We start from the raw sequence: 109,969 nt of genomic DNA, 5'->3' as shown, positions 1-109,969 counted from the left end.
TTCGCACCCATCACCTTCCCGGCCACAAGTACGCCATCGATGCCGCTCTCGCCGCCATCGCCCGCAACGCGCCCCAGCCGGTCACCGTCCTCACCTCCGACCCCGAGGATCTGACACTCCTGTGCGGCCCTTCCGTGGAGGTCGTCAAGGTCTGAGACCGCGTCGCTGCCACGCCGCCCGGCCAAACGCTGTCACCGCATCGCGGGATCGGGGACTCACTGCGGACACACAGCTGTGCCCGACCCGCCAACAGGAGGATCGGGCACAGGTATTGACATAGCGTCAGACGTTGAAGCGGAACTCCACCACGTCCCCGTCCTGCATCACGTAGTCCTTGCCCTCCATGCGCGCCTTGCCCTTGGCACGGGCCTCGGCGACCGAGCCGGTCGCGACCAGGTCGTCGAAGGAGATGACCTCGGCCTTGATGAAGCCCTTCTGGAAGTCGGTGTGGATGACACCGGCGGCCTCGGGGGCGGTGGCGCCCTTCTTGATGGTCCAGGCGCGGGATTCCTTGGGGCCGGCCGTCAGGTAGGTCTGCAGGCCGAGGGTGCGGAAGCCGACGTGGGCGAGGGTGGCGAGGCCGGGCTCCTCCTGGCCGACGGACTGGAGGAGCTCCAGGGCCTCGTCCTCGTCCAGCTCGGCGAGGTCCGCCTCCAGCTTGGCGTTGAGGAAGATCGCCTCGGCGGGGGCGACCAGGGCGCGCTGCTCGTTCTTGAAGTCCTCGTCGGTCAGCTCGTCCTCGTCGACGTTGAAGACGTAGAGGAAGGGCTTGGTGGTGAGGAGGTGGAGGTCGTGGAGGAGCTCGGCGCGCTCGCTGCCCTGGAGGATGCCGTGGGCGAAGAGCGTGTCGCCCTTCTCCAGGATCTCCTTGGCCTCCTCGACCACCTTGACCTTGGGTGCGATGTCCTTCTTGATCCGCGACTCCTTCTGGAGGCGGGGCAGGACCTTCTCGATGGTCTGGAGGTCGGCGAGGATCAGCTCGGTGTTGATCGTCTCGATGTCGTCCTTGGGCGAGACCTTGCCGTCGACGTGGACGACGTTCTCGTCCTTGAAGGCACGGATGACCTGGCAGATCGCGTCGGACTCGCGGATGTTGGCGAGGAACTTGTTGCCCAGGCCCTCGCCCTCGCTCGCGCCGCGCACGATGCCCGCGATGTCGACGAAGTCGACCGTCGCCGGGAGGACCTTCTCCGAGGAGAAGATCTCGGCCAGCTTCGTCAGACGGGGGTCCGGGACGCCCACGACGCCGACGTTGGGCTCGATCGTGGCGAACGGGTAGTTGGCCGCCAGCACGTCGTTCTTGGTCAGGGCGTTGAACAGGGTCGACTTGCCGACATTGGGCAGACCGACGATTCCGATCGTGAGCGACACGTTGCGACTTCCCGTACGTGAGGATGCGGAGGAGGTGGGGCGGGCCGGGCAGGGGGCCGATCCACCAGTCTACGGGGTGTCCGGTGCCTGCCCCGCGCGGTGTCGAACGCTTGGCCAAGCCGTGCCCGACGGCGTGTCTGTCGGGCTATTCGGCACATAAACCGACCTAAGTTGGTCCAGTGGAGCAATACAGGACGCGACCTGCGCAGTACGGACCGCATCGGGGCCGGGCGCCGCTGCCCCCGCAGGGGCGGGGAGCGGGCGGTGCCGCGGCCGGGCGGCCCGTCGGGAAGCCGGTCGGAAAGCCGGTCGGGAAGCCGGTGGGGCGATCCGCCGGGCCGGCTGCGGGCGGCGGGGCGCGGCGGCCGGCCACCGTACGGCCGGCCCGCCCCGGGCCTCTGGTGCTGCGCGCCCTGCACGCCGTGCGCGCCCTGCGGGAAATGCGGGGAATGCGTGCGGTCAGTGGGATGTGTGGGCTGCCCAACCCCCGGTTGACCGGGCTGGGCAGCGGCCTGCTCTGCGCGGCGGTGATGCTCGTGCTCGGCCTTCTCGACCAGCTGCTGTTCGGCGCGTCCCCGACGGTGTACGGCGTGCTGTTCCTGCCGGTGTGCCTGCTCACCGCGCTCTGGGTGCGCAAGGGCGACCTGCTGACCGCCCCCGTCGTCGTGCCGATCGCCTTCGCCGTGGGCCTGGTGGCCGTCGCCGAGGGCGGCAAGGGGCCGGGAGGGTGGCTGATGGGGCTGGTGACCGCCCTGGCCACCGAGGCGGGCTGGCTGTACGGGGGGACCCTGGTCGCGGGATCGACCGTGATCGTCCGGAGGATCCGGCTGGTGCGCGACCGGGCCGACGCCGTCCGGAACCGGCCGCCGGTGTGAGGGCCCGGTGCCGGCCGCCGGTGTGAGGGCCCTGAGCCGCCCACCGCGGCCCGGCCCCCCACCGGCTCCGACCGCCGGACCGGCCCACGGTGTGAACGCCGCCGGACCGGCTCACGGTGTGAACGCCGCCGGGCCGGCTCACGGTGTGGCGGCCGGTTCAGCCCGCGGCGGGCCGGCCGGCTGCCTCCGCCGCTCGCATCGCCGCCCCGACGATCCCCGCGTTGTTCTGGAGCTGCGCGGGGACGATCTCCGCCTGGATGCCCTCGATGTGGTGCAGGAACTTGTGCGCCTTGCGGCTGACCCCGCCGCCGATGACGAACAGGTCGGGTGAGAACAGCATCTCGACATGGGCGAGGTAGCGCTGCACGCGGTGGGCCCAGTCCTCCCAGGACAGGTCGTGGTCGTCCTTGACCTTGCTGGAGGCGCGCTTCTCCGCGTCGTGTCCGTCCAGCTCCAGGTGGCCCAGCTCGCTGTTGGGGACGAGGACGCCGTCGGTGAAGACGGCGCTGCCGATGCCGGTGCCGAAGGTGAGCAGGATGACCGTGCCCTTGCGGTCGCGGCCGGCGCCGAAGCGCATCTCGGCGACGCCCGCCGCGTCCGCGTCGTTGACCACCGTCACGTCGAGGCCGCCCAGCCGCTCACCGAACAGGGCGCGCGCGTCCGTGTCGACCCAGCTCTTGTCGACGTTGGCCGCGGTGCGGACCGTGGCGCCGCCCGTGACCACGCCGGGGAAGGTGAGCCCGACCGGTCCCCTCCAGCCGAAGTGCTCGACGACCTGCTTCACCCCGTCGGCCACGCCGTCGGGGGTCGCGGGGTGCGGGGTCAGTACCTTGCAGCGCTCCTGGGCCAGGTCGCCCCTGTCGAGGTCCACAGGGGCGCCCTTGATCCCGGATCCGCCGATGTCCACGCCGAAGATCTGCATGGCACCACGTTACGACGGACGACTGACGGTCACGCCCCGGCCGTACCGGAGCCGCCCCGCTCCGCCACCAGGGACGCCGCCTCGTCGCGCAGGTCGCGGCGGAGCTCCTTGGGCAGCGAGAAGATGATCGACTCCTCGGCGGCCTTGACGATCTCCACGTCCTCGAAGCCGCGCTGCGACAGCCACTCCAGGACCTGCTCGACCAGGATGTCCGGGACGGAGGCGCCGGAGGTGACACCGACCGTGGTGACGCCCTCCAGCCAGGCCTCGTCGATCTCGTCGGCGAAGTCCACGAGGTACGCGTCGCGGGCGCCGGCCTGCTTGGCGACCTCGACGAGGCGCTTGGAGTTGGAGGAGTTGCGGGAGCCGACGACGATCACCAGGTCGGCCTCGGCGCCCATCTGCTTCACGGCGAGCTGGCGGTTCTGCGTGGCGTAGCAGATGTCGTCGCTCGGCGGGGAGATGAGCTGCGGGAACTTGTCCTTCAGCGCGTCGACGGTCTCCATGGTCTCGTCGACGGAGAGGGTGGTCTGGGAGAGCCAGACGACCTTCGACGGGTCGCGGACCTCGACCTTGGCGACGTCCTCGGGGCCGTCGACGAGCTGGATGTGGTCGGGGGCCTCGCCGGAGGTCCCGATGACCTCCTCGTGGCCCTCGTGGCCGATCAGGAGGATGTCGTAGTCGTCGTTCGCGAAGCGGACGGCTTCCTTGTGCACCTTGGTGACGAGCGGGCAGGTGGCGTCGATGGTGGCGAGCTTCCCACGCTCGGCCTCCTCGTGGACGACGGGGGCCACGCCGTGCGCGGAGAACATGACGATGTTCCCCGGCGGGACCTCTTCCGTCTGCTCGACGAAGATGGCGCCCTTCTTCTCCAGGGTCTGGACGACGTACTTGTTGTGGACGATCTCGTGCCGGACGTAGACGGGAGCCCCGTACTGCTCCAGGGCTTTCTCGACGGCGATCACGGCGCGGTCCACACCCGCGCAGTAGCCACGGGGGGCGGCGAGCAGGACACGGCGGCCGGGCGAAGCAGTCATGGCACCCATCGTAAGGGTGCGTTCGGCGGGTCGGAGATCGCGTGGGTGCCGCGGTGCCGGGGAGACTGGCGGGGACGTCGACGGGGACGTCGACGGGGACGTTCCGAGGCACAGTCCGAGGCCCTGGCGGAGGCACGATGTCCGAAGGCGGTACGGCGGCCCAGGGGGCCGGTGGCGAACACCCGAAACACCTGAAACAGCAGGAACAGCAGGAACAGCAGGAACAGAAGGAACAGCAGGAACACCGGCTGAAGCGCAGCCTGGGCTTCAGGGACCTGGTCGTCTACGGGCTGCTGTTCATCGCGCCCATGGCGCCGGTCGGCGTGTTCGGCACGCTGGACGCCAAGTCGCACGGTGCGGTGGCGCTGGTGTACCTGATCGCCACGGTCGCGATGGCGTTCACCGCGTTCAGCTACGCCCAGATGGTGCGGGTGGTGCCCCAGGCGGGGTCGGTGTTCGCGTACGCGCGCGTGGGGCTCGGCAACGGGGCCGGTTTCGTCGCCGGCTGGATGGCGATGCTGGACTACGTCCTCATTCCGGCGGTCGCGTACCTGTTCTCCGGCATCGCGATGGAGGCGCTGGTCCCCGAGGTGTCGCGGTGGGTGTGGACGGCGATCGCGGTGGTCGCCACGACCCTGCTGAACCTGTGGGGGGTGCGTGCGGCGGCCCGGGTGGGCTTCCTGGTGCTCGCCATGGAGATCGTGGTCCTGCTGGTGTTCGTGGTGGCGGCGATCGTGGTCCTCGCGCGCGACGGGGCCGAGCGGGGCTGGCTGTCGCCGCTGTCCGGGGACGGCACGCAGGGGGCGTTCGCGCTGTCGGCGGTGGTCGGCGCGGTGTCGGTGGCGGTGCTGTCGTACCTGGGCTTCGACGCGATCGCGACGTTCGCGGAGGAGGTGACCGGGGGTTCGGCGAAGGTGGCGCGGGCGCTGCTGTTCTGCCTGGCGCTGGCGGGCGTGCTGTTCATCGCCCAGACGTACCTGGTGGCACTGCTGGAGCCGGTGTCGTCGGCGCGGCTGGCGGCGGAGCCGGAACGGCAGGGGGCGGCGTTCTACGACGCGGTGGACGCGTCCGTGGGGACGTGGCTGCACGATCTGGTGGCGGTGAGCAAGGCGATCGGCGCGGCGTTCGCGGCGCTGGCCGGGCAGGCGGCGGCCGGGCGGCTGCTGTTCGCGATGGGCCGCGACCGGCGGCTGCCGAAGGCGCTGTCGCGGACGGACTCCGGGGTGCCGCGCGTGGCGCTGCTGGTCGCGGCCGTGATCACAATGGTGGCGGCGGTGTGGGCGGCGCGGCGGGACGACGGTCTCGACCATCTGGTGTCGGTGGTCGACGTCGGCGCGCTGACCGCGTTCACGATGCTCCACGCGAGCGTGGTGGGCTGGTTCGTGGTGCGGCGGCGCGGCTCGGGCCCGGTCAGCTGGTGGCGGCATGCGCTGATCCCGGTGCTCGGTGCGGCGATCACCGTCGCGGTGATCGTGGAGGCGTCACGGACCGCGCAGCTGGTCGGGGCGGTCTGGCTGGCGGTGGGGCTGGTGGTCCTGGCGGTGCAGGCGCGCGGGAGGAGAGCGGCGGGAGTGTGAGCCGGCCGGACCTGCCGGACGTGGCCCGGGAGCGGGCGACGCGGACCGGGGCGGGTTGTCACACCCGGCCGTTACGCTCGACCGCATGGCTGCCAACTCGTCTCCCGAAAGTCCGCTGCCCGTGGGCGAGGTGTCACGGCTGATCGGGGGCTGGATCGACCGGCTCGGCGCGGTGTGGGTCGAGGGGCAGATCACGCAGCTGTCCCGGCGGCCGGGCGCGGGCGTCGTGTTCCTGACGTTGCGCGACCCGTCGTACGACATCTCCGTGAGCGTGACCTGCTACCGGCAGGTGTTCGACGCGGTGGCGGACGTGGTCGGCGAGGGCGCGCGGGTGGTCGTCCACGCCAAGCCGGAGTGGTACGCGCCGCGCGGGCAGCTGTCGCTGCGAGCGGCCGAGATCAAACCGGTGGGCGTCGGGGAGCTGCTCGCGCGTCTGGAGCAGCTGAAGAAGGCACTCGCGCGCGAGGGGCTGTTCGCGCCGGAGCGGAAGAAGCCGCTGCCGTTCCTGCCGCAGCTGATCGGCCTGGTGTGCGGGCGGGTGTCGGCCGCCGAGCGGGACGTCCTGGAGAACGCCCGGCACCGCTGGCCCGCCGTCCGCTTCGAGGTGCGCAACGTGCCCGTGCAGGGCGTGCACGCGGTGCCGCAGGTGGTGCAGGCGGTGAAGGAGCTGGACGCGAGGGACGACGTGGACGTGATCGTCGTCGCACGGGGCGGTGGCAGCGTGGAGGACCTGCTGCCGTTCTCCGACGAGCAGCTGGTGCGGGCGGTCGCCGCGTGCCGGACGCCGGTCGTCTCGGCGATCGGGCACGAGCCGGACAATCCACTCCTCGACCATGTCGCCGACCTGCGCGCCTCCACGCCGACCGACGCCGCGAAGAAGCTCGTGCCGGACGTCGGCGAGGAGTACGAGCGGGTGCGCCAGCTGCGGGACCGCGCGCGGCGGTGCGTGGCGGCGTACGTGGACCGCGAGGAGCGGGGGCTGGCCCATGCCCTGGCCCGGCCGTCGATACAGGATCCGCACCGGATGATCGACGAGCGGACCGAGCAGGTGGCGGCGCTGCTGGACCGGGGCCGCCGTTCGCTGCGGCACCACCTGGACCGGGCCGACTCGGAGCTGACGCACACGCACGCGCGCGTGGTGGCCCTCTCCCCCGCCGCGACCCTGAAGCGCGGGTACGCGGTGCTCCAGCGGGCCGACGGCCACGCCGTCCGTGACCCGGGCGAGGTGGAGCCGGGCGAGACGCTGCGGGCACGGGTCTCCGAGGGTGATTTCTCCGTACGAGTCGACGCATAGGGTGGGTGGATGACCAGCGAGGTGGAGCAGCCGACGGCCATGTCCGAGGCGCTCGGGTACGAGCAGGCGCGGGACGAGCTGATCGAGGTCGTACGGCGGCTGGAGGCCGGCGGTACGACGCTGGAGGAGTCGCTCGCCCTGTGGGAGCGGGGCGAGGAGCTGGCGAAGGTGTGCCGGCGCCGGCTGGACGGCGCCCGGGCCCGCCTCGACGCGGCGCTGGCCGAGGAGGCCGGGGCGGAGGACGGCGACGGGGACGCGTAGCCGCCCGCGCGAAGCCCATGACGGGCACGCCGCACAGGACGGCGAAGACCGCGAAACCCTCGGCGTTCGGGCCGGGCACGACCTCCTCGGCCCGGGCGGGGCCCCGGCCTACTTGGTGCTGTCCTGCTTGGCACTGTCCTCGGCGAGGGTGTGTGCGACGAGCGCGTTGGCGTGTCCGTGGCCCAGCCCGTGCTCGGTCTTGAGCCAGGAGACGAGCTCCATGTGCCTGGTGAGCGGCGAGGAGCGGATCAGCTCCTTCCACTCCGCGACCGGACGGCCGTACTTCTTCTCGATCGACGGGAAGTAGGAGGCGGGGCCCTTCACGGAGGCGGTCATGTCGATGCGGTCCCATCTGTCCGGGGCGGTGGGCGGTGCAGTACTGCCTTGTACGACCGCTGCGCGCGGCGGAAGTGATCGCCCGGCGCGTGTGATCCGCGCCACTGCCCAGCCCGCGGTTTCTCCACTCCCCCCCACACCACCCGCCCGACACGCGGGGCGTCACGGCACCACCCACCCCCGCCACCCCGCCCGCCGTGTGAAGCGGATCACCGCCCTCTCACTTTTGGTTGAAGGTTGAACTTCCTTGGCGTAGCGTCGTACCCGTCAACGGCTCCGCGCCGATCCAGGCGGAGCCGACGCACCCCCGAGGAAGATCACGTATGTCTCTCGTTCTTGACCCCGCCGCCCAGGACCTGCTGTTCCGCGAGGCCCGCACCGCGAACACCTTCACCGACGAGCCGGTGACCGACGAGCAGGTGCAGGCGATCTACGACCTGGTCAAGTACGGCCCGACCGCCTTCAACCAGTCGCCGCTGCGCATCACGCTGGTCCGCTCCCCCGAGGCCCGCGAGCGCCTCGTCGGACTCATGGCCGAGGGCAACCAGCCCAAGACGGCCGCCGCCCCGCTGGTCGCGATCCTCTCGGCGGACAACGAGTTCCACGAGGAGCTGCCGCAGCTCTTCCCGCACTTCCCGCAGGCCAAGGACGCCTTCTTCAGCGAGCGCCCGGTGCGTGAGGGCGCCGCCGCCCTGAACGCCGCCATGCAGGCCGCCTACTTCATCGTCGGCGTCCGCGCCGCCGGTCTGGCCGCCGGCCCGATGACCGGCCTCGACTTCGAGGGCGTCCGCAAGGAGTTCCTGGACGACGACCACACCCCGCTGATGGTCGTCAACATCGGCCGCCCGGGCCCGGACGCCTGGTTCCCGCGCTCGCCGCGCCTCGCGTACGACCAGGTCGTCACCACGGTCTGAGAGCGGCGGCCCCGGCGGAGTCCGGGGCCCGGCCGCCCCGCGCGCACGACGAAGCCCCCGGTGCGTGCCGGGGGCTTCGTCGTGCGCGGGGTACAGCGGGGGGTTTACGGCGATGGCTCACGCCAGCTTCAGCGCCGCCACCATCTTGTTCAGCTGCTCGAACGAACCCGTGCCCGCCACGACCGTCGTCGCGCCCTTCACGCCGTCGGTGTCGTGCAGTACGAGCGCGTCGTACCGGCCGCCCGTGTACCGGGTCCACGTCCGGCCGCCGATCTCCTCGGTCGTCCCGGTCCGCTGCGCGCCCTGGCTGGCCTCCTCGATGAAGGCGGACGGCTTCTCCGTGGACTGCTCGACCGCCACGTACTCCCCGTCGGGCGCGCGGAAGCCCAGGTGCCAGGCGTCGAACTGGTCACCCCGGTAGCGGACCAGGGTCGGCTTCCAGTCCTTGGACAGCCCCTCGGGCGCGGCCACCGGATACGGCGCGGCCCGGCGCGCGGTGATCAGTTCGACCGAGTAGTCGACCCGCTTGAGGTCGGGCTCGCCGTCGTCGTCGTGCGGGATGAAAAGCCACATGACCAGTCCAGCGAGGACGATGACGCCCAGGGAGAGGACCATGTCCCGGGCGGTCTTCTGCTTGCCGTTCGTACCTGCCACGCCCCCTATCGTCGCAGGTCCCCGATGTGCTCATACGTGGGGTCCCCTGCTCATTCTGTCGGACTGGCGATAGAGTCGGGGCACACCCTCATCCGGCCGTCGTCGTATCAGAAAGGTGCGTTCCGATGACCGAGCATCATCTGCCGTCCGAGCTGGACGTCCCCTCAGAGGCTCCCGACCGCAACCTCGCCATGGAACTCGTGCGGGTCACCGAGGCCGCGGCGATGGCCGCCGGCCGCTGGGTCGGGCGCGGTGACAAGAACGGCGCCGACGGTGCCGCGGTGCGCGCCATGCGGACCCTCGTCCACACCGTCTCGATGAACGGCGTCGTCGTCATCGGCGAGGGTGAGAAGGACGAAGCCCCGATGCTCTTCAACGGGGAGCGGGTCGGCGACGGGACCGGGGCCGAGGTCGACATCGCCGTCGACCCGATCGACGGCACCACGCTGACCGCCAACGGCATGACCAACGCGATCGCGGTACTGGCCGCCGCCGAGCGCGGCTCCATGTTCGACCCGTCCGCGGTCTTCTACATGGACAAGCTGGTCACCGGGCCGGAGGCCGCCGACTTCGTCGACATCAACGCCCCCGTGTCCGTGAACATCCGCCGGATCGCCAAGGCCAAGCGGCGCACCCCCGAGGACGTCACCGTCGTCATCCTCGACCGGCCACGGCACAAGGGCCTCATCAAGGAGGTCCGGGAGACCGGCGCCCGCATCAAGCTGATCTCCGACGGCGACGTGGCCGGCTCCATCCTGGCGCTGCGCGAGGGCACCGGCATCGACCTGCTGCTCGGCGTCGGCGGCACCCCGGAGGGCATCATCTCGGCCTGTGCCGTGAAGTGCCTGGGCGGGACCATCCAGGGCAAGCTGTGGCCCAAGGACGACGGGGAGCGGCAGCGCGCGATCGACGCCGGGCACGACCTGGACCGCGTGCTGACCACCGACGACCTGGTCTCCGGGGACAACGTCTTCTTCGTCGCGACCGGCATCACCGACGGTGAGCTGCTGCGGGGGGTGCGGTACCGGTCCGAGACGGCGACGACCGACTCGATCGTGATGCGGTCCAAGTCGGGCACGGTGCGGCGCATCGACTCCGAGCACCGGCTGAGCAAGCTGCGGGCCTACAGCGCGGTGGACTTCGACCGGGCGAAGTGACCCCGTCGGCGGGCGCGACCGGCCACGGACGACCCGCGCCCGCGAGGGGAGGCAAGCCCCCACCTCGCAGGCGCCCCGCACCACGCGGCACAGCCGCACGGTGCCGGCGCCCCGCACCCTTGCTGTGGCGCGCATGAGCCCCTGCGGCCCGCGTGAGCCTCTGTGGCGCGCATGAGCCTCTGTGGCGCGCATGAGCCCCTGCGGCCCGCGTGAGCCCCTGCGGAGCGAAAAGGGCACCCTCTGTGCGGAGAGGGTGCCCTTTCGCGTGCCTGGGTGCTAACCGGCCGCGGCTATGCGTCCCGCCGTCGTGCGGGCCGACTTCTTCTTCAGTTCGACGTCGCGGCGCCGGCGGCGGGCCAGGACCACGCGGCGTTCGGCGGCGGTGAGGCCGCCCCAGACGCCGTAGGGCTCGGGCTGCAGGAGGGCGTGCTCGCGGCACTCGACCATGACCGGGCAGCGCGCGCAGACGCGCTTGGCCGCCTCCTCGCGGGAGAGCCGGGCGGCGGTCGGTTCCTTGGAGGGTGCGAAGAACAGTCCGGCCTCGTCGCGCCGGCACACCGCCTCGGTGTGCCAGGGAGCGTCTTGGTCCCTGTCCCGCACGGGCACCCGCTGGGCCGGAACGGCGGCTACCTGCAGGGACGAATGCGGCGGTTGCAGCACGGTCTACTCCTGACGACGGCTTCGCGAGCGAGAGACGATGCGTCAAGGCTTACCCGTTGTACGCGCGCCTATGCACTGGGTTTCCAACCGCCGCCGGGCGCCGCGCTACACGTGCTTGCGCAAACCCTTCTCCACCTTCCGGTGCACCCGGTCCAGGAGGTCCGCGACGATCCTGCCGCGCTTGGGGCGCGCCTCGACGCTGCCCAGCACGGCCCAGCCGTCCACGTAGATGACGGGGGCCTCGGACTCGGCCGAGTCGAGGGCGTGGACCTCGAAGCTGCCGAGCACCCCGCCGCCCGCGCCGCGCAGCGACACGTTCTCCGGGACGCGCACCTCGACGCTGCCGAAGACGGCGAACGCCTTGACCACGACCTGCTGGTGCGCGAAGACCGCCTCGCTGAGGTCTATCTCGACGCTGCCGAAGACCGCGTACGCGTGGATGCGGCGGCTCGCCCGCCAGCGGCCCTTGCGGACGGCGCTGCTGAAGACCGCCACCACGTTCTCGTCGGGGTCCGCCGGGACGGCGCCGGCGGTGGGGCGGTCGGGGACCGGGGCGGCGGCCGTGTCGCGCCCGGCGTGCGCGGCGGGCAGGTCCCGCACGAAGACGTCCAGCTCACCGACCGTCCTGGCGGCCAGCACGCCCTCGACGCGCTCGGCGTGCTCGTCTGCGGTGAGCCTCCCTTCGGCGAGGGCGTCGCGCAGCATGTCGGTGATGCGGTCGCGGTCGGCGTCCGATGCGCGCATCTCGGAGACGCGCGGTGCGGTGCCGCGCGGGGCCGCGTCCTGCGGTCGGGCGTGCTTCTGAAGGTCCACGGCAGCAGCGTACCGAAACGCGATAGATCGCGACCAGCCCTGTGGACAACCTTGTCGCAACCCCGTCCGGGCCGCGCACCACTCCTGTCGCGGCTACTGAGCCTTACCTCACAAGCCCGCCGCCGACGGCAGGTTTTACGCTGGTGGACGCTGCCGATGGAGGCCAGCCGTCGTTGCTGAGGAATCCAGCCGCGCGTCATGCCGAGTGAGGAATGGGCGAGATGCCTGAGTTCGCGTACACCGATCTGCTCCCCCAGGGAGAGGACACCACTCCGTACCGGCTGGTGACCTCCGAGGGTGTCTCCACCTTCGAGGCCGACGGGCGGACCTTCCTCAAGGTGGAGCCCGAGGCGCTGCGCAAGCTGGCCGAGGAGGCCATCCACGACATCCAGCACTACCTCCGCCCGGCCCACCTCGCGCAGCTGCGCCGCATCATCGACGACCCCGAGGCGTCCGGCAACGACAAGTTCGTGGCGCTGGACCTGCTGAAGAACGCGAACATCGCGGCGGCGGGCGTCCTGCCCATGTGCCAGGACACCGGCACGGCGATCGTCATGGGCAAGCGCGGGCAGAACGTGCTGACGGCGGGCGGCGACGAGGAGGCCCTGAGCCGGGGCATCTACGACGCCTACAAGAACCTGAACCTGCGCTACTCGCAGATGGCTCCGCTCACCATGTGGGAGGAGAAGAACACCGGCTCCAACCTCCCGGCCCAGATCGAGCTGTACGCGACCGACGGCGGCGCCTACAAGTTCCTCTTCATGGCGAAGGGCGGCGGGTCGGCCAACAAGTCGTTCCTCTACCAGGAGACGAAGGCCGTCCTGAACGAGGCCTCCATGATGAAGTTCCTGGAGGAGAAGATCCGCTCGCTCGGTACGGCCGCCTGCCCGCCGTACCACCTGGCGATCGTGGTCGGCGGCACGTCCGCCGAGTACGCGCTGAAGACCGCCAAGTACGCCTCCGCGCACTACCTGGACGAGATCCCGGCCGAGGGTTCGCCGCTCGGGCACGGCTTCCGGGACCAGGACCTGGAGGAGAAGGTCTTCGAGCTGACGCAGAAGATCGGCATCGGCGCGCAGTTCGGCGGCAAGTACTTCTGCCACGACGTGCGCGTGGTGCGCCTGCCGCGGCACGGGGCGTCCTGCCCGGTCGCCATCGCCGTGTCCTGCTCGGCGGACCGGCAGGCGGTCGCGAAGATCACCGCGGAGGGCGTCTTCCTGGAGCAGCTGGAGACCGACCCGGCGCGGTTCCTGCCGGAGACGACGGACGAGCAGCTGGAGTCGGAGGGTGACGTCGTCAAGATCGACCTCAACCAGCCGATGGACGACATCCTGGCCGAGCTGACGAAGCACCCGGTCAAGACCCGGCTGTCCCTCACCGGCCCGCTGGTCGTGGCCCGCGACATCGCGCACGCCAAGATCAAGGAGCGGCTGGACGCGGGCGAGGAGATGCCGCAGTACCTGAAGGACCACCCGGTGTACTACGCGGGTCCGGCGAAGACGCCCGAGGGATACGCGTCCGGGTCCTTCGGCCCGACGACGGCCGGGCGCATGGACTCCTACGTGGAGCAGTTCCAGGCGGCGGGCGGCTCCAAGGTGATGCTGGCCAAGGGCAACCGCAGCAAGCAGGTCACCGACGCGTGCGACGCGCACGGCGGCTTCTACCTCGGCTCCATCGGCGGACCGGCGGCGCGGCTCGCGCAGGACTGCATCAAGAAGGTCGAGGTCGTCGAGTACGAGGAGCTCGGCATGGAGGCGGTCTGGAAGATCGAGGTCGAGGACTTCCCGGCGTTCGTCGTGGTCGACGACAAGGGCAACGACTTCTTCCAGGACCCGGCGCCGGCGCCGACGTTCACGTCCATCCCGGTACGGGGTCCCGGACTCGCCTGACAGCGGTGGTGACGGTTCGCCTCCACGGGGAACAGTGGTCGCGTCGCGGACGCTGTGAGACGTGGAGGTGATCGTCGATGACCGACGAGCAGGACAGGACCGAGTACCGCACCGAGCACGACTCCATGGGCGAGGTGCGGGTGCCCGCCCACGCCAAGTGGCGGGCCCAGACCCAGCGGGCGGTGGAGAACTTCCCCGTCTCCGGGCAGCGCATCGAGCGCGCGCACATCGAGGCGCTCGCCCGGATCAAGGGCGCGGCGGCCAAGGTCAACGCCGGGCTGGGGGTCCTGGACGAGGACGTCGCCGCCGCGATCCAGGAGGCGGCGGACGAGGTCGCCGAGGGTGAGTGGGACGCGCACTTCCCCGTGGACGTGTTCCAGACGGGGTCGGGGACCTCGTCCAACATGAACACCAACGAGGTCATCGCCACCCTCGCCACCGAGCGGCTCGGCAGGGACGTGCACCCCAACGACCACGTCAACGCCTCCCAGTCGTCCAACGACGTCTTCCCGTCGTCGATCCACATCGCCGCCACCGCCGCCGTCACCCGTGACCTGATCCCGGCCCTCGACCACCTCGCCGGCGCCCTGGAGCGCAAGGCGGAGGAGTTCGCCGACGTGGTGAAGTCCGGGCGTACGCACCTCATGGACGCCACGCCGGTCACCCTCGGGCAGGAGTTCGGCGGGTACGCGGCCCAGGTGCGGTACGGCGTCGAGCGGCTGGAGGCGTCCCTCCCGCGCCTGGCCGAGCTGCCGCTGGGCGGCACCGCCGTCGGCACCGGGATCAACACCCCGCCAGGCTTCTCCGCCGCCGTCATCGAGGAGGTGGCCCGCGCCACCGGGCTGCCGCTGACCGAGGCGCGCGACCACTTCGAGGCGCAGGGCGCCCGGGACGGCATCGTGGAGACCAGCGGGCAGCTGCGGACCATCGGCGTCGGCCTGACGAAGATCGCGAACGACCTGCGGTGGATGGCGTCCGGGCCGCGGACCGGGCTCGCGGAGATCTCCCTGCCCGACCTCCAGCCCGGGTCGTCCATCATGCCCGGCAAGGTCAACCCGGTGATCCCCGAAGCGGTGCTCATGGTCGCCGCCCAGGTCACCGGCAACGACGCGACGGTCGCCGCCGCCGGAGCGGCCGGCAACTTCGAGCTCAACGTCATGCTGCCGGTCATCGCCAAGAACGTACTGGAGTCGGTGCGGCTGCTCGCGAACGTCTCGCGGCTGCTCGCCGACCGCACCGTCGACGGCATCGTCGCCCACCGGGACCGGGCCCGCGAGTACGCCGAGTCGTCGCCGTCCGTGGTCACACCGCTCAACAAGTACCTCGGGTACGAGGAGGCCGCCAAGGTCGCCAAGAAGGCGCTGGCCGAGCGGAGGACGATCCGTCAGGTCGTGCTGGACGGCGGGTACGTCGAGCGCGGCGACCTCACGTACGAGCAGCTGGACGAGGCACTGGACGTGCTGCGGATGACCCGCCCGTGACCGGACGGCCGTCGTGGACGCGGGCGGCCGTCGTGGAGGCGGGCGCCCGTCACGGGCGTTCGTCGCGATCACCGGCGCGTCACGTGGCCCGGGCACCTAATATCTGTCCATGACAGACGGTGAAGCGGTGAGCGCCGCGACGGAAGCGGAGGCGACGACCGGCGGCCCGAAGGCCCCGGCGAGGTACTGGGCGCCCGGCAGCCACATCCTGTGGCGGTACCGGGAGAACGGCGGCCCCCGCCCCCACATCGCACGCCCCGTCACCGTCGTACGGGACGACGCCGGCCTGCTCGCCGTGTGGCTGGCGCCCGGCACCGAGTGCGTGAAGCCGGTGCTCGCCGACGGCACGCCCGTACACCTGGAACCGCTGGCGTCGCGCTACACCAAACCGCGCGCGGTGCAGCGCGACCGGTGGTTCGGCACGGGCGTGCTGAAGCTGGCACGGCCCGGCGAGCCCTGGTCGGTGTGGCTGTTCTGGGACCCGGGCTGGCGGTTCAAGAACTGGTACGTGAACCTGGAGGAGCCGCTGACCCGCTGGGAGGGCGGCGTCGACTCCGAGGACCACTTCCTCGACATCTCCGTCCACCCGGACCGCACCTGGCACTGGCGGGACGAGGACGAGTTCGCGCAGGCCCAGCGGGACCGGCTGATGGACGCCCGGCTCGCCGGGCGGGTGCGCGCGGCGGGGCGCGCGGCGGTGGCGGAGATCCGTGCCTGGGGCTCCCCGTTCGCGGACGGCTGGGAACACTGGCGCCCCGATCCGTCCTGGGCGGTACCTTCACTGCCGGGGGACTGGGACCGCACGCCCGCGCACGCGTCCTCATGAGACCCTTGATACGCCCCCGGGCAGGAAACGTAGGATCGTCCTCCGCAAGGAAGTGCGGCAGCAACCGGCGGAGCGTGCGCTGTGCTTGACCGATCGTCACCGAGGGGCGGCAGGACGTGAGCGAGGGGTACGACGGCAACCCGGACACGGGCCGCAGACGGTCCGCCGGTGACACAGGAACAGCCTCTGACCACGCGGGAATCCCGTTCCCGGGGCACGTATTCCGGGTATCGGGATTTCTGCGGGACGAACTGCACGCGCCGCGGGCAGTCCCGGACGGACGGATTCGACACGCGTGACGGAGCACCCGACCTCCTTCGACCGCCCCCCGACGGGCGGCGACCCCACGGATCCCCGCGGGGCGCTCCTGCCTACCCCCGTGCAGCCGCGCGCCCTCGGTGCCGCGTTACCCGCACAGGGGCGCGCCGGAGAGACACCGCCGGCCGCCGGCGCGGACTCCCCCGCCGCCTTCGAGCACGCCCAGCCGGGTGCCGAGCAGGCCACCGAGCCCGGTACGCACCGCCCGCGGCCCACGCCCGAAGGCGTACCGGTCCAGCCCGGCGGCGCGCAGACCGGAGCCGGAGCGGTTCCCGGCACCGGGGCACCCGCGGGGCCGGAGCGCCGCGCCGCGCCGCTCGAACCGGACCGCCGGACCGGGCAGCCCACCACGCCCGGCCGGCCCACGCCCATGCGGCGGGACGGGGACCGGCTGCGGTTCGTGGGAGCCGCGACCCGGCGGATCGCCCGGGGCATGGACCTCGACGAGATCGTGATGGGGCTGTGCCGGGCCACCGTGCCGACGTTCGCGGACGCCATCCTCGTCTATCTGCGGGAGCCGCTGCCCGTCGGTGACGAGCGGCCCACGGGCCCCCTGGTGCTGCGGTTGCGCCGGACCGACCGGATTCCGGTCGAGCGGGACACCGAGGGCGGGTTCACGCCCGCGGTCCAGCCGGAGCCCTCCGAGCTGGAGACGGTCGGCTCCGAGCTGTGCGAGGTGCGGCCGGGCAGCGCGCTCGCCGAGGTGCTGCGCGGGGTGCGCCCGGTCTTCGCGGACACCCCCGCCGCCCGGGCCGCCCTTCCGGAGCTGCTCGGTGACGACGGGGACTTCGCCGTGCCCGACGGCCGGCGGGCGATCCTCGCGCCGCTGCGCGGCCGGCGCCGGGTGATCGGGGCCGCCCTGTTCCTGCGCGGCCCCGAGCGCGTCGCCTTCGACGCCGACGACCTGCTGGTCGCCGCCCAGCTCGCCACGCACAGCGCGCTCGGCATCGACAAGGCGGTGCTGTACGGGCGGGAGGCGTACATCGCCGACGAGCTGCAGCGCACGATGCTCCCGGAGACCCTGCCGCGCTGCACCGGCGTGCGGCTGGCCTCCCGTTACCTCCCGGCCGCGGAGACGGCGCGGGTCGGCGGCGACTGGTACGACGCCATCCCGCTGCCCGGCAGCCGGGTCGCGCTGGTCGTCGGGGACGTCATGGGGCACTCGATGACGTCGGCGGCCATCATGGGCCAGCTGCGGACCACCGCGCAGACCCTGGCCGGGCTCGACCTGCCGCCGCAGGAGGTGCTGCACCACCTCGACGAACAGGCCCAGCGCCTGGGCACCGACCGCATGGCGACCTGCCTGTACGCCGTGTACGACCCGGTCGCGCACCGCATCACCGTCGCCAACGCCGGACACCCGCCGCCCGTGCTGCTGCACCTGGGCGGCCACGCCGAGGTGCTGCGTGTGCCCGCCGGCGCCCCGATCGGCGTGGGCGGCGTGGACTTCGAGGCCGTGGAGCTGGACGCCCCCGCCGGCGCGACCCTGCTCCTCTACACGGACGGGCTGGTCGAGTCCCGCCTGCGGGACGTGTGGACCGGCATAGAGCAGCTGCGGGAGCGCCTCGCCGCGACCGCGCAGCTCACCGGGCCCGACCATCCGCCGCCCCTGGAAGCCCTGTGCGACGAGGTGCTGGACATGCTCGGGCCGGGCGACCGGGACGACGACATCGCGCTGCTCGCCGCCCGCTTCGACGGCATCGCGCCCAGCGACGTGGCGTACTGGTTCCTGGAGCCCGAGGACGCGGCTCCCGGCCGGGCCAGGCGCCTGGCCCGGCGCGCGCTGGCCCGCTGGGGCATGGAGGACCTCACGGACTCCGTGGAGCTGCTGGTCAGCGAGGTCGTGACCAACGCCGTGCGGTACGCCTCGAAGCCGGTCACGCTGCGGCTGCTGCGCACGGACGTGCTGCGCTGCGAGGTCGGCGACGACGTGCCGCAGCTGCCCCGGCTGCGGCAGGCACGCGCCACGGACGAGGGCGGGCGCGGGCTGTACCTGGTGAACCGGCTGGCCCGGCGCTGGGGCGCGACGCGGCTGAGCACCGGCAAGGTGGTCTGGTTCGAGCTGAACCGGGGCTAAGGCCCGTGCACGCGAGAGGGGCGCCCGGACCTCCGGGCGCCCCTCCGTCGTGTTCCCGCGGCTGCTGCTTCTACCAGTCCGCGCCGGGGAAGAGCGGGTCCTCCGATTGCGTCGGCTCCCCGCTCGTCGGCGGTTCGGACGACGGGCTGCCCGACGGCGGCGGTTCGGACGACGGGCTGCCCGACGGCGGCGCCTCGGTCGTCGGCTCCCTGGACGGCGGCGCCTCGGTCGTCGGCTCCCTGGACGGCGGCGCCTCGGTCGTCTCCTCCTGCGTCGGCGACTGGGTCGGCGACTCGGAGCCCGTCGGCGACTTGCTGGGCTTCACCGCGTTGCCCTGCTTGGTCTCCAGGTCGAACTTGCTGGTCCCGTCCATGACGCCGAAGGTGTACGCCGCCCAGATCTCCGCGGGGAAGCCACCACCGTTGACGCGGTAGTCGACGCCGCCCGCCTTGTACATCGGGACCTGCGGGTGCGGCGCCTTGTCGTCCTCACCGAACAGGCCGACCGAGGTGACCAGTTCGGGGGTGAAGCCGGTGAACCAGGCCGACTTGTTGTTGTCGGACGTACCCGTCTTGCCGGCGACCTGCTGGCCGTCGCGCAGCGGGTTCTCCCGCACGGACTTCTTGGCCGTACCGTCGTCGACCACGCCGGTGAGCACCGAGGTCACCGTGTCGGCGGCCTCGCGGCTGATGACCTGCTCGCCGATCGGGTCGGGCATCTCGACCGTGCGGTCCTTGTGCTCCACCGACTTCACGATGGCCGGGGTGACCTTCTTGCCGTGGTTGTCGAGGGTGGCGTAGACGCCGGCCATCTCCAGCGGGCTGGCGCCCATACTGCCCAGGGTCTGGGCGGGCACGGCCTGCACGCCCTCGGTGTCCATGCCGAGGTCGCCGGCGACCTTCATGACCTCGGACATGCCGACGTCGATGCCCATCTGCGCGAAGACGGAGTTGACGGACTTGTTCATCGCGTCCTGGACGGTGATGTCGTCGTAGTCGACGTCGTCCTCGTTGGGGGGCGCGAAGCCGACCTCGCGGTCGCCGTCCATCACGGGGCGCTCGCTCGTACCGTCGTAGATCGTGTTGGCCGTGATCGGCACGCCGTCCTGCGTCTCGGCGTCCTGGTCCACGGCCGCGGCGAGGATCACCGGCTTGAAGGTGGAGGCGGGCTGGTAGTCGTCGCGGGTGGCGTTGTTCGTGTAGTGCTTCACGTAGTCCACGCCGCCGTACATCGCCAGGACCGCGCCCGTCTTCGGGTCCACGGAGACGGCACCGGCCTGGACGTCGGCGTCGACCGCGCGCTTGGCGGGGTCGAGCTTGCTGGTGAGCTTGGTCTTGACCGCCTTCTCCAGCTCGGCCTGCTTCTTCTTGTCGACGTTGAGCGTGACGGTGTAGCCGCCGAGGTCCACCAGGGCCTTGGCCTGCTCCATGTCCTCGGCGGCGCCCTGGGCGACGAGCTGCTTCTTGAGCGAGTAGTTGGCGGCCTCCACCAGGTACCCGGTCTGCCCCTCCATCCCGGCGGCGGCCTTGGGCTCCTTGGGCTCCGGGAACGTCATGTTCTGGCGGTCGGAGCTGCTCAGCCAGTCCTCCTCGACCATGTTGTCGAGGACGTAGTTCCAGCGCTCCTGGACGAGCTTCTTGCCGGTCTCGCTGGCGATCGCCCAGTCGTACTGGTTCGGCGCCTGGAGCAGCGCGGCGAGGTACGCGCCCTGCTCGACCGTCAGCTCCTCGGCGTCGACGCGGTAGTAGGCCTGCGCGGCGGCCTGGATGCCGTAGGCGCCACGGCCGTAGTAGCTGGTGTTGATGTAGCCGGCGAGGATGTAGTCCTTGGGCTTCTCCCGGTCCAGCTTCAGGGAGATGACCAGTTCCTTCAGCTTGCGCGTGACCGTCTGCTCCTGGGACAGGTAGTAGTTCTTGACGTACTGCTGGGTGATCGTCGAACCGCCCTGCGCGCCCTTGCCGGAGAGCGTGTTGAGGACACCGCGCGCGGTGCCCTTGAGGTCGACGCCGGAGTCCTTGTAGAAGGTCTTGTTCTCGGCGGCGACGAAGGTGCGCTGGACCTCCTTGGGCACCTTGGCCAGGTCGACGATCTCACGGTTGCGCTCGCCCGTGCGGGCCATGATGCTGCCGTCGCTGTACTTGTAGACGTTGCTCTGCAGCTCCGCCTCGGGATTCCCCTCGGGGATCTCGATCACCATGTACAGGACGATGAAGGCGCCCATGCCGAGCAGGCAGAGGCCGAAGAAGGTGCCGAGGACCTTCTTCCAGGTGAACAGCCTGCGTATGCCGCTCTTCCCGCCCGCGCCCGACGGACGGCGGCGTTTCGGCGCCGCGCGGCGGCCACCGCGCTGTCGCGCTTTTCTCTCTTCCGCTCGTCCCATGGGTCCGATCCGCTCCGCTTCGTTCACGTGTGCTCACGCGTCACACAGGTTCACCGCTCATATCAGCTCAGAAAGCTAACACCGGGAGATGTGGCAAACGGCTGCGGATCCGGCCTTCTACGGACGTGAGAATCAGCACCCGCTCCCAAGGAACCGACGTACGAGAGGGGTCAAGGGTTGCCATCACGAGGTAAAGTGATATCACTTAGCTAGACCGAAGATAGTCGCCGGGGCGTGCGCGAGCGCGCCCCGCGAGAACGGGGGACCCCTCATGTCCGCACACGACGCGCACGACGCACACGACACCTCGCAGGTCACGGCGGATGTGCCCGAGATGCCGGCACCACGGGTGCGCGAGATACAGGCGCACAGCATCGGCGGCGGCCTGGCGCTGCTGCTGGGACTGATCGGGCTGATCGCCGGCGTCGGCCTGCTCGCCGCCGCCACGGCGGTCGACTCGTCGGGAGGCAAGGCGGCGTTGATCATCCCGGGCGTCGTGATCGCCCTGGCCGCCTTCCTCGCGATGTCCGGGCTGAACATGGTGGCGCCGGGCGAGGCCCGGGTGGTGCAGCTCTTCGGGCGGTACCGGGGGACGATCCGGCAGGACGGGCTGCGCTGGGTGAACCCGCTCACCTCGCGCACCAAGATCTCCACGCGGGTGCGCAACCACGAGACGGCCGTCCTGAAGGTGAACGACGCCTACGGCAACCCGATCGAGCTGGCCGCCGTCGTGGTGTGGCGGGTGGAGGACACCGCACAGGCCACCTTCGAGGTGGACGACTACATCGAGTTCGTCTCCACCCAGACCGAGGCGGCCGTGCGGCACATCGCCATCGAGTACCCCTACGACGCCCACGACGAGGACGGCCTCTCGCTGCGCGGCAACGCCGAGGAGATCACCGAGAAGCTCGCCGTCGAGCTGCACGCGCGCGTGGAGGCGGCCGGCGTGCAGATCATCGAGTCCCGCTTCACGCACCTCGCGTACGCGCCGGAGATCGCCTCCGCGATGCTCCAGCGGCAGCAGGCCGGCGCGGTGGTCGCGGCGCGGCGGCAGATCGTGGACGGCGCCGTCGGCATGGTCGAGGCGGCGCTCGCCCGGATCAGCGAGCAGGGGATCGTGGAGATGGACGACGAGCGCAAGGCGGCGATGGTGTCCAACCTGATGGTCGTGCTCTGCGGGGACCGCGCCGCCCAGCCGGTCCTGAACACGGGGACGCTCTACCAGTGACGACCTCACCCGAGGGCTCCCCGTCCGAGGCCCGGCCGCCCGGCGGCCTCCCGGCCGGGGACCCTGCCCCGAAACGCCGGCCGCCGCAGCAGCGCAAGCAGGTGCTGCTGCGGCTGGACCCCCAGGTGTACGAGGCGCTGGCCCGCTGGGCGGGCGACGAGCTGCGCTCGGCGAACGCCCAGATCGAGTTCCTGCTCCGCAGGGCACTCTCGGAGGCGGGCCGGCTGCCCTCGGACACCGGCCCACTGCCCCGCCGGGGCCGCCCGTCCCGGGGCCGGAGCCCGGGACCGGGTCCCGGGACGGGCGCGGGTCCCGGGACGGGCGCGGGTCCCGGGACGGGCGCGGGGACGGGCGCGGGGACGGGCGCGGGGACGGGGACGGGCGCGGGGACGGGTCCGCCTCCCACGCCCCCCTCGTGACGAAAGCGACGGATGCCCGGCAGGCCGGGCCGCCGCGCCTCACCTCACCTCCCCCAGGCGCGGCGTCCGCCGTGGCACAACGGTGACAATCGGCCCCGACCTGCACTCCCGTACGCGCCGCCACCGTCTCTGCACACGACGTATACATAGCGCGTATACACCGTGTGTAGAGTGATCGGCATGTCCATCGGTCACACCCTCCTGGGGCTCCTGGAGTCCGGGCCACGCCACGGTTACGACCTGAAGCGTGCCTTCGACGAGAAGTTCGGTCACGACCGGCCGCTGCACTACGGCCAGGTCTACTCGACGATGTCCCGCCTGCTGAAGAACGGCCTCGTCGTCGTCGACGGCATCGAGGCGGGCGGCGGTCCCGAGCGCAAGCGGTACGCGATCACCGACGCGGGGATCACCGACGTACAGCAGTGGCTCGCCACGCCCGAGAAGCCCGAGCCGTACCTCCAGTCGACGCTGTACACCAAGGTCGTCCTCGCGCTGCTCACCCACCGCGACGCCGCCGACATCCTCGACACGCAGCGCTCGGAGCACCTGCGCAGCATGCGCATCCTCACCGACCGCAAGCGCAAGGGCGACCTCGCCGACCAGCTGATCTGCGACCACGCCCTGTTCCATCTCGAGGCCGACCTGCGCTGGCTGGAACTGACCGCCGCGCGCCTCGACAAGCTCCGTGAGGCGGTAACCCGATGACTCCGCCCGCAGGTTCGCTGCTCTCGGCCGAGCAGCTGCGCAAGGCCTACGGCCCCACCCTCGCCCTGGACGGCGCGGAGTTCTCCATCCACCCCGGCGAGGTCGTCGCCGTGATGGGCCCCTCCGGGTCCGGCAAGTCGACGCTGCTGCACTGCCTCGCCGGCATCGTGCCGCCCGACTCGGGGACGATCACGTACGACGGGCGGGAGCTGTCCGGCATGAGCGACGCCCAGCGCAGTGCGCTGCGCCGCTCGGACTTCGGGTTCGTGTTCCAGTTCGGGCAGCTCGTGCCGGAGCTGACGTGCGTGGAGAACGTCGCCCTTCCGCTGCGTCTGAACGGCACCCCCCGCAAGGAGGCCGAGCGGACCGCGCTGACCTGGATGCAGCGCCTCGAGGTCGACGACCTGAGGAAGAAGCGGCCCGGCGAGGTCTCCGGCGGCCAGGGGCAGCGGGTCGCGGTGGCGCGGTCGCTGGTCACCAGCCCCCGCGTGCTCTTCGCCGACGAGCCGACCGGCGCCCTGGACTCCCTCAACGGCGAACGCGTGATGGAACTCCTCACGGACGCCGCCCGCACCACCAACGCCGCCGTCGTCCTCGTCACGCACGAGGCGCGGGTGGCCGCCTACTCCGACCGGGAGATCGTCGTACGGGACGGCAAGTCCCGGGACATGGAGCGCGCCGTATGAGCGTGCGGCAGTGGAGCCGGGACCTGGCCATGGGCGTCCGCTTCGCCTTCACCGGCGGGCGCGAGGGGTGGACCCGGGCCGTGCTGACGGCCGTCGGCGTCGGGCTCGGCGTGGCGCTGCTCCTGCTGACGACGGCGGTCCCGAACGCGCTCGAAGTCCGGCACGACCGGGAGGCGGCGCGCTCCGACATCACCTTCAGCTCCGAGCAGATACCGAAGGCGAACGACACGCTCGTGGTCGCCAGGCTCGACGCGAACTTCCGCGACGACGACGTCCGGGGCCGGGCGCTGGATCCCGACGGGCCGCGGGCACCGCTGCCGCCGGGGGTGGACGAGTTCCCGGCGGTGGGCGAGATGGTGGTCTCCCCCGCGCTGAGGGAGCTGCTGGAGTCGGACTCCGGCGCGCTGCTGCGTGAACGGCTGTCGGACCGGATCGTCGGCACGATCGGGGAGAGCGGGCTGATCGGCTCGGCCGAACTCGCCTTCTACCGGGGTGCGGAAGGGCTCGAGCAGCACATCGATCCCGGCCGGATCGAGCGTATCGACCGGTTCGGCGACCCGGACCCGGGGGAGGAGCAGTCCGACCCGGTGCTGCTCCTGCTGGTCCTCGTCGTCTTCGTGGTGCTGCTGACACCGGTCGCGGTCTTCATCGCCGCCGCCGTACGGTTCGGCGGCGAGCGGCGGGACCGGAGGCTCGCGGCACTGCGCCTGGTGGGCGCCGACGGCCGCATGACCCGGCGCGTCGCCGCCGGCGAGGCGATGGCGGGCGCGATCCTCGGGCTGGTCTTCGGCACCGGGTTCTTCCTGGTCGGGCGTCAGCTCGCGGGCACGGCCGAGGTGTACCGCATCAGCGTGTTCCCGAGCTATCTCAACCCCTCGCCGCTGCTGGCCCTGCTGGTCGCGGTGGCGGTGCCGGCGGCGGCGGTGCTGGTGACGCTGTTCGCGCTGCGCGGGGTGGTCATCGAACCGCTCGGCGTGGTCCGCGCGGGCCGCCCGGCCAGGCGCCGGCTGTGGTGGCGGCTGCTGCTGCCGCTGGCCGGACTGGCCATGCTCTACCCGATGGTCGGCAACGGGCGCGAGAACGGCGACTTCAACCAGTACCTGGTGACCGGCGGTGTCGTGCTGCTCCTGGTCGGCGTGACCGCGCTGCTGCCGTGGATCGTGGAGACCGTCGTCGCCCGGCTCGGTTCCGGCGGCGTGGCCTGGCAGTTGGCCGTGCGCCGGCTGCAGATGAGCAGCGGCACGGCGGCCCGCATGGTCAACGGCATCGCCGTGGCCGTCGCCGGGGCGATCGCGCTGCAGATGCTCTTCGCCGGCGTGGACGACGACTACACCAAGACCACCGGGCAGGACGTGTCGTGGGCTCAGATGGAGGCGGTCCTGCCGAGCGAGGTGCCGGCGGCGCAGGCGGCCGACGAGTTCCGGGACACCGAGGGCGTGACGGCGGTCTACGGCTACTCCGAGGGCTACCTCGGCGACCGCCCCCGGACCCCGGACCACGGCACGATGATGACCGTGGGCGACTGCGCGTCGCTGCGGGAGATCGCCCGCCTGACCTCCTGTGAGGACGGGGACGTGTTCGCCGTCCACGGTGCCGAGTGGGACACCGGGGAGGACATGACGAAGCTGGCCGCGCCGGGCCGGAAGCTGTACCTGGACCCGACCTACGAGGGCGGCCCGAAGGGCCGGGAGATCCCCTGGACGGTGCCGCAGGGCGTCAAGGCGGCGAAGCCGCTTCAGCGCCTGCTGGCCGGGATCGACCGGGGCGGCTTCCTGATCACGCCGAAGGCGATGCCGGCCACGCTCGCGCCCGGCCTGACCGGACACGCCTACCTCAAGCTGGACGACTCGGTGGCGGACGTGCACGACCGGGTACGCAACACCGCGGCGGCCCTCCATCCGCTGACGGACACCATGACGTGGTCGGCGACGGAGCGGACCGGCCGGTTCGACGCCATCCGCACCGGTCTGTTCGTCGGGGCGGCGTGTGTGCTGGCGCTGATCGGCGCGAGTCTGCTGGTCTCGCAGCTGGAGCAGCTGCGCGAGCGGAAGAAGCTGCTGTCGGCCCTGGTCGCCTTCGGCACCCGGCGCCGCACACTGAGCATGTCGGTGCTGTGGCAGACCGCTGTCCCCATCGCGCTGGGCCTGCTGCTGGCCGTGGTGGTGGGCCTGACGCTGGGCACGGTGCTCCTGAAGATGACGTCCACCCCGGTCGGCGTCGACTGGGCCGGCGTCCTCGCCATGACGGGCATCGGCGCCGCGGTCGTCCTGGTGGTGACCCTCTTGAGTCTGCCGCCGCTGCTGCGGCTGATGCGGCCGGAGGGCCTGCGCACGGAGTGACTCCGCCGGTGCGTGGTGCCGGCCGCCCGGCCAGGGCGGGGGACCGCCGCCCTCCGGGGCGGCCGGTCGCCCGCCCCGGCCGGGGCGGGCCCGGCCGGGCGCGGTGATCGACCCGCGTCCGCTCGGGTGGTCGAACCGCCTCCGCTCAGGTAGTCAACCCGCCTCCGCTCAGGTGGCCGACGCCTCCGCTCGGGTGGTCGACCCGCCTCCGCCCGGTGGCCGACCCGCCTCCGCTCAGTCGTGGACCGTCCGGACCGGCAGGTCCCCCATCGCCTCCCGCAGGGCCGCCGCCAGTTCCTCGTACTCCGCGGCACGCGCCGCACCCGTGCGCATGGCGAGGGCGACCCGGCGGGTGGGGGCCGGGTCGGCGAAGGAGCCGGTGAGGAGCTGGCTGGAGCGGGACGTCTCCACGCGGACCGCGGTGCGCGGCAGCAGCGTCACCCCGAGGCCGCCCGCGACCAGCTGCACCAGCGTCGACAGGCCGGCGGCCGACGTCGTCGCGGGGACTCCCGCGCGCCCCGCCTCCCGGCAGATGTCGAGCGCCTGGTCGCGCAGGCAGTGCCCCTCGTCGAGCAGCAGCAGCTTCAGTTCGCGCAGCGCCGAGCGCTCGATGCCCTCCCGGCCGCCGAGCCGGTGGTCGAGCGGGGTGACGAGCACGAAGTCCTCGTCGAAGAGGGGGAGCTCCGTGACACCGGGGACGCCGAGCGGCACCGCCAGCAGGAGCAGGTCGAGGCGGCCGGTCGTGAGACCGTCCAGCAGGCTCGCCGTCTGCTCCTCGTGGACCTGGAGGTCCAGGTCCGGATAGCGGTCGTGGACCAGGCGCAGCACCGTCGGCAGCAGATACGGCGCCACCGTGGGGATGACCCCGAGCCGCAGCGCGCCGGTGAACGGCGCCCGTACCGCCGCCGCCTCCTCCAGCAGCGCGCCGACCTCCGCCAGTACCGCCTTCGCCCGGACCGCGAGCCGTTCACCGGCGGGCGAGAGCAGTACCTTGCGCGTCGTACGCTCCAGCAGGGTGACCCCCAGCGCCTCCTCCAGCGCGGAGACCGCGCCCGAGAGCGCGGGCTGGCTCATGCCGATCGCGGCGGCGGCGTCGCGGAAGTGCAGATGCTCGGCGACCGCGGCGAAAGCCCTCAGCTGGGCGAGGCTTGGCTGCCTCTTCTTAGCCGCCACTCATAACCACCTCCGATCAACTCGACCGAGTGTAGCTATTTCACTAATCAATGTGCCTTGTGCCAACATCAACAGCGTCCAACCCATGGGAAACACTCGCAAAACGGGTGTTTCTTCGCTGCATTTATTGGAGAGCGCGTGCTCACTGTCGGTGACAAGTTCCCCGAGTTCGAACTGACCGCCTGCGTCTCGCTGGAGAAGGGCAAGGAGTTCGGGACGATCGACCACAAGACCTACGAGGGCAAGTGGAAGGTCGTTTTCGCCTGGCCCAAGGACTTCACCTTCGTGTGCCCGACCGAGATCGCCGCCTTCGGCAAGCTGAACGACGAGTTCGCCGACCGTGACGCCCAGGTGCTCGGCTTCTCCGGCGACTCCGAGTTCGTGCACCACGCCTGGCGCAAGGACCACCCGGACCTGACCGACCTGCCGTTCCCGATGATGGCGGACTCCAAGCACGAGCTGATGCGCGACCTCGGCATCGAGGGCGAGGACGGCTTCGCCAAGCGCGCCGTGTTCATCGTGGACCAGAACAACGAGATCCAGTTCACCATGGTGACCGCCGGCTCGGTCGGCCGGAACCCGAAGGAGGTCCTGCGGGTCCTCGACGCCCTGCAGACCGACGAGCTCTGCCCGTGCAACTGGAGCAAGGGCGACGAGACCCTGGACCCGGTCGCGCTGCTGGCCGGGGAGTGATCTGAGATGTCGCTCGACTCCCTGAAGTCCGCCGTACCGGACTACGCCAAGGACCTGAAGCTCAACCTGGGCTCGGTCATCGGCAACTCCGACCTCCCGGCGCAGCAGCTGTGGGGCACCGTGCTGGCGACCGCCATCGCCTCGCGTTCCCCGATCGTGCTGCGCGAGCTGGAGCCGGAGGCGAAGGCGAACCTCACGCCCGAGGCGTACTCGGCCGCCAAGTCGGCCGCCGCCGTCATGGCGATGAACAACGTCTTCTACCGCACCCGGCACCTGCTGTCGGACCACGAGTACGGCACCCTGCGCGCCGGTCTGCGGATGAACGTCATCGGCAACCCGGGCGTCGACAAGGTCGACTTCGAGCTGTGGTCCTTCGCGGTGTCCGCCATCAACGGCTGCGGCATGTGCCTGGACTCGCACGAGCAGGTGCTCCGCAAGGCCGGTGTGGACCGCGAGACGATCCAGGAGGCGTTCAAGATCGCCGCCGTGGTCGAGGCCGTCGGCGTCACGCTGGACGCCGAGGCGGTCCTGGCCGCCCAGTAGTCCCGCGGCGCGGAACACGGCGACGGGCCCCGCTCACCCTCAGGGTGGGCGGGGCCCGTCGCCGTCGTGCGTGCCGCTACGCCGGGGAGCTGCCCGACGGCGGCTCGGTCCCGGGAGACGCCGACGGGGGGTCCGTCTTCGAGGTCGCCGAGGTCTCCGAGGTCGCCGAGGTCGCCGACGCCGCCGGGGAGGCGTCCGTGGACGTCGCCCCGCGCGGCTTCGGCGCCTGCCGCACGGCGGCCTCACGGGAGTACGCCCGCAGATAGCCCACGACGGTGTTGGTCACCGCCACCAGCGGTACGGCGACCACCGCGCCGCCGATGCCGGCCACCATGCCGCCGGCGGTCACCGACAGCACCACCGCCAGCGGGTGGACCCGTACCGCGCGCCCGAGGATGAAGGGCTGCAGGATGTGGCCCTCGATCTGCTGCACCACCAGCACCACGACGAGCGTCATGACCGCGGCGAACATGCCCTGCGTCACCAGCGCCACGACGACCGCGAGCGCGCCCGACATCACCGCGCCGACGAGCGGGATGAAGGCGAACAGGAAGATGAACACGGCCAGCGGGACGGCCATCGGCACGTCCAGGAAGTAGATGCCGAGGCCGATGAAGATGGCGTCGATCAGCGCCACTATCACCGTGCCGCGCACGTACGCCGTCAGCGTCCGCCACGCCCGCGGGCCGGCACCGGCCACGGCCGGCCGGGCCGCCGCCGGCACCAGCTTCAGCGTCCAGCGCCAGATGCGCTTGCCGTCGTAGAGCAGGAAGAGCGTCGAGAAGGCGGCCAGCAGGAGGCCCGTGAGCGCCTCGACGACGACCGTGACGCCCTCGAGGCCGGCGGACGTTATCTGGTCGGTGTTGGCGCCGACCGCCTCGCGCAGGTTCTTGGCGATCTCGTTGATCTGCTTGTCGGTGACGTGGAACGGGCTGTTCAGCAGCCCGTTGCGCAGCTCGTCGATGCCGTCCTGGACCTGGTCGGAGAGGTTGTCGATGTTCTCCATGACCTGCCAGGTGACGAACCAGCCGATCAGCCCCATCACCACGAACCCGAGGATCGCGGTCAGGGCGGTGGCCGGCCCCCGGGGCACCCCGTGCCGGCGCAGCCACGCCACGGTCGGCTGGAGCAGCGCCGTGATCAGCAGCGCGATCACGAACGCCAGCACCACCAGTTGCACGGCGCTGATGACCCGCATCAGCACCCACACGGTGCCGGCGAGGACCAGCAGCCGCCACCCGGCCTCCGCGGCGACCCGTACGCCCCAGGGCACGGCCTGCGCCGGGTCGGGCCGGGACTGGAGCACGAGCTGTTGCGACGCGGAGCCGGGCTCCGGATGCGTGTCCTCCGGTGACAGCGACGGCGACGGTGAGGGCGGCACGTGGTCGGCGGCCGGTACCGGTCCGTCGTCGGAGCCCTCCTGCCGGGCCTCTTCGCGGCGCTGGTCCAGCCGCTCACTCATCCGCGTCAGTCCGGCGCCGAGCCGACCGAGCCACCCTGGCACTCGAGACATGATCCGTCCTCTTCCCCCGTCTCTCCCCACCACTCCCCCCTGGAGTCGTTTTCGCTCCGACCGTACATGGCGGGAGCGCGAAAGCCCCTCACCGTAGGACGGTGAGGGGCTGCGCGAGGTTGAGCGGTGGGCCTGGGCGGTGGACCGCGCCGGGCGGGCTCAGTACCAGTGGTTGGCCTGCCAGAAGGTCCAGGCGTCACACGGGCTGCCGTAGCGGCTGTCCATGTAGTTGAGACCCCACTTGATCTGGGTGGCCGGGTTGGTCCGCCAGTCGGCGCCCGCGGAGGCGTACTTGCCGGCCGGCAGCGCCTGGAAGAGACCGTAGGCGCCGGAGGACGGGTTGACCGCCTTGTAGTTCCAGTCGGACTCGTGGTCGACGATGTTGCTGAAGCACTGCCACTGGCCGCTGGGCACCATCGAACGGGCCATCGACTGGATCTGGCTGATGCTGTAGGAGCTCTGGACGGCGAAGCTGGTGGACTCGCGCTTGGCGTCGCGGCTGGCCGCTTCCTTGTCCGCCTCGCGCTTCTGGGCTGCCTGGGCCGCCTTCTTGGCCTTCTCCTGCTTGGCCACGGCGGTCTGGGCGGCAGCCTTGCGGGCCGCCTCCTCGGCGTCCTTCCTGGCGCTCGCGTCCGCGGCGATGGCCTGTACGTCGGCCTGCTGCGTCAGGGACGCGGTCTGCACCTGCGCCTGCTCGCCCATGGGGATGTCCGCAAGCAGCGTCGTACCGGCTGCTGTCGCCTCCGCGTCGTTGCTCTGCGCGGTGCTGCCCGAGGCAACGCCGACGACGCTTCCGACTGCGGTGACCGCCGTGGCCGAGGCCACTGCGAATCCCCGGACCGAGATCCGGCTCACACGGTTTCCTTCCAGCATCGCCCGCTTCGGTGACCCTCGCGGACGCAATCGTGCCCCTGGCGCTGGCCTCCCCAACTACGGGTCACGGGAGGCACGGACCCGGTGGGCAACTCCCCTGCGGGGGAGCGCCGCGTGGTGCTCGGGCGGCATACGACGCTGCTATGGAGTTGAGTCTGGTGCTTCTGTGGCGCCGTACCGCTGGGGGTACAGCTGTGTCGTATGCGGGGCCTGACAGGAAGGAGACTCTGCCGTAACCCGCCGGGGTGAGGCAATTCTGTGCCGCGTGTGAAAGCTCACATCCCGTTTGCGCCAGGGGATTTCCGGAAATCCCCACACGCGAAGGCGCCGCCCGGCTAGGCTCTCGGCCTTTCCGAACGGCGCCGACTTCCCGGTAACCGGCCCTTGACGGGTCGGAGTTCGCGGAAGTGTCAGATGTGGCCGTCCTCCAGCATTTCGGTCACGAGTGCCGCGATCTGGGACCTCTCGGAGCGCGTCAGGGTGACGTGCGCGAAGAGCGGATGCCCCTTCAGCTTCTCGATGACGGCGACGACTCCGTCGTACCGCCCCACCCGCAGATTGTCCCGCTGTGCCACGTCATGGGTGAGTACGACCCGTGAGTTGGCCCCGATCCGGGACAGCACGGTCAGCAGGACGTTCCGCTCCAGCGACTGGGCCTCGTCCACGATCACGAACGCGTCGTGCAGCGAGCGGCCGCGGATGTGGGTGAGCGGGAGGACCTCCAGCATGCCGCGAGCGGTGACCTCCTCGATGACCTCCCGGCTGGTGACCGCCGACAGCGTGTCGAAGACGGCCTGTGCCCAGGGGCTCATCTTCTCGGCCTCGGAGCCGGGCAGATAGCCGAGTTCCTGCCCGCCCACGGCGTACAGCGGGCGGAAGACCATCACCTTCTGGTGCTGCCTGCGCTCCAGCACGGCCTCGAGCCCCGCGCACAGCGCCAGCGCCGACTTTCCGGTGCCGGCCCGGCCGCCCATCGACACGATCCCGACGTCCGGGTCGAGGAGCAGGTCGAGCGCGATCCGCTGCTCGGCGCTGCGGCCCTTGATGCCGAACGCCTCCCGGTCGCCGCGCACGAGGCGGACGCTGCCGTCGGGCGTGACCCGGCCGAGGGCCTTGCCGCGCTCCGACTGGATGGTCAGGCCGGTGTGCACCGGCAGTTCGGCGGCCTCGGGGACGTATACGCGTCCCTCCTCGAACAGGATGTCCACCTGCTCGCCGGGCAGGGCCAGTTCGGACATGCCGGTCCAGCCGGAGGCGTCCGTGATGGCGAGCTCGGCCCGGTACTCCTCGGCGAGCAGGCCGACGGAGGACGCCTTGATCCTGAGCGGGAGGTCCTTGGAGACGACGGTGACGTCGTACCCCTCCGCCTGCAGGTTGCGGGCGACGGCGAGGATGCGGGAGTCGTTGTCCCCCAGGCGGTAGCCGGTGGGCAGCACGCTGGGGTCCGAGTGGTTGAGCTCGACACGGACGGTGCCGCCGAGATCCCCGATCGGAATGGGGGCGTCGAGGCGACCGTGCCGCACCCGGAACTCGTCGAGCAGGCGCAGGGCCTGCCGTGCGAAGTAGCCGAGTTCGGGATGGTGCCGCTTGGCCTCCAGCTCCGTGACCACGACGATCGGGAGCACGACTTCGTGCTCGTCGAAGCGGTTCAGAGCGTTCGGGTCGGCCAGCAGGACGCTGGTGTCGAGAACGTAGGTGCGCCTATCGGGCTTGTGGCGCTTTGTGCTGGTCACCACGGAAGGACGTACCCCCTCGGAAGAGGTCGGGGAGCGACGGAGTGGACGCTGGTCCGGGAGGGCGGGAACGAGCCGACCGGTCGACGGCCGCCCTGCACTGGCGCGGGCCGTGAACCGGCCCTCCGCCGCGTCTTCCGTGCCGCGACCGCACGGTGGGGCTGGTGCAAAGGGCCTCCCGGGCGGACGGCTCCGGGCCGTCCGCTGAGATCCGACACCCGTGGTTCGGGCGTCGACCTGCTTGGTTTATGCCCTCGAACAAGCGCCGCCATGCCACGGCACAGGACGGCGCACCGGTGAACTCCTTGTTACGGGCGTCCCGCCAGGAGACTGCGGCGCGAGGTGACACCGGGGAGGGAGGAGTGGGCCGCGCAGGGGGAGCAGTGGGCCGCGCCCGGAGGGTGGGTCGCACGGGGGGGCGACGAGGAGCGGAGCCGGGAGGGTGGAGGCGTGGGGACCCGGAGGGAGCGCAGGAGCAGGGGCGGGCCGGGGATGGAGGGAGCGGGTGCCGGGGGAGGCAGAAAAAACGGGCCGGTCCGTGGGGGGGAGACGGACCGGCCCGAGGGGGGGTTTCCACCATAACCCTTTGTAAGTGATGCTGCGTGCATCGGCGTGCCACAACTACTCTCCGAAGTCGCCCGGCGACGCCCGGATGGCTGCGGAGGCACTCATTCCGCCCTGAATCATGGCCAGAACGCAGCGAACCCATGGTTGAGCAGGGCGTCCGGTGAGGCCGGAGGGACGCGCGGAGCGGATCGGGAACGGATGCGGAGCGGGCTCGGTGCGCGCCGGAACCCGCCCGGCGAACCGCCCCCGCTTCCCCCCACCGGGTGAACCCACCGGCGAGCGCCCGCTTGACCGGGCACCGCGCAGCCCCCTCCACTGCGCGGTGCCACACGCGCAGCTTTGCTCACGCGAATTACCTGGGCCAGAACCTATGTGATCGGGCAGGGCGCTATCGACCCCAGGAGGGCAATGATGAATAACGATGTGGAATCCCTGTGGGGATCGAAGGGTGATTCCGCACCCTCTCTCCGGACGCGCGGATATGTGCGAAGGTACGTCGCACACGCCCCGAAGATCCGCCGCGCCCGATCCCCATGGAGCCGCGGACCGCACCACTCCCCTCCTGACGTCACCTCACGCCGAAGGCGCCGGGGATCATGTGGGCCGCGGCCGGTGCTCGACTGCCCGAACGGCAGTTCTTGGCCAAGTCTGCCCGAACGGGCGCGTCTGTCGCCCATGTGGCGGACGTGCCCGCGTCGTCGGCCGGGCAGGCCCTAGCGGTGTGGTGTGCGGGCGTCGAAGAGGTGGCGCGTGCTGTGGGCGATGAAGGGGCCTTCGGCCTCGATGCGGTCGTGCAGGTCGCGCAGCCGGTCCCGGTACCCCTCGACGGTGAAGCCGGGGACCATCCACACCACCTTGCGCAGGAAGTGGACGACGGCGCCGATGTCGTGGAACTCCATTCGCAGCCGTTCCGCCCGCAGGTCGACGACCTCCAGACCGGCGGCCTCCGCGTCGGCGCGCTCACGGTCGGGGTGGCGGTGGTTCCGGCTCTCCTCCGGCTGGGGCCCGAGGAAGTACTCGATGAGCTCGAAGACGCTGCCGGGGCCGACGTGCTGGGCGAAGTACGTGCCGCCGGGCGCGAGCACGCGGCTGATCTCGGCCCAGTGCGGCTCGACGGGATGCCGGCTCACGACCAGGTCGAAGGCTCCGTCCGCGAAGGGGAGGGGCGCGTCGTCGGGCGAGGCGACCACGGGGACGCCGCGCGGGCGGAGCAGTGCGGTGGCCTTGGCGACGTTGGGCTGCCAGCCCTCGGTGGCGACGACGAGCGGGGGCCGGTGCGGGGCGGCGGCTTCGAGGGCCTGGTCCAGGACCTCCCCTCCCCCGGTCTGCACCTCCAGTACTGCGGTGGCTCCGGTCAGCCGCATGGCCATGGACCGCGCATACCCCCAGGAGGGCCGGGCCTCGGTGGCCCGCCCCTCGAACCAGGAGAAGTCCCACCCCTCGGTGGGGACGGAGGCTCCCTCGGCGACGAGGTCGTCGAAGGAGCGGGAGGGTGCGGGCGTCATGGACGTGCGATCCGATCGATGCGTACGAGGGTTACGGGGGTGGGGTGCGGTGTCGACGGCCGGCGGCGGGGCTCAGCCGACCAGGGGCCGGACCTGCTCGGCGGTGAACCGCACGAACCCCTCGGGGTCCGGCTCGTCACCCGTCGGCTGGAGGACGACGGTGTCGGCGCCGGCCTCGGCCAGCCGCCGGACGGCCTTGGCGACGGCATCCGCGTCCCCGGCGACCCCCAGGTCCGCCACCGAGCCGAGTCCTTCGGCCCGCTGTTCGGCCCGCAGCCGTTCGGCGGCGCCGGGTCCGGTGGCCGTGAGGAGATACGCGACCACTTTGTGCGGCTCCGTCCGCCCGGCCGCCGCCCGCCCCTCGTCGATGAGCCGACGGGCCTGCCGCACCGCGTCGGGCGGGTTGGCCGCGGTGAGGATGGTCCCGTCGGCGGCCTCCCCGGCGAGCCGCAGCGAACGGGGTCCGGTGACCCCGGCGAGCACCTCGGCCCCCGGCGGGGGCGGCCAGTCGAGGGCGACGTCGTCGAGCCGGACGTACCGCCCCTCGGTCGTCACCCGCTCCCCGCGCAACAGGGCCCGCAGGGCGAGCAGGTACTCCCGCAGCAGGGTGACGGGCGACTCGGCCCGCGCCCCGACCTGCCCCATCCAGTCCTGTACGCCGTGCCCGACGCCGAGGACGGCGCGGCCGGGGAACATCCGGTGCAGGGTGGCGGCCTCCATGGCGGTGACGGCGACGTTCCGCAACGGCACGGGCAGCAGCCCGATCCCGACCCGGAGCCGTTCGGTCCAGGCGAGGGCGGCGGCGGCCGTGGAGATCCCTCCCTCGAGGAAGCAGTCCTCCCACAGCCACAACTCCTCCAGCCCCGCCTCCTCCGCGACGCGTGCGACGGCACGGAGTCGTTCTGGGGCGAGCTGAGGACGGAACACGGCGCCGAGTGCGGTCATGGGGTCTTCCTACCTTTGACGGAGCGGCAGGGCAACGCCTTTCCCGTCGTGCCGCCATGGTGAAGTGGCTCGACGGCTCATGCCTGTTCGTCCCCGGGAGCCGGATCGAGTTCCTGCTCCGGTCGCGGCTGTCCCGACCGGGCTCGCTCCATGTCCGCTCGCGCGTGGATCAGCAGTGCCACGGCTTTGATGTACGCCGAGGCGTCGCCGGAGCGCGAAGCGACGCTCACCAGCGGGAGGGAGCGACACCGGGTCGCATCCTTCCCTCCCGCCGTATACGCCGGGCCTGCTCGGGGGCAGATACGTTCGGTAGGACGGACTGGGCTGCGGGAGGGGCATCGACATGGCACGGCGCCGGCGGGACGGGGCAGGGGTGTTGGTCGTGGAAGAAGAGACCGGCGGCGGGAGTGTCCGTATTCCGCTGGAGATCGCCGGTTCCTACCGCGCGCGCACCAAGGGACTGCTGGGGCGGTCCTTCGTCGACGGGGCCATTCTCCTGTCGCCTGCCAACAGCGTGCACACCTTCCGGATGCGGATGCCCATCGACGTGGCCTACCTCGACCGCCGGCTCACCGTCATCGCCGTCCGCACCATGCGGCCGGGCCGGCTGGGGCTGCCCCGCCCGCGTGCCCGGCATGTGCTGGAGGCCGAGGCCGGGGCGATGGCCGGGTGGGGGGTGCGGGTGGGGGCGCGGATGAAGGTAGTGGAAGGTTAGGGCGTCGCCTCAGTCGGTTCCGGACCGTACACGCGACGCGCGCTGCTGGTCTGCGCGGTGACGGGCGTGCGTCACAGCGTGCCGAACCATGTCTCCGCGAGCGCGGGCAGCGTTTTCTCGGCAGGCAAACGCAGCTCCCGCATGTACCAAGGGAGGTTGCTGTACACGTGCAGCAACGTGTACGCGAGCAGTTCGGACGGCTCGAAGGTGTGACCGTACGCCTTGGTGAGACGGGCGAGCAGGTCCGGTTCACCCCGGGTGACGAAGAGGCCGACGCCCACGAAGTCATACGCACGGTCACCGATCATCGCCGGTTCGAAGTCGAAGAGCCCGGTCAGCCGCCACCCATCGGGATCGACCAGGAAGTGCTGCTGCATGACCTCGGTGTGCAGCAGGCAACGGTGCGGGTCGCGCGGCAGCGAGACCGAGGCCAGGAAGTCCGGGATCTGCTCCAGCCAGGCGGCCGGCAGTCCGTGGCCACGCTGCTGTTCCACCGCACCGGCACACTGGCGGTCCAGGAAGGCGCCCCAGTCTCCGGGGCCGAGGACGTCCCCAAGGGGATCGGGATCAAGGGCGTGCAGTACCGCCAGGGCTTCACCGACCTCGGTGACGAGCCGCTCACGGTGACTCAGCGGCACGCGGTCCCAGTCATGGGCCAGGTTCTCGCCGCGGAGCCGGGACATCAGGACGTACTGCCAACCGTTTTCGTACGGGCCGAAATCACGTACCTGTGGTGTCGGTACCGGCAACAGCCCCTGGATGTAGCTGAGGACACGGCCTTCCGCGATGCCGTCCTGCGCGGCGGCTCCTGGGAACAGCTTGAGAACGTGCTCGTCACCCACCGCGTAGACCGGCTGGGACCCGTCCGGAAAACGAGTCAGCGGTACATCGGCGAGACCCAGGCGCGCACAGATGTCCTCCGCACCGGGGCGCATCACCGTCTCGTCGGAGACGACCGCGTCCCACTCTTCATCCGTTTCCACTGGAGGCAGCATGATCGGGACCGTAGGCCAGCGACGGCGGGGAGGCAACCGAAAATCACGGGCCCCTGAGGGCGGCCCGGTCGGACCTGTTCAGTGGTGCCTGTCGACGACGGCACGGACGACGGCGGCGACCTCCTCGCGGTCGGTGGGCCGCGGGTCGACGGAGTTGTGGATGGAGAATCCCTCGACCAGCGCGTCCAGGGCCCGTGCGGTGAGCGGGTCGAAGTGCCTGGCCAGGGAGGACCGGCTGGCCCGCATCCAGGAGCGCATGACGGCGCGCACCTCGGGATTGCGGGTGGCGAAGGCGTAGAGCTCGTAGCTGAGCAGGAGGTTGCGGTCGGTCCCCCAGACCTTGCCGCAGATGATCTCGACGACCGCCTCCTCGGCCTCCCGGCGGGTCCGCGCGGCCTCCAGAAGGGCGCCGTAGCGTGTGGAGACGGTCTCCGCGAGCCGGGTGAAGGCGTCGGTCAACAGGTGCTGCATGTCGTCGAAGTAGTAGGTGAGTGACCCGAGCGGCACGCCCGCCGCCTCCGCGATCTTGCGGTAGGTCACCTTGATCGCGCCGTGCTCCGCGATGACGTCGAGCGCGGCGTCGAGGATGCGTTCGCGGCGCCGGGGGTCGTTGGGGCCACGAGTGCTGCCTGTCATCGCCGTTGTCCGCCTTGTCTTCTCGGTCGCCGAACCGATGTGTACATTTGTTCATACTCGGTGGGTGACGCGGGTTCGTCGCCCGCCTGTCCCTCATTGTCTCCATCACCGGCGGAGCCCTTCCTTGACAGACCGTGCTGTACGCCGACGCCGCCGGGCGCTGTACCTCTTTTTCTTCCTCAACGGCATCGCCATGTCCTCATGGATCACGCGCACCCCGGACGTCCGTGACCGTCTGGGCGTGTCCACGGGGCAGATGGGGCTGGTGCTGTTCGGTCTGTCCGTCGGCTCGATGGCCGGCATCCTCTGTTCCGGCCGTTTCGTGTCGCGGTTCGGGACCCGACCCGTGACGGCGCTCGGCACACTGTTCGTCATCGCGAGCGTGGTCGTCGTGGGCGCGGGCAGCGCCCTCGGCTCCGCGCCCCTGGTCACCGCGGGGCTGTGCCTGTTCGGCCTGGGGGTCGGGTCGGGCGAGGTGGCGATCAACGTGGACGGTGCCGACGTGGAGCGGATCACCGGCACGGCGGTTCTGCCCACGCTGCACGGGTGCTTCAGCCTGGGCACCGTCATCGGCGGCCTGGCCGGCATGGCGGCCACCGCTGCGGCGTTCCCCGCCCACTGGCACCTCCTGGCGGTGGCCGCGGTGACGGCCGCGATCTTCGGGTACGCCATCGGTGCCGTGCCCGCCGGGACCGGGGTCCGTGCCGCGGCGCCCGCTGCGGACTCCACGCGGCCCGCGGGCTCGCAGGTGTGGAAGGACCGGCGGCTCCTGATGATCGGGGCCATCGTCCTGGCCATGGCTCTCGCCGAGGGCGCCGCCAACGACTGGCTGCCGCTGCTCATGGTCGACGGCCACGGTCTGGACGCCGCCGTCGGCTCGCTCGTCTTCGTGGGGTTCGCCGCCGCGATGACCCTGGGACGCTTCGGCGGCACCTTCTTCCTCAACCGCTACAGCCGGGCGACCGTCGTGCGGGCGAGCGCGGTCTCCGGGGCCATCGGTCTGTGCCTGGTCATCTTCTCCGACAACGCCGCCGTGGCCGCGGCCGCCGTCCTGTTCTGGGGACTGGGCGCGTCCCTGGGCTTTCCGGTGGCCCTGTCGGCGGCGGGCGACTCGGGGCCCGACGAGACCGCCCGGGTCAGCCTCGTGGCGACGATCGGCTACATCGCGTTCCTGGTGGGGCCGCCCATGCTCGGCTTCCTGGGCGATCACTACGGACTGCGTCCGGCGATGGTCGTGGTCCTGGTGTTCGTCGCCACGGCCGTCCTCGCGGCCCCTGCCGCCGGTACCCGCGCGTCCCGTCACCGCGAAGCCGATACGGGCCTCCCCGCCGAACTCGCCCTGGAGCGGCCGGGGCAGCACACCGAGGGATGATCGCGTGACCGGCGCACGTGAGGACGGTGACGCAGCCCTGGCCCGGTCCGCTTCGCGCCGCCCTTGGACCGGCCGTTGGCGTACTTCACCGCGCATGCGATCTCGTTCGGGCCGGCCTCGGTCGTGGAGACGGGCGGGACGTCGGCCGATCGACTGGCCCGGCGGTCGGCCCGCTCCAGGGGACCGACCACCGGCCATCACTGATCCGTCCCTCGATTACCTGATCTGAAAGCCGAAGACGCGGTAGGCGTCAGCGCCGGTGAAGGGAGCCGACGTGTGGGGCTCGAGCAGGTTGACCTCCCACCCCGAGCCCGTCGTCCAGAAGACGACCACCTCGTTGGCGCCCGAGTAGAAGGAGGTGACGTTCTCCAGGTTGAGGGGGACGCTACCGGGGTTGTCCCAGCACCGGGTGTGCTCCGCGCCGTTCTGCAGGTACGTCACCGCGACGTAGTCGTCGCCGGTGCCGCAGTTGACCTCGTCGGTGGCGAACGCGGGTGTTCCCGAAAGCGCGGTGGTCAGCGCGACGGCCGCCAGGGCACCCAGGGCTAATCTGGACCGACTCTTCATCTGCTGCGGTTCCTCTCCATCAGCGTTTCGAGGGACGAGCTTCGACTGCATTTTCGGTGACCGGTGAGCAGATATTCAAGAGTTCAACGAACTCTCGCGAGTGGGCCGGCCGTTACCGCCGGGTCTCCCACTCGGAGACAAGGTCCGGCCGCGGGGTCGGAGGCCGGCGCGGCGGCGTAGTTGCCTGCAGGGCGCGCGAAAGCCCGAGGCTGGTGGCGCGGCTTACCGGGCCTCGAAGAGGTGACGCGCGTCGTGGGCGACGAAGGGGCCTTCGGCCTCGAACGCAGCCGCTCGGGGGCGGGGGCGACGGCCGGGTGGGGAGTGCGGGTCGGGGCAAGAGTGGCGGTCGTGGCCGGACTACGTCGCCTACGTCCACGAAGCCGCGCTGCGCATGCCCTACGGCGGAGCCGAAGTAACCCGGCGGCAGCTCCTCCACCTGATCGAACAGTCGGAACGGCACAACATCGATGTGCGCATCGTCCCGACCGGTGTCGGGGGGCACGGGAAGAACGGGCGAGGCCGGGTCAGCGCGTTCGCGCTCGGCAGTGAGGTGCGCTGGACTCGAGGACGCTCAGGAACGGCTCCGCTTCTACAGCGAGCAGCTCGAGTACCAGTCGTCGACCGAACACGCCATGGACTACCTGATCAGGGAACACGCCGACGCAGTCGCGGACCTGGTGAGCGATGGCACGGTACCCGTGCCGAGGGCGGGGGAGAGCGGGACGATCGGGGCTACCGCCGGCCCGTGAAGGGCATTTCCCTGCGAATGAGCGCTTTCAGCGCTGACGCTCCAGGGTGAGGACGGCTGCGGCGATTACGACAGGCGGCTCGGCCGGCGGGTTTGAGACGGAGAACACCTCCATCAACGGCACGGGAGCTTCGTGCTCGCGGGAAGCCGGCCCGTGAGCCGAAGCTCAGGAGTTGTCACGGTGACGCCGGATGAGCCGGCGGAGAGGACCGGTCGGGGCACGTTGGTTGTCACCGATCAGGCATCCCATCCGTCACAACCGCCCGTTCGGCAGACTTTCTGGAACCAGTACCGAAGATCCTGAGTTCTCGGATACCTCAGCGATGCCGTGCTCAGGGCTGAGTCCTTCCACAGCGAGGCGGAAGAGGCGGTCGGCCTGGGTCTCTGGGTCCTTGTGGTGCTCGGTGGCCAGGGCGATGCCGACGGCGAGGGTCAGCAGGTCGTGAAAAGTGACGTGCGGTGCAACCGCCTTGTCGCGAACGGCCCGCTGGAGCAGGGGAGTTCCGGCCGTCGCGATTCTGCTGCCGCAGGAGTGCGGGGAGGGTTCCTCGGCGGGGGGCTCGTAGCTGAGGGTGTTGGCGAACCCGCGGGCTGAGACGGCGTAGAGGACGAGGGCGTGGAGCCACTCCAGGAGGGCAGTGCGGCCGTCCTCGCTCTCACTTAGCCGGTGGGCGCGCTCGCACAGGCCCTCGATGCGCTCCTGGAAGACGGCTTCGAGCAGGGCACGGCGGGTGGGGAAGTGACGGCGCACGGTCGCTGAACCGACGCCTGCTGTGCGGGCGATCTGCTCCAGGGATGCCTCGGCGCCGTGCGCGGCGACCTCGGCTTCGGCGACGTCGAGGATGCGCTGGTAGTTGCGTCGGGCGTCCGAGCGCTGACCGGTCATGATCTCCCCATTGCTAAACGGCGGGCCCCGCCATATCTTAGCGGCAGGCGAAACGGCGGGCCCCGCCGTTTTTGTTCTCCGTTCCGTGAGGAGCAGCAACCATGCCCATCAACAGCGATGCCGTCCTGGTCATCGGAGCCACCGGCCGGCAAGGCGGGGCCACGGCCCGCGCACTCCTGGCCGCCGAGGTGCCCGTACGTGCACTCGTACGCGATCCGCGGTCGAAGTCCGCCCAAGCGATCGAGGCGCTGGGCGCCGAGCTGGTGCGGGCGGATCTCTCCGACCGGGACTCCCTCGGCCCAGCGGTCGAGGGAGTCCGCGCGGTGTTCTCGGTGCAGGCGCCGCCCATGACCGAGACCAGCGTGGACTTCGCGGGCGAGCTCGTCCAGGCCACCAACCTGGTGGACGCGGCGAAGGCCGAGGGAGTACGGCAGTTCGTGCAGTCCTCGACCAGTGGAGTCGGTGAGCACACCCGGGCCGCCGGCTGGGCCGAGGGCCGCTGGGCGGCGATGGCGGACTACTTCCACACCAAGCAGGCGATCATGGAGGCGGTGCGGGGTGCGGGCTTTGCCCGCTGGACGGTGATCAAGCCCGCCTTCTTCATGGAGAACCTGCCCCTGCTGGCACCCAAGGGGCCGCGCGGCGGACTGCTGACGGTGCTGAAGCCGGAGACCGAACTGGCCCTGGTGGCCGTGCGGGACATCGGCACGGCTGCGGCGCACGCCCTTCGAGACCCTGACCGGTTCCACCAGGTGGAACTGGAACTGGCCGGTGACCTGCGCACGATGGAGCAGGTCGCGCAGACCTTGTCCGCCGCCTGGGGCGTGCCCGTGACCGCGCCCTCCATGAGCCTGGAAGAGGCCCTCGACGCGGGCATGCCGACGTGGGGAGCCGGACACGAGTGGAACAACACGGTCCTCCAGCCCGCCCGGCCCGAGTTCGCCCGGGAGCTGGGCATCCCGGTCACCACCTTCGCCGAGTGGGCGGAAGAGCGGCTGACACCCGTGTCCGGCTAGGGCGTATCCGGCGCTGTGACGCTCGGCAGCGCCCGCCGGGGCGGATCCGCCTGCACGTTTCGGCAAATGGAAGACCGTGCACGAACGTCACAGACGCTGGTCGGCGGACGGCACCCGGGACAGAATCTTCGCCGCCGTCCTGGCTGACGTCGACGCAGAAGGCCGCATCGACTGGTCGATGGTCAGCGTGGACTCGGCCTCCTGCCGGGCCCGCCGGCACGCCGCCGGAGCGCGCCGGAGATCTCCGCGGGTTCCGGGAAAAGACACGCACGCCTCGGCAGCACCGCCCCGACGAGGGACTCGGACGCTCCCGGGGAGGGCGGACGGCGCCCACTGGCCCTGCTGATCACCCCCGGTCAGCGGGGAGACGCCCCACAGTTCATCCCCGTCATGGACCGTATCCGGGTCAGTCGACTCGATAGTGGCCGCCCCCGCACCCGCTCCGGCCATGTCGGCGGCGACAAGGCGTACTCGTGCCGCCGCAACCGCCGCTACCTGCGGCGACGCCAGATCAAGCACACCATCCCCGAGCCGAAGATTCAGCGCGCTCACCGCCAGAGCCGGGGCAGCAGGGGCGGCCGCCCCACCGGCTTCGACAAGACGACCTGCAAGAGGAGGAACGAAGTGGAGCGGACGATCAATGGCCTCAAGAACTCGAGAGCCGTGGCCACCAGATACGACAAACGCGCCTACGCCTTCCACGGCACCGTCACCGTCGCCTCGATCCGACTCTGGCTTCGCCCATGATCAGCTGGACAGACGTTCATTTTCTTACGACGGCGTCTGAAAAACCCTGCGCCGAGTCAGTCGTCAACCGCCTTGCGAGCATCGTGAGCCCGCCCCGCGATGACCGCGCCGATCACCACGGTCAGTGCGTACACGGTGATGCTCGCGGCGAAGCCTCCCGGTAGCCAGCCCAGCAGACCGGCATTGCCGTGGTCGACGAGCTGGCGGATTGCACCCTGGGCTCCGATGACGAGCAACGCCATGCCGAGGGCCTGGTAGAGGCCGTATTTCATGGGACCTTCCTGGGTCTGATCAACGTTTACCATGCACTTGCACTGTAAACCGGTGGCACTCGGTTTTGCAATGCGATCGCATGGTGAAGATGACGAGGAAGGCGGCGTCGTGCCGAAGATCGTGGATCACGAAGCGCGCAGGACGCGCCTCGTCGAGGCCGTCTGGTCACTGGCCGTGCGCGGCGGCATCGAGCAGGTGTCGCTGCGCAAGGTGGCCGAGGAGGCGGGCGTCTCCATGGGCCAGGTCCAGCACTACTACTCCTCGATGCAGACCCTGATCCGCGACGCCCTCGACCGGGCCGTACGAGCCGTGAACGCCACCATCGAGAACGCGGTCACCGCCGCTGACACGAGCAGCCCGGAGGCCGTCCTCCGCGCCTGCCTGCACGCCCTGATCAGCCCGGCCGAGGAGAGCACGCGGCTGATGCGCTTCGCGCTGGCGGCCGCGGGCCGGGCGGTCTCCGATCCGACGATGGCCAAGGTGCTGGCGCCGGGCGACGACGAGCTGCTCACCCTCACCGCCGCCCTCATCACGGCGGCCCGGGAGGAACGGGGCCATGAGCGGCACGGCGAGGAACGTACCGACGCCGACATCTGCTGGTCCCTCGCCACCAGCCTCGGCGTGGACATCGCCCTCGGCTACCGGACCCCGGAAGCCGCCGAACGCGTCCTCGACCACCACATCGAGCAGGTCCTCCGCTAGGGCCTGGCTGGCGGACCTTGCCGGTTCCCACGCCGCCTGCGCATGAGGACAGACCACATCCCCGCTGCACTCACGGCACCGCCCCGTGCTCGCTGACAAGATCCGCCGGACAGACCCTGACGTGCTCCGGCTCAGGTCATCACCCGATCAGTGGCCACGTGGAAGAGCTCAATGTCTCGAAGGGTTTCCGGGACGGCCTCGGATATCAGGAGATCAGGCGGAGGAGCACCGAGCCGTGCTCAGTGGTCGTCGCCTGCATCACGACGGTGTCGGGTTGAGGGCTCGGGCGGGTGTGGCTCAGTGCGCCGCAGGAGGTGCCGCTGCCGTTCTCGCGGAGGGTCATGACGCAGCCCTGACCCGGACCGCTCGCCCCGCCCTTGGACTGGCCGTTGCCCGACTTCACCGAGTACTCGATCTTGTTCGGGCCGACCTCGGTCACGGACAGCGTCGCAGGGCCGCCCGGGCCCTGGAAGTGGATCGTCACGGGCTTGGTCACCGCGATCTCGCAGTTGCCGTCGGTGCAGGCGTCGGCGTCATGCCCGTCCGCCGCCGATACGGAAGGTCCGGGCTCTGCGGAGGCCGATTGTGGAGCCGACCGGGACGCCGTGGGCCGGTCCGGGGGCGAGGCCGGCGCCGCGTCCGGCTCGTCCGGGCCGCCGCAGGCTGCCACCGTCAGTACCGTCAGCACCGCGAGGGCCATGCCTCGCCCGCGGCCCGGCAGTGAGAGCCGCGGTTTCCTCTCCTCCACGTGATCCCCTTGCTCCGCCATCGGCCGGTCAGGCCTCCGAGCGCGGGAAGGAGACCTCGACCCTGCGGTTCTTCTTGCGGCCGGCCTCCGTCGAGTTGTCGGCGATGGGGTAGTCCTCGCCGTAGCCGCGGACCTCGTAGGTGATGTCGGCGTCGTTCAGTGCCTGGGCCAGGACGTCGTGCACGGCGTTGGCACGCTGCTTGGAGAGTGCGTCGCCGTGGGCGGAGGAACCGAGGTTGTCGGTGAAGCCGAAGACTCGGACCCTGGTGGCGTTCTGGGCCTTGATCTCCTCGGCGATGCCCGTGATGCGGGACTTCGACTCGGCGCCCAGCTTGGCGCTGTTCTTGCCGAACAGCACCTCGGCCTGGAGCGCGAGCGTCACGCTGGTGTTGGTGTCCTCGCGGCGTTCGTCACCGCTCTGCTCCTCCACGACCGACTTGATGTCCAGCACCTTGGCCTGGGCGAGCGTGGCACCGTCCGGGATCTTCAGGTCCGGGTCGTTGGGGTCCACCTCTACGGGGGCGGAGGCGGAGGGTTCGGTTCCTGGCGGGTCGTTGGGGTCGTCGTCGGCGTGGGCCGTGGCGGTGCCGTAGAGGGTCGTGGCGAGCATGAGGGTGGCGGTGGTGAGGGCCAGGGTGAGGCGTGGGGTTGGGGTCATGGTGGGCCTCACCCGGAGATGGAGATGGTCGCGCTGGTGAAGGTCGGCAGTTGGAACGTCACCTCGGTGGTGCTGGTGGGCGGGGAGGGGAACTGCATGAACACGGCCAGGCGGTCACCAGCCTTGATCGTTGAGAAACCTGCAGTCGTCAACGGACGACCTTCGGTGTCACGCAGCACGTAATAGCGCTTCTTGCTTTTGGAATCGACAAGTGTCGCACCGCCGAGCGACCTGCCGTTTCGGATGATTTCCGTCTCGTTCCCGCTCAGCGCGGAGGGGATCGCGACACTCTTGTCACCGTCGTTCTTCAGCTCACCGTTCACAGTCACGAAGCCACCCGAATCCCGCTCAGCAGAGATGATCTGCATAAGTAGGCCATTGGACCCTCGCAGCTCAGCCATCGGCTCCTTCGCCTCGCCTTCCTGAGCGCTCGGTCCGGACCCGTCCTCCTTCGCAGCTGAAGCGGACGCCGAAGCCTTCGGTTTCTCGTCGTCGCCGCCACCACCGCAGCCGACAGCACCGACGGTCAGGCTGGTTAGAACGGCCAGTGCCAACGTCCCCCTGCGGGCCGTCGTCGTGAACCGAATGCTCATGTCGTGTTTTCCTTCGTCACTCGTCGTTCGCTTATCCGTCGGCGAGGTGGACGTCGAACAAGTCCTCGGCCTTCGGTAGATCATTGAGATCGTCCGGGCTCAGGTCCCACTCCTCGCCCTTGCACGAAAGCCCGGGCAGCACATCTCCACCGGCGTCCTCAGCAGGAAGTTCGAACGTGCAGCGAGCTTCGATGACGGCAGTGGCCGATTCCGTTACCTTCTGGTCCTCCGTTCCCGGAATGATGGTGTCCCCGACGGCCTCATTGGTCTCCGCGACGACGGTGTAGCCCAAGAACCCGTCCTGTTCGCAATCCGCGCTCGCGTCGTTACGAGCCGCCAATTCCTGGGCGCGCCAGCACCCATTGGTAACCGGCGCTTCTCCGTCGAAGATGTCCTGCCAGGATTCCGGCTCCAGCACGTTCTCCAGCCACTGGTCCGCCAGTTGGTCCCTGGTCTCCAGGGCAGCCGCGAGTGCGGCTGCGTCCGCCGCCGTCTGTGCCTCACCGCGAGTCACTGCGGCCTGGCCAACTGCGAAGTAGGCGAACGCGAGAAGGAGCAGACCCCCCACCACCGTGATGTAGATGGGGAAAGCCTGCCCTGCGTCGCCGTTCACACGCAGAGGCATCAGATGCCGGTGACCTCGGCGATCTTCGCTGTGATCGCATCGAAAATCGTCTGGCCGATGTCCGTCCCGGTAATCGCCAGCACGATCGCCACCACCACCGCGATGATCCCCAGGTACTCCACCGCCGTCTGCCCCTTGTCGTGCCGGGTGGTGCGAGAGCGCAGGTACGCGATGGTGGTGTGCAGCCAGTTGCTCATGGTGTTCCCCTCCAGGATGGACGACGTGGTGTGCCGTGAGTCGGTCCATCGAGGTCTCGTCGACGCGGCGGTGGGTGGCGGGCTGCCGGCTGGTCACGCCGGACGCGATGCGGTTCGCCATCTCCACCCCTCCTGCGTTCAGTTGGGACCTCGACCTGTCGGGAGTACCAGACACCGACTGTCTCACAGCGGATTGCAAGTGCGAAAGGTAATGCGTGAAAGTAGCCCGACTGGGCTGTAGGTTTCTACTTGTTGACGTCAACGGTCCGTGTGCACTCGCACTCTTCTGATGTGCGCCCTCCCCTGCTCCCGGTCGCGCGTTCGGCATCATCCCGTTCTCCCCCTACTCCCCCGTGATGGTCCCGAAGTCCGTCCCCGAACCCAGGATCAGCCCGGCGCCGAGGAGGATCATCGTGGCCGGGACCATGAAGGTCGTGATCATCATCGTGGCCTTGGGGACGGCGCGGGCCGCCTTGCGGCGGGCGTTCTGGGCGTCGGTGCGGCGCATGTCCTTGGCCAGGGAGACCAGGGTGTCGACGATGGGTGCGCCCAGTTCCTCGCCCTGCTGGAGTGCCGTCACGAACATCGCCACCTGTTCGGAGTCGTTGCGGCGGCGCAGCTCCGCGAAGGCGTCCCGGCGGCTCATGCCGAGGTCCATCTGGCGGAGGGTGATGCGGAGTTCGTCGGCCCACGGGCCCTCGTAGCGCATCGCCACGCGGTCCAGGGCCTGGCGGAAGCCGAGGCCCGCGCTGACCACGACCGCCAGGACGTCCAGGAAGTCGGGGAGCGTGCGCTCGATGACGTCCTTGCGGATGCGGATCGCCGACCAGATGCCGACCTCCGTCCAGAACGCTCCGAAGGCCAGCAGGAGCAGGGCCACCATGTACTGGCCGCGCAGAAGGAAGACCAGGAAGCCGACCGCGCCCAGGAAGCCGTAGACGGCGCGGCGGGCGGCGTAGCGGTCTATGGTCAGGCCGCCGGGGTTGCCGGCCAGGTCGATTCGGCGGCGGTACTTGGCCACCAGGGCCGGGCCCATCACGCGCAGCACGGCGGGGGCGTACCGCATGCCCATGCGGTCGATGAGGGAGTCGACGGCTCCGGTGCGGGTGGAGCCGACCTCCAGGGCGAGGGCGAGGTCGTCGGGGAGTCGGGCGTCGGCCCGGTACATGCGGATGCCGGCGAAGATGCCCCAGACGCTCAGGGCCATGAGCAGTGCGAGGAGTAGTCCCAGTCCCATGCCGAAGGCCTCCTCTCAGACGTCGATGCGGGACATGCGGCGGATGAGGACGAAGCCGACGGCGTAGAGCGCGAAGGCGATGATCACCGCCGCCTGGCCGGCCGGGGAGCCCGTCATGCGTTCCAGGGCGCCGTCCTTCACCCCGTTCATCAGGAACAACGAGCCGACGCCGAGTACGGGTACCGCGTACGACGTCATGCTGACCTGGGCGAGCTGGGTGCGGACCTCGCGTCGGGTCTCCTTGCGCTCCTCCAGCGTTTCGGTGAGGTTGCGCAGGGCGCTGACCACCTGCCCGCCGGCGCGGTTGGACAGGACGAGGGTGGTGACCAGGACGACCAACTCGCGGGAGGGGAGGCGGTCGGCGAGTTCGCCGAGGGCCTCGTCCATCGAGGCGCCGATGGCCAGCTGGTCGGCCACCTTGCCGAGTTCCTCGCCGGCCGGGGCCTCCATCTCCTCCGCCGCCATGCCGATGGCGGTGCGCAGGGCGAGGCCGGCCTGGGTGGCGTTGGCGATGATCCGGGCGATCTCGGGGAGCTGGTTGATGAACTTCTCGATGCGTTTCTGGCGCTGCCAGTTGAGGAACCGCACCGCCGCCGCTACGCCCAGCAGCGCGGCGATCGGGCCGAAGAACGGGGCCAGGGCCGCCTGGCCGATCAGCCCCAGTGCCGCGACCACCGCGAGCATGTAGACGAGGAACTCGCCGGGGGTCACGTCCAGGCCGGTCGCCGCCAGGCGCGCTTCCAGTTTCCGGCCGAGATTCGTACGGCGCAGGCGGCGGTCCAAGGTGCGGAAGCGGCGCGGGCGGCCGGTGGGAGAGAGCCGGCCGGCCGCGGAGAGGCGGTCGACGAGGGCCGCCCGCTGGGCCTTGCCGGCGGCGTAGGAGTGCAGGCCCATGACCGCGAGGGCGCAGGTCAGCAGGGTGACGCCGGTGGTGAGCGTGACGAGCGTTTCCAGTTCCATCGGGCCGTTCCTACCTGGTTTCCATCGGGCGGTTCCTACCTGGCTTCCATCGGGCGGTTCCTACCTGGCTTCCATCGGGCGGGTCCTACCTGGCTTCCATCGGGCGGGTCCTACCTGGCTTCTCGGGTGGCGAGTTGGTCTGCGGTGTGGGCCACGCCGAAGGCCTGCGGGATGGGCTGGCTCGCCATGTAGAGGCGTTCGGCGGTGCGGCGCGGGAGGGGGTAGTACTCGAAGGCGCCCGGGACGCGGCCGTCGGACGTCATCGGCCGGGCGTTGAAGCGGGCGACCGTGGCCAGGCGGTACGGCTCGCCGCCGTGACTGGCCAGCAGGGCGATCTCGGTGATGCGGCGGGCGCCGTCGGCGAAGCGGGTGAGCTGGACGATGACGTCGACGGAGCTGTTGATCTGGTCGTGCAGGGCGACGAAGGGGATTTCGACGTCCGACATGGAGGCCAGGGTCTGGAGCCGCATCAGGGCGTCCTCGGCGCTGTTGGCGTGGACGGTGGCCAGGGAGCCGTCGTGGCCGGTGGACATGGCCTGGAGCATGTCCAGGGACTCACCGCCGCGGACCTCGCCGACGACGATGCGGTCGGGGCGCATGCGGAGGGAGTTGCGGACCAGGTCGCGGATGGTGACGCGGCCCTGGCCCTCGACGTTCGGCGGGCGGGACTCCAGGCGGATGACGTGCGCCTGCTGGAGCTGGAGCTCCGCCGAGTCCTCGATGGTGATGATGCGTTCGGACTCGGGGATCAGGCCGGAGAGGGAGTTGAGGAGGGTGGTCTTGCCGGTGCCCGTGGCGCCGGAGACGATGATGTTGAAGCGGGCCTGCACCAGGCCGGCCAGCAGGTACAGCATGTGCTCGTCGAGTGAGCCGAGACCGATCAGTTCCTGGAGGGTGAAGGAGCGCGGGAAGCGCCGGATGGTGAGGGTGGCGCCGGTCAGCGACAGCGGCGGGATGATGACGTTGACGCGCTCGCCGGAGGGGAGGCGGGCGTCGACCATCGGGTTCGACTCGTCCACGCGGCGGTTGACCGTCGAGACGATGCGTTCGATGGTCTGCATCAGCTGGTCGTGGGAGGCGAAGCGGAGGGGGAGCTGTTCGACCCGGCCGCCGCGTTCCACGAAGATCGCGTCCGGGCCGTTCACCATGATCTCCGTGATGGACGCGTCCTCGAGCAGCGGCTCCAGGATGCCGAGGCCGAGGGCCTCGTCCACGACCCGGCGGATCAGCTGCGAGCGCTCGACCGTCGACAGGACCGGGCCCTCGCGGCTGATGATGTGCCCGAGGACCCGCTCGAGGCGGGCCCGCCGCTCGGCCATCGCCAGCGAGCTCATCTCGGCGAGGTCGATCTCCTCCAGGAGCTTGGCCCGGTAGGAGGCGACCAGGTGTCCGTCCTCGCCCCGGCTGCCGTGCTCCTCGGGGGCGTGGATGCGTGCGCGCAGGCTCATGCGTCCGGTGCTCCTTGGTCCTCGTTCACGGGGGTCACTCGTCCGCCGGGTGGTCCAGCGGCATGGTGGCGGTCTTGGTGGCGTCCCCGAAGTCCCAGCCGGGGACGATCGACGGGATGCCGACGGTGGCGGTGACCGTCACCTCGTCGCCGCCGTACGCCGGGGGGCAGTCGGTGCCGTCGGCCAGCCAGCCGCTGACCGCCGCCGCGCACGCCTCCTGGGCGCTCTCCTGGAGCGAGGCACTGCGGGCGCCCGCGCGGGCCGCGGTACCGGCCTGTTGGGCGGTGTACGCGATCAGGCCGAGCTGTACGGCGGCCATGCCGACGATGATCAGGATCGGGAGGAAGCCGAGGTACTCGATGGCCACCTGGCCGCGGTCCCCGACCAGGGCCCGGGCTCGGACCCGAGCTCGGACCCGGGCTCGGACCCGGGCTCGAACCCCGCCCCCGCCTCCGCCTCCGCCCCTGCCCCTGCCCCTGTCCCTGTCCCTGTCCCTGTCCCTGCCACGCGAGGAGTACGGCATCTCAGTCGTCCTCCTCCTCGACGGCTCCCGCGTGCCCGCGCACGGTGAACGGGAAGCTGATGGTGCCCGGGAAGAGGATGGGGACGTCGATCTCCACGTCGGCCGTGACATAGCCGCCCGCCGTGCCGCAGTTCACCCCGGCGCCCCCTTCCCACGCGCCCGGCAGCTTGTCCCGGCCCGCCTCCTGGCAGGCTCCCTGCCGCGCCCCCCGGTCGGCCGCCGTCGCCGCCCGTACCGCCTCGTCCGCAGCATTACCCGCGAGCGTGTACGTGTATCCCACGAGCACGAGCTGCCACAGCACCACCAGCGTGACGATGATCGTCGGCAGCATGCCGAGGAACTCGACGGTGACCTGGCCGTCGTCCCGGCGGCACCGCTGCCACCGTCCCGCCTCCGGCCCGCGTAACCCGCTCATCCCGCACCGTCCTTCCGGCGCCGGAAGCTCACCGACCCCCGGTCGCCGCGGAACCGGCCGCCGCCCTTGCGGTGGTCCGCGTCGGCGGCCCTGACCAGCCCCAGTTCACCGGCGAGGGCCCACAGGGCCTGCTTCACGGTGCTCCTGCTGTCCAGTTCGTGGACGCGGCCGGCGTCCACGGCGGCCTGGAGTTCCTTGAAGTTGGCGGGGACGGCGGTCCGGGCGACCTCCGTACCGGTGATCTTCCGGATCAGCGAGGGCTGGATCTCCGTGCCCCGGGTGTGCCGGTTGACGACCACGGTCGTCTCCTCGGCCTTGCGGATCTGCAGCCGGTCCCACATCCGCACCGCCCGCTTGGCACCCCGCACGGCGACCACGTCCGGGGTGGTCACCAGCAGCGCCGTGTCCGCCATCTCCACGGCCGCTGCGCCGGCGCCGCCGAGCTGGGCGCCGCAGTCGAGGACGACGACCTCGTAGCGGGAGCGCAGGGCGCTGACGATCTGGCGGGCGGCGCGGTCGGTGACCTCCTCGCCGCGTTCGCCCTCGCCGGGGGCGAGCAGCAGGGCGAGGCCTGTGTCGTGGCGGAAGACGGCGTCGGCCAGGACGCGGGGGGAGATGTCCGTGATGGTGGCTAGGTCGGCCACGGAGCGCCGGAACTGGACGTCCAGGTAGGAGGCGACGTCGCCGGTCTGGAGGTCCATGTCGACCAGGGCCGTCGGCCGGCCCGACGCCTGGGCGGCGAGGGCCAGCTGGATGGCGGTCAGGGAGGTCCCCACCCCGCCCTTCGCACCGCTGACCGTGACGACGGTGCCGCCGGAGCCGGTGAACACGTCGACGCCGCTGCCGAGGTGCCGGCGTACGCCCACCGACCACTGGGCCACCGCCTGGACGCGGCTGGCGAGTTCCTCGTAGCCGAGCGGCAGGGCGACGAGGCCGCGGGCGCCGTAGTCCATGGCGGCCTGGAAGAGGCCGGGGCCGGGGTCGGAGGTGACGAGGATGACACCGACGGCGGGGAAGCGGAGGGCGACCTCGCGGATCAGCTCCAGGGCGGGAACGGGGCCGATGCGCTCGTGGACGACGACGACCTCGGGCAGTTCGTCGACCGACTCGGCGGCGAGGCGGGCGAGGGTGTCCACGAGCTGGGTGGAGTCGGTCACCGGGGCGACCGGTTCGGCGTCCGGGAGCTGGCTGAGCAGGGTCGTGATGGACCGTACGGCGTCCGCGTCGCCGACTGCCGGGAGGATCCTCGTGGGCATACGGGCTCTCACTTGTCCTTCGCGAGTTCGTACGTCCGGTCCTTGTCCGGGACCGTGGTGCCGCTGCCGGGCGCCACCAGCGCGAGCCGGACCCGCTGGGCGAACGACTCGGCGTAGGTGATGCGCTGGGCGTCGATGGTGGACAGTGCGAAGGTGATGGGGACGCCGTCGGCGGGTTCCCGGTCGCGGCTCTTCTCGTCGGGCTTCAACGGGGTGAGCTCGCCGACGTCGATGACCTTGGCGTTGGTCACGATGATCTTGGACTGGGCGGGGTCGCCCTCCCGCGCCCCCTCGAAGGTGGCGTACACGTTGACGGAGGAGCCCGGCGTAATCTTGCCGGCGACGCCGGTCGCCGCGTCGATCATGATGGCGACCTCCTGCTGCCCCGGCTGCAGGGCGGGCTGGTCGACGATCATGTCGCTCTGCAGCAGCGAGCCCGCCTTCAGCGTCGTCACCGCGATCTTGCCGCGGACCTGGCCGAGGTCGGTGACGGCGTTCTCCGACAGCCAGCGTTCGGGCATCCTGATCTTCTCGAACTTCCCCTCGCCCAGCGGCGTGTAGGGCTGTACGTCGGTTTTGAGCCGGTACGCGGTGACCTCGGGACCGACCTTGGACTTCACGTCGTTGACGACGGCCAGCACGCCGGCGAACGCGCCGAGGGCGCAGAGGACGGACAGGATCAGGAGGATGACGCCGCGGCGCTGACGGGAGTTCATGAACCGTGCAACCTCGTTGGGGGATCGGTCGAACCGGGTCGGATGGCGGGGCGGGCGGAGCGCGGTACGGACCTACCCGGTGAGGGCGCGTCTCTCACGGCGCCGGCCGAGGGCGGCGTCCCGGCGGTGGCCGAGAGCCGCGTCGCGGCGCCGGCCGAGCGCGGTGTCAGGGCGGTGGCCGAGGGCCGCGTCGTCGCGGGCGTCGTACACCGGCGGTGTCGCGGAGCAGAACACGCAGCGGTCGCCGATGACGTCGATGCCGCACCAGTGGCAGGCGCTGCGCCGCACCGAGGTGACCAGCTGGTAGAGGACCGACAGGTCGGGCAGGTAGGCGCAGAACTCGGTCAGGCGCCCGGTCCCCCACCAGCCGGAGGACTCGGCGGGCAGCGGCGTCTCGCGCAGTCCCTGTACGTGCCAGGACGGGGCGAGGGTGCCGGTGACCCAGTCGGACGGAAGCTGGCCCTTGGCGACCAGCAGGCTGGTGCCGAACTCGGGTCCGTCGAGGGCGGCTTCGGGGCCGATCCGCACCAGTTGCGGCACGGGGTGCGCCATGACGCCGAACTGGCTGCCCGGCATCCAGGACCTGGCGTGCGACTTCAGGCCGACGGAGACCCGGTCGAGCCGGGCGACGGAGCCGAGCAGCGCGCCGGAGTGGATGTAGTGGGTGAGGAGCCGGCCGGCCGAGGCGAGGACGCCGGGGCTGAGGTCGCAGGAGGCGAGCTGCCGCAACTGGCGGGCCAGCACGGCGATGCCGAGCGGGGGCAGGGGCGGCCGGAACACCGCGATCCGGTCGGTCTCCAGGAGGGCGCGGACGGTGTGCAGTCGCCGTTCCACGCTCGCCGGTACGGCCTGCGAGCACACCACGATCACGTGCCCGTGCTGGTCGACCAGGGTCTGCAGCTCGGCCAGCGCGTGCTCCAGTGGACGCCGGTCGACGTCCTCGAGCACGGCCGCGGGCAGCGTCCGTTCGTCGTGCGGCGGCAGTGCCATGTCGGCACTGGTCACGGCAATGGCAGTTGGCACGCGCGGCTCCCCGTCTCCCCATGCCCGTCGACGCGCCGGCGTTACCCCGGCACACCCGGATGACTTCACTGCGTGACTACCTGAGCACTGTATCCACGCGTCTGTGACCGGAGAACAGCGTTTCTGTAGCTCTGGAACAACTTGTGTTGCACAAGGTGCGTCAAACCGGGGCAGGTTGAGCATTTCCCCGCCGGGGGCCGGGCGACTCCGGGGCCGGTTCGCGACGCGTCAAGTCCCGGCCCCGGCGGCGAACTTGGTTCGGACCTACCCCTTGACACCCTCAATTGGTCTGGACCACCTTGTACGTCAAAGCCCCCACCCCCACTCCCCCACCGGAGGCCCCCATGGAGCAGCCCGTCCGCAGACCGCTCGCCAGACGGACGAAGTTCTGGGCGGGAGCCGTCACCGCCGCGCTCGCCCTCTCGGTCACGGCCGTGGGCCAGGCCTCCGCAGCCGACGTCAACAACGCGAAGAACGCCGGCTTCGAGGCCGGCCTGAGCAACTGGACCTGCTCCGCGAACAGCGGCACGGCCGTCTCCTCCCCGGCACGCACCGGCTCCGCCGCGCTCAAGGCGACACCGAGCGGGCAGGACAACGCCCGGTGCGCCCAGACGGTCGCGGTGAAGCCCGACTCGACGTACACGCTGAGCGCCTGGGTGCAGGGCGGGTACTCCTACCTCGGCGTGACGGGCACGGGGACGACGGACGTGTCGACCTGGACCCCCGACTCGGCCTCCTGGAAGCAGCTGTCGACGAGCTTCACCACCGGCTCGTCGACGACCTCGGTGACGGTCTACACGCACGGCTGGTACGGGCAGTCGGCCTACTACGCCGACGACCTGTCCGTCTTCGGCCCGGACGGAGGCGGCGGCGACGGCGGCGGACCCGAACCCACCGTCCCGGCCGCCCCGGCCGGCCTGGGCGTCTCCGGTACGACGTCCTCCTCGGCCTCGCTGGCCTGGAACGCGGTGCCGGGCGCGACCGGCTACAACGTCTACCGCGACGGTACGAAGGTGACGGCGGTGACCGGCACGTCGGCGACGGTGACCGGCCTCGCGGCCGCCACGTCGTACTCCTTCCAGGTCACGGCGACGAACGCGGCCGGCGAGTCGGCCAAGTCGGCGGCGGTGACGGCCCGTACGGCGGAACGGGGCGACGGCGGGGGCGGCGACCTGCCCAAGCACGCCGTGACCGGCTACTGGCAGAACTTCGACAACGGGGCGGCCGTCCAGAGGATCTCGGACGTCTCCGCCCAGTACGACATCATCGCCGTCTCCTTCGCGGACGCGACGAGCACGCCCGGCGCCGTCACCTTCAACCTCGACACGGCCGGGCTCGACGGCTACACGGTCGACCAGTTCAAGGCGGACGTCCGGGCCAAGCAGACGGCCGGGAAGAAGGTCATCATCTCGGTGGGCGGCGAGAAGGGCACCGTCTCGGTGAACGACTCGGCCTCCGCGACGAACTTCGCGAACTCCGTGTACGCGGTCATGCAGGAGTACGGCTTCGACGGCGTCGACATCGACCTGGAGAACGGTCTCAACCCGACCTACATGACGCAGGCCCTGCGCGCCCTGTCCGCGAAGGCGGGCCCGGACATGATCCTGACGATGGCGCCGCAGACCATCGACATGCAGTCGACGTCGGGCTCGTACTTCCGCACGGCGCTGAACGTGAAGGACATCCTCACGGTCGTCAACATGCAGTACTACAACAGCGGCACGATGCTGGGCTGCGACGGCAAGGTGTACGCGCAGGGCACGGTCGACTTCCTCACCGCCCTGGCCTGCATCCAGCTGGAGAACGGCCTCGACCCGTCCCAGGTCGGCCTGGGACTGCCCGCCTCCACCCGTGCGGCGGGCGGCGGCTACGTTGCGCCGTCCGTGGTCAACAACGCCCTGGACTGCCTGACCAAGGGCACGAACTGCGGCTCCTTCAAGCCGTCGAGGACGTACCCCGACCTGCGGGGCGCGATGACCTGGTCCACGAACTGGGACGCGACGGCGGGCAACGCCTGGTCGAACTCGGTGGGAGCGCACGTGCACGCGCTCCCGTAGCTCCGGCCCGGACCGGCCTGCCCAACCCGGACCGGCCTGCCCAGCCTGCCCAGCCTGCCCGGCCTGCCCGGCCGGACCCTGCGGCTGCTGTTCCCCCTACCGCGACGGCGGCGGGGGGAACAGCCGCACGAGGCTCAGTCGCCCCTTCCCAGGTTCTCGCTCGGCAGGAATCTCTGGCGCACCCAGAGGCCCAGCAGCACCGTCCCGCCGACCAGCAGCGGCACCGGATCATGGGCAGTGGGAGCCAGCACATGACCCAGCGCCATCACCGTGCAGACCGTCAGGGGAACGAAAGCCGCCGCACCCTCCATCCCCCACCGCAGATTCGGCCGGGCCATGCCCAGGACGCTCGCCCCGCCGGGCAGCCACGGGCCGGTGGCGATCACCAGGAGCCCCGCGGTCTTGCACCCGTCGACCACCTGCCAGGACGCCATCCCCGATTCGTGCGGGTCGACGGTCCACAGCTGCAGGGTGTCGCCGGTCAGCATGAGGGACAGTCCGGCGATCCCCGCCCACAGGGCCGCTCTCCGGTCACTGCGCACGAGACGGCACAGGGCCAGCAGGAAGCTGAGGAACACCAGCTCGGCGGCCCACAGGAACACCACCATCCCCTCCCCCGGCCGCCAGCCGCCACCGGTCCCGCTCAGCAGCACCCATCCCGTCATGAACAGGGCCCCGGCCGCGACGAACCCGTCGAGCACCCGCCGCAGCAGCACGGGCCGGCCGGTACCGGCATCGGCCGCGACCACCAGCCCGGCCGTCCCCAGGCCGACCGCCAGTACCGCTCCGGCGACCACCACCGTTCCCAGCAGCGACTGCTCGTCCCGCCCCGGATCCGGTGGGTGGGCGTCGAGCACTTCGGCCACCACCCGGTACAAACCGCCGGCCGCCGCCGAACCCCCCAACAGCATCAGCCGCGTCCGCACCCGTCCGCTCGTCCACCACGTGCGGAGCACCAGCGAGACCGCCATCGCGCAGCAACCGAGGGACGGCCCGAGAGACATCATCCGCACCACCGCGCTCCCCATCCCCGCCATCAGGCGCGCCTTCCACCGGTTCCCGCCCGCAGGGCCCTAATTCCGGTCCTGGGGTCCACGCACAGAACGTAGAAGACCCGTCACCTGCCACGAACTGAACAAAGGGCGCATTCACCCGTACCGCGTACGACGAGGGACGCCGGCTGCCGCCAGGGTGACGCACGCCGAAATCACCTGAAACATTTACGGGGGCCCACCGCATCGATGAGGTGAAGGCAGTACAGGGCGACGGTGAGCACGGGGGAACGCGTACATGAGGCAGGGACGAGCGGACGAGTACGCCGAGTTCGCGGCGGCGCGGGCCGGCCACCTGTACCGGTCGGCGTGTCTGCTCACCGCCGGGGACACGCACCTGGCCGAGGATCTCGTGCAGGAGACCTTCGGGCGGCTGTACGTGCGGTGGGGGCGGGTGTCCCGGGTGGAGAACCCCGCCGCGTACGCGCAGACCGTGCTCACCCGGGCCTTCCTCGCCCATCAGCGGCGGCGCAGCAGCCGGGAACGGGCGACGGACCTCTTCCCCGACCTGCCGGGCGCCGGCGACGGGGACGCGCCGCTGCGGCTGACCCTGCTGGCCGCGCTCGCCCGGCTGCCCGCCAAGGACCGGGCCGTCATCGTCCTGCGGTACTGGGAGGACCGCTCGGTCGAGCAGACCGCCGACGTGCTGAACGTCAGCTCGGCGGCCGTACGGACGCGGTGCTCACGGGCGCTCGGCAAGCTCCGCGAGCTGCTGGGCGAGGATCTCTCGGAGTACGCCAGACCCTGACGCCGGCCCAGCCCCTGACGCCGGACCCGGCGCCGGATCCCCGCGCCGGATCCCGGCGCCGGTTCCGACACCCGCCTCTCGTCGTACACACACTTCGGCTCTCTCACAGCGCTCACCACGCGGAAAGGGTGGTTCGCCATGCCCGAGAACCAGCACCAGGACCCCTTCGAGGAACGGCTCACCGCCGCCCTGCGCGACACCGGCGGTGACTTCCAGGCCGACGGTACGGCCCTCGTCGCCGGTGGGCGGACCCGAGGGCGCCGGGCGCTCACGCGGCGCCGGGCCGGCGTGCTCGGCGGGGTCGCCGGCGTCGCCCTGGCCGGAGTGGGCGGGGCGCTGCTCCTGCCGCAGGACGACTCCACCGGCCCCGACCGTCGCACCGTGGCCTCCCAGACCACCGCCGGTCCGTCCGCGTCGGCATCCCCGTCCGCCCCGGCCCCGTCCCCCGTCTCCGGCGACGCGCTCCTGACGTCGCTCAAGGAACTGCTCCCGGAGGGGAAGTTCAGCGCGGAGGACGCCCGGGGCTCGGGCGACGCGCCGGGACCGCACGCGTCCCTCGTGTACGACGACGGGGAGGGCGCGGCCGCCATCAGCATGGGCCTCGACCGGGTCGAGCCCGGAAGCGAGCGGGTCCGGGAGCTGACGGAGTGCCCGGACGAGACGTTCACCCCGTACGACGCGTGCAGCTCCACCCGGCTGCCCGACGGCTCGCTGCTCAGGCTGTTCCAGGGCTACGAGTATCCCGACCGGCGCGTCGACACCAAGCTCTGGTCCGCCGACCTGGTCACGAGCGAGGGGCAGCACGTCAGCCTGAGCGAGTGGAACTCCCCCGCCCAGAAGGGCGCACCGGTGTCGCGGCAGGACCCGCCGTTGTCCACCGAGGAGTTGAAGGAGGTCGTCACGGCCGACGTGTGGCGCCGGGTGGTGGACGCCGTTCCGGCCGACCCGGAGGCGTCCGGGTCCGCCGGCGCGCCGGTGCAGGCGCCGCCGGACGTCTCCGGCAAGGACATCGGCGAGACGCTCGCCGGGCTGCTCCCCGAGAACCTGAAGGTGGTCAAGCAGGGCGGCCAGGGCGGCGAGTTCAGCTACGTCGTCGTCGACGACGGCCGCGGCGGCAGCCTCGTCCAGATCAACGTGCAGCACGGCATGAACGACGTCGCCGACCAGCTCTACGGCTCCGCCGAGACCCTTGCCGACGGCACCCGCGTCACCGTACGGCAGGGCCCCGGCGACGACCGCGTCGCGGGGGTGGTCATGTGGACCGTCGACACCCTGCGGGCCGGTGAGGACGGCTTCCGCGTGGTGGTCAGCGCGTTCAACAACGACGCCGCGCATGCCGAGCCCACCCGCGAGGCTCCCGCGCTGACCGTCGGCCGGCTGCGGGAGATCGCGCTCAGCCCGGAGTGGGAGAAGCTGCGGTAGCGGACCGGTCCGGCCGGTCTAGAAGAACTCCGCCCAGTTCTGGTCCCAGATCTGCTTCACGCACAGCACCAGGAACAGCAGGCCCGCCACGGCCAGCATGCCGTTGCTCAGCCAGCCGTTGCGCCACTCGCGCGGTGTGCGGGAGGAGTTGAGGAGCCAGATCAGGGTGAGGGCGAGGAAGGGCATGAAGGCGGCGCCCAGGACGCCGTAGATGATGATCAGGCGGAAGGGCTCGTCCTGGAAGAGCAGGATCATGGGCGGGAAGGTGAGCCAGAGCAGGTAGGCGCGGAAGGACCAGGAGCGTTCGCGGCGGCCCGACGCCAGCTCGGTCGCCCGCGCCTCCTGTTCGCCCCGCCGCCGGGCCAGGAAGTCGGCGAACATCAGGCTCACGCCGTGCCAGACGCCGATCAGGGAGGTGAAGGAGGTGGCGAAGAAGCCGATCAGGAAGAGCTTGCCGGTCGCCGTGCCGTACTCGTCCTCCAGGATGTCGCCGAGCTGGATCATGCCCTTGTCGCCGCTCGCGATCGCGATGTTCGCCGAGTGCAGCAGTTCGGCGCCGACGAGGAGCATGGCGATGACGAAGACGCCGGTCGTGGCGTAGGCGACGCGGTTGTCGACGCGCATGACCCTCATCCAGCCGGTGTTGGTCCAGCCCTTCGCGTTGACCCAGTAGCCGTACGCGGCCAGCGTGATGGTGCCGCCCACGCCACCGATCAGGCCGAGGGTGTTGAGGACCGAGTCCTTCTCGTCCGGGATCACCGGGAGGAGGCCGGCGAACGCGTCGCCGAGGTTGGGGGTGACGCGGATCGCCAGGTAGACGGTCACGACGAACATGACGCCCACCAGGACCGTCATGACCTTCTCGAAGACGTCGTACTTGTTGAACCAGACGAAGACCAGGCCCACCAGCCCGGACGCGATGCCCCACCATTCGAGGCCCATCACGTCCGGGAAGAGGGCCTGCAGCGGCAGGGCGCTGGACGACATCGCCGCCGCGCCGTAGACGAAGCCCCAGATCACCGCGTAGACCGCGAAGAACCACGTCGTCCAGCGGCCGAGGCTCGCCCAGCCGTCGAACAGCGTGCGGCCGGTGGACAGATGCCACCGGCCGCACGCCTCGGCGAGGGAGATCTTCACCAGGCAGCCGATGATCGCCGCCCACAGCAGCGTGTAACCGAAGTTGCTGCCCGCGATGAGAGTGGCCACGAGGTCGCCGGCACCGACCCCGGTCGCCGCGACGACGATGCCGGGTCCGATGTACCGCCAACTGGACTTACGGGGAACCGAATCGACCGCGCCCGGCCCGCCTGTGTCTCTGGTGTTGCCCGTGGTGTCCGCCATGCGGGTCAACCAAGCCCATGGCCGCCGATGGGACAAGAGGGCGCGCGCGGATCTTCACCCGATCGTGCCTACTCCTTGCGACCGGCGTCTGCCTTCGCGTCGGAGCTCACGTCCGGCCTCCCGTCCGGCTCCGGCTCCGGCTCCGGCTCCGGCTTCCCGTCGGACTCCGGCTTTCCGTCCGTCTCCGGCTTCCCGTCGGGCTCGGCTTCGGCCTTCACATCGTCCGCCGCGTCGTCCGCCGCGTCGGCGTCCGCCTCCGGGTGCTCGTCGGCCTCCGCCTCGCCGTCGTCGAAGTAGGCGTCCAGGACCTCGTCCAGGGCGGCTTCCCACTCCTTGAACCGGCTCCTGGACGTCGCCTCGATCTCGATCGGGTACCAGCGGCGGTCGGGCGTGTGCACGGTGACGGTGAACCGCTTGCCGAAGCGGCCCGTCTCCGTCTCGACGGCCCCGACCTCGTCCCAGCGGAACTCGCAGCTCTGGTCGTCGAGGGCGAGACGTACGCCCCTGCGGTCGGCGACGATCTTCGCCCGGCGGTCGGAGGCCTCGAAGACGGGGCCGGCGGGGGCCTCCTCCTCGTCCGGTTCCCCGGACGACTCGGCGGCCGTCTCGGCGGACGGCTCGGCGGACGCCTCGGCAGCCTCGTCCGCGGGCTGCTCGGCGGACGGCTCCGCGCCGGCGGCTTCCTCCGCGTCGGGGACGTCGTCGGACTCGGTGTCCGCCGCCGTCCGCGCCTTCGCCGGTCTCACGTCCTCCGGTTCGGCGGACACGGGCGAGCTGAGCCCGGGGATGAATGCCGGGTCGAATCCGGCGCCTTCCAGGGGCTGGCTGGTCGATCCTCTGCGCTGCTCCACAGCGGGCAGTATGGTCGACGATCCTGTGCCGGACACAGCCAGCCCCGACTTCGTTATCAGACGCCTACACGAACAGGCTCAGCAACGCCGCCACCACGAACCCCGCGACCGACAGGACGCTCTCCAGCACGGTCCACGTCTTGAGCGTGTCCCGTTCGCTGATGCCGAAGTACTTGGCGACCATCCAGAAGCCGCCGTCGTTGACGTGCGAGGCGAAGATGGAGCCCGCCGAGATGGCCATGATGACCAGGGCGACGAACGCCTGGGAGTGGTCGCCCTCGGCGAGCAGCGGTGCCACGATGCCCGCCGTCGTCACGATGGCCACCGTCGCCGAGCCCTGCGCGACCCGCAGCACCAGGGAGATCAGGTAGGAGAGGACGATGACCGGCAGGCCGACGTCGTTGAAGGTGTCGGAGAGGGCCTGGGCGACTCCGCTGGCCTTGAGGACGGCGCCGAAGACACCGCCCGCGCCGACCACCAGCAGGATGTTGCCGACCGGCTTCAGCGAGGCCGTCGACACGGTCTCCAGGGACTTGCGGGACCAGCCGCGCCGGATGCCGAGCAGGTAGTAGGCGAGGAACAGGGCGATGGTCAGGGCCACGAACGGGTTGCCGAAGAACTCGATCACCGAGCGGAGGGTGGACTCGTCCAGGGCGATGGAGGAGAAGGTCGCGGCGAGGATGAGGACCAGCGGGGTGCCGATGATGCCGAGGACGGTGCCGAGCGCGACCGGGCTCTCGTGCGGGGCGACGCCGGCCTTGGACTGCTCGTCGATGACGGCCTGCTTGGCCTCCTCGGCCGCCTCGACCATGTCCTGCGGTACGGGCACGAAGATGCGGCGGCCGATCCAGGCGGAGAACGCCCAGGCGGCGAGCACGGCCGGGATGCCGCAGACGATGCCCATGAGGATCACCCAGCCGAGGTCCACCTTCAGCAGTCCGGCGGCGGCCACCGGGCCGGGGTGCGGCGGCAGGAAGGCGTGGGTCATCGACAGGCCGGCGAGCAGCGGCAGGCAGTAGAGCAGGACCGACTTGCCGGAGCGCTTGGCGGCGGCGTAGACGATGGGCGCGAGGACGAAGATGCCCACGTCGAAGAAGACCGGGACGCCGAAGATCAGGCCGGTCAGGCCCATGGCGAGGGGGGCGCGCTTCTCGCCGAACAGGCCGAGCAGCCGGGTGGCCAGCACCTGGGCGCCGCCGCTGACCTCGAGGATGGCGCCGAGCATGGTGCCCAGGCCGATGATGATGGCGACGTGGCCGAGGATGCCGCCCATGCCGGACTCGATGGTGGAGACGGCGTCGGACTTCTGGACGGTGCCGAAGAGTTCGGTGACCGACAGGCCGGCGAGCAGGCCGACGGCTATGGAGACGGCGAGCAGCGCGACGAACGGCTGCAGCCGCACCTTGATGATCAGGAAGAGCAGGAGCGCGATGCCGATCGCGGCGACGGTCAGCAGGCCCGCCGTGCCGTCGATCAGGTGGAGCAGGCCGCCGGTGTGGGGCGGGGTCTCCGAGGCCGCGAGCTGGAGCGATACAGGGGGCATACGGGGGTCCTCTGGGTAAACACATAAAGCTTTCGGGCAGGGCGGGGCGCGGCACGGCGCCCCGGGGGTGAGGGGCACCGTGCCGTGCGACAGGCAGAGGGAAGGCAGGCAGGAGGATCGGGGAGCGGGTCAGCCGAGGACGGCCAGCGCGTCGATCTCGATGAGGAGTCCGGCGGGCAGACCGACGTAGACGGTCGTGCGCGCGGCGGGCGGCTGGGTGAGGCCCTGCTCCTCGAAGTAGGCGTTGTAGATCTCGTTCATCTCGGCGAAGTGGTCCACGTCCGTGAGGTAGACGCGGATCATCATCACGTCGTCCCAGGAGGCGCCGCCCTCTTCGAGGATCGCCTTGACGTTGGCGAGGGTCTGGAGGGTCTGCTCGCGCAGGGTCGGGCCGGCCGGGGTGGGGGCCTTGCCCTCCTCGTGGGGGAGGAAGCCGACCTGGCCGGCGACCTGGAGGATGTTGCCCTTCCTGACGCCGTGGGAGAACTTCGCCGGCGGGGTGGTGTGGGTCGCGGGGGTGAGGGCGGTCTTGTCGGTCATACCGTGTCCTTCTCGGGGTGGCGCTCGGGGTGCTGCACGGGGGTCCTGCCGGAGTACTCGCCGCTGATGGCGTCCGCCGTACGGCGCACCAGCGGGAGCAGGGTGAGGAGTTCGTCGGCGGTGACGACGACGTTCGGCGCGGAGACCGACATCGCGGCCGTCACCCGGCCGTCGGCGCCCCGGATGGGCGCGGCGACGCAGTTGATGGACTCCTCGTGGCCGCCGAGGTCGGTGGCCCAGCCCTGTTCGCGCACCTTGGCCAGCTCCGCGAGGAAGCCTTCGGCGTTCGGTGTCGAACGGGCCGTGTACATGGGGTAGTCGAGTTTCTCGACGACGGCTCGGCGCTCGTTCTCGGGGAGGTCGGCGAGCAGCAGCTTCGCCACCGCCGCGACGGTGATGGCGACCGGCTTGCCGATCCGCGAGTACATGCGGACGGGGTAGCGGCTCTCCACCTTGTCGATGTAGAGCACCTCGTTCTCCTCGTGGACGGCGAGGTGGACGGTGTGTCCGCACTGCTCGTTGAGGCGTACGAGGTGGGGGTGGGCGATCTCGCGGACGTCGAGGTTCTCCATCGCCTCCTGGGCGAGGGCGATGAGGCGGGCGCCGAGGCGGTAGCGCTGGTCGGACTGGCGGTAGACGAAGCCGTGTTCGTGGAGGGTGCGCAGGAGGCGCAGCGCCGTGGACTTGTGGACGCCGAGGCGGTCGGCGACCCGGCCCAGGTCGGCGGGGCCCTCGGCGAGCAGCGGCAGGATGCTCAGCGCGCGGTCGACGGTCTGGCTCATGGTGTGCGTACCTCCTCCTCGGCCCTCGCTTCGGCCTGTGTCCAGCCGGGGCCGAGTCGCAGTCTCCCCCACGCCTCGTCGTCGAGGGCGGCCAGGCGGTCGGCGTGGTCGCGTGCCGGGGGTGTGGCGAGGTCGCCGGGGACGGTGAGGGCGGCGGCGGCCATCAGGTGGCCGTGGCGCAGGCGCTCGCGCACGGGCAGTCCGCGCAGGGTGGCGGAGAGGAACCCGGCGGCGAAGGCGTCGCCCGCGCCGACGGCGGCGACGACGTCGACGGTGAGGGCGGGGACGGAGGTGACGTGGGTGGCCTGGGTGCCGTCGGCGCCGGCGGTCCGGTGGAAGGCGGTGGCGCCGGTCGCGCCCTGTTTGACGACGAGCAGCCCGGGCTCGGGCAGGGCGGCGCGGACGGCTTCGGGGCCGCCGAGCCCCCAGGCCTCGTCCTCGCCGACGAAGACGACGTCGGCGCCGCGCGCGAGTTCCAGGAGGACGCGGGAGCCGTCGGTGTCCCCGCGCCAGAGGCCGGGGCGGTGGTTGACGTCGAAGGAGACGAGGGGCCGGCCGGGGCGTCGGGCGGTGAGTTCGCGCAGCAGGGCGTGGCAGTCGGCGGAGAGCGCGGGGGTGATGCCGGAGAGGTGGAGGACGCGTCCGGAGCGGATCGCGTCGAGGTCCATGTTCCGCACCGACATCGCGGAGGCGGCGGAGCCCGCCCGGTAGTACGCCACCTCGTGCGCGTCGGTGGCCCGGTCGCCGGCGGTGCGGAAGTACACGCCGGTGGGGCGGCCGGGGTCGCGGCGCACGGCGGAGACGTCCACGCCGTAGGCGCCGATCGCCTCGACGAGGTGGTCGCCGAAGCCGTCGGCGCCGACCCGGCTGATCCAGCGGGCGGTGTGCCCGGCGGCGGCGAGCACGCAGGCCACGTTGGACTCGGCGCCGCCGATGGCCCGGTCGAAGGAGGGGACGTCGGCGAGGCGGCCGGGCACGGAGGGGAGGAAGGTGACCATGGACTCGCCGAGCGCGACGACGTCCACGGCGTCGGGGGTGGTGCTGCGGGGTCCGTCGGCGGTCACGATGGTCCTGACTCCTGGTGGCGTCTCGCGGGCGGCGGCTCCGTTGACCCCGCGTTCGCCGAGATGTTAGACAGCAGTAAGCGATATACGCAACGGTCGTTGCAGGTGTTGCAACGCACCTGCGACGCATCAGATCAGGGAGGCTCCATGGCCCTCGACCCCGGCCCCTCACACGGCCGCGAAGCCCTCGCCAAGCTGGCCGAGGAGCACGTCGACCACCGCTTCAAGGGCCTCCCGCCGGACGCGTACGGCCTGACCGTCGCCGAGCTGGCCGGACAGCGCCGCAACCTCTTCACCGGCGGTTTCACCACTCCCGTGCTGGCCCTGTCCGCCGAGCGCCTGGAGCACAACCTGAAGCTGATGGAGACGTACTCCGCCCGGCACGGCCTCGCCTTCGCGCCGCACGGCAAGACCTCCATGGCCCCGCAGCTCTTCCACCGCCAGATCGAGCACGGCGCCTGGGGCATCACCCTCGCCGTGCCGCACCAGGTGCGGGTGGCGCGGGCCTTCGGCGTCCAGCGGGTCTTCCTGGCCAACGAGCTGGTCGACGCCGCCGCCCTGCGCTGGATCGCCTCGGAGCTGGACGCCGACCCGGACTTCCGCTTCGTCTGCTACGTCGACTCCGTGCGCGGGGTCGGGCTGATGGACGCGGCGCTGACGGAGGCCGGCGCCGCCCGCCCGGTGGACGTCGTGGTCGAGCTGGCCGCCGGTGACGGCGCGCGCACCGGCGTGCGCACCGAGGCGGAGTGCGCGGCGGTCGCCGACGCGGTGGCCGGCACGCGGACGCTGCGGCTGGCCGGGGTCGCCGGGTACGAGGGCGAGGTACCGGACGCCGACACCGGGAAGGTGCACGCCTGGCTGCGGCGGCTGGTGGCGCTCGCCGCCGGCTTCGACGAGGCCGGACGGTTCGACGGGCTGGAGGAGATCGTGGTGAGCGCGGGCGGCAGCGCCTGGTTCGACGCGGTCGCCGACGTGTTCGCCGAGGTCCCCGCCCTGTCCCTGCCGGTGCTGAAGCTGCTGCGCTCGGGCGCCTACGTCTCCCACGACGACGGCCACTACCGCGAGCTGACCCCCTTCAACCGGGTCCCCGAGGAGGGCGCCCTGGAGCCCGCCTTCCGCCTGTGGAGCCAGGTCATCTCCCGCCCCTCCCCCGAGCAGGCCTTCACCAACGCGGGCAAGCGGGACGCGGCCTACGACCTCCACCTGCCCTTCGCCCAGGTCGTCCGCCGCGACGGCGCCGAGCGCCCCGCCACCGGCATCGAGGTGACCGGCCTGTCCGACCAGCACGCCTGGCTGCGCACGACCGCAGAGGCCGACCTGGAGGTGGGCGACTGGCTCGGCACGGGCCTGTCCCACCCCTGCACGTCCTTCGACAAGTGGCAGCTCATCCCGGTCGCCGAGGCGGACGGGACGGTCGTCGACTACATCCGCACGTTCTTCTAGAGAAGCCGGGAGAAGCTGGGCATGGAAGAGCTGGTCATCAGGGACGCGGACGTCGTCGACGGCTCCGGCGCCGACTCGTACCGGGCCGACGTCGTGGTCGACGGCGGCCGGATCGTCTCGATCGTCAAGGAGGCGGCGGCCGCCGGCTGCCAGCGCCCCGAGGCGCGCCGCGAGCTGGACGCCGAGGGCCTGGTCCTGGCCCCCGGCTTCGTCGACATGCACGCCCACAGCGACCTGGCGCTGCTGCGGGACCCCGACCACAGCGCCAAGGCCGCGCAGGGCGTCACCCTGGAGGTCGTCGGCCAGGACGGGCTGTCGTACGCGCCGGTCGACGACCGCACCCTCGGCGAGGTGCGCCGCGCCATCGCCGGGTGGAACGGCCCCGGCGACGACATCGACTTCGACTGGCGGTCGGTCGGCGAGTACCTGGACCGGCTCGACGCGGGCATCGCGGTCAACGCCGCCTACCTGATACCGCAGGGCACGGTGCGCGCCCTCGCGGTCGGCTGGGACGACCGGGAGGCGACCGACGCCGAGCTGGAGCACATGCGGCGGCTGGTCGCCGAGGGCATGGAGCAGGGCGCGGTCGGCATGTCGTCCGGGCTGACGTACACGCCGGGCATGTACGCGAAGGACGCCGAGCTGACCGAGCTGTGCCGGGTGGTGGCGTCGTACGGCGGCTACTACTGCCCGCACCACCGCTCGTACGGGGCCGGGGCGCTGCGCGCGTACGAGGAGATGATCGAGCTGACCCGGGAGGCGGACTGCCCGCTGCACCTGGCGCACGCCACCATGAACTTCGGCGTCAACAAGGGCCGGGCGCCCGAGCTGCTGACGCTCCTCGACGGCGCGCTGGCGGCCGGCGCCGACATCACCCTCGACACCTACCCCTACACCCCCGGCTGCACCACCCTCGTGGCGCTGCTGCCGAGCTGGGCGAGCGAGGGCGGCCCCGAGCGGATCCTCAGGCGGCTCGCGGACGACGACACGGCCGAACGCATCCGGCACCACATGGAGGAGACCGGCTCCGACGGCTGCCACGGCGTGCCCGTGGAGTGGGAGACGATCGAGATCTCCGGCGTGACCGAGCCGGCCCTCGCCGAGTACGTCGGCCGTACGGTCCTGGAGTCGGCGCGGCTGCGCGGCGAGACCCCGTGGACGGTCGCCCGCCGCCTCCTGCTGACCGACCGGCTGGCGCCGACCATCCTCCAGCACGTCGGCCACGAGGAGAACGTCCGCGCGATCATGCGGCACCGCGTCCACACCGGCGGCTCGGACGGCATCCTCCAGGGCAGCAAGCCGCACCCGCGCGCCTACGGCACCTTCCCGCACTACCTGGGCCACTACGTGCGCGAGCTGGGCGTGCTGTCGCTGGAGGAGTGCGTCGCCCACCTCACCTCGCGCCCGGCGGCCCGGCTGCGGCTGCCGGACCGGGGGCTGGTCCGCGAGGGGTACCGGGCCGACCTGGTGCTCTTCGACCCGGCGACGGTCGCCGCGGGCAGCACGTACGAGGAACCGCGGCGGCTGCCGACGGGCATCCCGTACGTGCTGGTCGACGGGCGTTTCGTGATGGAGGACGGACGGCGGACGGACGTACTGGCGGGGCGGTCGGTCCGCAGGACGCCCCGCTGACCGACCGCCCCGGCCCGCCCAGGCCGTAACGGTCCGGGCGGGCCCGTCCCGTTACGGCTTGGGCACGGCGCAGCCGCTCGCCCCGAGGTCGAGCCTGTTGTCCACGCCGAAGCAGGCGGGGAACAGGTAGGTCTGCTGGGCGTAGTTGATGCCCTGGCGGACGGTGACCCGGCCGTTCTCGTCGACCTCGCACGGGTTGTTGACCGTGCAGCGCTCGCCGCTCTCGTTGCCGGTGTTGTTGACGGCGACCACCGCGCCGGTGGCGCTGTCGACGACCGGTGAGCCGGAGGTGCCGCCGATGGTGTTGCAGGCGGAGGTGTAACGGACCGAGTCCTTCCAGGTCCAGTCGCCCTCCTTCATGCGGTACGCGAACCCGTCGACGGAGCAGTTGTATATCCGCTTCCAGTAGCCGGAGACCACGCTGATGGCCGTGCCGGCCGTCGGCCGGGTCCCGCTCAGCGTCAGCGCGTCGATCCCGTAGGAGCTCCTGATCTGCGCGTACGTCGTGCGGAGCCGGTAGACCGCCGCGTCCGTGTCGGTCATGGTCGCGTACACGAGCCGGTCGGCGCGCAGGGTGGCGACCCTGGTCCCGGAGGCGTTCAGCAGCCCGAAGGTGCGGCTGGACGCCCGGTCGACGAGGACCTGGCCGGGCGCCGGGAAGCCGCTCTCCAGGCAGTGCCCGTTGGTGAGCACCAGCGCCGGGTCGTCGGCCGCCGAGTCGGGCATGCGGACGACGGAACCGGAGCAGTTGCTGAGCGAGACGGTGCCGGCGAAGTTGACCGCGCCGGCCCTGGGCGCGGTGAGGCCGGACAGGGTGTCCGCCGCGGTACCGACCACGTCGTTGACGGCGTCCGTCAACGTGGCCGGGCCCGCGTCCGTGGTCGTGTCCGCGCCCGTGGGGGCGGGCGCGGCGGCGACCGCGGGTGCCGCGCCCGCCCCGGCCAGGGCCAGGGCGCAGAGCGCGACGACGAGAGGTTTTCTCATGGGGGTCCCCTCTTGCGACGTCGGGCGGCCGGAAACCCTCCGGCCGCCCTGGGATTGTCATGCGCATTGTCATCATGCGGACGGCGAGGGGGCAAGGTCCGTTTGCGACGACCGGCGCCGCCGTGGGGGCGCGGGCCGCCGGCGCCGGACACAAGCGCCCGGACGGCCCGCCGCGGACACCGTGCGCGGCACCGCCCTCTCGGGCCCGGACGACCGCCGCACCCACGCCCACCTGGGACGTTTCCGGCCCGCCCCGCGGCCCGGCCGGTCGCCGACGCCTCCCGGACCAGGGTCGCCCGTCCCCGTGGAGGCGGCGGGGGGCGCCGTGGGGAGGGCCGGTGTGGAGGTGGTGGAGACACCGCCCGAGGGCGCGGACGACGGCCCGTCGGCCGGATCCGCACCGTCCGGCACGCCGTTCACTCCGTCGGCGCACGGAGACGACTACGGAGACGGCTACGGAGACGGCCCCGACAGGGCCGCGCACCGGGGAACACGAGGGGCGCCCGGGCCGACGCGCGCACCCACTCATCCGGAGCGACGCGTTCCACGTGGCGGACGACACGGCCCGCGGGGCGATACCGGGCCGTAAGCTCCCAGGCATGCAGGTGATCCAGTCGACCAAGCTCGCCAACGTCTGTTACGAGATCCGGGGCCCGGTGCTCGAGGAGGCGATGCGGCTGGAAGCGGCCGGTCACCGGATCCTCAAGCTGAACACCGGCAACCCGGCGGCGTTCGGCTTCGAGTGTCCGCCCGAGATCCTGGAGGACATCCTCCGCAACGCCTCGACGGCGCACGGCTACGGCGACGCGAAGGGCCTGCTGGCCGCCCGCCGCGCCGTGGTCATGCACAACCAGACCCTCGGCATCGAGACCGACGTCGAGCACGTGTATATCGGCAACGGCGTGTCCGAGCTGATCGTGATGGCGATGCAGGGCCTGCTGGACGACGGCGACGAGGTGCTCGTCCCCGCGCCCGACTACCCCCTGTGGACGGCGGCCGTCGCGCTCTCCGGCGGTACGGCGGTGCACTACCGCTGCGACGAGCAGTCCGACTGGATGCCGGACCTCGCCGACGTGGAGCGCAAGGTCACCGACCGCACCAAGGCGATCGTCGTCATCAACCCGAACAACCCGACCGGCGCGGTCTACGACGAGGCGGTCGTCAAGGGCCTCACCGACATCGCCCGACGGCACAACCTGCTGGTCTGCTCGGACGAGATCTACGACAAGATCCTCTACGACGACGCCCGGCACGTCCCCACCGCCTCCGTCGCGCCCGACCTGCTCACCCTCACCTTCAACGGCATGTCGAAGGCGTACCGGGTGGCCGGCTACCGGGTGGGCTGGATGTCGATCTCGGGGCCGCGCGCCCACGCCGACTCCTACATCGAGGGCCTGACGACCCTGGCGAACATGCGCCTGTGCGCCAACATGCCGGGCCAGCACGGAGTGGTCGCGGCGCTCAGCGGACGCCAGACGATCAACGACCTGGTCCTCCCCGGCGGCCGGCTGCGCGAGCAGCGGGACGCGGCGTACGAGCTGCTGACCCAGATCCCGGGCGTGAGCTGCGTGAAGCCGAAGGGGGCGCTGTACCTCTTCCCGCGCCTGGACCCCGACGTCTTCAAGATCAAGGACGACCGGCGGATGGTCCTGGACCTGCTGCGCCGCGAGAAGATCATGGTCGTCCAGGGCACCGGCTTCAACTGGCCCGAACCCGACCACTTCCGGGTCGTCACGCTCCCCTCGGTCACCGATCTGCGGGACGCGGTGGGCCGTATCGGCCGGTTCCTGGACGGTTACGGGCAGCCCTGAGACCTGCCCTTTCGTCAACGAATCAACTTTAGACAGAATCTAAGCTAGGATGGATTCCTGTTAGCACCCAGGAGGCCATCCATGTACGAACCGATCCGTGCCAAGTCGGTCCACAGCACGATGGCCGGCACCCCCCACGACTTCCCCCACCGCTCCCGTGAGGAAGAGCTGGACATCCAGCTCGCGGGCCACCTCGCCGCACTGCTCACCGTCACCGACGAGCTGCGCGCGACGGCACCCTCGGCCGATCTGGACGCCGCGGCCGAGCGGCTCGCCGAGCAGGTGACCCGCCTGCGGGGAGGACGTACGCCGGCCCGCGCGTCGGCGACCGCGAAGGGCCGCACGCCGAACGCGGCGGCCCTGCACCGGCGGGCGCACTCGCGCGCCGGCCGCGCCCTGGTCGTCGCCGCCTCCCGCGCCGACACGTCGGCCGCGATCCTCGCCGCCGAACGGATGGACGCGCACACCGCGGCCCTGCAGCCGCCCACCCTCGCGTCCCACTGAGCCCACCCGGGCTCCCCTCGAACGGCCCCGGTCCGCGTGCACCCGCAGCGACGCGCGGACCGGGCGCCACACACCGTTCCTATTCAGTGTGCAGGAGTGAGTGCTGGACCCATTCCTGCACACTGCGGACATCCCGAACGGTTTTGGGTGTCCTGGTCGCCCGCTTTCGCTCCGTGTCCGGTTTCACGGATCGTGTCCGTGGTCCGGGAACACGGGGGCGGGGTCCCTCACGCCCAGAAGCCTCTGGTGGGGCCTGGACGGTCCGATGCCCGCATCCATCGCTCTGGTGGGTGCGGGGCGGTGCCGTCCGACGCCTGACCGGATAGCCCTGGGCGCGTCGCCCGATCGCGATGCTCGCGGCATCGTGCCGGGTCGTCTTACGGGTATGGCTGGTGAGGGGTTTCTGCCAGTGCTGGGCGCCCCACTTCGAGGTATAGGCGGGGTCGACGGCGATGACCGTGATCCCGATCTGGTCGGCCATGGAGGTCAGGCGGGCGCGGAGGCGGCCGGTGGGCATGCCGGAGATCAGCTGCCTGAACCGTTTCCTGCCGCCGTGTTTCTCGCGGGTCGTCTCGGCGGTGAAGTCGAGGTCCTCGACGGCGATCGCTGTCACGCCGCAGGCCCGGGCCCAGTGCAGGAGCCGGGTCAGGGCGTGGCGGACCTGCGCGTCACGGTGTTCGGCTGGTCCGGTGAGGTCGTAGGAGAAGCGCCGGGGGCTGCCTACCGGGTTGCCGTGGGTGTCCAGGCGCCAGGCGGCGAGGTGGTCGGCGTTCATGTCGACGCCGATCACACCGTCGGCCAGTGCAGCGGCCAGGGGGAGTGTGCGGGTGACGGGCTGTTGCCAGGACGCCGTTACATACCAGCGTCCGCGTGTCGTGTCGTGGTGGATGCGGTAGGCGACGGCCCGGTTGGCTGTCACGCGGTCGGCCCATTCCTGCCCGCGGTGCGCGAACCGGATGCGGCCGGTGAGGACGTACCGGCCGTGCGGAGCATTGGCCAGCCCTTCGAGCGGGGCGGGGAGTCGGATGCTGACTTCACCGTCCGGGCTGACCCGGATCGTCTCGTTGCCGAACCGTTTCCCGCTCTCCCCGTCCGCCTGCAGGAACCAGCGTGCCGCTTCCCAGCGTTCACGCCACTGGGCCTCGGTGAGCCGGGCGGCGGGCAGGTGGTGCCGGGTGTGGGCCAGGTGCTTGCCGCCCCGGACGACGTGCACGGTCCCGGCCGCCCAGTCCGCACGCGCGTGCTCCAGCCGGGTCTCCAGTACGTGCAGGCGGCGGGCCTTGGCATGCCACTCCCGCCGACTGCGGTAACCACCCGGGGCCTTCTCCGAACCCTTCGAACCGACCGGCAGCGACAACCGCTGCCGCACGGCCCGCACCCCTGCCTCCAGGGACTGCAGGTGGGCACGCTGACAGCGGCGGGCCAACGCCCACTGATCGTGTGTGGCTTTCGTGATCGAGCCTGCCCACCGGGCCGACGACTGCGGGGTCAGCTCCCGCTTGCGCACCGCCCACCCCTCGGCATCATGCCCCAGGCCGTCCCGGCAACGCGCCTTCAGATCACCCGAGGCCAGCGTCCCCAGATGCGCGCCCACCCGCCGCAGCACCTCCACATCCGCGACCGTGAGCTGCTTGAGCCGGGTGCGGACCGCAACCCCCGACGGGCCCCGCGCGACGAACGGCGCCGCAAGCTTCCGCAGACCACCCACCATGCACCCCCGTTCAAGCGCCACACCCTGAAAACCCGCTCACCACACCCAACGAGCAGACCAGTCAAAGGTCACCCATTCGACACACGGACTCCCGTTCCCCCAGACGCAACAAAGCGCAGCCCACGGACCACACCCACTCACTCACACACGCCAGAACACACTCATACGCACTCAGAGACGAGCAGCTCCACCCCCCATGCACAGCCCCACCGAAGCCGACGCCTGCGCCGAGGAGTTGCGGGCGGCGCTCGCCTCGCACGGCATCACCCTGCCGTCCCTCGGCGTCGACCTGCCGACCTTCGCGGCCCGCTGCCCCACCCGGCCGCTGATCGCGCTCGGCAACTGCAACCTCCTCACCGCCCAGGCCCTGACCGCCGCCCTCCGCAAGGGGGCCGTGTGATGCGACCGGTCACCACCCTGGAGCTGCTCGCGGCACCGGCCGAGCTGTCCGCCGTACGCCGTGCCCTGCGCGACTACGGCGCCGACGTCCAGCTCTGCGCCAGCGAGCTGGTCACGAACGTGATCCAGCACCTCGGCGAGGGCATTCCCGTCACCGTCCGGGTGTGGTGCGACGGCGGCGGGCCTACGCGCCTGGAGGTCACCGATCCCGACCCGCGTGCGCTGCCCGTCCTGCGGGCGGCGGTGGGTGTCGAGGAGGAGTCGGGGCGTGGGCTCGCGCTGCTGGACGCGCTGACGGTGAGGTGGGGCGTGACGCAGGGGCCCAGCCACAAGACCGTGTGGTGCGAGGTGAGGGAGGGGCCGTCGGACGGCGGCGTTGTCCCGGGCCGGGGCGCGGTGTCAGTGGCGTCCGTTTCCACCGGGCGCCGCCCTGAGCCGGAGAGCGTTGCAGGGACGACTACCGCGGGCCGCGGCCCGCGGTAGTCGTCCCTCAGTCCGCGTCGCGGGGCGTCAGCCGCCCAGGACCGAGCCGAACTCGGTGTTCGGGCGGGTGAGGCCGAAGTCCTGCACGCTGAACGAGCTCGCGCCGGTCGTCGTCAGCCCGGCCGCCGAGCCGCGCAGCACCCCGTCGGCGCCGTCGCGCACCGACCCGGCCGGTGAGGTCCGGATCTCCAGGACGGACACGGAGCCGGGTGCACGCGGTGCGCCCGCGACACCGCTACGGCCTCGTCGAGCCGCACGACCCGTCGGGGCGGTGAGACCTCAGTCGCGCACCGACACCTTGGTGAGCTGCTCGGAGACCTCCCAGAGACGGCGCGCCAGCTCGGGGTCGCGGGCCGCTTTCGGGGCCTGCACCGGTTTGGGCGCGCCGTACATCTGCAGGACACCGGGCCCCACATAGGTACCGCCGGGGATGTCGGCCGTGGCGGCGTACAGGGTCGGCCGCGCGCCGGCCGCCGCCGACGACGCGAACAGGGGAGTGCTCAGCCGCATCAGCGTATGCGCGAAGCCGCGCGCGCCCGACAGGGCGCCGGTCGCCGCCCAGCCCGGGTGCGCGGCGGTGGCGAGGACCTCCGAGCCCGCCGCCGTGAGCCGTCGCTGCAGTTCGAAGGTGAACAGCATGACGGCGAGCTTCGACTCGTTGTAGGCGCGGGAAGCGTGGTAGCTCCTGCGCTCCCAGTTCGGGTCGTCGAGGTCGAGACGGGCCGCCTGGGCGACGGACGAGATCGAGACGACGCGACCGGTGAGGTGCTCACGCAGGAGCTGCGTCAGGGCGAAGTGACCGAGGTGGTTGACGCCGAACTGCGCCTCGAACCCGTCCTTGGTGCGGGTCAGCTCAGGCGGGTAGATGGTGGCGGCGTTGTTGACCAGCAAGGAGATTTCGCCCTGCCAGTCATCGGCGAAGCGCCGGATGGAAGCGAGGTCGGCGAGATCGAGCGCGCGGACCTCGGTCCGTCCGGACAGCTCCGCGGCGACGGCTCGCCCTTTGTCGACATGGCGCACCGCGAGCACGACGCGGGCCCCGGCGGCGGCGAACGCTCGCGCGGTCTCGCGCCCGAGGCCGCCGCTCGCACCGGTGACGATCACCGTTCCGCCGGAGAGATCAGGAAGGTGAGTGGCGTGGGATTCGCTCATGGCGCCAATCTAGACACTGTCAAGAAACTTGGCAACGACAAGATGCGGGTAATATCTGCCTGTGCCCAACGAAGCCCGCCCGTACCACCACGGCAACCTGCGCGCCGCGCTGCTCGACGCGGCCGAGCGCAACGTCGAGAGGTCCGGGACGGAGCAGCTGTCGCTGCGGGAGCTGGCGCGGGTCGTCGGGGTCAGTCACGCGGCGCCGCGCGCCCACTTCGCCGACCGTCAGGCGTTGCTGGCCGCGTTGGCGGAGCGGGGTTTCGGCCGCCTGGGCGCGCAGTTGAAAGCTGCACGCGACGGTGCCGGTCCGGATTTCGGCGAGCGGCTGCGGGCGGTGATAGCCGGGTTCATCACCTTCGCGAACAGCAGGCCCGTGCTGCTGGACCTGATGTTCTCCGCGAAGCCGTACGGGGACAAGGCGCGGCTGCCGGCGGCGGCCGAAGCCCTGGCGGTGGTGTACGACCTGATCGGCGACGGCGTGGCCGAGGGCGCGCTCGCCCCGGGTAACCCCGAGCGTTACGGGCTGCTGCTGTACTCGTGGGCCCAAGGCCTCGCGAACCTGATCGCCGGCGGCGGCCTCGAACCCGAGGTGACGGACTCACTCGTGTCCGACGCGGTGTCGACGTTCATCCGCGGCAACGCCGCCGGCTGAACGCGCCCGGCCGGCACCCCGATGCGAGGCGTGTACCGCTTGCCCCGCGCGCTTGCGCTCCGGCGACCGGCCGCCCCCGGAGCGGTACCGACAGAGGGACGTCGCAGGACGCCCCGTGAACCAGCACGGCGGAACCACGACTACTCGATCGACGGGATCGCCGGGGACGGCGCCGAGGACGCCTTCAAGAGGTTCGCCGACCGGGCGTGGAGCGCCTGCTGATCCGAGCCGCGGAGCCGCTGGCCGGAGGGCGGAGTGGCTGGCTCCTGTTACATACCGGTATGACCCGGACACCGTCCGTTCACCCGGGCCGCCGGGGAACGTTGGGTTCCGCGGGGATGCTCCGGGGGTGAGACGAATTATGGGAATCGTCCTCGCGGTGCTGCTGATCGGTGGCGTGGTGGCCGCCGTCGTCGCGGGCCGGGACAGCGAGGAGACGGGCACGGCAACGAAGACCGTGCGCATGGTGATCGGATCGGAGAAGGCCGAGTTCTTCGCCGATCCGGACGTGGTGGAGGCCCTCGCCGCCAAGGGCTACACCGTCGAGGCCGAGACCTCCGGGTCCTGGGCCATGGAAGGGCTGGACCTCGAGGGGTACGACCTCGCCTTCCCGTCCAGCCGGGCGCCCGCCGTCGAACTGGCCGAGAAGTACAAGGTCCGGGGGATGCTCCCGCGCCCGTTCTACTCGCCCCTCGTCGTCGTGTCCCGCCGCGGGGCCGCCGAGGTGCTGGCCGCGAACGGGCTGGCCGAGCTCGACGAGGAGAACCCGGGCACGCTGAAGATGGAGGCCTACCTCGACGCGGCCGGGCGCGACCGCACCTGGCAGCAGCTCGAGGGGGCCGGGAAGTACGGGGAGCTGACCGGCACCCTCTACATCTCCAGCACCGACCCGGAGAGCTCGAACTCCGGCGCGCTGTACCTCGCCGCCGCCTCCTACGTCGCAGGCGGCGGCAAGGTGGTCGCGAGCGACGCCGACGTCGAGCGCGCCGCTCCCCTGCTGCGCAAGCTGGTCAGCGTCCAGGGCGCCCAGCAGACCGGCACGGACGCCGCGTTCCGGGACTTCGTCAGCGGCGCCGGCAACCCACTCGTCCTCGTCTACGAGTCCCAGGTGGCCACGCTCCTCGACGAGCAGCAGAACGCGGACGACCTCGTCGTCCTCTACCCGGACACCACGGTCAACAGCGACCACACCGTCGTCCCGCTCACCGAGAACGGCCGGGGGCTCGCCGAGCTCCTCGGCGACGACCCGACGTTGCGCAAGCTGGCCGTGCGGCACGGCTTCCGCCCGCAGGGCGACGTGGCCGAGTTCGCGGCGGCCGCCGTGGGCCGCACCGCCTACCTCAAGCAGCGACTGACCGGCGTCCGCCAGGCGCCCGTGCCCACCTCCGCGGTGCTGCGCGAACTGGCGCGACGGGCGCGCGGATAAGGGGGGAACAGCAACCGATGAACAGCAGCGCAGACGGCGACTTCGTCCTCACACCGCCCGAGGCCGTCACGCCCGTGCCGCGGGAGAAGGCCGGCGGGCTCGTGCCCGTCGACGACGGCGTGCGCGCCGGCATGGCGGCCAAGGCCGCCGCGTACGTCGAGGGGCTGGCCGCCCTGGACGCCCGCTCCCCCGAGTTCGCGGGCAAGGTCGGTGAGATCACCGCACTGGGCGCCGGCGAGATGCGTACCGCCACCGCGCAGTCCAACCGCATGCTGGAACGCACGGTCCGCAGCCTGCCCGACAAGGGCGGCGACGCCCAGTCCAAGGTCGCCGGGTCGCTCGTGGAACTGCGGCGCGTGGTCGAGGACCTGGACCCGCGCGACCTGCCCGCGAACAAGGGCCGCACGTTCCTCTCCCGGCTGCCGGGCGGCAACAAGCTGCGCGACCACGTCGCCACGTACGCCTCCGCGCAGGGCACCCTGAACCAGATCGTGGGCTCCCTGCGGGGCGGACAGGACGAACTGCGCCGCGACAACGCGGCGTTGCAGACGGAGCGGGTCCGGCTGTGGGAGACCATGGGCAAGCTCCAGGAGTACGTCGTCCTGACGGAGGCCCTGGACACGGCCGTCGGGCAGCACATCGCCGGCGTCGAGGCGGCCGACCCCGCGCAGGCCGACTCGCTCCGCGCCGACGTCCTCTTCCCCGTCCGGCAGAAGCACCAGGACCTGCTCACCCAGCTCGCGGTTGGCGCGCAGGGCTACCTCGCCATGGACGTCGTACGCCGCAACAACGACGAGCTGATCAAGGGCGTGGACCGGGCGGCCACCACCACGGTGTCGGCGCTGCGGATCTCCGTGATGCTGGCGTCCGCGCTGGACCACCAGAAGAAGGTGGTCGAGCAGGTCAACGCGCTGCGCGGCACCACCGAGGAGCTGATCCGGGGCAACGCGGAGATGCTGGCGACGCAGAGCGGGGAGATCCAGCGCATCGCCGCCGACCCGGCGGTCGGGGCGGAGACCCTGCGGACCGCGTTCCAGCAGATCTACCGCACCCTCGACACCATCGACACCTACAAGGTGCGGGCGACCGAGGCGATGGCGGTGACGGTGGAGAACCTGACCTCCGAACTCCAGCACGCAAGCAGTTACTTGGAGCGCAGCCGGTCGCAGGGCGCGCTGGAAGGGGGGCTCGGATGAGACGACGGTCCCTGGCCGCGCTGCTCGCCGCCACCGCGGCCCTGCTGGGCGCGTGCACCGCCGCACCGGAGAAGGAGAAGGAGAAGGACCCGCACTCCGCCGAGCCGGGCACCCTGCGGGTCCTGGCCTCCAGCGAACTCAGCGACATGACGGCGGTGCTGGAGCAGGTCGGGAAGGACACGGGCGTCACCGTCCGGCCGACCTGGATCGGCACCCTCGACGCCGTGGACATGCTGGCCACGGGGAAGGCGGACGGCAGGTACGACGCGGTGTGGCTGTCCTCCAACGACTATCTGCGGCTGCGCCCGGAGGCGGCGGAGAAGGTCGTCTCGGAGACACCCGTGATGTCCAGCCCGGTCGCCATCGGCGTCAAGCCGGCCACCGTGCGGCGGCTGGGCTGGAAGCCGGAGGACGTCACCTGGTCCCAGGTCGACCGGGCCGTGCGGGAGGGGGAGCTCAGCTACGGCATGACCGACCCGGCCCGTTCCAACTCCGGTTTCGCCACGCTGGTCTCGGTCGCCTCGGCGCTCTCCGGAGCCCAGTCCGCGCTCACCGACGCCGACGTGACGAAGGCGCGCCCGCGGCTGAAGGAGTTCTTCCAGGGGCAGAAGCTGACCTCGGGCTCGTCGGGCTGGCTGGCCGGCGCCTACTCCCGCCGCGGTGACATCGACGCGCTCCTCAACTACGAATCCGTCCTGAAGGGGTTCAAGGACCTGACGGTGATCCGCCCGAAGGACGGTGTCGTCACCGCCGACTACCCGCTGTCGTCGCTCGCCGCCACGGACCAGGAGACCCGCGACGACGTGCGCCGGGTGGCCGAGGCGCTGCGCACGGACGGTGTGCAGCGGCTGATCACCGACCGTACGTTCCGCCGGCCGGTCGTCGCCTCCGTGCCGCCGGCGGCCGGCCTCGACACGAGCAGGCGGCGCGAGCTGCCCTTCCCCGGCGACCTCTCGGTCGCCGACGGCCTGCTCGACGCCTACGAGAACGAACTGCGCCGCCCCTCGCGGACTGTGTACGTCCTCGACACCTCCGGCTCGATGGAGGGCGAGCGCCTCAGCCGGCTGAAGCAGGCGCTGACCCGGCTCACCGGGGACTTCCGCGACCGGGAGGAGGTCACCCTGATGCCGTTCGGGTCGGCGGTGAAGAGCGTGCGCACCCATGTCGTCGAGCCGGACGCCCCGGAGCAGGGGCTGGAGGCGATCCGCCGGGACACCGCGGCACTGCGGGCCGAGGGCGACACGGCGATCTACACGTCCCTGGAGAAGGCCTACGACCACCTCGGCACCGGTGAGGACACGTTCACCTCGATCGTGCTGATGACGGACGGCGAGAACACGGCCGGCGCCGAGGCGGGCGACTTCGACTCCTTCTACCGGGGGCTGTCCGGCGACCGCAGGAACACCCCCGTCTTCCCCATCCTGTTCGGTGACTCCGACCGCGCGGAGCTGGAGCACATCGCCGAGCTGACCGGCGGCCGGCTGTTCGACGGGCAGGGCTCGCTCGACGGGGCGTTCGAGGAGATCCGTGGCTACCAGTAGGGCGATGGCGTATCTGGAGTCCCGCAAGAACCTGGCCGGGGGCGCGGGCGGGCTGGCGGGGCTGGTGCTGACGTTCACGGGCGTGGCGGGCCCGTACTGGCCGGTCGTGGTGGTGGGGCTGTACGGGGCCGGCGCGCTGATCGCCCCGCCCGAGCGGCCCGCGCCGCCCGAGTTCCCCGACCCGTCCGCGCAGCTGGACGAGGTGCGGGCGGACTTCGAACGGCTGCGGGACTATCTCGCGGACGTCGATCTGCCGCCCACCGCGCGGGGCCGGCTCGACGAACTGACGGAGCTGCTGGCCGCGTTGCTGGATCCCGGGTGGGCGACCGAGATCCTCGCCCAGGACCCGGAGGCCGTCCACATACTGTCGCGAGCGGTACGGCAGGACGTGCCGGAAGCCGTCGACGCCTACGTCCGCACCCGCTGGTGGACGCGGCTGACGCCGGGGCAGATGCCTCCGGAGCAGCACCTGGTGCGTCAGCTGGAGTTGCTGCACGCGGAGGCGGAGCGGCTGGCGCAGCAGCTGCGGGAGACCGAGGCCCGGCGGCAGGAGTCCCACACGCGGTACCTGGAGGACCGCTCGGGCTGACCGGCGCCGGGCGAGTCCGGACACGCCGAGGGCCGGGCACGCCGAAGTCCGGACCCGCCGAAGGCCGGACACACCGAAAGTCCGGACACACCGAAGGCCGAACACACCGAAGGCCGGATACACCGAGGGCCCGGGCACACCGAAGGCCGGATACACCGAGGGCCCGGGCACGCCGAAGTCCGGGTACGTCGAAGGGCCGGGTCCTCCGCACGCCGTTGTGCGGCGACCCGGCCCGAGCGGGACCTCCCCCGCGCTCCGGGGTACTACGAGCTACTGGAGCGGAGGGAGACCCCCTCGCGGCCGGCCTTCGTGACGACTTCGCGGGTCAGGGCTAGTCGGACCGGCCGCGGAGACTGCGGGGGACGTCAGCCCAGGCGCTGCACCAGGGCCCGGTACTGGTCCCACAGCTCGGCGGGTGTGTGGTCGCCGAAGGTGTTCAGGTGCTCGGGGACGAGCGCCGCCTCCTCGCGCCACACCTCCTTGTCGACGCTGAGCAGGAAGTCCAGGTCGGCGTCGGCGAGGTCGAGGCCGTCGGTGTCCAGGGACTCCTTGGTCGGCAGGACACCGATCGGGGTCTCGACGCCGTCCGCCTTGCCCTCCAGGCGCTCCACGATCCACTTCAGGACGCGGCCGTTCTCGCCGAAGCCCGGCCAGACGAACCTGCCCTCGTCGTCCTTGCGGAACCAGTTGACGTAGTAGATCTTGGGCAGCTTGGACTGGTCCTTGTCCTTGGCCACGTCGATCCAGTGCCCCATGTAGTCGCCCATGTTGTAGCCGCAGAACGGCAGCATGGCGAACGGGTCGCGGCGCAGCTCGCCGACCTTGCCCTCGGCGGCGGCGGTCTTCTCGGAGGCCACGTTGGCGCCGAGGAAGACGCCGTGGTTCCAGTCGAAGGACTCGGTGACCAGCGGTACGGCGGTGGCGCGGCGCCCACCGAAGAGGATCGCCGAGATCGGCACGCCCTTGGGGTCCTCCCACTCCGGCGCGATGATCGGGCACTGGGCGGCGGGGGTGGTGAAGCGGGCGTTGGGGTGGGCGGCCGGGGTCCCGGACTCGGGCGTCCAGTCGTTGCCCTTCCAGTCCGTGAGGTGGGCCGGGGTCTCCTCCGTCATGCCCTCCCACCACACGTCGCCGTCGTCGGTGAGGGCGACGTTGGTGAAGACGGAGTTGCCCCACAGGGTCTTCATCGCGTTGGCGTTGGTGTGCTCACCGGTGCCGGGCGCGACGCCGAAGAAGCCGGCCTCGGGGTTGATGGCGTACAGGCGGCCGTCCTCGCCGAAGCGCATCCAGGCGATGTCGTCGCCGATGGTCTCCACGGTCCAGCCGGAGATCGTGGGCTCCAGCATGGCGAGGTTGGTCTTGCCGCAGGCCGACGGGAAGGCGGCGGCGACGTACTTGGGCTCGCCGGTGGGCGGGGTCAGCTTCAGCACGAGCATGTGCTCGGCGAGCCAGCCCTCGTCGCGGGCCATGACGGAGGCGATGCGCAGGGCGTAGCACTTCTTGCCGAGCAGGGCGTTGCCGCCGTAGCCGGAGCCGTAGGACCAGATCTCGCGGTCCTCGGGGAAGTGCGAGATGTACTTGGTGGAGTTGCACGGCCACGGGACGTCCTCCTGGCCCTCCTCCAGGGGAGCGCCGAGGGTGTGCACGGCCTTGACGAAGAAGCCCTCGTCGCCGAGCTCGTCCAGGACCGGCTGTCCCATGCGGGTCATGGTGCGCATGGAGACGGCGACGTACGCGGAGTCGGTGATCTCGACGCCCAGCGCGGACAGCGGGGAGCCGAGGGGGCCCATGCAGAAGGGCACGACGTACATGGTCCGGCCGCGCATGGAGCCGCGGAACAGGCCCCCTTCGCCCTTCTCACCCGTGAAGATCTCCCGCATCTCGGCGGGGTCCTTCCAGTGGTTGGTCGGGCCGGCGTCCTCCTCCTTCGCGGAGCAGATGAAGGTCCGGTCCTCGACGCGCGCGACGTCGGAGGGGTCGGAGGCCGCGTAGTACGAGTTGGGGCGCTTGATCGGGTCGAGCTTGCGGAAGGTGCCCTTGTCGACGAGCTCCCCGCACAGGCGCTCGTACTCGGCCTCGGATCCGTCACACCAGACCACTTCGTCCGGCTGGGTCAGTTCGGCGATCTCGTTCACCCACGAGATCAGCTCCTGGTGGTCGGTGGGGACGGGGGGAGCAGCGATGTCGCGCGCCACGATTGCTCCTAAATGAGGGTTTTTGGTTGGGAGGCCCCGTGGGGGCTGCGACCCGGATGCGTGACGATGACCTCTTGGGCGCTCATCCGGTGTCGACCGCACTCATTTGATCATCCGACGAGAGCGCCCATCTGTCCAGAGGGCGTCACACCTGAGCGGAGTGAGGATCGCCACGTGCCCGCGCCGGAGTTTTTCGGGGGTGCGCGGCCGGGTACCCCGTGAGACGATGACCACTCAGCGACCACGAACGTCCGTACTGATGCGTAACTTACGGTCCCGTAGGTACGATGCGCCCATGACTGCGTCCGCTTCCGACGCGCCCAGGGACACGCCGGCCGCCGGCCGCGGTCCCGTAGCGCTCTCCCTGCCGCATCCGGTCAAGCCGAAGCTGCGCGGCTGGCTGCATCTCGGCATGTTCCCGGCCGTCCTCGTCGCGGGTCTGGTCCTCACCGCCCTCGCCGAGTCGACCGAAGCACGCATCGCCTGCGGGATCTACGTCCTCACGGCCTGTCTGCTCTTCGGCGTCAGCGCGCTCTACCACCGGGGCGACTGGAGCCCGCGGATGGACGGCGTACTGCGCCGCCTCGACCACGCCAACATCTTCCTGATCATCGCGGGCACCTACACCCCGCTCACGATGCTCCTGCTGCCGGAGGCCAAGGGCCAGTGGCTGCTGTGGGGCATCTGGGCCGCCGCCGCCGCGGGCATCCTCTTCCGCGTCTTCTGGGTCGGGGCCCCGCGCTGGCTGTACACGCCGTGCTACCTCGCCATGGGCTGGGCGGCCGTCTTCTACCTCCCCGAGTTCATGCGGGCCGGCGGCATCGCCGTCCTCGTCCTGGTGATCGTCGGCGGACTGCTCTACAGCGCGGGCGGCGTGATCTACGGCCTCAAGCGGCCCAACCCGTCACCGCGCTGGTTCGGCTTCCACGAGGTCTTCCACTCCTTCACGCTGGCGGCCTTCATCGCGCACTACGTGGGAATCTCGCTGGTCGCCTACTAGACGCGCCGTCGAAGGCCCGGTGCGCCCCGTGCGGGCGCCCCGTGCGGGCGCGTCGCGGCCGGCCGCGCCCGCGCGGGGCGGGCCGCGGACGGTAGAGCCCGCGCCCCGCGGGCAGCCCATCCGCGGCAACGACCCCCATGACGGCCGCACGCCCCCGCTTCCCCGCTCCCCCGCTCCCCCGCCGACCGCTCCCGCGGCCCGGCGGTACCGGGCCGAGCACCACCACGAGAAGGATCCGGCCGACCTGGCCGCACGCGCCCCGGACGTCCTGGAGCACGGACGCCGACTCCCCGGAAAGGCTGAGGCCGCCCCCCTGCCCCATGGCATCCTGACCCGGTGAACGGTCCCGAGATCCGCGTCGAATTCGCCCCCGAACTGCACCTGTTCGTCCCGCGGGCCCGCCCCACCGGCGCCGCCCGCGCCACCACCGACGGCGTCTCCACGCTCGGCCACGTCGTCGAGTCCCTCGGCGTCCCGCTGACCGAGGTGGGCACGCTCCTCGTGGACGGCCGCGAAGTGCCGCGCGGACACGTTCCCAGCGGCGGCGAGTCGGTCAGCGTCCGGGCCGTCGAACGCCCGCAGCGGGTTCCGGGCGCGCCCCTGCGCTTCCTGCTCGACGTGCATCTCGGCACCCTCGCCCGACGGCTGCGGCTGCTCGGCGTGGACACGGCGTACGAGTCGACGGACCTCGGCGACCCGGCGCTCGCCGCGCTGTCGGCCGACGAGAAACGGGTCATGCTCAGCCGCGACCGCGGGCTGCTGCGCCGCCGCGAACTGTGGGCCGGCGCCTACGTCTACAGCAACCGCCCCGACGACCAGCTCCGCGAGGTCCTGGACCGGTTCCGGCCCGAGCTGCGCCCCTGGACCAGGTGCACCGCCTGCAACGGGCTGCTGAAGCAGGCCACCAAGGAGGAAGTCGCGGACCAGCTCAAGGGCGGGACCGAACGGTCGTACGACGTGTTCGCGCAGTGCCGCGCGTGCGGGCGGGCGTACTGGAAGGGCGCGCACCACGAGCAACTGGAGGCCATCGTGGAGGCGGCGGTGCGCGCGAGTACTCAGGGCGGCTGAGCACGCGGATCGAGTACGCGGACCGATCACACGGGGCGGCCGACGCGGTGTGATGGACGGCATGACCACTCCGCCCGCGCCCGTCCCGCCGCTGCCCACCGCCCGCATCGTGACCGGGTGCTCCGTGGCCGGGCTCGTCCTGCTGCTGCCGACCGTCGTCCTCGCGTGGCTGGCCGTGTTCGCCTCCGAACGCGGCGGCCGGTGTCTGACGTACGGCGAGCGGTGCTCGACCGTGCCGGGCGAGGCGCTGTGGGCCTGCTTCTGGGCGGCGGCCCTCCTGGGCGTGCTGGCGCTCGCGTGGCCCCGTACCCGGTGGAGGCCGGTCGGGTACGGGGCCGTCGCCCTGCAGTGGGGTGCTCAGCTCACGCTGGGCGGGCTGATCCTCAGCGGCGCCTGACGTCCCCCTTCCCGCAGGCGGTGCCGTCCCCGTTCGCGTCCAGGCGCAGCGGGTCGTCCTTGCCGTTGACCTTCAGCCGGCCGTAGTCGTGCTCCTCCAGCCAGGTGCAGCGCTCCGCCGTCGTCGCCTTCACCTCGGCGGGGAAGGCGGTCGGCACACAGACGTTGGCGGAGCCGTAGTGCCGGTCGCAGCCGGAGACGGTGGGGCCGACCGGCTGCGCGGCCCGCTTCTCGGCGGCCGCCGCCACCTTGCCCTGGGGGGCGTCGGCGAAGGAGTGGACGTGCGCGGAGGCGTCCTTGGTGCTGAGCGCCCGCGGACCGTCCAGGTGCACCCACTTCGCCACCGAGGGCACGCCGCCCGCGTCGACCGCGAAGAGCATGTACCAGCCGGGCGGGGCCAGATTGGGGTTGCTGGTGACGTTGAGGTCGACGTTGTTCCCGTCGACGGACAGCGGCAGGTCGACGAACCGCTGGTTCGGGTCGGAGGAGTGGGTGACCGCGGCCGGGCGGATCAGCTCGGCCTTGGCGATGGGCCGGTCCACGGTGATCCGCTGGGTGTCGCCGTAGTTCCACTCGGTGTCGATGACCGAGGTGATCGCCGGACGCTCGCCCTTGAAGAGGTAGGGCGGGGTGTAGACGGACACGTCGTGGTTCCAGGAGCCGTTGCCCGGGTTGTCGCCGGTCGTCATCACCCGGCCGTCGGGGAGCAGGAACGCCGAGGAGTGGTAGCCGCGGGCCTCCGGGTCGGTGGCGACCGGGTCGAAGGTCTCCGTCTCCGGGTCGAAGATCGACGTCTCGAACACCGGGTCGGCCCGGTTGTGCAGCGCGCCGCCGGTCTCCAGCACCGTGCCGTCGGGCAGCAGGACGGTGGAGACGTACATCTTGCCCTGGTCGCCGGTCTGCGGGACCGGGCCGTCGCCCAGGTCGACGGTGCCCTGCGGGAGCGGCGGCCCGGCGACGTACGCCGGGTCGGGCTGCTTGAGGTCGATGATGTCGGTGAGGCGGTTGGCGTCCGGGTTGGAGTCGATGTTGCCGCCGCCGACGGTCAGCACCTTCTGGTCCTGCGCCGGGGGCAGCAGGACGCTCATCGACTGGTCCCGCTCGTCCTTGCGCTGGAGGCCGGGGACCTCGGTGATCGTGTTGGCCCCGTAGTCGTAGATCGCCGAGCCGGTGCCGGGGATGTTGTCGCCGAAGACGTGGCTGCCGGAGTAGAAGAGCCGGCCGTCCTGCATGAGGATCATCGACGGGTACAGGCCCCAGTACGACCAGGTCTGGTTGACCTGCCAGGTCGGCAGCCACTTCTGCTGCTCGTCGGACCACAGCTCGGCCGTCACCGAGCCGGTGGAGTCCTCGCGCAGGCCGCCGAAGGAGATGACGTCGCCGTTGCCGAGGATCGTCGCCGACGGGTACCAGTGGCCGTCGTTCATGTCGTTGGTCTTGAGGTAGGTCTCGGTCTCCGGGTCGAAGACGTACGAGTCCTTGTAGCCCTGGTAGCCGATCGTGCCGTCCGCCGAGGGGTAGCCCAGGTTGCCGCTCATGACGAGGACGCGGCCGTCCTTGAGCTGGACGTGCCCGGCGCAGAACATGTCCTTCGGCGTCGGGATCGTCCTGTAGTCGCCGGTCTGCGGGTCGTACACGGCCGAGGTGAAGGTGCCCGCCTCGAACATCTCCGGGTCGTTGCCGGAGCCCGCGATCAGCAGCACCTTGCCGTTGTGGAGCACGACGGAGTGCATGGAGCGGACCGGGTTCCGCGTGGGCAGCACGTCCCAGCGCCCGTTGGCGCACTCCTCGGCGGTGCCCGTGCACCCGGGCTCCGGGACCGGGTCGGCGACCTGCTCCATCGTGTAGTCGTCGGTGGTCGCCGAGCCGGTGCCGTAGACGGAGACGCCCCAGCTGATGCGGTCGGTGCCGGCCGGGACCTCGGGGGTGCGGACGCTCGCCTCGGTCCAGTCGGCGGCCAGGTCCAGGGTCTTCAGGTCGGTCCAGTACTGCCAGCCCGCGGTGGCGTCGTGCCGGAAGAGGGTGAGGGAGGCGTCCGGGGTGGTGGTCTTGTACCAGAGCGACAGGTCGTACTGCCTGCCCGCCGTCACCACCGGCGCGCACTCGGCGGACTCGGTGATCAGGGCCTTGCGGTCGCCGTCGGTCCGGCGGGTCAGCTCGACCTTCATGGCCCGGTCGCCGGAGTGGGCGTCGGCGACGGTCTCGTAGCTGAAGTCGTTGTCGCCCCAGCCGGACTTCTCCCAGCAGTACGGCATGCCGCCGGTGCCGGCGGTCTCGAAGCCGGGGTTCTTGACGAGGTTGGCGGCCGACGCGGGCTGCGGTGCGGTGAGGAGGAGCCCGCCGGTGAGGGCGGACACCGCCAGGAGGGCGGAGGTTCTCCTTCGGGTTCTTCTTCTCATGCCTCACTCCTTGCTGTGCCGGCCTTGCGGCGGCGCGGGAGGTACACGAGCGCTTCGGTCCCGGCGAAGCGCAGGACGAAGGTGATGACGAGGGCCAGGGCGGTGGCCGGCAGCACGGCCAGCCCGAACTCCCCGACGAGCAGGGCGATCAGCGGGATGCGCAGCACCAGGTCGGCGTTGGCGATCAGCACGAACCTGAGGGTCCGGTCGGCCCAGTGCCGGTGCCTGCGCCGGTCGCGGAAGAGCAGCCGCTCCAGCAGCAGGAAGTTCCAGGCCACACCGAACTGGTTGGCGGCGATCTCGGCGGGCAGGTAGTGCACGCCCGCCTCGGTCAGCGCCCACAGCGCGGCCAGGTTCGGCACGAAGCCGCTCAGCCCGATCAGCCCGAACACGACCATGCGGGCCAGCGGCGAGGCGGTGCGCAGCCCGGCCAGGTGGCGCAGGAAGCGCAGCCCCTCCCGCGCCGTCGACTTGGACTCCCCGGCGAAGCGCTCCTCGAAGACGAACGGCACCTCGGTGACCGTCTGCGGGCGGCCGCGGACGGCGAGTTCCAGGAGGATCTTGTAGCCCAGCGGCTTGAGCACGTCGGCGGTGACCTCGCTGCGGCGGATGGCGAAGAAGCCGCTCATCGGGTCGCTGATGCCGTGCAGGCGGCGCGGGAAGAGCGCCTTGGTGAGCCAGGTCGCCGCGCGGGAGACGGCGATCCGGTAGCTGCCCGCGAGCCCGGCGCGGCTGCCGCCCTTGATGTAGCGGGAGGCGACGACGAGTCCGGCGTTCGCCCGCTCGCCGGTCGCCACCAGCTCCGGCACGAGGGACGGCGGGTGCTGGCAGTCGCCGTCCATGACGACGATCCAGTCCGAACCGGCCGCCTTCATGCCCTCGACGACCGCGCCGCCCAGCCCGCCGGCCGGCTCCTCGCGGTGCAGGACGGTGACCGGGAAGGGGCAGTCCGGCGCCGCCGCGCGGATGACGTCCGGGGTGTCGTCGGTGGAGTCGTCCACGAAGACGACCTCGCAGGGCAGCCGGGCCGGCACGGACTCGGTGATCAGCCGCAGCAGCCGCCGTACGTTCCCCGACTCGTTGAAGGTCGGTACGACGATGGTGACGGCACCCGGCTCGGGCACCTCCGAGGCGCGTACGGCCGGATGTCCCAGCTCGTCGGGGACGGTCGACTCGTGGCTCATCGGGCGGCTCCGGAAGGCTGGACGCGGCGGATCTCGATACGGTCCGCACCGGTGCCGAAGACGGCTACCGGAGCCGAGTGGTTCATGGCCGCCTTGACGTTGGGCAGGTCGACCGCGTCGCGCCGCACCGTCGGGGAGGCGACCACGTAGTCGATGTCGCGCCAGCCGCCCGGCATCGTCTTCGTCACCGCCGGGTCGAGATCCGCCTTGTAGAACCAGATGACCCCGAGCCCGGGTTCGTACCCGGCGTGCACCAGGTCCAGCCAGAGCGCGTCGTCGACGAGGACGCGGGTGTCCTGCGGGTTCGGCACCTCGCTCGCCAGCCAGTCGGCGGCGGCCTCGTAGGGGGCGTTGGCGTCGGCGGTGACGGCGGTGCGGTCGCCGTCGTACCAGCGGGGCACGACGTAGGCGCCCGCGGCGAGCACCAGGACGCCGGCGAGCGCGTACCGGGCGAGGGTGATCCCCCGTTGCTCGGCCTCCGTGCGCCATCTGCGCAGCACGGCGTGGGCGACGCTCGCGGCGCCGCCGGCCAGCACCAGGGCGAGGAAGGGCAGGGCCTGGATGACGTACATCGCGGGCAGGTAGCCGCTCGGGCGCAGGGCGAGGGTGGCGAGGATCGCCACCGTCAGGGCCGGTCCGGCCAGGGACCGCGCGGTGACCGACCAGCGCCAGGTGGCCAGCAGGAGCAGCGCCCCGGCGAGGCCGCCGAGCGGCAGGACCCGGTCGTAGTACAGCCAGGACTGGAGGACGCCCCACGAGCCGGAGCCCTCGTCGAGGATGAAGCCGGAGCCGGGCCGGGTCAGCTGGTACTCGATGCCCTCCCACAGCGAGACGTGCCCGCCGCCCGGCAGCAGTTCGCCCTTGAGCAGGGCGAACAGGGGGTAGGAGAAGCCGATCAGCGCGCAGGCCGTGACGGCGCCGGTCACCGCGAACTTGCGGGTGTCCTTGTGGCTGTGCCGCCACATGGTGACCAGCACGGCGGGCAGGACGACGAGCATCGTCTCCTTGGTGAGCACGGCCGTGGCGGCGGCGATGCCCGCGCCGAAGTGGTGCCACAGGTGGCGGCTCGGGGAGGCGGCGAGCGCGAACGCCAGCAGGGTCCACATCACCGCGAGGTTGTCGAGGAAGATCTCCCGCTGGAGCACCACCGACAGCGGGGAGAGCCCGAAGAGGGCCATGGCGAGTCCGGCCGCCCAGCGTGGCAGGGACAGCCGGCGGGCGATGACGTAGACGAGGACGGCGGAGACGGCGCTGACGGTCAGCATCACGCCGCGCATGGCGCCGACGGTCATCGACTCGGGGCTGACCAGCGCGGGTATCCAGGTCAGCACGGCTATCTGGATCCAGCCGAGCGGCGGGTGGTCGTACCAGTAGGTGTAGTGGGCGAGGCCCTCGCCCTGCTGGACGGCCCAGGCCTGGGCGAGGTAGGTGCCCTCGTCGTCGCTGAGGGTCGGGTAGGCGGAGATGTTCCAGCCCTGGACGAGCATGATCGCCACGAGCAGCGTGCCGCACAGCAGGAGGTCGGGGCGCGAGGAGCGCAGGCGGCCCGGTGGCGCCTTCGTGCCGGTGGCCGGGCCGGTGTCGTGGGCAGGCTGCCGCTGCGCGGGGACCGTGGTGCCGGCCGCCGCGGGGAGGGTGGAGGTCACGCGGGAACGTCCTCTCGGTCCGCGGGTGCGAGGTGGGCGCCCACGTGGCTGGTCAGCTCCCAGTCGTTGCGGCCGCGCTGCTCACGCCATACGGCGCGGACGGCGGCCCCGGCGAGGAGGACCTGGTAGAAGGGGCCGCCGACGATCAGCTTCAGGTAGTGCGTGAAGCGGATCCGCAGGCCGTACTGCTTGCCGAAGTCGTGCAGGCCGACGACCTCGAAGACGAAGGTGACCAGGGCGGTGACGGCCGGCAGGAAGGTGACGAAGGCGATGCCGACGGGCACGTCCAGGAAGAGCGCGACGGCCGCGTTGAGCGGGATGATCACACCGGTGAAGGCCTGCAGGAAGGGCGTCATCAGGGTGTAGCGGGCCAGCAGCCGCTGGCTGAAGGTGGGCAGCTGGGTCCAGTCCTTCTTCCGGTACACCTGGAGGAAGCCCTGGTTCCAGCGGGTGCGCTGCTTGAGCAGGGACACCAGCGTGCCGGGCGTCTCCTCCCGGGTGACCATGTCGGAGTCGTAGGCGACGACGACCTTCTTGCCGGTGCTGGAGAGCCGGACGCCGAGGTCGCAGTCCTCCGCCAGGCAGTCCGGGTCCCAGCCGCCGGCCGCCCGCAGCACGTCGGTGCGCACGAAGACGGTGTTGCCGCCGAGCGGGATGAACCCCTTCTGCGCGTGCAGGTGCAGCCGGGAGCGGAACCAGAAGAAGTACTCCAGGCAGTTGCGCAGGCTGTACCAGCTGGAGTGGAAGTTGATCAGCTGGACGCCGCCCTGCACGACGTCGGCGCCGGTGGTGCGGAAGGCGTGGTCGACGTGGGCGAGCAGTTCGGGATGGACCTGGTCCTCGGCGTCGAAGACCCCGACGACGTCACCGCGGCAGTGCGGCAGCGCCGTGTTCATCGCCCTCGGCTTGTTCTTCTTCTCGTGGGTGTCGACGACGACCCGCACCCGCGGATCGGCGCCGGCGGCCTTCTCGGCGACGGCGGTGGTCTCCGGGTCGTCGTGTCCGACGATCACGATGATCTCGAAGTCGGTGTGGGACGAGGTCAGCAGCCGCTGGATGGTGTGGTCGAGCACGGCCTGCTCGTGCCGCGCGGGCACGAGCAGCGAGAACGAGACGTGCTCGTCGCCGTCGGGCGGGCTGAACCGGGTGGAGGCGAGTACTTCCGGCGTGCGCCAGGCGTGCATCTGCCACCACAGCGTGAACGCCGCCATCCAGAAGAGCGCCAGTGAAACGGCAGCGATGAAGACGGACGTAAGCAAGAAAGATCCCCCCAGATCTCCGAACTCCCCCTGACGCGGCGGAGCACCCGGACGGGGCGCCCGCTCCGCCGAGTCACGGTGAAGAGACTAGGGGTAACCTGTGAAACTCATAAGGTGTTTGAGTGAAGGGCATGTTTCCTCACTACGAGGACCGGGTCTGATCAGTCGCCTGCCGGTTACGTTCCGAATACGTGCGGTTCTGCCGTTCCGGCTGTTCAGGTGGTACGCAGCGCGGTACGCAGACGTTCCGGGTCGGTGGTCGGCGCGTCACAGGTGAAGTTCCGGCAGACGTACGCGGCCGGTGCCGCGTCCATCAGCGGCCGGCCGGCGAGCAGGGGGAACTCGTCGCTCCCCTCGGCGCCGACGGCGACGACCGCACCGGGCGCCGTCCCCAGGAGTGCCGTACGGTGCAGGCCCTGCGTGGCGCTGTCATCCGGCGCGGGCCCGACGACGGCGACTTCGCGCGGCCCGTCGAGCAGCGCCTCGGCGGCGGCCAGCCCCCAGCCGACGAAACGCGGGACCCGCGGGCCGAGCGCCTTCACCACGCCGAGGGCGTGTTCGGCGGCGGTGCGGTGCGGCGCGGAACCGGTGTGGGCGGCGTAGGACAGCAGGGCGCTCGCGGCGGCGGTCCAGCCGGACGGGGTGGCGTTGTCGGTGGGGTCCTGCGGGCGGCGGATCAGCTGCTCGGCGTCGGCCGCGGTGTCGTAGAGGGAACCGGAGTCGTCGGTGAAGCGGGTGAGGACGTGGTCGAGGAGCAGCCCGGCGAAGTCCAGCCAGACACCCTCCCCGGTGACCGACGCGAGCGCGAGGAAGCCCTCCGCCACGTCGGCGTAGTCCTCCAGCACCCCGGCGTGGGCCCCCGCCCGGCCGTCCTTGCTGGTGCGGCAGAGCCGGGCCTGCTCGTCGAGGTGCAGCCGCACGAGCAGGTCGGCGGCGGCGACGGCGGCCTCCACCAGGTCGGGGCGCTCGAAGTAGGCGCCCGTCTCGGCGAGCGCGGCGATCGCGAGCCCGTTCCAGGCGGCGACCACCTTGTCGTCCCGGCCCGGGGCGGGACGGCCGTCGCGGGCGGCCAGCAGCCGCCTCCTGACCGAGGCGATCCGCTCGGCGTCGAACACGCCCTCCTGCTGCGGGAGTTGCAGCACGGAGGAGCCGTGCTCGAAGGTGCCCTCCTCGGTCACCCCGAAGTACCGGGCGGCGAGTGCGGCGTCGTCGGCGCCGAGGACCTCGGTGAGCTGCGCGGGCGTCCACACGTAGTAGGCGCCCTCGACGTGCTTCCCCATGCCGTCGTCGCTGTCCGCGTCCAGCGCGGAGGCGAAGCCGCCCTCGGCGGTGCGCAGTTCGCGCACCATGAAGTCGGCGGTCTCCAGCGCGACCCGGCGGGCGAGGTCCGAGCCGGTGGAACGCCACAGGTGGGCGTAGACGCGGCACAGCAGGGCGTTGTCGTAGAGCATCTTCTCGAAGTGCGGCACGACCCACTCGCGGTCGACGGAGTAGCGGGCGAAGCCGCCGCCCAGCTGGTCGTAGATGCCGCCGCGCGCCATCCGCTCGCAGGTGTCGCGCGCCATCTCCAGCGCGCCGTCGGCGCCGGTGCGGGCGTGGTGGCGCAGCAGGAACTCGACCACCATGGACGGCGGGAACTTCGGCGCCCCGCCGAACCCGCCGCGCTGCGGGTCGTACTCCCGGGTGAGCCCGAGCAGTGCCTGTCCGAGCTCCGCCTCCCCGGGCGGCCGGGCGTCGCCGTAGGAGATCTCCCGCCCGGCGAGGTCCCGCACGATCTTCCCCGCGACCTCGGTGACCTCGTCCCGCCGCTCCGCCCACGCCTGGTGGACGCCCTGGAGCACCTGCCGGAAGGACGGCATGCCGTGCCGGGGCTCGGGCGGGTAGTAGGTGCCGAAGTAGAAGGGCTCCGCGTCCGGCGTCAGGAACACGGTCATGGGCCAGCCGCCCTGCCCGGTCGCCGCCTGCACGGCCTCCATGTAGACGGCGTCGACGTCGGGGCGCTCCTCGCGGTCGACCTTGACGCTAACGAAGTGCGAGTTCAGGAACTCGGCCGTGGGCCCGTCCTCGAACGACTCGTGCGCCATCACGTGGCACCAGTGGCAGCTGCTGTAGCCGACGCTGAGCAGCACCGGCACGTCCCGCCGCCGCGCCTCCTCGAAGGCCTCGTCCGACCAGGGCCACCAGTCGACGGGGTTGTCGGCGTGCTGAAGGAGATAGGGGGACGTCTCGTGCGCCAGTCGGTTCGGCATGGTGTCCATCCTGCCCCAGTACCCGCGCGTCCCCGGACGGCACACCGTCGTGGCGCCCGCCGACCCCTCCCCAGGGTCTCCCCGTCGCAGGACACTTGACCGGCGGACAACCGGGGAAGGACCCGGGGAGGGCCGGGGGAGTCCCAGCGAGGTCGGGGGGACACCCGGGCGACACCGATGCCGCCGGAGGGGGCGCGACATGCGGGACAGTCATCGGTCGGAGGCCGAGCGGTTACTGAGGCGGGCCGTGGAGGAGGAGGTGCGGCGTTCGGGCGGGCGCACGGACGGGAACGTGCTGCTGTCCCGGGCGCGCGGGTCGCTGGACGCGATGGCCGGGACGGCCGCCGAGGAGTACGAGGCCTACACCCGCGCCCTCGACGAGGCGGCGGCCGGACAGCTCACCTTCCGGCAGCGCTACGCCCGGGAGGGCGCCGGCACTCCCCTGCTGGTGGCGGCCGTGGCGGCGGTCGCCGCGGTGGTGGCCGACATGGCGCTCGGCACCGGCGCGGGTACCGCCGTGGGCGCGGGAGTGACCGTCGGGGTCGTCGGCGCCGCGGCGACCGTGGTGAAGGTGGTCGGCTCCCATGTGCCGGCCGCCCATCACCGGGCCGGGGCCGTGAGCCAGCCCGGCGGGCCCGAGCAGTTGCGGTTGCAGTGGCTGACGGCGCTGGAGGTGCGCGGCATCCGGCCGTTCCTGGACCAGCAGCGGATGCTCGCCGCGTCCACCGGGCCGAAGAAGGCGGCGGCCGGGCCGAAGCTGCGGGGCGCCGACAAGAGTGCCGCGGCCCGGGGGCGCAGCGCGCTGGAGCAGTCGTTCGCGCAGCTCCCGGAGCCGGAGGGCACCTTCGCGGGCCGGCGTCAGGAGATGGCGCGGCTGCGGCAGTGGGTGCAGGCGGCCCGCGCGAGCACGGAGACGAAGCCGACGGTGGTGGTGCTGCACGGGGCGCCCGGCAGCGGCCGTACGACGCTCGCGGTCCGGGCCGCCCACGAGCTGCGGGACTACTTCCGCGGGGCGTGCGTGGTCGACCTGCGCGGGGACGGTGCCGGTGCGCACGGGGACGGTACCGGTGCGCGCGAGGGCGGCCCCGCGTCGGGCGGCGAGGCTCCGCTGAGTACCCGGGAAGCCCTGCTGCACCTGCTGAACCGGCTCGGGGCGCCCCGCGAGCAGTTGCTGTTCCGCGAGCGGTCCTCGGCGGACCAGCAGGTCAAGCGGCTCAGCGAGCTGTACCGCCAGCACCTGGCCGACGTGCCGGTCACCGTCGTCCTGGACGACGCCGCGGACGCCGACCAGGTGCGCGCGCTGGTGCCGGAGCGGTCGGACAGCCTGGTGCTGATCACCGCGCGGAAAGCGCTGCAACTGCCGGCCGACCTTCCCGCGCGGGTGTACGACCTGCCGGTCGAGGCGCTGGACGCGGCGGGCGCGGAGGAACTGCTCGGCGCCGCCGCACAGGACGCGTCGGGGCCGTACGACGCCGAGTCCGCCGACCGGATCCGGCAGCTGTGCGGCGGGCTGCCGCTGGCGCTGCGCGTCGCGGGGTCGTCGCTGGGCCCGCGCTCGCCGCGCGCCCTGGCCACCGACCTGGCCGCGTACGGGCCCGTGGACCCCGTCGAACGGGCGCTGTGGCTGCGCTACACCGACCAGCCGGAGCCGGCCCGGCGGCTGCTGCGCCGGCTGGCGCTCGCGGGCCGCACCTCGCTGGGCGCCCCGGCCGCCGCCGCGCTGCTGGCCACGGACGAGACCGAGGCGGCGCGGCAGCTGGCGGCCCTGTCGCGGGCCGGCCTGCTCGACCGCGTCCGGGGCAGCCGCTACCGGCTGCACGACGTGGTGCGTGCCTTCGCCCGGTCCCGGCTCGCCGACGAGGAGGATCCGGGCGAGCGGACGGCGGCGCAGGAACGGCTGATCGCGAACTACGCCGAGCTGGCCGACTCGGTGCTGCGCCTGGTCGACGGCAACATGTCGACCCGCTCGGACCGCTTCGGGCAGTACGGCTTCACCTCCCTGGACGAGGCGCTGCGCTGGCTGGACGACGAGTCCAGCTTCATCACGGCGGCGCTCCGGCACGCGGAGGGCGTCGACCAGGGCGCGGTGCTGAACCTGCTGGGCGCGCTGTGTGACTACTGCCTGCTGCGCGGCGACCTGTACCGGCTGGGTGAGATCAGCGAGCTGGCGCAGTCCGTGGACCAGGGGCTGCTGGTGCGGTCCGTGCAGTGGCGTACCGGTATCGCGGCCCGGCAGCTGGGCGAGCTGGACAAGGCGCGCACGACGCTCACCTCCGTCGTCGACCTGTACATGGAGGCCCACCACGACGCGGGGGCGGCCCGTGCCCTGTGCTCGCTGGGCATCACGCTGCACCACCAGGGCAATCTGACGGAGGCGGCGGCGAAGCTGCGGGAGGCGCTGGACCTCCAGGCCCCGCCCGAGCTGGCCACGGACCGGGCGTGGACGCTGCACGCGCTGGCGGCGGTGCAGCGGGACCGGGCCCGGCTGGCGGAGGCCCTGGAGCTGCTCACCGAGTCACTGGTGCTGCACCGCGCGGGCGAGTCGGTGCACGGCCAGGCGTGGGCACACTTCCAGCTCGGCCAGCTGCACCTGCGCATGGGCGACGTACCGCGTGCGGAGGCGGACCTGCGCACCGCCCTGGAGCTGTACGGCCGCACCCAGGACGCCCGTGGCGAGGCCTGGGCGCTGACCCAGCTGGCGCGGGCCCGGCTGGTGGACGGGGACGTGTCCGTGGCGGTGGAGGAGCTGCGGCGGGCGGCGGCCCGGCACCGGGAGAACGAGGACGCGCGCGGCAAGGCGTGGAGTTTCTACTACCTGGGCCAGGCGCTGGAGGAGACGGGCGCCCTGGACCAGTCGGTGCGTGCGCTGGAACGCTCCCGCACGATGTTCTCGCGGATGCGGGACGCGTACGGTCTGGCCTGTGCCCGGCACCACTCTGCGCGGGTCACCCGCGACCAGCGTGCCGCCCAGACGGGCTCGCTGCGGAACTCCGGCTTCGCCCGGCAGCTCCTGGTCGACGCCCGCGCCGACTTCCAGCGGATCGGCGTCGGCCACGGCGAGGCGTGGACCTGCCTGGAGCTGGCGGTCGTGGACGGGGGCAACGCCCGTACGCCGCAGGCGCTGACGCTGTGCGACGAGGCGGCCGAGCTGTTCGCGGCGTACGGCGACCGGCGGGGCGAGGACTGGGCCCGTTTCCTGCGCTGCACGCTGCTGCCGTACGCGGCCCCCGGGGGCGTGGAGGTCGGTACGGCGGTGGCCCAGGAGGAACTGGCCCAGCTGTCCCGCGCCCCCCATCCGGCACGGGACGCCAAGCTGGACGGCTACGTGCGGGCGTACCGGCTGCTCCTGGAACGGGGCGTCCAGCTGGAGTCCGGCTGGCAGGCCTGGCGCCTGGGCATGGTCCCGGACCGTCAGGCCCGGGAGGTCATGGGGGTGGCGGTGACGGCGACGTAGGACACCCCGGGGCGGCACGGGCGGGCGGTGGGGGTCCGGCGGGGCCACCGCCCGAGCACGGCGGGGAGTGGGGGCGTGCGACCGCACCGGGTCGCACTCCCCCGCCTCCGGTCCGCCGCCGGGGGCCCGGCGTCACCCCTTCTGCGGCTCGACCCGGCCGGAGGCCTCCGCCTCCGGCTCCGGGGCCTCCTTGAAGTCGACCTTGCCCATGTGCCGGCTCATGGACCGCATCAGACCCCACACCGCCAGGGCCATCACCGCGAAGACGATGAACCCGAGGACACCGGGGGTGACCTTGTCCTCGTCGAGCTCGGCGAGAGTGACGAGGTGCGTCATTGCCAGGCTTGCGCTTGCACTCATGTCAGGCATTGTCCCGGATGCCCGCGAAGAGGTCGTCCTCGGGGAGGGAGGTGTCCACGAGGGACTTGGCGAGCTCGTACTCCTCGGTGGGCCAGACCTCCTTCTGGACGTCCATCGGAACGCGGAACCAGCCGCCGTCGGGGTCGATCTGCGTGGCGTGGGCGATCAGCGCCTTGTCGCGGATCTCGAAGAAGTCGGCGCAGGGCACGTGCGTGGTGAGGACGCGCTCCTTGCGCTCGAACTCCGACCAGCGCTTGAGCCAGTCCTCGTAGGGCGACTCCAGGCCGCGCTCCAGCAGCGCGTTGTGCAGCGCCTCGGTGCGGGGGCGGTTGAAGCCCTGGTTGTAGTAGACCTTCAGCGGCTGGTACGCCGTTCCGTACTCGGCCTCCGGGTACTTCTCGGTGTCGGCCGCGCCCTCGAAGGCCACCATCGTGATCTTGTGGGTCATGATGTGGTCGGGGTGCGGGTATCCGCCGTTCTCGTCGTAGGTGGTGATCACCTGGGGGCGGAAGGAGCGGATCTTCCGCACCAGCTCGCCGGCCGCCTTGTCGACGTCCTCCAGGGCGAAGCAGCCCTCCGGCAGCGGGGGCAGCGGGTCGCCCTCGGGCAGGCCGGAGTCGACGAAGCCGAGCCACTCCTGCCCGACGCCCAGGATCTCCCGGGCCTCGTCCATCTCCTTCTTGCGCACCTCGTGGATGTTCTCCTCGATGTACGCGTCACCCTGGAGCTTCGGGTTGAGGATGGAACCGCGTTCCCCGCCCGTGCAGGTCACCACCAGCACGTCCACCCCCTCGGACACGTACTTCGCCATGGTGGCCGCGCCCTTGCTCGACTCGTCGTCGGGGTGTGCGTGGACGGCCATCAGTCGCAGCTGGTCAGTCAAGACTCAATCCTCAAGTCGGTCGGCGCCCTGTGTGCATCGGCGCAATCCAATAGGTGCCGCCCCACAGGGGCGTCGTCGAGGGGCGGCGGTCGGGTGACGGGTGGGAGGCTTCTATAGTGACCGAATCGGGGGGCGAATAATTCCGGAGCCCGGGAAGAGCGGCTCCTGCCGGGAGGACGATCATGAGTACGGCGAGCACGCAGACGCCCGAGAGCCGGTACGGCCGCTCGTCGGACGAACGGGCCGACCGCACGCTCAAGATCGTCGGCGCCGTGCTCGGCGCCGTCCTGCTCGCGGTGATCGGCTGGTTCGGCTACCACTACGTCGGCCAGAACAAGATCAGCGGCGAGTTGATCGGGTTCGAACTCGCCGAGGACTCGGTGCAGGTGCACCTGGAGGTCCGCAAGGACGCCGGTGCCGTCGGCTACTGCACGGTGCGCTCCCAGGCGGAGGACGGCGACGAGGTGGGCCGGGCGGACTTCCGCTTCGGCGGCGACTCCACGCGCATCGACGAGGTCGTCACCCTGCGCACGAAGGCCCCGGGTACGACGGCCGAGCTGCTCGGCTGCCACGCCGACTGACTTCGCGAAGCCCCGCCGGCGCGAAAACGTCCGTGCTGACCTGCGAGGACATGAATCTGGTGGCTTATGTCCTCCCCCTTTGGCCCCTGAATTGTTAGGCTCGTGGTTTCGCCCTTCCGTGAAGGAACATCCTTCTGGGTAGGGCGTTGATTTGTATTCCCAGCACCAACGAGGAGCACCCGTGACCCAGACCAGCGAGAACGTCACCTGGCTGACCCAGGAGGCGTACAACAAGCTCAAGGAGGAGCTTGAATACCTTACTGGTCCTGCGCGCACCGAGATCTCTGCCAAGATCGCCGCGGCCCGTGAGGAGGGGGACCTGCGTGAGAACGGCGGGTACCACGCGGCGAAGGAGGAGCAGGGCAAGCAGGAGCTCCGCGTGCGCCAGCTGACCCAGCTGCTCGAGAGTGCCAAGGTCGGTGAGGCTCCGGCCGCGGACGGCGCGGTGGCGCCCGGCATGGTCGTAACGATCGCCTTCGACGGTGACGAGGACGACACGCTGACCTTCCTGCTCGCCTCGCGCGAGTACGCGAGCTCGGACATCGAGACGTACTCTCCGCAGTCGCCGCTGGGCTCGGGCGTCATGGGCCACAAGGTCGGCGAGGACGCGCAGTACGAGCTGCCCAACGGCAAGCCGGCTTCCGTGAAGATCCTCAAGGCCGAGCCCTACAACGGCTGACCAGGCTCCCTCCCCCGGCCGGTGGTGCACCCGGCCGCCTGTTGTCGACGAGCCCCCGGCGTCCCGGTGAATCCCGGTGACGCCGGGGGCCGCGTCGTCATGTGGCGGCCGAGCGGTACTTGCGCACCGCCAGGGTCCGGAAGACCACGATGATCAGGACGGACCAGATCACCGAGGCCCAGACGGGATGCTGCATGGGCCAGGCGTCGGACTGCACGACGCCCGGATTGCCGAACAGCTCGCGGCAGGCCTGCACCGTGGCGCTGAACGGGTTCCACTCGGCGATGTGCCGGAGCCACGGGGTCATCTGGCTGGAGTCCACGAAGGCGTTCGAGACGAACGTCACCGGGAACAGCCAGATGATCCCGCCGGAGGTCGCCGCCTCCGGGGTGCGCACGGAGAGGCCGATCAGCGCACCGATCCAGGTGAAGGCGTATCCCAGGAGAAGCAGCAGGCCGAAGCCGGCCAGGATCTTCCCGGTGTTGGTCGGTTCCGCGGAGCCGGTGCGCCAGCCCACGATCAGCGCGACGATCGCGAGGACGAGCAGCGTGATGGCCGTCTGCGCGAGATCGGCGACGGTGCGGCCGGTCAGCACCGCACCGCGGGCCATCGGCAGGGAACGGAAGCGGTCGACGAGCCCCTTCTGCATGTCGTCGGCGATACCGGCCGCCGATCCCGCGGTGGCGAACGTGACGGTCTGCGCGAAGATGCCCGCCATCAGGAAGGCCTTGTAGACGTCCGGGTCGGTGGTGTTCCCGATCTTCATCGAGCCGCCGAAGACGTAGGTGAAGAGGACCACGAACATCACCGGCTGGATGACCCCGAACAGGACCATCTCGGGAATCCTGGTCATCCGGATCAGGTTCCTGCGGGCGATGACCAGGGAGTCGCGGAGGGACTGGCCCACGGGGTTGGCGGGCGCCGCGACCCGCGTGGCATCGGTGTCGGCGCTCACTTGGCCTCCTCCTTCTCCTGCTGGTGGCCGGCGCCCGCCGCCCGGCCGTTCGCCTCGGCCTCGGCCTCGGCCATGTGGCCGGTGAGGGAGAGGAAGACGTCGTCGAGAGTGGGGCGGCGCAGGCCGATGTCGTCGATCTCGATGCCGCGGGTGTCGAGTTCGCGGATGACCTCGGCGAGCAGCTTCGCACCGCCGGTGACGGGGACGGTCAGCTTGCGGGTGTGCTCCTCCACGGTGGTCGGCCCCTTGCCGAACCCGGCGAGCACCTCGGCGGCCTCCCTCATGTGGTCGCGTTCGTGGACCACGACCTCGACGCGCTCTCCACCGGTGCGGGCCTTGAGCTGGTCGGAGGTGCCCCGGGCGATGACGCGGCCGTGGTCGACGACCGCGATGTCGTGCGCGAGGTGGTCGGCCTCCTCCAGGTACTGCGTGGTCAGCAGCAGGGTCGTGCCGCCGGCGACCAGCTGCTTGATGACCTCCCACAGCTCCTGCCGGTTGCGCGGGTCGAGGCCGGTCGTCGGTTCGTCCATGAACATGACGGGCGGGGAGACGACCAGGGCGGCCGCCAGGTCGAGCCGGCGGCGCATGCCTCCCGAGTAGGTCTTCGTCGGGCGGTCGGCGGCGTCCGCGAGGTGGAACTGTTCGAGCAGCTCGCCGGCCCGGGCCTTCGCGGCCCTGGCCCTCATCTGGTAGAGCTGGCCGACCATCTGGAGGTTCTCCCGGCCGGTCAGGTATTCGTCGACGGCGGCGAACTGGCCGGAGAGGCCGATCGACCGCCGCACCTCATTGGGCTGCCCGAGCACGTCGATGCCCGCGACGACCGCTTTGCCGCTGTCGGGGCGCAGCAGGGTCGTGAGGCAGCGGACGGCGGTGGTCTTGCCCGCGCCGTTCGGCCCGAGCAGGCCCAGGACCGTGCCCTCGGGAACGTCGAGGTCGACGCCGTCCAGAGCCCTTACGTCACCGAAGGTCTTCACCAGGCCTTCGGCATAGATGGCGCCTGGCATATGAGTCTCCACGTCTTCGGGGATACTTCGGAAAGCCTAGGTTTGTACGTTTCGCTCCGCTCAGCGAGCGATTTACGACACACAGTAACGCGATGTATCGCGTTCCACAATGCGGTTACCCGAACGAGTGACGCGGTGGCGGTGGCGATGGTGGTGGCGATGGCGGATCAGGTGATGCCGGTCAGCCTGCGACGGTGAGCCCGACGGCGGTCAGCCGATGACGGGGTACCCCGCCTCCCGCAGCGCCCGGCCGACCTCGGCACAGTGCTCCGGCCCCTTCGTCTCCAGGTGCAGCTCGACCTCGGCCTCCGTGAGCCCGAGCCGCGGATCGGTCCGGACGTGGCTCACGTCGAGGACGTTGGCGTCCACCACCGACAGCACCCCGAGCAGTGTGGCGAGGGCACCGGGCCGGTCCGTCAGGCGCAGCCGGACCGCCAGGTAGCGGCCCTGCGCGGCCATGCCGTGCCGCAGCACGCCCTGCATCAGCACCGGGTCCACGTTGCCGCCGGACAGCACCGCCACCACCGGCCCCGCGAAGGCGCCGGGCTCGCTCAGCAGTGCCGCCACCGGGCTCGCCCCGGCCGGCTCGACGACCAGCTTGGCCCGCTCCAGGCACAGCAGCAGCGCGGTGGACAGCTCGTCCTCGGAGACCGTGCGGACCTCGTCCACCAGGTCGCCGACGATCCCGAACGGCACGTCACCGGGCCGTCCCACCCTGATGCCGTCGGCCATCGTCGACGGATTCTCCACGGCCACCGGGCGGCCCGCGGCCAGCGAGGGCGGGTACGCCGCAGCGCCCTCGGCCTGCACGCCCACGATGCGCACGTCCGGCCGCAGCGCCTTCACCGCGACCGCGATCCCGGCCACCAGCCCTCCCCCGCCGATGCCGACCACGACGGTCCGCACCTCGGGGCACTGCTCCAGGATCTCGAGCCCGACCGTGCCCTGCCCCGCGATGATGTCGGGGTGGTCGAAGGGGTGGATGAACACCGCGCCGGTCCGCTCCGCGTACTCCTGCGCCGCGGCCAGCGTCTCGTCGACCACCTGGCCGTGCAGCCGCACCTCCGCGCCGTAGTCGCGGGTCGCGCTGATCTTGGGCAGCGGGGCGCCCTTCGGCATGAACACCGTCGAACGCACCCCGAGCAGCGACGACGCCAGCGCCACGCCCTGCGCGTGGTTGCCCGCGCTGGCCGCGACCACACCGGCGGCCCGCTGCTCGGGCAGCAGCCCGGCGATACGGACGTAGGCGCCGCGCAGCTTGAACGAACCCGTCCGCTGGAGGTTCTCGCACTTGAGGTGCACCGGCGCGCCGACCAGCTGGGACAGGTGCCTGCTGCCCTCCATCGCCGTCACCCGCGCCACACCCGAGAGCATCTTCTGGGCTCCGCGCACGTCGTCGAGAGTGACGGGTCCGACAAGGGCGGCCGTGCTGTAGCTCATGTCTCCAGCATCGCAGTTCGCGGGCGCCGGGGGCCGTTGTGACCAACCTCCGAGACCCGCCCGCTTTGCGCAGCGCCGGCACGCCTCGCCGCCCGGCCGCGTACCCTGTCCCCCAATCAGCAGCCCTCCACGAAGTGAGCCCCCGGCCATGCCCACAGCACCTGAAATGTCGATGGACATGACGACTGCCGGTGACACCGGTCTTCTCGAGACGCTCCAGCACGAGGTGGCGCTCTTCGCCCGTCGTGCCGAACAGACCCGGCTCGGCGGTGTCGGGCAGGTGCGCAACTCCATGGACCGCGCCGCCTACCTGCTCCTCAACCGCCTCGACAAAGAGGGCCCGATGGGCGTGAAGGCGCTCGCCGCGAGCATGGGCATCGATTCCTCGACGGTCACCCGGCAGGTGGCCCCGCTCGTCGACACCGGGCTCGTGAAGCGGACCTCGCACCCGGAGGACGGCCGCGCGGTCGTGCTCCAGCTCTCCCCGCGCGGCGAGTCGCGGCTGGAGGAGGTCCGCTCCTCCCGGCGTCAGCTCATGGCCGAACTGACCCACGACTGGGCACCGGAGGAGCGCGAGGCGTTCTGCACGCTCCTCACGCGCTTCAACGGGGCCCTGTCCGCCCGTATGGCCCCGCCCGGCGCGGCGGGGCCGGAGTCGCCGTCGGCCTCCTGAGCCGCTTCCCACCGGCTTTCCCGGGCGGTTCGCACCGCACTCTTGACCGGCGGGCCGCCCCTGGCCTGATATGAGACCCCAGGGGTCGTCGCCGTCCGGTCGGGAGGCGCGGTGCGAGAACGGCAAGCGTCCCAGAGTGCCCGCCGGGACCGGGAGTTCGAGGCGTTCGTCGCGGGCGCGGCAGGCCGGCTGCTGCATGCCGCCACCCTGCTCACGGCCGAACCGGCGGGCGACAACCCGCGCGCGCGACGCCTGCTGGGCCTGTCCCTCGCCCACACGTACGCGTACTGGGACCGGCTGCACGGGGAGGACCCGTACGACCGGGCCCGGCAGTACCTGGCCACCCGCTTCGCCCGCGAGGCCTGGCACCGGTACGGCGGCGGCCTCGGCCGGGCCCGTCGGCGCCCCGCCGGCACCTTGGGCGGGCTCGCCCCGCAGGAACGCCTGATCCTGGTGCTCAGGCTGTACGAGGGGGTCGCCGAGGAGCAGGCCGCCGCCCTGCTGGGCCTGCCCGTGGAACGCGTACGGACGATCTGCGACCGGGCGACGGCCACCCTTCTGCACCCGCCCTCGGGGCCCTCCGGCCCGCCGGCGGCCGCGAAGACGAAGACGGCGAAGACGGCGAAGACGAAGGCGGCGACACCATGACGGGCACGGCGTCCGGCACGACGACCGGCACGACGACCGGCACGACGACCGGCACGCGCGCGTGGCGCACCGGGGGACGCCGGTGAACCGCCCCCAGCGAGAGGCCGCCGTACGGCGGATCATGGAGCAGTCGCCGCCCCGGGTGCCGCCCGAGATGTACGCGGACGCGGTGCGCCGCGGCGGTCGCATGCTGCGGCGCAGGACCGCCGCCCGCCGCCTGATGTGGCTGGTGCTGTGCGCCGCGGCGGTGGCGTTCACGGTGTGGGCGGTGACCGTCCAGCCCTGGGTGGAGCCGCCGTCGGAGACGACCCCACCCGTGACGGGCTGGGACGGCTGGTGAGCCCTTCCTACTGGCCCAGGGCCTGCTGGAGGTCCGCGAGCAGGTCGTCGACGTTCTCGATGCCGACCGACAGACGCACCAGGTCGGCGGGCACCTCCAGGGCCGAACCGGCGGCGGAGGCGTGCGTCATCCGGCCGGGATGCTCGATCAGCGACTCGACGCCGCCCAGGGACTCACCGAGCGTGAACACCTTCGCGCGGTTGCAGACCTCGACAGCCGCCTGCTCGCCGCCCGCGACGCGGAACGACACCATGCCGCCGAAGGCCTTCATCTGCTTGGCGGCGACCTCGTGCCCCGGGTGCTCCGGGAGGCCCGGGTACAGCACGTCCGTCACGCGCGCGTGCCGGGAGAGCATCTCGGCGACCTTGCCGGCGTTCTCGCTGTGCCGGTCCATGCGCACGGCGAGCGTCTTGGTGCCGCGCAGCACCAGCCAGGAGTCGAAGGGCCCGGCGACCGCGCCCATCGCGTTCTGGTGGAACGCCAGCTCCTCCCCCAGCTCCTGGTCGTTCACGATCAGCGCGCCGCCGACGACGTCCGAGTGACCGCCCATGTACTTGGTCAGGGAGTGCACGACGACGTCGGCGCCGAGCGCCAGCGGCTGCTGGAGGTACGGCGTGGCGAAGGTGTTGTCGACGACGAGCCGGGCGCCGGCGTCCCGGGCGACCTGGGCGACGGCGGCGATGTCGGTGATGCCGAGCAGCGGGTTGGAGGGCGTCTCCACCCACACGGCCCTGGTCTTCGGCGTCAGCGCGGCCCGCACGGCGGCGGGGTCGCTGGTGTCGGCCACGGACCACTCCACGCCCCACCGGGTGGCGACCTTGGCGAAGAGCCGGAAGGTGCCGCCGTACGCGTCGTTCGGGATCACCACGTGGTCGCCGGGGCGCAGCAGCGTACGCAACAGGCAGTCCTCGGCCGCCAGTCCGGACGCGAACGCGAGGCCGCGACGGCCGCCCTCCAGGGCGGCGAGGTTCTCCTCCAGGGCCGTACGGGTCGGGTTGGCGCTGCGGCTGTACTCGTAACCGCCGCGCAGTCCGCCGACGCCGTCCTGCTTGTACGTCGACACCTGGTAGATCGGCGGGACCACCGCGCCCGTCAGGGGGTCGGCGGTGTTGCCCGCGTGAATCGCGAGCGTCTCGAAGTGCTGACTGATGTGCCTGTCGCTCATGAGCACCGAGGGTAGCGGCGCGGACGACTCCGCGCGTTCTCCACAGGACCGCGGCACAGGTTGGCCAATTGTCGGCGCCGTCTGGTTCGCTTGAGACATGGAGATTCTCTGGGTCCTGATAGCACTGGTCATGCTGGCCTTCGTGCTGCTTCCCGTTCTGCGGCGCCGACGGAGCGCGGTCGGCCTGGTACCCGCCGGCCACCCGGACGCGGCGGACCCCGCGAACTACGGCTTCGCCCGCGAGGAGGAGCTGGACATCCGCATGCCCGGCCCCGACCAGGACCTGCTCGACGTCCTCGACCTGGTGCAGCGCACGCAGGACTACCGGGGAGCCCAGCAGCTCCTGGCCGGCACGGAGGCGGCGGGCGAGCGGCGCTGGCAGCGCGTGCAGGCCTTCGCGGGCGCCGCGTCGCTGGAGCTGGCGCAGCGGCCCGGCGGCGTCGGGGAAACGCCGGGCGGGCAGTGGCTGCGGGTGTGGCGGGCGGAGGCGCCCAAGGACGCGGGCGGCGCGGCCGTGCACGCCGAGTTCCTGGTGCAGCAGGCGTGGCGGACGGCGACGCCGGGCACGGACGACTTCCGGATCATCATGGAGGAGGCGAAGGCGGCCTGCGCGGAGGCGGCGCTGCTCGCCCCCGGTGACCCGGTCCCGTACATCGTCGAGCTCTCGGTGGCCCGCGGTCTCGGCTACCCGCGCGAGGACTTCGAACAGCTCTGGCTGAAGATCCTCGACCGCGCCCCCAACCACATGGGCGCGCACCTGGCGGCCCTGCACTACTGGTGCGAGAAGTGGCACGGCTCCCGCGACCTGGCGTACTCCTTCGCGGAGGCGGCGGCGGCCCGCGCCCCGCAGGGCTCCCTCCTCGCGGCGATGCCGCTCTTCGCGGTCTTCGAGCACCTGCCCGAGGTCAACCTGGTCAGCGGCTTCTACCAGAGCGAGGTCGTCACCAAGGCGGTGCACGGCGCCCTGCACGCGGTCCACTCGGCCCGTCCCGACGACCCGATGCAGGCGCACGTCCGCCACCTGCTGGTCTTCTTCCTGGTCCGCGGCGAGCGCTGGGCCGAGGCCATGAACCAGCTGATACTCATCGACGGTCACGTCGGCGCCCTGCCCTGGACCCTGTCCGCCGACCCGGCGGCGGAGTTCGCCGTCTACCGCGCCCTGGCCGTGGCGGGGTACGAGGCGAACGGCGGCAGCCCGGCGACGCTGCCACGCTGACGGCCCGGCCCTCCGCCCGGCGGCCCGGCGGAATCCCGCCGGGCCGTCTCGCGGTCAGCCCTCGGTGCGCGCGGGCAGCCGCCATCCCGGGCGCGGGAAGTGGCAGGTGTAGCCCTCGGGGTAGCGCTGCAGGTAATCCTGGTGCTCGGGCTCGGCCTCCCAGAAGGGGCCGACCGGCTCCACCTCGGTGACGACCTTGCCCGGCCACAGCCCGGAGGCGTCCACGTCCGCGATCGTGTCCTCGGCGATCCGCTTCTGCTCGTCGTCCACGTAGTAGATCGCCGAGCGGTAGCTGAGGCCGATGTCGTTGCCCTGGCGGTTCTTGGTGCTCGGGTCGTGGATCTGGAAGAAGAACTCCAGGATCGCGCGGAAGTCGGTCTCCTCGGGGTCGAAGAGGATCTCGATGGCCTCCGCGTGCGTGCCGTGGTCCCGGTACGTCGCGTTCGGCACGTCACCCCCGGTGTATCCGACCCGGGTCGCCGTAACCCCCGGGAGCCGGCGGATCAGCTCCTCCATCCCCCAGAAGCATCCGCCCGCCAGTACGGCCCTCTGCGTCTGCGTAGCCATTGCGGCCCTCCCATATCTGTCAGCTCGGTCACTCGGGCTACTCGGCTCGCACACCATCGGCGTCCACACCCTCTCCCTCCCCAACGCGCGAGGGTCCCGGCCGATTCCGTACGTGCCCGAGCCGCCCGAACCCGGTGGGGCGTGCGTTCCGGGCTCGGGTGCCGGGGAGAAGACTCCGGGTGCCGGAGGAAAGATCACGCACGGGCGATGACTTAGCTCCGGAGCGGGAGTCTTGCCCGGGGGCGCCCCTGCCGGGCGTCCATCCCGTCCATCCCGTCCGTTCCGACCGGGACGACGCGGACCACGGCCATCGACAGGAGACCATCCCCGTGACTGATCCGGAACCGACGACAGACCGGAACCGCGCCACTGAGGTCTGGCCCTTGATCCACACCGAGCGAGCGGCGCTGGCGGCGGATCTCGCGGATCTGGCGGACGAGCGGTGGGCCGTGCCGTCGTTGTGCACCGGTTTGACGGTACGGCAGGTTCTGGCGCACCTGACCGCGGGCGCCAGTCTCACCACCGTGCGCTGGCTGGCGGGTGTGATCCGCTGCCGGTTCGACTTCGACAAGCAGGTGGCCATGCGGCTGTCCGAGCACCTCGGCGCGACCCCGGGCGAAACCCTCGAACGTTTCCGGCGCATCGTCCCGAGCACGACCAAGCCTCCCCTGCCCGCCATCGCCATGCTGGGCGAGACGATCGTGCACGGGGAGGACATCCGGCGCCCGCTGGGCATCCGCCGCGACCGTCCGATCGAGGTCGTCACGCAGGTGGCCGAGTACTACCGGGGCACGGACCTCGTGGTCGTCGCCAAGGGACGCATAGGCGGCCTGCGGCTCGTCGCGGACGACGGCCCGTTCAC

At 71.5% G+C, this 109,969-nt stretch carries 105 protein-coding genes and 1 pseudogene (2 of these 106 running past the window's edge); 49 read left to right on the top strand and 57 right to left on the bottom strand.

The features are described 5' to 3' along the window. Positions 1 to 155, top strand: the 3' portion of a protein-coding gene (locus ACZ7G3_RS02860; protein ID WP_470922953.1) for a DNA-binding protein. Its footprint begins 238 nt before the window's first position; only the last 155 of its 393 coding nucleotides appear in the window; its start codon lies beyond the left edge, outside the window; its stop codon occupies positions 153 to 155. 127 nt (positions 156 to 282) lie between these two features. Here ACZ7G3_RS02860 and ychF read toward each other — a convergent pair whose 3' ends face one another. Beyond that, positions 283 to 1,371 carry a redox-regulated ATPase YchF gene (gene ychF / locus ACZ7G3_RS02855; protein ID WP_426596948.1) on the bottom strand — a complete coding sequence of 363 codons (1,089 nt, stop codon included), beginning with the start codon at positions 1,369 to 1,371 and terminating at the stop codon, positions 283 to 285. Between the two features lie 449 nt (positions 1,372 to 1,820). Between ychF and ACZ7G3_RS02850 the strand changes: the two genes are divergently transcribed. Continuing rightward, positions 1,821 to 2,246, top strand: a complete 426-nt coding sequence (locus ACZ7G3_RS02850; protein WP_470922952.1) for a DUF6542 domain-containing protein — start codon at positions 1,821 to 1,823, stop codon at positions 2,244 to 2,246. Positions 2,247 to 2,403: 157 nt separating this feature from the next. On the opposite strand, the gene ppgK is transcribed toward ACZ7G3_RS02850, so the two are convergent. Next, positions 2,404 to 3,168 (bottom strand): polyphosphate--glucose phosphotransferase, encoded by a 765-nt coding sequence (gene ppgK / locus ACZ7G3_RS02845; protein ID WP_426596950.1) that lies wholly within the window; start codon positions 3,166 to 3,168, stop codon positions 2,404 to 2,406. Between the two features lie 29 nt (positions 3,169 to 3,197). Continuing rightward, entirely contained in the window at positions 3,198 to 4,214 is a 1,017-nt protein-coding gene (locus ACZ7G3_RS02840) for a 4-hydroxy-3-methylbut-2-enyl diphosphate reductase (protein ID WP_470922951.1), read from the bottom strand. Positions 4,215 to 4,342: 128 nt separating this feature from the next. On the opposite strand from ACZ7G3_RS02840, the gene ACZ7G3_RS02835 reads away from it, so the two are divergent. The 3 genes from ACZ7G3_RS02835 to ACZ7G3_RS02825 all read left to right on the top strand — a co-directional run bounded on the left by ACZ7G3_RS02835 (position 4,343) and on the right by ACZ7G3_RS02825 (position 7,337). After that, positions 4,343 to 5,782, top strand: a complete 1,440-nt coding sequence (locus ACZ7G3_RS02835; RefSeq protein WP_470922950.1) for an APC family permease — start codon at positions 4,343 to 4,345, stop codon at positions 5,780 to 5,782. Between the two features lie 85 nt (positions 5,783 to 5,867). Beyond that, the gene (gene xseA, locus ACZ7G3_RS02830) at positions 5,868 to 7,076 is read left to right on the top strand and encodes an exodeoxyribonuclease VII large subunit (protein ID WP_470922949.1); all 1,209 of its coding nucleotides are present in this window, start codon (positions 5,868 to 5,870) and stop codon (positions 7,074 to 7,076) included. Between the two features lie 9 nt (positions 7,077 to 7,085). Then, complete coding sequence (locus ACZ7G3_RS02825) at positions 7,086 to 7,337, top strand: exodeoxyribonuclease VII small subunit (RefSeq protein WP_426596954.1); 252 nt, start codon at positions 7,086 to 7,088, stop codon at positions 7,335 to 7,337. Positions 7,338 to 7,445: 108 nt separating this feature from the next. Here the strand turns inward: ACZ7G3_RS02825 and ACZ7G3_RS02820 are convergent, their stop codons facing one another. Next, positions 7,446 to 7,673, bottom strand: a complete 228-nt coding sequence (locus ACZ7G3_RS02820) for a DUF4287 domain-containing protein (protein ID WP_470922948.1) — start codon at positions 7,671 to 7,673, stop codon at positions 7,446 to 7,448. Between the two features lie 323 nt (positions 7,674 to 7,996). On the opposite strand from ACZ7G3_RS02820, the gene ACZ7G3_RS02815 reads away from it, so the two are divergent. Next, positions 7,997 to 8,587, top strand: a complete 591-nt coding sequence (locus tag ACZ7G3_RS02815; protein WP_426596956.1) for a malonic semialdehyde reductase — start codon at positions 7,997 to 7,999, stop codon at positions 8,585 to 8,587. A gap of 117 nt (positions 8,588 to 8,704) precedes the next feature. Here ACZ7G3_RS02815 and ACZ7G3_RS02810 read toward each other — a convergent pair whose 3' ends face one another. Further along, positions 8,705 to 9,241 carry a DUF4245 domain-containing protein gene (locus tag ACZ7G3_RS02810; protein ID WP_470922947.1) on the bottom strand — a complete coding sequence of 179 codons (537 nt, stop codon included), beginning with the start codon at positions 9,239 to 9,241 and terminating at the stop codon, positions 8,705 to 8,707. Between the two features lie 125 nt (positions 9,242 to 9,366). On the opposite strand from ACZ7G3_RS02810, the gene glpX reads away from it, so the two are divergent. Then, a complete protein-coding gene (glpX, locus tag ACZ7G3_RS02805) occupies positions 9,367 to 10,398 on the top strand; it encodes a class II fructose-bisphosphatase (RefSeq protein WP_426596958.1) in 1,032 nt (343 codons plus the stop codon). Between the two features lie 276 nt (positions 10,399 to 10,674). Here the strand turns inward: glpX and ACZ7G3_RS02800 are convergent, their stop codons facing one another. After that, entirely contained in the window at positions 10,675 to 11,058 is a 384-nt protein-coding gene (locus tag ACZ7G3_RS02800) for a WhiB family transcriptional regulator (RefSeq protein ID WP_426596959.1), read from the bottom strand. Positions 11,059 to 11,163: 105 nt separating this feature from the next. Continuing rightward, complete coding sequence (locus tag ACZ7G3_RS02795) at positions 11,164 to 11,871, bottom strand: DUF1707 SHOCT-like domain-containing protein (RefSeq protein ID WP_426596960.1); 708 nt, start codon at positions 11,869 to 11,871, stop codon at positions 11,164 to 11,166. 221 nt (positions 11,872 to 12,092) lie between these two features. Between ACZ7G3_RS02795 and ACZ7G3_RS02790 the strand changes: the two genes are divergently transcribed. The 4 genes from ACZ7G3_RS02790 (at position 12,093) to ACZ7G3_RS02775 (ending at position 18,462) form a co-directional block, all read left to right on the top strand. Beyond that, positions 12,093 to 13,760 carry a fumarate hydratase gene (locus ACZ7G3_RS02790; RefSeq protein WP_470922946.1) on the top strand — a complete coding sequence of 556 codons (1,668 nt, stop codon included), beginning with the start codon at positions 12,093 to 12,095 and terminating at the stop codon, positions 13,758 to 13,760. Positions 13,761 to 13,837: 77 nt separating this feature from the next. Continuing rightward, positions 13,838 to 15,241, top strand: coding sequence for a class II fumarate hydratase (locus tag ACZ7G3_RS02785; protein WP_426596962.1), 1,404 nt, complete (start codon positions 13,838 to 13,840; stop codon positions 15,239 to 15,241). Positions 15,242 to 15,350: 109 nt separating this feature from the next. After that, complete coding sequence (fomD, locus tag ACZ7G3_RS02780; RefSeq protein WP_426596963.1) at positions 15,351 to 16,067, top strand: cytidylyl-2-hydroxypropylphosphonate hydrolase; 717 nt, start codon at positions 15,351 to 15,353, stop codon at positions 16,065 to 16,067. A 295-nt stretch (positions 16,068 to 16,362) separates the two neighbouring features. After that, positions 16,363 to 18,462, top strand: coding sequence for a SpoIIE family protein phosphatase (locus ACZ7G3_RS02775; protein ID WP_470922945.1), 2,100 nt, complete (start codon positions 16,363 to 16,365; stop codon positions 18,460 to 18,462). A 70-nt stretch (positions 18,463 to 18,532) separates the two neighbouring features. Here ACZ7G3_RS02775 and ACZ7G3_RS02770 read toward each other — a convergent pair whose 3' ends face one another. Continuing rightward, positions 18,533 to 20,842 carry a transglycosylase domain-containing protein gene (locus tag ACZ7G3_RS02770; RefSeq protein ID WP_470922944.1) on the bottom strand — a complete coding sequence of 770 codons (2,310 nt, stop codon included), beginning with the start codon at positions 20,840 to 20,842 and terminating at the stop codon, positions 18,533 to 18,535. 271 nt (positions 20,843 to 21,113) lie between these two features. Between ACZ7G3_RS02770 and ACZ7G3_RS02765 the strand changes: the two genes are divergently transcribed. From ACZ7G3_RS02765 to ACZ7G3_RS02745, 5 genes are all read left to right on the top strand, one after another. Then, the gene (locus ACZ7G3_RS02765; RefSeq protein WP_470922943.1) at positions 21,114 to 22,070 is read left to right on the top strand and encodes an SPFH domain-containing protein; all 957 of its coding nucleotides are present in this window, start codon (positions 21,114 to 21,116) and stop codon (positions 22,068 to 22,070) included. Further along, positions 22,067 to 22,489, top strand: coding sequence for a type II toxin-antitoxin system antitoxin (locus tag ACZ7G3_RS02760; RefSeq protein ID WP_470922942.1), 423 nt, complete (start codon positions 22,067 to 22,069; stop codon positions 22,487 to 22,489). Before ACZ7G3_RS02765 ends, ACZ7G3_RS02760 begins: the two co-directional genes overlap by 4 nt. Before the next feature lie 180 nt (positions 22,490 to 22,669). After that, entirely contained in the window at positions 22,670 to 23,194 is a 525-nt protein-coding gene (locus tag ACZ7G3_RS02755) for a PadR family transcriptional regulator (RefSeq protein WP_426596968.1), read from the top strand. Then, on the top strand, positions 23,191 to 23,880 hold the full coding sequence (locus ACZ7G3_RS02750; protein ID WP_426596969.1) for an ABC transporter ATP-binding protein: 690 nt from the start codon (positions 23,191 to 23,193) through the stop codon (positions 23,878 to 23,880). Before ACZ7G3_RS02755 ends, ACZ7G3_RS02750 begins: the two co-directional genes overlap by 4 nt. Then, a complete protein-coding gene (locus tag ACZ7G3_RS02745) occupies positions 23,877 to 26,219 on the top strand; it encodes an ABC transporter permease (RefSeq protein WP_470922941.1) in 2,343 nt (780 codons plus the stop codon). Before ACZ7G3_RS02750 ends, ACZ7G3_RS02745 begins: the two co-directional genes overlap by 4 nt. 234 nt (positions 26,220 to 26,453) lie before the next feature. On the opposite strand, the gene ACZ7G3_RS02740 is transcribed toward ACZ7G3_RS02745, so the two are convergent. Further along, on the bottom strand, positions 26,454 to 27,392 hold the full coding sequence (locus ACZ7G3_RS02740) for a LysR substrate-binding domain-containing protein (RefSeq protein ID WP_426596971.1): 939 nt from the start codon (positions 27,390 to 27,392) through the stop codon (positions 26,454 to 26,456). 138 nt (positions 27,393 to 27,530) lie between these two features. Here ACZ7G3_RS02740 and ACZ7G3_RS02735 point away from each other — a divergent pair, with 138 nt between their 5' ends. Further along, positions 27,531 to 28,085 carry a peroxiredoxin gene (locus tag ACZ7G3_RS02735; protein ID WP_398134877.1) on the top strand — a complete coding sequence of 185 codons (555 nt, stop codon included), beginning with the start codon at positions 27,531 to 27,533 and terminating at the stop codon, positions 28,083 to 28,085. Between the two features lie 6 nt (positions 28,086 to 28,091). Then, a complete protein-coding gene (locus ACZ7G3_RS02730) occupies positions 28,092 to 28,628 on the top strand; it encodes an alkyl hydroperoxide reductase (protein WP_398134878.1) in 537 nt (178 codons plus the stop codon). A gap of 76 nt (positions 28,629 to 28,704) precedes the next feature. Here ACZ7G3_RS02730 and ACZ7G3_RS02725 read toward each other — a convergent pair whose 3' ends face one another. The 6 genes from ACZ7G3_RS02725 to ACZ7G3_RS02700 all read right to left on the bottom strand — a co-directional run bounded on the left by ACZ7G3_RS02725 (position 28,705) and on the right by ACZ7G3_RS02700 (position 35,994). Beyond that, positions 28,705 to 30,141 (bottom strand): AI-2E family transporter, encoded by a 1,437-nt coding sequence (locus ACZ7G3_RS02725; RefSeq protein ID WP_470922940.1) that lies wholly within the window; start codon positions 30,139 to 30,141, stop codon positions 28,705 to 28,707. Positions 30,142 to 30,300: 159 nt separating this feature from the next. After that, a complete protein-coding gene (locus ACZ7G3_RS02720) occupies positions 30,301 to 30,996 on the bottom strand; it encodes an aggregation-promoting factor C-terminal-like domain-containing protein (RefSeq protein ID WP_470922939.1) in 696 nt (231 codons plus the stop codon). Positions 30,997 to 31,424: 428 nt separating this feature from the next. Then, on the bottom strand, positions 31,425 to 32,750 hold the full coding sequence (locus tag ACZ7G3_RS02715) for a PhoH family protein (protein ID WP_426596974.1): 1,326 nt from the start codon (positions 32,748 to 32,750) through the stop codon (positions 31,425 to 31,427). A 1,277-nt stretch (positions 32,751 to 34,027) separates the two neighbouring features. Next, positions 34,028 to 34,819: a class I SAM-dependent methyltransferase gene (locus ACZ7G3_RS02710; protein ID WP_470922938.1), complete on the bottom strand. Its 792-nt coding sequence runs from the start codon at positions 34,817 to 34,819 to the stop codon at positions 34,028 to 34,030. A 72-nt stretch (positions 34,820 to 34,891) separates the two neighbouring features. After that, complete coding sequence (locus tag ACZ7G3_RS02705) at positions 34,892 to 35,764, bottom strand: LLM class flavin-dependent oxidoreductase (protein ID WP_426596976.1); 873 nt, start codon at positions 35,762 to 35,764, stop codon at positions 34,892 to 34,894. A 77-nt stretch (positions 35,765 to 35,841) separates the two neighbouring features. Then, entirely contained in the window at positions 35,842 to 35,994 is a 153-nt protein-coding gene (locus ACZ7G3_RS02700) for a hypothetical protein (RefSeq protein WP_470922937.1), read from the bottom strand. Positions 35,995 to 36,107: 113 nt separating this feature from the next. On the opposite strand from ACZ7G3_RS02700, the gene ACZ7G3_RS02695 reads away from it, so the two are divergent. Further along, on the top strand, positions 36,108 to 36,479 hold the full coding sequence (locus ACZ7G3_RS02695) for a DUF192 domain-containing protein (protein ID WP_470922936.1): 372 nt from the start codon (positions 36,108 to 36,110) through the stop codon (positions 36,477 to 36,479). Between the two features lie 71 nt (positions 36,480 to 36,550). Here the strand turns inward: ACZ7G3_RS02695 and ACZ7G3_RS02690 are convergent, their stop codons facing one another. Then, complete coding sequence (locus ACZ7G3_RS02690) at positions 36,551 to 37,474, bottom strand: aminoglycoside phosphotransferase family protein (protein ID WP_470922935.1); 924 nt, start codon at positions 37,472 to 37,474, stop codon at positions 36,551 to 36,553. 78 nt (positions 37,475 to 37,552) lie between these two features. Next, complete coding sequence (locus tag ACZ7G3_RS02685; RefSeq protein WP_470922934.1) at positions 37,553 to 38,110, bottom strand: TetR/AcrR family transcriptional regulator; 558 nt, start codon at positions 38,108 to 38,110, stop codon at positions 37,553 to 37,555. Positions 38,111 to 38,147: 37 nt separating this feature from the next. Between ACZ7G3_RS02685 and ACZ7G3_RS02680 the strand changes: the two genes are divergently transcribed. Then, the gene (locus ACZ7G3_RS02680; protein ID WP_470923188.1) at positions 38,148 to 39,482 is read left to right on the top strand and encodes an MFS transporter; all 1,335 of its coding nucleotides are present in this window, start codon (positions 38,148 to 38,150) and stop codon (positions 39,480 to 39,482) included. 216 nt (positions 39,483 to 39,698) lie between these two features. On the opposite strand, the gene ACZ7G3_RS02675 is transcribed toward ACZ7G3_RS02680, so the two are convergent. Beyond that, the gene (locus ACZ7G3_RS02675; RefSeq protein WP_470922933.1) at positions 39,699 to 40,049 is read right to left on the bottom strand and encodes a hypothetical protein; all 351 of its coding nucleotides are present in this window, start codon (positions 40,047 to 40,049) and stop codon (positions 39,699 to 39,701) included. A gap of 391 nt (positions 40,050 to 40,440) precedes the next feature. Between ACZ7G3_RS02675 and ACZ7G3_RS02670 the strand changes: the two genes are divergently transcribed. Then, entirely contained in the window at positions 40,441 to 40,848 is a 408-nt protein-coding gene (locus ACZ7G3_RS02670) for a Scr1 family TA system antitoxin-like transcriptional regulator (protein ID WP_470922932.1), read from the top strand. Between the two features lie 202 nt (positions 40,849 to 41,050). Here ACZ7G3_RS02670 and ACZ7G3_RS02665 read toward each other — a convergent pair whose 3' ends face one another. Next, the gene (locus tag ACZ7G3_RS02665) at positions 41,051 to 41,683 is read right to left on the bottom strand and encodes a TetR/AcrR family transcriptional regulator (RefSeq protein ID WP_470922931.1); all 633 of its coding nucleotides are present in this window, start codon (positions 41,681 to 41,683) and stop codon (positions 41,051 to 41,053) included. 101 nt (positions 41,684 to 41,784) lie between these two features. Here ACZ7G3_RS02665 and ACZ7G3_RS02660 point away from each other — a divergent pair, with 101 nt between their 5' ends. Continuing rightward, entirely contained in the window at positions 41,785 to 42,699 is a 915-nt protein-coding gene (locus tag ACZ7G3_RS02660) for an NmrA/HSCARG family protein (protein WP_470922930.1), read from the top strand. A gap of 43 nt (positions 42,700 to 42,742) precedes the next feature. Beyond that, positions 42,743 to 43,446 (top strand): annotated as a pseudogene (locus tag ACZ7G3_RS02655) (IS5 family transposase); the annotation flags it as partial. 56 nt (positions 43,447 to 43,502) lie between these two features. Here ACZ7G3_RS02655 and ACZ7G3_RS02650 read toward each other — a convergent pair. Next, positions 43,503 to 43,718, bottom strand: coding sequence for a hypothetical protein (locus tag ACZ7G3_RS02650; RefSeq protein ID WP_426596986.1), 216 nt, complete (start codon positions 43,716 to 43,718; stop codon positions 43,503 to 43,505). Positions 43,719 to 43,827: 109 nt separating this feature from the next. On the opposite strand from ACZ7G3_RS02650, the gene ACZ7G3_RS02645 reads away from it, so the two are divergent. Further along, on the top strand, positions 43,828 to 44,421 hold the full coding sequence (locus ACZ7G3_RS02645; RefSeq protein WP_470922929.1) for a TetR/AcrR family transcriptional regulator: 594 nt from the start codon (positions 43,828 to 43,830) through the stop codon (positions 44,419 to 44,421). 205 nt (positions 44,422 to 44,626) lie between these two features. Here the strand turns inward: ACZ7G3_RS02645 and ACZ7G3_RS02640 are convergent, their stop codons facing one another. The 13 genes from ACZ7G3_RS02640 to ACZ7G3_RS02580 all read right to left on the bottom strand — a co-directional run bounded on the left by ACZ7G3_RS02640 (position 44,627) and on the right by ACZ7G3_RS02580 (position 54,820). Then, entirely contained in the window at positions 44,627 to 45,169 is a 543-nt protein-coding gene (locus ACZ7G3_RS02640; protein WP_470922928.1) for a hypothetical protein, read from the bottom strand. Between the two features lie 28 nt (positions 45,170 to 45,197). Next, positions 45,198 to 45,827: an OmpA family protein gene (locus tag ACZ7G3_RS02635; RefSeq protein ID WP_470922927.1), complete on the bottom strand. Its 630-nt coding sequence runs from the start codon at positions 45,825 to 45,827 to the stop codon at positions 45,198 to 45,200. A gap of 8 nt (positions 45,828 to 45,835) precedes the next feature. Continuing rightward, entirely contained in the window at positions 45,836 to 46,420 is a 585-nt protein-coding gene (locus tag ACZ7G3_RS02630; protein WP_470922926.1) for a hypothetical protein, read from the bottom strand. A 31-nt stretch (positions 46,421 to 46,451) separates the two neighbouring features. Beyond that, on the bottom strand, positions 46,452 to 47,045 hold the full coding sequence (locus tag ACZ7G3_RS02625) for a pilus assembly protein TadG-related protein (RefSeq protein WP_470922925.1): 594 nt from the start codon (positions 47,043 to 47,045) through the stop codon (positions 46,452 to 46,454). After that, positions 47,045 to 47,242 carry a hypothetical protein gene (locus ACZ7G3_RS02620; protein ID WP_470922924.1) on the bottom strand — a complete coding sequence of 66 codons (198 nt, stop codon included), beginning with the start codon at positions 47,240 to 47,242 and terminating at the stop codon, positions 47,045 to 47,047. Before ACZ7G3_RS02620 ends, ACZ7G3_RS02625 begins: the two co-directional genes overlap by 1 nt. A gap of 343 nt (positions 47,243 to 47,585) precedes the next feature. Further along, positions 47,586 to 48,479: a DUF5936 domain-containing protein gene (locus ACZ7G3_RS02615; protein ID WP_470922923.1), complete on the bottom strand. Its 894-nt coding sequence runs from the start codon at positions 48,477 to 48,479 to the stop codon at positions 47,586 to 47,588. Positions 48,480 to 48,494: 15 nt separating this feature from the next. Continuing rightward, on the bottom strand, positions 48,495 to 49,439 hold the full coding sequence (locus ACZ7G3_RS02610) for a type II secretion system F family protein (RefSeq protein WP_470922922.1): 945 nt from the start codon (positions 49,437 to 49,439) through the stop codon (positions 48,495 to 48,497). A gap of 110 nt (positions 49,440 to 49,549) precedes the next feature. After that, complete coding sequence (locus ACZ7G3_RS02605; RefSeq protein WP_426596995.1) at positions 49,550 to 50,887, bottom strand: CpaF family protein; 1,338 nt, start codon at positions 50,885 to 50,887, stop codon at positions 49,550 to 49,552. A gap of 34 nt (positions 50,888 to 50,921) precedes the next feature. Next, on the bottom strand, positions 50,922 to 51,206 hold the full coding sequence (locus ACZ7G3_RS02600) for a pilus assembly protein (RefSeq protein ID WP_470923187.1): 285 nt from the start codon (positions 51,204 to 51,206) through the stop codon (positions 50,922 to 50,924). Positions 51,207 to 51,411: 205 nt separating this feature from the next. Continuing rightward, the gene (locus ACZ7G3_RS02595; RefSeq protein WP_426596997.1) at positions 51,412 to 51,825 is read right to left on the bottom strand and encodes a TadE/TadG family type IV pilus assembly protein; all 414 of its coding nucleotides are present in this window, start codon (positions 51,823 to 51,825) and stop codon (positions 51,412 to 51,414) included. Next, a complete protein-coding gene (locus ACZ7G3_RS02590) occupies positions 51,822 to 53,081 on the bottom strand; it encodes an AAA family ATPase (RefSeq protein ID WP_470922921.1) in 1,260 nt (419 codons plus the stop codon). The genes ACZ7G3_RS02595 and ACZ7G3_RS02590 overlap by 4 nt, the downstream gene beginning before the upstream one ends. A gap of 8 nt (positions 53,082 to 53,089) precedes the next feature. Then, a complete protein-coding gene (gene cpaB, locus ACZ7G3_RS02585) occupies positions 53,090 to 53,797 on the bottom strand; it encodes a Flp pilus assembly protein CpaB (protein WP_470922920.1) in 708 nt (235 codons plus the stop codon). Positions 53,798 to 53,869: 72 nt separating this feature from the next. Next, positions 53,870 to 54,820 (bottom strand): hypothetical protein, encoded by a 951-nt coding sequence (locus ACZ7G3_RS02580; RefSeq protein ID WP_470922919.1) that lies wholly within the window; start codon positions 54,818 to 54,820, stop codon positions 53,870 to 53,872. Between the two features lie 344 nt (positions 54,821 to 55,164). Between ACZ7G3_RS02580 and ACZ7G3_RS02575 the strand changes: the two genes are divergently transcribed. Beyond that, complete coding sequence (locus ACZ7G3_RS02575; protein WP_470922918.1) at positions 55,165 to 56,877, top strand: chitinase; 1,713 nt, start codon at positions 55,165 to 55,167, stop codon at positions 56,875 to 56,877. A 134-nt stretch (positions 56,878 to 57,011) separates the two neighbouring features. Here ACZ7G3_RS02575 and ACZ7G3_RS02570 read toward each other — a convergent pair whose 3' ends face one another. Next, complete coding sequence (locus tag ACZ7G3_RS02570; RefSeq protein ID WP_470922917.1) at positions 57,012 to 57,914, bottom strand: hypothetical protein; 903 nt, start codon at positions 57,912 to 57,914, stop codon at positions 57,012 to 57,014. A gap of 253 nt (positions 57,915 to 58,167) precedes the next feature. Here ACZ7G3_RS02570 and ACZ7G3_RS02565 point away from each other — a divergent pair, with 253 nt between their 5' ends. Further along, a complete protein-coding gene (locus ACZ7G3_RS02565) occupies positions 58,168 to 58,677 on the top strand; it encodes a SigE family RNA polymerase sigma factor (RefSeq protein WP_426597002.1) in 510 nt (169 codons plus the stop codon). 138 nt (positions 58,678 to 58,815) lie between these two features. Further along, positions 58,816 to 60,099: a hypothetical protein gene (locus tag ACZ7G3_RS02560; RefSeq protein WP_470922916.1), complete on the top strand. Its 1,284-nt coding sequence runs from the start codon at positions 58,816 to 58,818 to the stop codon at positions 60,097 to 60,099. Between the two features lie 18 nt (positions 60,100 to 60,117). Here the strand turns inward: ACZ7G3_RS02560 and ACZ7G3_RS02555 are convergent, their stop codons facing one another. The 6 genes from ACZ7G3_RS02555 to ACZ7G3_RS02530 form a co-directional block, all read right to left on the bottom strand. Continuing rightward, positions 60,118 to 61,440, bottom strand: coding sequence for an Nramp family divalent metal transporter (locus ACZ7G3_RS02555; protein WP_470922915.1), 1,323 nt, complete (start codon positions 61,438 to 61,440; stop codon positions 60,118 to 60,120). Positions 61,441 to 61,508: 68 nt separating this feature from the next. After that, positions 61,509 to 62,291: a hypothetical protein gene (locus tag ACZ7G3_RS02550; protein WP_470922914.1), complete on the bottom strand. Its 783-nt coding sequence runs from the start codon at positions 62,289 to 62,291 to the stop codon at positions 61,509 to 61,511. A gap of 64 nt (positions 62,292 to 62,355) precedes the next feature. After that, a complete protein-coding gene (locus ACZ7G3_RS02545) occupies positions 62,356 to 63,834 on the bottom strand; it encodes a GntP family permease (protein WP_470922913.1) in 1,479 nt (492 codons plus the stop codon). 129 nt (positions 63,835 to 63,963) lie between these two features. Continuing rightward, complete coding sequence (locus tag ACZ7G3_RS02540) at positions 63,964 to 64,374, bottom strand: RidA family protein (protein ID WP_121748914.1); 411 nt, start codon at positions 64,372 to 64,374, stop codon at positions 63,964 to 63,966. Then, positions 64,371 to 65,156, bottom strand: coding sequence for an IclR family transcriptional regulator (locus ACZ7G3_RS02535; RefSeq protein ID WP_470922912.1), 786 nt, complete (start codon positions 65,154 to 65,156; stop codon positions 64,371 to 64,373). The genes ACZ7G3_RS02540 and ACZ7G3_RS02535 overlap by 4 nt, the downstream gene beginning before the upstream one ends. Continuing rightward, positions 65,153 to 66,220 (bottom strand): sugar kinase, encoded by a 1,068-nt coding sequence (locus ACZ7G3_RS02530; RefSeq protein ID WP_426597008.1) that lies wholly within the window; start codon positions 66,218 to 66,220, stop codon positions 65,153 to 65,155. The genes ACZ7G3_RS02535 and ACZ7G3_RS02530 overlap by 4 nt, the downstream gene beginning before the upstream one ends. A 147-nt stretch (positions 66,221 to 66,367) precedes the next feature. Here ACZ7G3_RS02530 and ACZ7G3_RS02525 point away from each other — a divergent pair, with 147 nt between their 5' ends. Both ACZ7G3_RS02525 and ACZ7G3_RS02520 read left to right on the top strand, forming a co-directional pair. Continuing rightward, complete coding sequence (locus ACZ7G3_RS02525; RefSeq protein WP_470922911.1) at positions 66,368 to 67,663, top strand: amino acid deaminase; 1,296 nt, start codon at positions 66,368 to 66,370, stop codon at positions 67,661 to 67,663. 21 nt (positions 67,664 to 67,684) lie between these two features. Further along, entirely contained in the window at positions 67,685 to 69,295 is a 1,611-nt protein-coding gene (locus ACZ7G3_RS02520; protein WP_470922910.1) for an N-acyl-D-amino-acid deacylase family protein, read from the top strand. A 51-nt stretch (positions 69,296 to 69,346) separates the two neighbouring features. Here the strand turns inward: ACZ7G3_RS02520 and ACZ7G3_RS02515 are convergent, their stop codons facing one another. Then, a complete protein-coding gene (locus ACZ7G3_RS02515) occupies positions 69,347 to 70,279 on the bottom strand; it encodes a S1 family peptidase (protein ID WP_470922909.1) in 933 nt (310 codons plus the stop codon). Positions 70,280 to 70,878: 599 nt separating this feature from the next. Between ACZ7G3_RS02515 and ACZ7G3_RS02510 the strand changes: the two genes are divergently transcribed. Then, positions 70,879 to 72,090 carry a pyridoxal phosphate-dependent aminotransferase gene (locus tag ACZ7G3_RS02510; RefSeq protein ID WP_426523796.1) on the top strand — a complete coding sequence of 404 codons (1,212 nt, stop codon included), beginning with the start codon at positions 70,879 to 70,881 and terminating at the stop codon, positions 72,088 to 72,090. Positions 72,091 to 72,171: 81 nt separating this feature from the next. Continuing rightward, a complete protein-coding gene (locus ACZ7G3_RS02505; protein WP_426597012.1) occupies positions 72,172 to 72,594 on the top strand; it encodes an SCO4983 family protein in 423 nt (140 codons plus the stop codon). 79 nt (positions 72,595 to 72,673) lie between these two features. Here the strand turns inward: ACZ7G3_RS02505 and ACZ7G3_RS02500 are convergent, their stop codons facing one another. Beyond that, positions 72,674 to 74,302, bottom strand: a complete 1,629-nt coding sequence (locus tag ACZ7G3_RS02500; protein ID WP_470923186.1) for a nuclease/transposase family protein — start codon at positions 74,300 to 74,302, stop codon at positions 72,674 to 72,676. A 199-nt stretch (positions 74,303 to 74,501) separates the two neighbouring features. Between ACZ7G3_RS02500 and ACZ7G3_RS02495 the strand changes: the two genes are divergently transcribed. Next, a complete protein-coding gene (locus tag ACZ7G3_RS02495; protein ID WP_426526262.1) occupies positions 74,502 to 74,705 on the top strand; it encodes a hypothetical protein in 204 nt (67 codons plus the stop codon). Further along, complete coding sequence (locus ACZ7G3_RS02490; protein WP_470922908.1) at positions 74,705 to 75,187, top strand: ATP-binding protein; 483 nt, start codon at positions 74,705 to 74,707, stop codon at positions 75,185 to 75,187. Before ACZ7G3_RS02495 ends, ACZ7G3_RS02490 begins: the two co-directional genes overlap by 1 nt. Positions 75,188 to 75,214: 27 nt before the next feature. Here ACZ7G3_RS02490 and ACZ7G3_RS02485 read toward each other — a convergent pair whose 3' ends face one another. Then, positions 75,215 to 75,388 (bottom strand): hypothetical protein, encoded by a 174-nt coding sequence (locus ACZ7G3_RS02485; protein ID WP_470922907.1) that lies wholly within the window; start codon positions 75,386 to 75,388, stop codon positions 75,215 to 75,217. A gap of 78 nt (positions 75,389 to 75,466) precedes the next feature. Then, a complete protein-coding gene (locus tag ACZ7G3_RS02480) occupies positions 75,467 to 76,339 on the bottom strand; it encodes an oxidoreductase (RefSeq protein WP_470922906.1) in 873 nt (290 codons plus the stop codon). Positions 76,340 to 76,400: 61 nt separating this feature from the next. Between ACZ7G3_RS02480 and ACZ7G3_RS02475 the strand changes: the two genes are divergently transcribed. The 5 genes from ACZ7G3_RS02475 to ACZ7G3_RS02455 all read left to right on the top strand — a co-directional run bounded on the left by ACZ7G3_RS02475 (position 76,401) and on the right by ACZ7G3_RS02455 (position 81,746). Beyond that, positions 76,401 to 76,994 carry a TetR/AcrR family transcriptional regulator gene (locus ACZ7G3_RS02475; protein ID WP_470922905.1) on the top strand — a complete coding sequence of 198 codons (594 nt, stop codon included), beginning with the start codon at positions 76,401 to 76,403 and terminating at the stop codon, positions 76,992 to 76,994. Positions 76,995 to 77,343: 349 nt separating this feature from the next. Further along, on the top strand, positions 77,344 to 78,420 hold the full coding sequence (locus ACZ7G3_RS02470; RefSeq protein WP_470922904.1) for a hypothetical protein: 1,077 nt from the start codon (positions 77,344 to 77,346) through the stop codon (positions 78,418 to 78,420). Positions 78,421 to 78,437: 17 nt separating this feature from the next. Continuing rightward, positions 78,438 to 79,616, top strand: coding sequence for a toxic anion resistance protein (locus ACZ7G3_RS02465; RefSeq protein WP_470922903.1), 1,179 nt, complete (start codon positions 78,438 to 78,440; stop codon positions 79,614 to 79,616). After that, positions 79,613 to 81,157, top strand: a complete 1,545-nt coding sequence (locus ACZ7G3_RS02460; protein ID WP_470922902.1) for a vWA domain-containing protein — start codon at positions 79,613 to 79,615, stop codon at positions 81,155 to 81,157. Before ACZ7G3_RS02465 ends, ACZ7G3_RS02460 begins: the two co-directional genes overlap by 4 nt. Beyond that, positions 81,144 to 81,746, top strand: a complete 603-nt coding sequence (locus ACZ7G3_RS02455; RefSeq protein ID WP_470922901.1) for a hypothetical protein — start codon at positions 81,144 to 81,146, stop codon at positions 81,744 to 81,746. The genes ACZ7G3_RS02460 and ACZ7G3_RS02455 overlap by 14 nt, the downstream gene beginning before the upstream one ends. 365 nt (positions 81,747 to 82,111) lie before the next feature. On the opposite strand, the gene ACZ7G3_RS02450 is transcribed toward ACZ7G3_RS02455, so the two are convergent. Continuing rightward, complete coding sequence (locus tag ACZ7G3_RS02450) at positions 82,112 to 83,941, bottom strand: phosphoenolpyruvate carboxykinase (GTP) (RefSeq protein ID WP_470922900.1); 1,830 nt, start codon at positions 83,939 to 83,941, stop codon at positions 82,112 to 82,114. A 295-nt stretch (positions 83,942 to 84,236) separates the two neighbouring features. Here ACZ7G3_RS02450 and trhA point away from each other — a divergent pair, with 295 nt between their 5' ends. The 3 genes from trhA (at position 84,237) to ACZ7G3_RS02435 (ending at position 86,406) form a co-directional block, all read left to right on the top strand. Then, positions 84,237 to 84,941, top strand: a complete 705-nt coding sequence (gene trhA, locus ACZ7G3_RS02445; RefSeq protein ID WP_426597030.1) for a PAQR family membrane homeostasis protein TrhA — start codon at positions 84,237 to 84,239, stop codon at positions 84,939 to 84,941. Positions 84,942 to 85,277: 336 nt separating this feature from the next. After that, positions 85,278 to 86,009, top strand: coding sequence for a Mut7-C RNAse domain-containing protein (locus ACZ7G3_RS02440; protein ID WP_470922899.1), 732 nt, complete (start codon positions 85,278 to 85,280; stop codon positions 86,007 to 86,009). Positions 86,010 to 86,070: 61 nt separating this feature from the next. Continuing rightward, positions 86,071 to 86,406, top strand: a complete 336-nt coding sequence (locus ACZ7G3_RS02435) for a hypothetical protein (RefSeq protein WP_426597032.1) — start codon at positions 86,071 to 86,073, stop codon at positions 86,404 to 86,406. Here ACZ7G3_RS02435 and ACZ7G3_RS02430 read toward each other — a convergent pair. The 5 genes from ACZ7G3_RS02430 to ACZ7G3_RS02410 all read right to left on the bottom strand — a co-directional run bounded on the left by ACZ7G3_RS02430 (position 86,393) and on the right by ACZ7G3_RS02410 (position 95,142). Next, complete coding sequence (locus tag ACZ7G3_RS02430) at positions 86,393 to 88,804, bottom strand: galactose oxidase-like domain-containing protein (RefSeq protein ID WP_470922898.1); 2,412 nt, start codon at positions 88,802 to 88,804, stop codon at positions 86,393 to 86,395. The genes ACZ7G3_RS02435 and ACZ7G3_RS02430 overlap by 14 nt on opposite strands. Next, complete coding sequence (locus tag ACZ7G3_RS02425) at positions 88,801 to 89,988, bottom strand: glycosyltransferase (protein WP_470922897.1); 1,188 nt, start codon at positions 89,986 to 89,988, stop codon at positions 88,801 to 88,803. The genes ACZ7G3_RS02430 and ACZ7G3_RS02425 overlap by 4 nt, the downstream gene beginning before the upstream one ends. Then, entirely contained in the window at positions 89,985 to 91,634 is a 1,650-nt protein-coding gene (locus ACZ7G3_RS02420) for a phospholipid carrier-dependent glycosyltransferase (RefSeq protein ID WP_470922896.1), read from the bottom strand. The genes ACZ7G3_RS02425 and ACZ7G3_RS02420 overlap by 4 nt, the downstream gene beginning before the upstream one ends. Further along, positions 91,631 to 92,893 carry a glycosyltransferase gene (locus ACZ7G3_RS02415; RefSeq protein ID WP_426597036.1) on the bottom strand — a complete coding sequence of 421 codons (1,263 nt, stop codon included), beginning with the start codon at positions 92,891 to 92,893 and terminating at the stop codon, positions 91,631 to 91,633. The genes ACZ7G3_RS02420 and ACZ7G3_RS02415 overlap by 4 nt, the downstream gene beginning before the upstream one ends. Before the next feature lie 215 nt (positions 92,894 to 93,108). Beyond that, positions 93,109 to 95,142, bottom strand: a complete 2,034-nt coding sequence (locus ACZ7G3_RS02410; RefSeq protein ID WP_470922895.1) for a thioredoxin domain-containing protein — start codon at positions 95,140 to 95,142, stop codon at positions 93,109 to 93,111. Positions 95,143 to 95,341: 199 nt separating this feature from the next. On the opposite strand from ACZ7G3_RS02410, the gene ACZ7G3_RS02405 reads away from it, so the two are divergent. After that, a complete protein-coding gene (locus tag ACZ7G3_RS02405; RefSeq protein WP_470922894.1) occupies positions 95,342 to 98,596 on the top strand; it encodes a tetratricopeptide repeat protein in 3,255 nt (1,084 codons plus the stop codon). 132 nt (positions 98,597 to 98,728) lie between these two features. Here the strand turns inward: ACZ7G3_RS02405 and ACZ7G3_RS02400 are convergent, their stop codons facing one another. After that, the gene (locus ACZ7G3_RS02400; RefSeq protein WP_398134934.1) at positions 98,729 to 98,965 is read right to left on the bottom strand and encodes a hypothetical protein; all 237 of its coding nucleotides are present in this window, start codon (positions 98,963 to 98,965) and stop codon (positions 98,729 to 98,731) included. Then, the gene (gene mca / locus ACZ7G3_RS02395) at positions 98,958 to 99,818 is read right to left on the bottom strand and encodes a mycothiol conjugate amidase Mca (protein WP_470923185.1); all 861 of its coding nucleotides are present in this window, start codon (positions 99,816 to 99,818) and stop codon (positions 98,958 to 98,960) included. Before mca ends, ACZ7G3_RS02400 begins: the two co-directional genes overlap by 8 nt. Before the next feature lie 203 nt (positions 99,819 to 100,021). Here mca and ACZ7G3_RS02390 point away from each other — a divergent pair, with 203 nt between their 5' ends. Together ACZ7G3_RS02390 and greA are read left to right on the top strand one after the other, a co-directional pair. Then, entirely contained in the window at positions 100,022 to 100,420 is a 399-nt protein-coding gene (locus ACZ7G3_RS02390; protein ID WP_426597039.1) for a DUF4307 domain-containing protein, read from the top strand. Between the two features lie 181 nt (positions 100,421 to 100,601). Beyond that, on the top strand, positions 100,602 to 101,099 hold the full coding sequence (gene greA, locus ACZ7G3_RS02385; RefSeq protein ID WP_055418146.1) for a transcription elongation factor GreA: 498 nt from the start codon (positions 100,602 to 100,604) through the stop codon (positions 101,097 to 101,099). A gap of 97 nt (positions 101,100 to 101,196) precedes the next feature. Here the strand turns inward: greA and ACZ7G3_RS02380 are convergent, their stop codons facing one another. The 3 genes from ACZ7G3_RS02380 to ilvA all read right to left on the bottom strand — a co-directional run bounded on the left by ACZ7G3_RS02380 (position 101,197) and on the right by ilvA (position 104,498). After that, positions 101,197 to 102,054, bottom strand: a complete 858-nt coding sequence (locus tag ACZ7G3_RS02380; RefSeq protein ID WP_426597040.1) for an ABC transporter permease — start codon at positions 102,052 to 102,054, stop codon at positions 101,197 to 101,199. After that, a complete protein-coding gene (locus tag ACZ7G3_RS02375) occupies positions 102,051 to 103,058 on the bottom strand; it encodes an ATP-binding cassette domain-containing protein (protein WP_470922893.1) in 1,008 nt (335 codons plus the stop codon). Before ACZ7G3_RS02375 ends, ACZ7G3_RS02380 begins: the two co-directional genes overlap by 4 nt. A 210-nt stretch (positions 103,059 to 103,268) precedes the next feature. Continuing rightward, a complete protein-coding gene (ilvA, locus tag ACZ7G3_RS02370) occupies positions 103,269 to 104,498 on the bottom strand; it encodes a threonine ammonia-lyase (RefSeq protein WP_470922892.1) in 1,230 nt (409 codons plus the stop codon). Positions 104,499 to 104,664: 166 nt separating this feature from the next. On the opposite strand from ilvA, the gene ACZ7G3_RS02365 reads away from it, so the two are divergent. The 3 genes from ACZ7G3_RS02365 to ACZ7G3_RS02355 all read left to right on the top strand — a co-directional run bounded on the left by ACZ7G3_RS02365 (position 104,665) and on the right by ACZ7G3_RS02355 (position 106,159). Continuing rightward, positions 104,665 to 105,171, top strand: coding sequence for a MarR family winged helix-turn-helix transcriptional regulator (locus tag ACZ7G3_RS02365; protein ID WP_426526319.1), 507 nt, complete (start codon positions 104,665 to 104,667; stop codon positions 105,169 to 105,171). A gap of 111 nt (positions 105,172 to 105,282) precedes the next feature. Further along, complete coding sequence (locus tag ACZ7G3_RS02360; protein ID WP_470922891.1) at positions 105,283 to 105,819, top strand: sigma factor-like helix-turn-helix DNA-binding protein; 537 nt, start codon at positions 105,283 to 105,285, stop codon at positions 105,817 to 105,819. A gap of 82 nt (positions 105,820 to 105,901) precedes the next feature. After that, positions 105,902 to 106,159, top strand: coding sequence for a hypothetical protein (locus ACZ7G3_RS02355; RefSeq protein ID WP_426597043.1), 258 nt, complete (start codon positions 105,902 to 105,904; stop codon positions 106,157 to 106,159). A 7-nt stretch (positions 106,160 to 106,166) separates the two neighbouring features. Here ACZ7G3_RS02355 and ACZ7G3_RS02350 read toward each other — a convergent pair whose 3' ends face one another. Continuing rightward, entirely contained in the window at positions 106,167 to 107,324 is a 1,158-nt protein-coding gene (locus ACZ7G3_RS02350; protein WP_470922890.1) for a cystathionine gamma-synthase, read from the bottom strand. A 97-nt stretch (positions 107,325 to 107,421) separates the two neighbouring features. Here ACZ7G3_RS02350 and ACZ7G3_RS02345 point away from each other — a divergent pair, with 97 nt between their 5' ends. Further along, positions 107,422 to 108,540 carry a hypothetical protein gene (locus ACZ7G3_RS02345; protein WP_470922889.1) on the top strand — a complete coding sequence of 373 codons (1,119 nt, stop codon included), beginning with the start codon at positions 107,422 to 107,424 and terminating at the stop codon, positions 108,538 to 108,540. Between the two features lie 54 nt (positions 108,541 to 108,594). On the opposite strand, the gene msrA is transcribed toward ACZ7G3_RS02345, so the two are convergent. Next, complete coding sequence (gene msrA, locus ACZ7G3_RS02340) at positions 108,595 to 109,107, bottom strand: peptide-methionine (S)-S-oxide reductase MsrA (RefSeq protein WP_470922888.1); 513 nt, start codon at positions 109,105 to 109,107, stop codon at positions 108,595 to 108,597. Between the two features lie 329 nt (positions 109,108 to 109,436). On the opposite strand from msrA, the gene ACZ7G3_RS02335 reads away from it, so the two are divergent. Next, positions 109,437 to 109,969, top strand: the 5' portion of a protein-coding gene (locus ACZ7G3_RS02335; RefSeq protein WP_470922887.1) for a maleylpyruvate isomerase family mycothiol-dependent enzyme. 133 nt of this gene lie beyond the right edge of the window; the window shows 533 of its 666 coding nt (coding positions 1-533); the start codon lies at positions 109,437 to 109,439; its stop codon lies beyond the right edge, outside the window.

The sequence above is a fragment of the Streptomyces sp. NPDC037271 genome, assembly GCF_055603605.1.
Note: the sequence above shows the minus strand (reverse complement) of the source record. Positions and strands in the feature narration are given on the sequence as shown.

What these genes read in the sequence shown, in the direction of transcription:
- ACZ7G3_RS02820 (WP_470922948.1), bottom strand. Translation starts at nt 7,673, where the DNA reads ATGACCGCCTCCGTGAAGGGCCCCGCCTCCTACTTCCCGTCGATCGAG.
- ACZ7G3_RS02765 (WP_470922943.1), top strand. Translation starts at nt 21,114, where the DNA reads ATGTCCGCACACGACGCGCACGACGCACACGACACCTCGCAGGTCACG.
- ACZ7G3_RS02790 (WP_470922946.1), top strand. Translation starts at nt 12,093, where the DNA reads ATGCCTGAGTTCGCGTACACCGATCTGCTCCCCCAGGGAGAGGACACC.
- ACZ7G3_RS02375 (WP_470922893.1), bottom strand. Translation starts at nt 103,058, where the DNA reads ATGCCAGGCGCCATCTATGCCGAAGGCCTGGTGAAGACCTTCGGTGAC.
- ACZ7G3_RS02615 (WP_470922923.1), bottom strand. Translation starts at nt 48,479, where the DNA reads ATGGGACTGGGACTACTCCTCGCACTGCTCATGGCCCTGAGCGTCTGG.
- ACZ7G3_RS02505 (WP_426597012.1), top strand. Translation starts at nt 72,172, where the DNA reads ATGTACGAACCGATCCGTGCCAAGTCGGTCCACAGCACGATGGCCGGC.
- ACZ7G3_RS02730 (WP_398134878.1), top strand. Translation starts at nt 28,092, where the DNA reads ATGTCGCTCGACTCCCTGAAGTCCGCCGTACCGGACTACGCCAAGGAC.
- ACZ7G3_RS02570 (WP_470922917.1), bottom strand. Translation starts at nt 57,914, where the DNA reads ATGGCGGGGATGGGGAGCGCGGTGGTGCGGATGATGTCTCTCGGGCCG.
- ACZ7G3_RS02350 (WP_470922890.1), bottom strand. Translation starts at nt 107,324, where the DNA reads ATGAGCGACAGGCACATCAGTCAGCACTTCGAGACGCTCGCGATTCAC.
- ilvA (WP_470922892.1), bottom strand. Translation starts at nt 104,498, where the DNA reads ATGAGCTACAGCACGGCCGCCCTTGTCGGACCCGTCACTCTCGACGAC.
- ACZ7G3_RS02515 (WP_470922909.1), bottom strand. Translation starts at nt 70,279, where the DNA reads ATGAGAAAACCTCTCGTCGTCGCGCTCTGCGCCCTGGCCCTGGCCGGG.
- ACZ7G3_RS02725 (WP_470922940.1), bottom strand. Translation starts at nt 30,141, where the DNA reads ATGTCTCGAGTGCCAGGGTGGCTCGGTCGGCTCGGCGCCGGACTGACG.
- ACZ7G3_RS02510 (WP_426523796.1), top strand. Translation starts at nt 70,879, where the DNA reads ATGCAGGTGATCCAGTCGACCAAGCTCGCCAACGTCTGTTACGAGATC.
- fomD (WP_426596963.1), top strand. Translation starts at nt 15,351, where the DNA reads ATGACAGACGGTGAAGCGGTGAGCGCCGCGACGGAAGCGGAGGCGACG.
- ACZ7G3_RS02825 (WP_426596954.1), top strand. Translation starts at nt 7,086, where the DNA reads ATGACCAGCGAGGTGGAGCAGCCGACGGCCATGTCCGAGGCGCTCGGG.
- msrA (WP_470922888.1), bottom strand. Translation starts at nt 109,107, where the DNA reads ATGGCTACGCAGACGCAGAGGGCCGTACTGGCGGGCGGATGCTTCTGG.
- ACZ7G3_RS02785 (WP_426596962.1), top strand. Translation starts at nt 13,838, where the DNA reads ATGACCGACGAGCAGGACAGGACCGAGTACCGCACCGAGCACGACTCC.
- ACZ7G3_RS02405 (WP_470922894.1), top strand. Translation starts at nt 95,342, where the DNA reads ATGCGGGACAGTCATCGGTCGGAGGCCGAGCGGTTACTGAGGCGGGCC.
- ACZ7G3_RS02590 (WP_470922921.1), bottom strand. Translation starts at nt 53,081, where the DNA reads ATGCCCACGAGGATCCTCCCGGCAGTCGGCGACGCGGACGCCGTACGG.
- xseA (WP_470922949.1), top strand. Translation starts at nt 5,868, where the DNA reads ATGGCTGCCAACTCGTCTCCCGAAAGTCCGCTGCCCGTGGGCGAGGTG.
- ACZ7G3_RS02435 (WP_426597032.1), top strand. Translation starts at nt 86,071, where the DNA reads ATGACCACTCCGCCCGCGCCCGTCCCGCCGCTGCCCACCGCCCGCATC.
- ACZ7G3_RS02690 (WP_470922935.1), bottom strand. Translation starts at nt 37,474, where the DNA reads ATGCTGCCTCCAGTGGAAACGGATGAAGAGTGGGACGCGGTCGTCTCC.
- ACZ7G3_RS02770 (WP_470922944.1), bottom strand. Translation starts at nt 20,842, where the DNA reads ATGGGACGAGCGGAAGAGAGAAAAGCGCGACAGCGCGGTGGCCGCCGC.
- ACZ7G3_RS02540 (WP_121748914.1), bottom strand. Translation starts at nt 64,374, where the DNA reads ATGACCGACAAGACCGCCCTCACCCCCGCGACCCACACCACCCCGCCG.
- ACZ7G3_RS02610 (WP_470922922.1), bottom strand. Translation starts at nt 49,439, where the DNA reads ATGGAACTGGAAACGCTCGTCACGCTCACCACCGGCGTCACCCTGCTG.
- ACZ7G3_RS02520 (WP_470922910.1), top strand. Translation starts at nt 67,685, where the DNA reads ATGGAAGAGCTGGTCATCAGGGACGCGGACGTCGTCGACGGCTCCGGC.
- ppgK (WP_426596950.1), bottom strand. Translation starts at nt 3,168, where the DNA reads ATGCAGATCTTCGGCGTGGACATCGGCGGATCCGGGATCAAGGGCGCC.
- ACZ7G3_RS02710 (WP_470922938.1), bottom strand. Translation starts at nt 34,819, where the DNA reads ATGACGCCCGCACCCTCCCGCTCCTTCGACGACCTCGTCGCCGAGGGA.
- mca (WP_470923185.1), bottom strand. Translation starts at nt 99,818, where the DNA reads ATGGCCGTCCACGCACACCCCGACGACGAGTCGAGCAAGGGCGCGGCC.
- ACZ7G3_RS02565 (WP_426597002.1), top strand. Translation starts at nt 58,168, where the DNA reads ATGAGGCAGGGACGAGCGGACGAGTACGCCGAGTTCGCGGCGGCGCGG.
- ACZ7G3_RS02480 (WP_470922906.1), bottom strand. Translation starts at nt 76,339, where the DNA reads ATGAGCGAATCCCACGCCACTCACCTTCCTGATCTCTCCGGCGGAACG.
- ACZ7G3_RS02850 (WP_470922952.1), top strand. Translation starts at nt 1,821, where the DNA reads ATGCGTGCGGTCAGTGGGATGTGTGGGCTGCCCAACCCCCGGTTGACC.
- ACZ7G3_RS02545 (WP_470922913.1), bottom strand. Translation starts at nt 63,834, where the DNA reads ATGCCCCCTGTATCGCTCCAGCTCGCGGCCTCGGAGACCCCGCCCCAC.
- ACZ7G3_RS02840 (WP_470922951.1), bottom strand. Translation starts at nt 4,214, where the DNA reads ATGGGTGCCATGACTGCTTCGCCCGGCCGCCGTGTCCTGCTCGCCGCC.
- ACZ7G3_RS02620 (WP_470922924.1), bottom strand. Translation starts at nt 47,242, where the DNA reads ATGAGCAACTGGCTGCACACCACCATCGCGTACCTGCGCTCTCGCACC.
- ACZ7G3_RS02675 (WP_470922933.1), bottom strand. Translation starts at nt 40,049, where the DNA reads ATGAAGAGTCGGTCCAGATTAGCCCTGGGTGCCCTGGCGGCCGTCGCG.
- ACZ7G3_RS02650 (WP_426596986.1), bottom strand. Translation starts at nt 43,718, where the DNA reads ATGAAATACGGCCTCTACCAGGCCCTCGGCATGGCGTTGCTCGTCATC.
- ACZ7G3_RS02745 (WP_470922941.1), top strand. Translation starts at nt 23,877, where the DNA reads ATGAGCGTGCGGCAGTGGAGCCGGGACCTGGCCATGGGCGTCCGCTTC.
- ACZ7G3_RS02555 (WP_470922915.1), bottom strand. Translation starts at nt 61,440, where the DNA reads ATGGCGGACACCACGGGCAACACCAGAGACACAGGCGGGCCGGGCGCG.
- ACZ7G3_RS02430 (WP_470922898.1), bottom strand. Translation starts at nt 88,804, where the DNA reads ATGAGAAGAAGAACCCGAAGGAGAACCTCCGCCCTCCTGGCGGTGTCC.
- ACZ7G3_RS02490 (WP_470922908.1), top strand. Translation starts at nt 74,705, where the DNA reads ATGCGACCGGTCACCACCCTGGAGCTGCTCGCGGCACCGGCCGAGCTG.
- ACZ7G3_RS02410 (WP_470922895.1), bottom strand. Translation starts at nt 95,142, where the DNA reads ATGCCGAACCGACTGGCGCACGAGACGTCCCCCTATCTCCTTCAGCAC.
- ACZ7G3_RS02600 (WP_470923187.1), bottom strand. Translation starts at nt 51,206, where the DNA reads ATGGCCGCCGTACAGCTCGGCCTGATCGCGTACACCGCCCAACAGGCC.
- ACZ7G3_RS02605 (WP_426596995.1), bottom strand. Translation starts at nt 50,887, where the DNA reads ATGAGCCTGCGCGCACGCATCCACGCCCCCGAGGAGCACGGCAGCCGG.
- ACZ7G3_RS02535 (WP_470922912.1), bottom strand. Translation starts at nt 65,156, where the DNA reads ATGAGCCAGACCGTCGACCGCGCGCTGAGCATCCTGCCGCTGCTCGCC.
- ACZ7G3_RS02560 (WP_470922916.1), top strand. Translation starts at nt 58,816, where the DNA reads ATGCCCGAGAACCAGCACCAGGACCCCTTCGAGGAACGGCTCACCGCC.
- ACZ7G3_RS02660 (WP_470922930.1), top strand. Translation starts at nt 41,785, where the DNA reads ATGCCCATCAACAGCGATGCCGTCCTGGTCATCGGAGCCACCGGCCGG.
- ACZ7G3_RS02525 (WP_470922911.1), top strand. Translation starts at nt 66,368, where the DNA reads ATGGCCCTCGACCCCGGCCCCTCACACGGCCGCGAAGCCCTCGCCAAG.
- ACZ7G3_RS02680 (WP_470923188.1), top strand. Translation starts at nt 38,148, where the DNA reads ATGTGTACATTTGTTCATACTCGGTGGGTGACGCGGGTTCGTCGCCCG.
- glpX (WP_426596958.1), top strand. Translation starts at nt 9,367, where the DNA reads ATGACCGAGCATCATCTGCCGTCCGAGCTGGACGTCCCCTCAGAGGCT.
- ACZ7G3_RS02695 (WP_470922936.1), top strand. Translation starts at nt 36,108, where the DNA reads ATGGCACGGCGCCGGCGGGACGGGGCAGGGGTGTTGGTCGTGGAAGAA.
- ACZ7G3_RS02595 (WP_426596997.1), bottom strand. Translation starts at nt 51,825, where the DNA reads ATGAGCGGGTTACGCGGGCCGGAGGCGGGACGGTGGCAGCGGTGCCGC.
- ACZ7G3_RS02705 (WP_426596976.1), bottom strand. Translation starts at nt 35,764, where the DNA reads ATGACCGCACTCGGCGCCGTGTTCCGTCCTCAGCTCGCCCCAGAACGA.
- ACZ7G3_RS02625 (WP_470922925.1), bottom strand. Translation starts at nt 47,045, where the DNA reads ATGCCTCTGCGTGTGAACGGCGACGCAGGGCAGGCTTTCCCCATCTAC.
- ACZ7G3_RS02425 (WP_470922897.1), bottom strand. Translation starts at nt 89,988, where the DNA reads ATGAGCCACGAGTCGACCGTCCCCGACGAGCTGGGACATCCGGCCGTA.
- ACZ7G3_RS02670 (WP_470922932.1), top strand. Translation starts at nt 40,441, where the DNA reads ATGCCCTACGGCGGAGCCGAAGTAACCCGGCGGCAGCTCCTCCACCTG.
- ACZ7G3_RS02630 (WP_470922926.1), bottom strand. Translation starts at nt 46,420, where the DNA reads ATGAGCATTCGGTTCACGACGACGGCCCGCAGGGGGACGTTGGCACTG.
- ACZ7G3_RS02835 (WP_470922950.1), top strand. Translation starts at nt 4,343, where the DNA reads ATGTCCGAAGGCGGTACGGCGGCCCAGGGGGCCGGTGGCGAACACCCG.
- ACZ7G3_RS02575 (WP_470922918.1), top strand. Translation starts at nt 55,165, where the DNA reads ATGGAGCAGCCCGTCCGCAGACCGCTCGCCAGACGGACGAAGTTCTGG.
- ACZ7G3_RS02635 (WP_470922927.1), bottom strand. Translation starts at nt 45,827, where the DNA reads ATGACCCCAACCCCACGCCTCACCCTGGCCCTCACCACCGCCACCCTC.
- ACZ7G3_RS02465 (WP_470922903.1), top strand. Translation starts at nt 78,438, where the DNA reads ATGAACAGCAGCGCAGACGGCGACTTCGTCCTCACACCGCCCGAGGCC.
- ACZ7G3_RS02390 (WP_426597039.1), top strand. Translation starts at nt 100,022, where the DNA reads ATGAGTACGGCGAGCACGCAGACGCCCGAGAGCCGGTACGGCCGCTCG.
- ACZ7G3_RS02665 (WP_470922931.1), bottom strand. Translation starts at nt 41,683, where the DNA reads ATGACCGGTCAGCGCTCGGACGCCCGACGCAACTACCAGCGCATCCTC.
- ACZ7G3_RS02460 (WP_470922902.1), top strand. Translation starts at nt 79,613, where the DNA reads ATGAGACGACGGTCCCTGGCCGCGCTGCTCGCCGCCACCGCGGCCCTG.
- ACZ7G3_RS02755 (WP_426596968.1), top strand. Translation starts at nt 22,670, where the DNA reads ATGTCCATCGGTCACACCCTCCTGGGGCTCCTGGAGTCCGGGCCACGC.
- ACZ7G3_RS02815 (WP_426596956.1), top strand. Translation starts at nt 7,997, where the DNA reads ATGTCTCTCGTTCTTGACCCCGCCGCCCAGGACCTGCTGTTCCGCGAG.
- cpaB (WP_470922920.1), bottom strand. Translation starts at nt 53,797, where the DNA reads ATGAACTCCCGTCAGCGCCGCGGCGTCATCCTCCTGATCCTGTCCGTC.
- ACZ7G3_RS02750 (WP_426596969.1), top strand. Translation starts at nt 23,191, where the DNA reads ATGACTCCGCCCGCAGGTTCGCTGCTCTCGGCCGAGCAGCTGCGCAAG.
- trhA (WP_426597030.1), top strand. Translation starts at nt 84,237, where the DNA reads ATGACTGCGTCCGCTTCCGACGCGCCCAGGGACACGCCGGCCGCCGGC.
- ACZ7G3_RS02345 (WP_470922889.1), top strand. Translation starts at nt 107,422, where the DNA reads ATGGAGATTCTCTGGGTCCTGATAGCACTGGTCATGCTGGCCTTCGTG.
- ACZ7G3_RS02400 (WP_398134934.1), bottom strand. Translation starts at nt 98,965, where the DNA reads ATGCCTGACATGAGTGCAAGCGCAAGCCTGGCAATGACGCACCTCGTC.
- ACZ7G3_RS02495 (WP_426526262.1), top strand. Translation starts at nt 74,502, where the DNA reads ATGCACAGCCCCACCGAAGCCGACGCCTGCGCCGAGGAGTTGCGGGCG.
- ACZ7G3_RS02365 (WP_426526319.1), top strand. Translation starts at nt 104,665, where the DNA reads ATGTCGATGGACATGACGACTGCCGGTGACACCGGTCTTCTCGAGACG.
- ACZ7G3_RS02685 (WP_470922934.1), bottom strand. Translation starts at nt 38,110, where the DNA reads ATGACAGGCAGCACTCGTGGCCCCAACGACCCCCGGCGCCGCGAACGC.